General features: G+C 68.0%; 93 protein-coding genes, 2 tRNA genes and 1 pseudogene (1 of these 96 running past the window's edge). 49 read left to right on the forward strand and 47 right to left on the reverse strand.

Features of this window, described 5'->3' with window-relative positions; all coding sequences use genetic code 11:
• Positions 1-127 precede the first annotated feature (127 nt).
• The 6 genes from AC5WS7_RS19455 to AC5WS7_RS19480 form a co-directional block, all read right to left on the reverse strand.
• Positions 128-1,729 (reverse strand): dolichyl-phosphate-mannose--protein mannosyltransferase, encoded by a 1,602-nt coding sequence (locus AC5WS7_RS19455; protein WP_495955962.1) that lies wholly within the window; start codon positions 1,727-1,729, stop codon positions 128-130.
• Between the two features lie 66 nt (positions 1,730-1,795).
• On the reverse strand, positions 1,796-2,371 hold the full coding sequence (locus AC5WS7_RS19460) for a peptide deformylase (RefSeq protein WP_495955963.1): 576 nt from the start codon (positions 2,369-2,371) through the stop codon (positions 1,796-1,798).
• Positions 2,372-2,707: 336 nt separating this feature from the next.
• A complete protein-coding gene (locus AC5WS7_RS19465; RefSeq protein WP_495955964.1) occupies positions 2,708-3,976 on the reverse strand; it encodes an aminotransferase family protein in 1,269 nt (422 codons plus the stop codon).
• On the reverse strand, positions 3,973-5,202 hold the full coding sequence (locus AC5WS7_RS19470; RefSeq protein WP_495955965.1) for an MFS transporter: 1,230 nt from the start codon (positions 5,200-5,202) through the stop codon (positions 3,973-3,975). The genes AC5WS7_RS19465 and AC5WS7_RS19470 overlap by 4 nt, the downstream gene beginning before the upstream one ends.
• Positions 5,199-6,461, reverse strand: a complete 1,263-nt coding sequence (gene hemA, locus AC5WS7_RS19475; protein WP_495955966.1) for a 5-aminolevulinate synthase — start codon at positions 6,459-6,461, stop codon at positions 5,199-5,201. Before hemA ends, AC5WS7_RS19470 begins: the two co-directional genes overlap by 4 nt.
• A 48-nt stretch (positions 6,462-6,509) precedes the next feature.
• The gene (locus tag AC5WS7_RS19480; protein ID WP_495955967.1) at positions 6,510-8,198 is read right to left on the reverse strand and encodes an acetolactate synthase catalytic subunit; all 1,689 of its coding nucleotides are present in this window, start codon (positions 8,196-8,198) and stop codon (positions 6,510-6,512) included.
• A 136-nt stretch (positions 8,199-8,334) separates the two neighbouring features.
• On the opposite strand from AC5WS7_RS19480, the gene AC5WS7_RS19485 reads away from it, so the two are divergent.
• Positions 8,335-9,255, forward strand: coding sequence for a LysR family transcriptional regulator (locus tag AC5WS7_RS19485; protein ID WP_495955968.1), 921 nt, complete (start codon positions 8,335-8,337; stop codon positions 9,253-9,255).
• A gap of 10 nt (positions 9,256-9,265) precedes the next feature.
• The gene (locus AC5WS7_RS19490; RefSeq protein WP_495955969.1) at positions 9,266-10,216 is read left to right on the forward strand and encodes an FAD-dependent oxidoreductase; all 951 of its coding nucleotides are present in this window, start codon (positions 9,266-9,268) and stop codon (positions 10,214-10,216) included.
• A gap of 29 nt (positions 10,217-10,245) precedes the next feature.
• Here AC5WS7_RS19490 and AC5WS7_RS19495 read toward each other — a convergent pair whose 3' ends face one another.
• A complete protein-coding gene (locus tag AC5WS7_RS19495) occupies positions 10,246-10,563 on the reverse strand; it encodes a hypothetical protein (RefSeq protein ID WP_495955970.1) in 318 nt (105 codons plus the stop codon).
• Between the two features lie 308 nt (positions 10,564-10,871).
• On the opposite strand from AC5WS7_RS19495, the gene AC5WS7_RS19500 reads away from it, so the two are divergent.
• From AC5WS7_RS19500 to AC5WS7_RS19510, 3 genes are all read left to right on the forward strand, one after another.
• Positions 10,872-11,675, forward strand: a complete 804-nt coding sequence (locus AC5WS7_RS19500; protein ID WP_495955971.1) for a helix-turn-helix domain-containing protein — start codon at positions 10,872-10,874, stop codon at positions 11,673-11,675.
• Positions 11,672-11,872: a DUF397 domain-containing protein gene (locus AC5WS7_RS19505; RefSeq protein ID WP_495955972.1), complete on the forward strand. Its 201-nt coding sequence runs from the start codon at positions 11,672-11,674 to the stop codon at positions 11,870-11,872. The genes AC5WS7_RS19500 and AC5WS7_RS19505 overlap by 4 nt, the downstream gene beginning before the upstream one ends.
• A 462-nt stretch (positions 11,873-12,334) precedes the next feature.
• Positions 12,335-13,639, forward strand: coding sequence for a DUF3089 domain-containing protein (locus AC5WS7_RS19510; RefSeq protein WP_495955973.1), 1,305 nt, complete (start codon positions 12,335-12,337; stop codon positions 13,637-13,639).
• A 41-nt stretch (positions 13,640-13,680) separates the two neighbouring features.
• Here the strand turns inward: AC5WS7_RS19510 and AC5WS7_RS19515 are convergent, their stop codons facing one another.
• The gene (locus AC5WS7_RS19515; protein ID WP_495955974.1) at positions 13,681-14,313 is read right to left on the reverse strand and encodes a VOC family protein; all 633 of its coding nucleotides are present in this window, start codon (positions 14,311-14,313) and stop codon (positions 13,681-13,683) included.
• Between the two features lie 130 nt (positions 14,314-14,443).
• Here AC5WS7_RS19515 and AC5WS7_RS19520 point away from each other — a divergent pair, with 130 nt between their 5' ends.
• The 4 genes from AC5WS7_RS19520 (at position 14,444) to AC5WS7_RS19535 (ending at position 29,953) form a co-directional block, all read left to right on the forward strand.
• Positions 14,444-15,511: a magnesium and cobalt transport protein CorA gene (locus AC5WS7_RS19520; protein ID WP_495956427.1), complete on the forward strand. Its 1,068-nt coding sequence runs from the start codon at positions 14,444-14,446 to the stop codon at positions 15,509-15,511.
• Between the two features lie 16 nt (positions 15,512-15,527).
• The gene (locus AC5WS7_RS19525; protein WP_495955975.1) at positions 15,528-16,091 is read left to right on the forward strand and encodes a TetR/AcrR family transcriptional regulator; all 564 of its coding nucleotides are present in this window, start codon (positions 15,528-15,530) and stop codon (positions 16,089-16,091) included.
• Positions 16,092-16,208: 117 nt separating this feature from the next.
• Complete coding sequence (locus tag AC5WS7_RS19530) at positions 16,209-16,661, forward strand: AMP-binding protein (protein ID WP_495955976.1); 453 nt, start codon at positions 16,209-16,211, stop codon at positions 16,659-16,661.
• 182 nt (positions 16,662-16,843) lie between these two features.
• On the forward strand, positions 16,844-29,953 hold the full coding sequence (locus AC5WS7_RS19535) for an amino acid adenylation domain-containing protein (RefSeq protein WP_495955977.1): 13,110 nt from the start codon (positions 16,844-16,846) through the stop codon (positions 29,951-29,953).
• Between the two features lie 34 nt (positions 29,954-29,987).
• Here the strand turns inward: AC5WS7_RS19535 and AC5WS7_RS19540 are convergent, their stop codons facing one another.
• Positions 29,988-31,136, reverse strand: a complete 1,149-nt coding sequence (locus tag AC5WS7_RS19540) for an RNA-guided endonuclease InsQ/TnpB family protein (protein ID WP_495955978.1) — start codon at positions 31,134-31,136, stop codon at positions 29,988-29,990.
• Positions 31,137-31,234: 98 nt separating this feature from the next.
• Here AC5WS7_RS19540 and AC5WS7_RS19545 point away from each other — a divergent pair, with 98 nt between their 5' ends.
• From AC5WS7_RS19545 to AC5WS7_RS19555, 3 genes are read left to right on the forward strand one after another with little or no spacing between them, the layout of a single operon-like run.
• Positions 31,235-32,215, forward strand: coding sequence for an ATP-binding cassette domain-containing protein (locus tag AC5WS7_RS19545; RefSeq protein ID WP_495955979.1), 981 nt, complete (start codon positions 31,235-31,237; stop codon positions 32,213-32,215).
• A complete protein-coding gene (locus AC5WS7_RS19550) occupies positions 32,212-33,030 on the forward strand; it encodes an ABC-2 transporter permease (RefSeq protein WP_495955980.1) in 819 nt (272 codons plus the stop codon). Before AC5WS7_RS19545 ends, AC5WS7_RS19550 begins: the two co-directional genes overlap by 4 nt.
• Complete coding sequence (locus AC5WS7_RS19555) at positions 33,027-33,848, forward strand: ABC transporter permease (protein ID WP_495955981.1); 822 nt, start codon at positions 33,027-33,029, stop codon at positions 33,846-33,848. The genes AC5WS7_RS19550 and AC5WS7_RS19555 overlap by 4 nt, the downstream gene beginning before the upstream one ends.
• Positions 33,849-33,862: 14 nt before the next feature.
• Here the strand turns inward: AC5WS7_RS19555 and AC5WS7_RS19560 are convergent, their stop codons facing one another.
• Positions 33,863-35,485: a serine/threonine-protein kinase gene (locus AC5WS7_RS19560; RefSeq protein WP_495955982.1), complete on the reverse strand. Its 1,623-nt coding sequence runs from the start codon at positions 35,483-35,485 to the stop codon at positions 33,863-33,865.
• Positions 35,486-35,819: 334 nt separating this feature from the next.
• Here AC5WS7_RS19560 and AC5WS7_RS19565 point away from each other — a divergent pair, with 334 nt between their 5' ends.
• From AC5WS7_RS19565 to AC5WS7_RS19575, 3 genes are all read left to right on the forward strand, one after another.
• Positions 35,820-38,567, forward strand: a complete 2,748-nt coding sequence (locus AC5WS7_RS19565) for a hypothetical protein (protein WP_495955983.1) — start codon at positions 35,820-35,822, stop codon at positions 38,565-38,567.
• Between the two features lie 23 nt (positions 38,568-38,590).
• Positions 38,591-38,953 carry a hypothetical protein gene (locus AC5WS7_RS19570; protein ID WP_495955984.1) on the forward strand — a complete coding sequence of 121 codons (363 nt, stop codon included), beginning with the start codon at positions 38,591-38,593 and terminating at the stop codon, positions 38,951-38,953.
• A 64-nt stretch (positions 38,954-39,017) separates the two neighbouring features.
• The gene (locus AC5WS7_RS19575) at positions 39,018-41,510 is read left to right on the forward strand and encodes an Hsp70 family protein (RefSeq protein WP_495955985.1); all 2,493 of its coding nucleotides are present in this window, start codon (positions 39,018-39,020) and stop codon (positions 41,508-41,510) included.
• Between the two features lie 238 nt (positions 41,511-41,748).
• Here AC5WS7_RS19575 and AC5WS7_RS19580 read toward each other — a convergent pair whose 3' ends face one another.
• Positions 41,749-43,302: a DUF6924 domain-containing protein gene (locus AC5WS7_RS19580; RefSeq protein WP_495955986.1), complete on the reverse strand. Its 1,554-nt coding sequence runs from the start codon at positions 43,300-43,302 to the stop codon at positions 41,749-41,751.
• A 158-nt stretch (positions 43,303-43,460) separates the two neighbouring features.
• Entirely contained in the window at positions 43,461-44,357 is an 897-nt protein-coding gene (locus AC5WS7_RS19585; RefSeq protein ID WP_495955987.1) for an alpha/beta hydrolase, read from the reverse strand.
• 41 nt (positions 44,358-44,398) lie between these two features.
• On the opposite strand from AC5WS7_RS19585, the gene AC5WS7_RS19590 reads away from it, so the two are divergent.
• Positions 44,399-44,875: a MarR family winged helix-turn-helix transcriptional regulator gene (locus AC5WS7_RS19590; protein WP_495955988.1), complete on the forward strand. Its 477-nt coding sequence runs from the start codon at positions 44,399-44,401 to the stop codon at positions 44,873-44,875.
• A gap of 178 nt (positions 44,876-45,053) precedes the next feature.
• Here AC5WS7_RS19590 and AC5WS7_RS19595 read toward each other — a convergent pair whose 3' ends face one another.
• Both AC5WS7_RS19595 and AC5WS7_RS19600 read right to left on the reverse strand, forming a co-directional pair.
• Positions 45,054-46,085, reverse strand: a complete 1,032-nt coding sequence (locus AC5WS7_RS19595) for a phosphotransferase family protein (RefSeq protein ID WP_495955989.1) — start codon at positions 46,083-46,085, stop codon at positions 45,054-45,056.
• Between the two features lie 48 nt (positions 46,086-46,133).
• Entirely contained in the window at positions 46,134-46,652 is a 519-nt protein-coding gene (locus AC5WS7_RS19600; RefSeq protein ID WP_495955990.1) for a DUF4142 domain-containing protein, read from the reverse strand.
• A gap of 169 nt (positions 46,653-46,821) precedes the next feature.
• On the opposite strand from AC5WS7_RS19600, the gene AC5WS7_RS19605 reads away from it, so the two are divergent.
• On the forward strand, positions 46,822-47,829 hold the full coding sequence (locus AC5WS7_RS19605; protein WP_495955991.1) for a DoxX family protein: 1,008 nt from the start codon (positions 46,822-46,824) through the stop codon (positions 47,827-47,829).
• Between the two features lie 91 nt (positions 47,830-47,920).
• Here AC5WS7_RS19605 and AC5WS7_RS19610 read toward each other — a convergent pair whose 3' ends face one another.
• On the reverse strand, positions 47,921-48,304 hold the full coding sequence (locus AC5WS7_RS19610) for an anti-sigma factor (RefSeq protein WP_495955992.1): 384 nt from the start codon (positions 48,302-48,304) through the stop codon (positions 47,921-47,923).
• 191 nt (positions 48,305-48,495) lie between these two features.
• Positions 48,496-48,748: pseudogene (gene mbp1, locus AC5WS7_RS19615) on the reverse strand (microaggregate-binding protein 1).
• A gap of 170 nt (positions 48,749-48,918) precedes the next feature.
• On the opposite strand from mbp1, the gene AC5WS7_RS19620 reads away from it, so the two are divergent.
• From AC5WS7_RS19620 to AC5WS7_RS19650, 7 genes are all read left to right on the forward strand, one after another.
• Positions 48,919-49,737 carry a SigB/SigF/SigG family RNA polymerase sigma factor gene (locus AC5WS7_RS19620; RefSeq protein WP_495955993.1) on the forward strand — a complete coding sequence of 273 codons (819 nt, stop codon included), beginning with the start codon at positions 48,919-48,921 and terminating at the stop codon, positions 49,735-49,737.
• Positions 49,738-50,115: 378 nt separating this feature from the next.
• The gene (locus tag AC5WS7_RS19625) at positions 50,116-50,280 is read left to right on the forward strand and encodes a hypothetical protein (protein ID WP_495955994.1); all 165 of its coding nucleotides are present in this window, start codon (positions 50,116-50,118) and stop codon (positions 50,278-50,280) included.
• 170 nt (positions 50,281-50,450) lie between these two features.
• On the forward strand, positions 50,451-51,512 hold the full coding sequence (locus tag AC5WS7_RS19630; protein WP_495955995.1) for a hypothetical protein: 1,062 nt from the start codon (positions 50,451-50,453) through the stop codon (positions 51,510-51,512).
• 602 nt (positions 51,513-52,114) lie between these two features.
• The gene (locus AC5WS7_RS19635; protein WP_495955996.1) at positions 52,115-53,605 is read left to right on the forward strand and encodes an NAD(P)/FAD-dependent oxidoreductase; all 1,491 of its coding nucleotides are present in this window, start codon (positions 52,115-52,117) and stop codon (positions 53,603-53,605) included.
• 49 nt (positions 53,606-53,654) lie between these two features.
• Positions 53,655-54,299: a hypothetical protein gene (locus AC5WS7_RS19640; RefSeq protein WP_495955997.1), complete on the forward strand. Its 645-nt coding sequence runs from the start codon at positions 53,655-53,657 to the stop codon at positions 54,297-54,299.
• Positions 54,296-55,519: a cation:proton antiporter gene (locus AC5WS7_RS19645; RefSeq protein ID WP_495955998.1), complete on the forward strand. Its 1,224-nt coding sequence runs from the start codon at positions 54,296-54,298 to the stop codon at positions 55,517-55,519. The genes AC5WS7_RS19640 and AC5WS7_RS19645 overlap by 4 nt, the downstream gene beginning before the upstream one ends.
• Positions 55,520-56,033: 514 nt before the next feature.
• Positions 56,034-57,215 (forward strand): cytochrome P450 family protein, encoded by a 1,182-nt coding sequence (locus tag AC5WS7_RS19650; protein WP_495955999.1) that lies wholly within the window; start codon positions 56,034-56,036, stop codon positions 57,213-57,215.
• A 483-nt stretch (positions 57,216-57,698) separates the two neighbouring features.
• On the opposite strand, the gene AC5WS7_RS19655 is transcribed toward AC5WS7_RS19650, so the two are convergent.
• Entirely contained in the window at positions 57,699-58,556 is an 858-nt protein-coding gene (locus AC5WS7_RS19655; protein WP_495956000.1) for an isocitrate lyase/PEP mutase family protein, read from the reverse strand.
• 309 nt (positions 58,557-58,865) lie between these two features.
• Between AC5WS7_RS19655 and AC5WS7_RS19660 the strand changes: the two genes are divergently transcribed.
• Positions 58,866-59,138 (forward strand): zinc-binding dehydrogenase, encoded by a 273-nt coding sequence (locus AC5WS7_RS19660; protein WP_495956001.1) that lies wholly within the window; start codon positions 58,866-58,868, stop codon positions 59,136-59,138.
• A 186-nt stretch (positions 59,139-59,324) separates the two neighbouring features.
• Here AC5WS7_RS19660 and AC5WS7_RS19665 read toward each other — a convergent pair whose 3' ends face one another.
• The gene (locus tag AC5WS7_RS19665) at positions 59,325-59,747 is read right to left on the reverse strand and encodes a pyridoxamine 5'-phosphate oxidase family protein (protein ID WP_495956002.1); all 423 of its coding nucleotides are present in this window, start codon (positions 59,745-59,747) and stop codon (positions 59,325-59,327) included.
• Positions 59,748-59,956: 209 nt separating this feature from the next.
• On the opposite strand from AC5WS7_RS19665, the gene AC5WS7_RS19670 reads away from it, so the two are divergent.
• Positions 59,957-61,687, forward strand: coding sequence for an EAL domain-containing protein (locus tag AC5WS7_RS19670; RefSeq protein ID WP_495956003.1), 1,731 nt, complete (start codon positions 59,957-59,959; stop codon positions 61,685-61,687).
• A 294-nt stretch (positions 61,688-61,981) separates the two neighbouring features.
• Here AC5WS7_RS19670 and AC5WS7_RS19675 read toward each other — a convergent pair whose 3' ends face one another.
• The 3 genes from AC5WS7_RS19675 to AC5WS7_RS19685 form a co-directional block, all read right to left on the reverse strand.
• Complete coding sequence (locus AC5WS7_RS19675; RefSeq protein ID WP_495956004.1) at positions 61,982-62,380, reverse strand: hypothetical protein; 399 nt, start codon at positions 62,378-62,380, stop codon at positions 61,982-61,984.
• A 317-nt stretch (positions 62,381-62,697) separates the two neighbouring features.
• Positions 62,698-63,033: a histone-like nucleoid-structuring protein Lsr2 gene (locus tag AC5WS7_RS19680; protein WP_495956428.1), complete on the reverse strand. Its 336-nt coding sequence runs from the start codon at positions 63,031-63,033 to the stop codon at positions 62,698-62,700.
• 190 nt (positions 63,034-63,223) lie between these two features.
• Positions 63,224-63,910 carry a PAS and ANTAR domain-containing protein gene (locus AC5WS7_RS19685; protein WP_495956005.1) on the reverse strand — a complete coding sequence of 229 codons (687 nt, stop codon included), beginning with the start codon at positions 63,908-63,910 and terminating at the stop codon, positions 63,224-63,226.
• 156 nt (positions 63,911-64,066) lie between these two features.
• Here AC5WS7_RS19685 and AC5WS7_RS19690 point away from each other — a divergent pair, with 156 nt between their 5' ends.
• Positions 64,067-64,861 (forward strand): SAM-dependent methyltransferase, encoded by a 795-nt coding sequence (locus AC5WS7_RS19690; protein WP_495956006.1) that lies wholly within the window; start codon positions 64,067-64,069, stop codon positions 64,859-64,861.
• A gap of 156 nt (positions 64,862-65,017) precedes the next feature.
• Here the strand turns inward: AC5WS7_RS19690 and AC5WS7_RS19695 are convergent.
• From AC5WS7_RS19695 to AC5WS7_RS19710, 4 genes are all read right to left on the reverse strand, one after another.
• A tRNA-Val gene (locus tag AC5WS7_RS19695) sits at positions 65,018-65,089 on the reverse strand.
• 51 nt (positions 65,090-65,140) lie between these two features.
• Positions 65,141-65,605 carry a peroxiredoxin gene (locus tag AC5WS7_RS19700; protein WP_495956007.1) on the reverse strand — a complete coding sequence of 155 codons (465 nt, stop codon included), beginning with the start codon at positions 65,603-65,605 and terminating at the stop codon, positions 65,141-65,143.
• Positions 65,606-65,771: 166 nt separating this feature from the next.
• Entirely contained in the window at positions 65,772-66,194 is a 423-nt protein-coding gene (locus tag AC5WS7_RS19705; protein WP_067891988.1) for a DUF3052 domain-containing protein, read from the reverse strand.
• A 198-nt stretch (positions 66,195-66,392) separates the two neighbouring features.
• Positions 66,393-66,950 (reverse strand): Rv2240c family protein, encoded by a 558-nt coding sequence (locus AC5WS7_RS19710; RefSeq protein ID WP_495956008.1) that lies wholly within the window; start codon positions 66,948-66,950, stop codon positions 66,393-66,395.
• Between the two features lie 261 nt (positions 66,951-67,211).
• Between AC5WS7_RS19710 and aceE the strand changes: the two genes are divergently transcribed.
• The 6 genes from aceE to AC5WS7_RS19740 all read left to right on the forward strand — a co-directional run bounded on the left by aceE (position 67,212) and on the right by AC5WS7_RS19740 (position 76,261).
• Positions 67,212-70,070, forward strand: a complete 2,859-nt coding sequence (gene aceE, locus AC5WS7_RS19715; protein ID WP_495956429.1) for a pyruvate dehydrogenase (acetyl-transferring), homodimeric type — start codon at positions 67,212-67,214, stop codon at positions 70,068-70,070.
• A gap of 545 nt (positions 70,071-70,615) precedes the next feature.
• Complete coding sequence (locus tag AC5WS7_RS19720; RefSeq protein WP_495956009.1) at positions 70,616-71,950, forward strand: PucR family transcriptional regulator; 1,335 nt, start codon at positions 70,616-70,618, stop codon at positions 71,948-71,950.
• A gap of 127 nt (positions 71,951-72,077) precedes the next feature.
• Positions 72,078-72,992, forward strand: a complete 915-nt coding sequence (locus AC5WS7_RS19725; RefSeq protein WP_495956010.1) for an ACP S-malonyltransferase — start codon at positions 72,078-72,080, stop codon at positions 72,990-72,992.
• 117 nt (positions 72,993-73,109) lie between these two features.
• Positions 73,110-73,415 carry a meromycolate extension acyl carrier protein AcpM gene (acpM, locus tag AC5WS7_RS19730; protein ID WP_067891531.1) on the forward strand — a complete coding sequence of 102 codons (306 nt, stop codon included), beginning with the start codon at positions 73,110-73,112 and terminating at the stop codon, positions 73,413-73,415.
• Between the two features lie 10 nt (positions 73,416-73,425).
• Positions 73,426-74,676, forward strand: a complete 1,251-nt coding sequence (locus AC5WS7_RS19735; RefSeq protein WP_495956011.1) for a KasA/KasB family beta-ketoacyl-ACP synthase — start codon at positions 73,426-73,428, stop codon at positions 74,674-74,676.
• Between the two features lie 154 nt (positions 74,677-74,830).
• Positions 74,831-76,261 (forward strand): acyl-CoA carboxylase subunit beta, encoded by a 1,431-nt coding sequence (locus AC5WS7_RS19740; protein WP_495956012.1) that lies wholly within the window; start codon positions 74,831-74,833, stop codon positions 76,259-76,261.
• Between the two features lie 255 nt (positions 76,262-76,516).
• On the opposite strand, the gene AC5WS7_RS19745 is transcribed toward AC5WS7_RS19740, so the two are convergent.
• The 5 genes from AC5WS7_RS19745 to AC5WS7_RS19765 form a co-directional block, all read right to left on the reverse strand.
• Positions 76,517-77,530, reverse strand: coding sequence for a GAF domain-containing protein (locus AC5WS7_RS19745; protein ID WP_495956013.1), 1,014 nt, complete (start codon positions 77,528-77,530; stop codon positions 76,517-76,519).
• 84 nt (positions 77,531-77,614) lie between these two features.
• On the reverse strand, positions 77,615-78,148 hold the full coding sequence (locus tag AC5WS7_RS19750; protein ID WP_495956014.1) for a DUF3145 domain-containing protein: 534 nt from the start codon (positions 78,146-78,148) through the stop codon (positions 77,615-77,617).
• 103 nt (positions 78,149-78,251) lie between these two features.
• Positions 78,252-79,076, reverse strand: coding sequence for a serine hydrolase domain-containing protein (locus AC5WS7_RS19755; RefSeq protein WP_495956015.1), 825 nt, complete (start codon positions 79,074-79,076; stop codon positions 78,252-78,254).
• A gap of 210 nt (positions 79,077-79,286) precedes the next feature.
• Positions 79,287-79,859, reverse strand: coding sequence for a DinB family protein (locus AC5WS7_RS19760; protein ID WP_495956016.1), 573 nt, complete (start codon positions 79,857-79,859; stop codon positions 79,287-79,289).
• 89 nt (positions 79,860-79,948) lie between these two features.
• A complete protein-coding gene (locus AC5WS7_RS19765) occupies positions 79,949-81,004 on the reverse strand; it encodes a phosphotransferase family protein (RefSeq protein ID WP_495956017.1) in 1,056 nt (351 codons plus the stop codon).
• Positions 81,005-81,358: 354 nt separating this feature from the next.
• Between AC5WS7_RS19765 and pabB the strand changes: the two genes are divergently transcribed.
• Entirely contained in the window at positions 81,359-82,933 is a 1,575-nt protein-coding gene (gene pabB, locus AC5WS7_RS19770; RefSeq protein ID WP_495956018.1) for an aminodeoxychorismate synthase component I, read from the forward strand.
• Here the strand turns inward: pabB and AC5WS7_RS19775 are convergent.
• Positions 82,863-83,342: a hypothetical protein gene (locus AC5WS7_RS19775; protein ID WP_495956019.1), complete on the reverse strand. Its 480-nt coding sequence runs from the start codon at positions 83,340-83,342 to the stop codon at positions 82,863-82,865. The two genes, pabB and AC5WS7_RS19775, sit on opposite strands and share 71 nt — an antisense overlap.
• 90 nt (positions 83,343-83,432) lie before the next feature.
• On the opposite strand from AC5WS7_RS19775, the gene AC5WS7_RS19780 reads away from it, so the two are divergent.
• Positions 83,433-85,058, forward strand: coding sequence for an HNH endonuclease (locus AC5WS7_RS19780; protein ID WP_495956020.1), 1,626 nt, complete (start codon positions 83,433-83,435; stop codon positions 85,056-85,058).
• Here the strand turns inward: AC5WS7_RS19780 and AC5WS7_RS19785 are convergent, their stop codons facing one another.
• A complete protein-coding gene (locus AC5WS7_RS19785; RefSeq protein ID WP_495956021.1) occupies positions 85,059-85,826 on the reverse strand; it encodes a serine hydrolase in 768 nt (255 codons plus the stop codon). It abuts the gene before it with no gap.
• Between the two features lie 364 nt (positions 85,827-86,190).
• On the opposite strand from AC5WS7_RS19785, the gene AC5WS7_RS19790 reads away from it, so the two are divergent.
• A complete protein-coding gene (locus tag AC5WS7_RS19790) occupies positions 86,191-86,796 on the forward strand; it encodes an acetate uptake transporter (protein ID WP_495956022.1) in 606 nt (201 codons plus the stop codon).
• Positions 86,797-86,914: 118 nt separating this feature from the next.
• Here the strand turns inward: AC5WS7_RS19790 and AC5WS7_RS19795 are convergent, their stop codons facing one another.
• Positions 86,915-87,556 (reverse strand): carboxymuconolactone decarboxylase family protein, encoded by a 642-nt coding sequence (locus AC5WS7_RS19795; RefSeq protein WP_495956023.1) that lies wholly within the window; start codon positions 87,554-87,556, stop codon positions 86,915-86,917.
• Between the two features lie 47 nt (positions 87,557-87,603).
• Positions 87,604-88,170 carry a VOC family protein gene (locus tag AC5WS7_RS19800; protein ID WP_495956024.1) on the reverse strand — a complete coding sequence of 189 codons (567 nt, stop codon included), beginning with the start codon at positions 88,168-88,170 and terminating at the stop codon, positions 87,604-87,606.
• A gap of 128 nt (positions 88,171-88,298) precedes the next feature.
• Here AC5WS7_RS19800 and AC5WS7_RS19805 point away from each other — a divergent pair, with 128 nt between their 5' ends.
• From AC5WS7_RS19805 to AC5WS7_RS19830, 6 genes are read left to right on the forward strand one after another with little or no spacing between them, the layout of a single operon-like run.
• The gene (locus AC5WS7_RS19805; protein WP_495956025.1) at positions 88,299-88,934 is read left to right on the forward strand and encodes a TetR/AcrR family transcriptional regulator; all 636 of its coding nucleotides are present in this window, start codon (positions 88,299-88,301) and stop codon (positions 88,932-88,934) included.
• A 28-nt stretch (positions 88,935-88,962) separates the two neighbouring features.
• Positions 88,963-90,225: a CaiB/BaiF CoA transferase family protein gene (locus AC5WS7_RS19810; RefSeq protein WP_495956026.1), complete on the forward strand. Its 1,263-nt coding sequence runs from the start codon at positions 88,963-88,965 to the stop codon at positions 90,223-90,225.
• Positions 90,222-91,121, forward strand: a complete 900-nt coding sequence (locus tag AC5WS7_RS19815) for a hydroxymethylglutaryl-CoA lyase (protein WP_495956027.1) — start codon at positions 90,222-90,224, stop codon at positions 91,119-91,121. Before AC5WS7_RS19810 ends, AC5WS7_RS19815 begins: the two co-directional genes overlap by 4 nt.
• Before the next feature lie 47 nt (positions 91,122-91,168).
• Complete coding sequence (locus AC5WS7_RS19820; protein ID WP_495956028.1) at positions 91,169-91,555, forward strand: nuclear transport factor 2 family protein; 387 nt, start codon at positions 91,169-91,171, stop codon at positions 91,553-91,555.
• Positions 91,555-92,742: an acyl-CoA dehydrogenase family protein gene (locus AC5WS7_RS19825; protein WP_495956029.1), complete on the forward strand. Its 1,188-nt coding sequence runs from the start codon at positions 91,555-91,557 to the stop codon at positions 92,740-92,742. The genes AC5WS7_RS19820 and AC5WS7_RS19825 overlap by 1 nt, the downstream gene beginning before the upstream one ends.
• Complete coding sequence (locus AC5WS7_RS19830; protein WP_495956030.1) at positions 92,733-94,118, forward strand: phosphotransferase family protein; 1,386 nt, start codon at positions 92,733-92,735, stop codon at positions 94,116-94,118. The genes AC5WS7_RS19825 and AC5WS7_RS19830 overlap by 10 nt, the downstream gene beginning before the upstream one ends.
• 25 nt (positions 94,119-94,143) lie before the next feature.
• Here the strand turns inward: AC5WS7_RS19830 and AC5WS7_RS19835 are convergent, their stop codons facing one another.
• The 4 genes from AC5WS7_RS19835 to AC5WS7_RS19850 all read right to left on the reverse strand — a co-directional run bounded on the left by AC5WS7_RS19835 (position 94,144) and on the right by AC5WS7_RS19850 (position 99,427).
• Positions 94,144-95,382, reverse strand: coding sequence for a cytochrome P450 family protein (locus tag AC5WS7_RS19835; RefSeq protein WP_495956031.1), 1,239 nt, complete (start codon positions 95,380-95,382; stop codon positions 94,144-94,146).
• Positions 95,383-95,391: 9 nt separating this feature from the next.
• Positions 95,392-96,660, reverse strand: coding sequence for a cytochrome P450 family protein (locus AC5WS7_RS19840; protein ID WP_495956430.1), 1,269 nt, complete (start codon positions 96,658-96,660; stop codon positions 95,392-95,394).
• A gap of 303 nt (positions 96,661-96,963) precedes the next feature.
• Positions 96,964-98,484, reverse strand: a complete 1,521-nt coding sequence (locus tag AC5WS7_RS19845) for a long-chain-fatty-acid--CoA ligase (RefSeq protein WP_495956032.1) — start codon at positions 98,482-98,484, stop codon at positions 96,964-96,966.
• Between the two features lie 37 nt (positions 98,485-98,521).
• A complete protein-coding gene (locus tag AC5WS7_RS19850) occupies positions 98,522-99,427 on the reverse strand; it encodes a cyclase family protein (RefSeq protein ID WP_495956431.1) in 906 nt (301 codons plus the stop codon).
• A 447-nt stretch (positions 99,428-99,874) separates the two neighbouring features.
• On the opposite strand from AC5WS7_RS19850, the gene AC5WS7_RS19855 reads away from it, so the two are divergent.
• Complete coding sequence (locus AC5WS7_RS19855; protein ID WP_495956033.1) at positions 99,875-100,597, forward strand: type II toxin-antitoxin system RelE/ParE family toxin; 723 nt, start codon at positions 99,875-99,877, stop codon at positions 100,595-100,597.
• A gap of 359 nt (positions 100,598-100,956) precedes the next feature.
• Here the strand turns inward: AC5WS7_RS19855 and AC5WS7_RS19860 are convergent.
• A tRNA-Ile gene (locus AC5WS7_RS19860) sits at positions 100,957-101,030 on the reverse strand.
• Between the two features lie 123 nt (positions 101,031-101,153).
• Between AC5WS7_RS19860 and AC5WS7_RS19865 the strand changes: the two genes are divergently transcribed.
• On the forward strand, positions 101,154-101,600 hold the full coding sequence (locus tag AC5WS7_RS19865; protein ID WP_495956432.1) for a nitroreductase family deazaflavin-dependent oxidoreductase: 447 nt from the start codon (positions 101,154-101,156) through the stop codon (positions 101,598-101,600).
• 26 nt (positions 101,601-101,626) lie between these two features.
• On the opposite strand, the gene AC5WS7_RS19870 is transcribed toward AC5WS7_RS19865, so the two are convergent.
• Positions 101,627-102,622: a zinc-binding dehydrogenase gene (locus tag AC5WS7_RS19870; RefSeq protein WP_495956034.1), complete on the reverse strand. Its 996-nt coding sequence runs from the start codon at positions 102,620-102,622 to the stop codon at positions 101,627-101,629.
• Positions 102,623-102,888: 266 nt separating this feature from the next.
• Between AC5WS7_RS19870 and AC5WS7_RS19875 the strand changes: the two genes are divergently transcribed.
• A complete protein-coding gene (locus AC5WS7_RS19875) occupies positions 102,889-103,884 on the forward strand; it encodes a TerC/Alx family metal homeostasis membrane protein (protein ID WP_495956035.1) in 996 nt (331 codons plus the stop codon).
• Between the two features lie 15 nt (positions 103,885-103,899).
• Here AC5WS7_RS19875 and AC5WS7_RS19880 read toward each other — a convergent pair whose 3' ends face one another.
• The 4 genes from AC5WS7_RS19880 to AC5WS7_RS19895 all read right to left on the reverse strand — a co-directional run bounded on the left by AC5WS7_RS19880 (position 103,900) and on the right by AC5WS7_RS19895 (position 108,274).
• Positions 103,900-105,669, reverse strand: a complete 1,770-nt coding sequence (locus AC5WS7_RS19880; protein ID WP_495956036.1) for an SDR family oxidoreductase — start codon at positions 105,667-105,669, stop codon at positions 103,900-103,902.
• A 49-nt stretch (positions 105,670-105,718) separates the two neighbouring features.
• Complete coding sequence (locus AC5WS7_RS19885) at positions 105,719-106,825, reverse strand: PDR/VanB family oxidoreductase (RefSeq protein ID WP_495956037.1); 1,107 nt, start codon at positions 106,823-106,825, stop codon at positions 105,719-105,721.
• Complete coding sequence (locus tag AC5WS7_RS19890) at positions 106,822-107,727, reverse strand: metal-dependent hydrolase (protein WP_495956038.1); 906 nt, start codon at positions 107,725-107,727, stop codon at positions 106,822-106,824. Before AC5WS7_RS19890 ends, AC5WS7_RS19885 begins: the two co-directional genes overlap by 4 nt.
• 106 nt (positions 107,728-107,833) lie before the next feature.
• Complete coding sequence (locus tag AC5WS7_RS19895) at positions 107,834-108,274, reverse strand: hypothetical protein (protein ID WP_495956039.1); 441 nt, start codon at positions 108,272-108,274, stop codon at positions 107,834-107,836.
• A 316-nt stretch (positions 108,275-108,590) separates the two neighbouring features.
• Here AC5WS7_RS19895 and AC5WS7_RS19900 point away from each other — a divergent pair, with 316 nt between their 5' ends.
• Complete coding sequence (locus AC5WS7_RS19900; RefSeq protein WP_495956040.1) at positions 108,591-109,571, forward strand: FAD-dependent oxidoreductase; 981 nt, start codon at positions 108,591-108,593, stop codon at positions 109,569-109,571.
• A 197-nt stretch (positions 109,572-109,768) separates the two neighbouring features.
• On the opposite strand, the gene AC5WS7_RS19905 is transcribed toward AC5WS7_RS19900, so the two are convergent.
• Positions 109,769-110,119: a winged helix-turn-helix transcriptional regulator gene (locus AC5WS7_RS19905; protein WP_495956041.1), complete on the reverse strand. Its 351-nt coding sequence runs from the start codon at positions 110,117-110,119 to the stop codon at positions 109,769-109,771.
• A gap of 53 nt (positions 110,120-110,172) precedes the next feature.
• On the opposite strand from AC5WS7_RS19905, the gene AC5WS7_RS19910 reads away from it, so the two are divergent.
• Together AC5WS7_RS19910 and AC5WS7_RS19915 are read left to right on the forward strand one after the other, a co-directional pair.
• Positions 110,173-110,910: an SDR family oxidoreductase gene (locus AC5WS7_RS19910; RefSeq protein WP_495956042.1), complete on the forward strand. Its 738-nt coding sequence runs from the start codon at positions 110,173-110,175 to the stop codon at positions 110,908-110,910.
• Between the two features lie 227 nt (positions 110,911-111,137).
• The gene (locus tag AC5WS7_RS19915) at positions 111,138-112,022 is read left to right on the forward strand and encodes a zinc-binding dehydrogenase (RefSeq protein ID WP_495956043.1); all 885 of its coding nucleotides are present in this window, start codon (positions 111,138-111,140) and stop codon (positions 112,020-112,022) included.
• A 215-nt stretch (positions 112,023-112,237) separates the two neighbouring features.
• Here AC5WS7_RS19915 and AC5WS7_RS19920 read toward each other — a convergent pair whose 3' ends face one another.
• Positions 112,238-113,017: an enoyl-CoA hydratase-related protein gene (locus tag AC5WS7_RS19920; RefSeq protein ID WP_495956044.1), complete on the reverse strand. Its 780-nt coding sequence runs from the start codon at positions 113,015-113,017 to the stop codon at positions 112,238-112,240.
• A 174-nt stretch (positions 113,018-113,191) separates the two neighbouring features.
• Positions 113,192-114,961, reverse strand: coding sequence for an ABC transporter ATP-binding protein (locus tag AC5WS7_RS19925; RefSeq protein ID WP_495956045.1), 1,770 nt, complete (start codon positions 114,959-114,961; stop codon positions 113,192-113,194).
• 83 nt (positions 114,962-115,044) lie between these two features.
• Between AC5WS7_RS19925 and AC5WS7_RS19930 the strand changes: the two genes are divergently transcribed.
• Positions 115,045-115,343, forward strand: partial view of a MarR family winged helix-turn-helix transcriptional regulator gene (locus tag AC5WS7_RS19930; protein WP_495956046.1) — the 5' portion only. It continues 133 nt past the right edge of the window; only the first 299 of its 432 coding nucleotides appear in the window; it begins with the start codon at positions 115,045-115,047; its stop codon lies beyond the right edge, outside the window.

The following is a 115,343-nucleotide window of genomic DNA, read 5'->3' on the forward strand; positions in this document are numbered from 1 at the left end:
GCCGCAGGAGACGGACACCACCATCTCGTTCGACGACACCGGGGAGCGCAAAGTACCGGTCCTGCTCGGCGTGCCCGGCGTACCGGCACACTGAAAAGTCTTCCGGTGCGGTGTATTTCGCCTGACATCAACGCCAGCTCGGCAGCATCAGGCGTGCGTGCCAGTCGTCCACGGTGATCGGCATCCCCGTCAGAATCGGCCACAGCCACGCGAAATTCGCCACCACCGCCGCGAGATACAGGCATACGACCATCAGGCTCAACGTTCGCCGCTCGCTGGGCACGAGGAACCTGTCTCCACCGGCGGTGCGCAGGACCGGCGCGGGACCGAGGATATGCCCCAGCGCCAACGCGACACCCATCGCGAGGAACGGCGCCATCGGTACCGCGTAGAAGAAGTACATCTCCCGATCCAGATCCAGGAACCAGGGCAGGAATCCGGCGCAGTAACCGACGAGTATTGCGGCACAACGCCAATCGCGGCGGGTCGCACTGCGCCAGAGCGCCCAGGCCAGCACCGGCAGCGACACCCACCACAGCACGGGAGTGCCGACCAGCATCACCGCGTCCACGCAGTAGTACTTGCCGCAGCCGGTGCCGCCGCCCTCCGAGTAGTGGTAGAGCATCGGCCGCAGGCCCATCGGCCACGACCAGGGCTTGGACTCCCAAGGATGATGGTATCCGGCCGAATTGGTCAGCGCCGTATGGAAATTCAGCGATTCGCCCTGGTTGTGCCACAGCGATCGCAGTGCGTCGGGAATCCAGGACCACGGACCGCCGGGGCCCACCGGATGTTTCCCGGCGTACGGGTTGCCGACCGAATACCGGTCGTAACCGTCCGCACTGGCGAACCAACCCGCGTAGCTGCCCAGGTACACCAGCAGCGGAATGAGCACCAACGCATACAGCGCCGGGACGACATCACGCAGCGCGGTACCCGACCACGGTCGCGGCACCCGGTACGCGCGTCGAGCGGCGAGATCGAAACAGGCCGAAAGGATCCCGAACGCCGCGACGAAGTAGATGCCGGACCACTTGGTCCCGCAGGCCATTCCGAGCAGAATCCCGCCCGCGAACCGCCACCACCGCACGCCCAGCCGAGGCCCGTAGCGGCTCAACGCGATCCGGCCCTCGGCGTCCGCGCGGGCCAGCCGGGCACGCACCTGGTCGCGATCGACGATCAGACAGCCGAACGCGGCCACCACGAACAGCGCTTGGAAGATGTCCAGCATCCCGATGCGCGACTGCACCATACTCGTGCCGTCGCAGATCACCAGCAGCCCCGCGATACCGCCGATCATGGTCGAGCGGGTCATCCGGCGGGTGATGCGAACGACCAACAGCACCAACAACGTTCCGAAAACCGCCGCACTGAACCGCCACCCCAGCGGGGTGTACCCGAACAACGCCTCCCCCAGCGCGATCATCTGTTTGCCGACCGGCGGATGCACGATGTAGCCGTACGCCGGGTTGTCCTCTACCCCGCCGCCGGTGAGCATCTCCCAACCCTGATGGGCGTAGTACTTCTCGTCGAAAGTAGGTGTGCCGCCGTCGGTGGGATAGCCCAGATTCTGGAAGCGGGTGATCGCGGCGATCACGGTGAGGACCAGCGTGACCACCCATCCGCGCAGCCGATCGGCCGGGCCCGGATCGGGCGAGGGACGCAGCGGAGCCGGGGTGGACAGGGCCGGGCGCGCGCCCCCCACCGGGCGCTCGGTCAACTGGGTCACCGCGCCGATCGTATGCGGTCGCGGCGGCGGTCCCTCGGTCGGCCGTGGGTAACGCCCGATTCCGCACTACGACAACGACTGTCGCGGGTCCTCGCTGCCCGGCAACCAGCTGCCGCCGGGTTCGGTCCAGCCTCGGCGTTTGATCATCTTGCGGGCCGCGCGCTGATTGCGCCCGATCAGGCGGGACAGATACAGCCGGCCGGCGAGATGGTCGGTCTCGTGCTGCAGACAGCGGGCGAGATATTCGGTGGTCGCCTCGACCTCGACGGGCGCGCCGGAGATGTCCACGCCGCTCACTTTCGCCCAGCTCGCCCGGCCGGTGGGATACCACTCGCCCGGTACCGACAGACAACCCTCCAGGTCGTCGTCGGGATCCGGCATGGTCTCGGGCACCTCCGAGGTCTCGAGCACCGGATTCACCACGTGCCCGCGATGGCGCACGCCGGATTCGACCAGGTCGTAGACGAATACCGCCCGTGGATCGCCGACCTGATTCGCCGCCAGACCCGCGCCGTTGGCAGCGGTATTGGTTTCGAACAGATCCTCGACGAACGCGGCGAGTTCGTCGTCGAACTCGGTCACCGCACGCGCCGGGCTCGCCAGCCGGGGATCACCCGCGATGAGAATCGGTCGTATCGCCACCCGGCAGAGAGTACTCCGCGTGAACCGGTCACCAGCGGCCCGACCGGCGACGACATCCGCAGCGCCGGCCGAGTCCGATCCGAACCGAAACAGCCCGGCACGAAATCGGTTTCACCGGGACAGACGGTCGATCGCATCCAAACTCTCTGCGGCGCAGCGGTTCCCACTCACCGTTGCGGCGAATCGGCCGAATCGTCGAAGGCGGAGCGGATCGTATCGCGAAGCCACCGCTGGGCCGGGTCGGTGTCGAGGCGGGCGTGCGGCAATCCACACATGGCGCATGGCAGCGGCGGACCGGTGCCACACCCGATTCGGTGGCACCGGTCCGCCCGCGGTTCAGCCGGTGACCGCGGCCATCGTGCGGTCGAGCCGCTCGGCCAGCTCCTCGATCAGATCAGGAGTGCTGATCAGCGGTGGCGCGACCAGAACCGAATCGGTGGCGGCGTCGATACCGCTCGGGCACAGGATGACGCCTTGCTCTTTCGCCGCGGCGACGACCCGGCGGCCCCGGAGCCCATCGGGCCCCGGCGCGAAGTGCAAGGCCCGCATCAGCCCCAGACCCGACTGGTCGGTCAGCAGGTCCGGATACCGGCGGCAGAGCTGCGTCAGCTTCTCCGCGAGCAGCCCACCGCACGCGGCGGCGTTGCCGACCAGGCCCTCGGACTCGATCACCCCCAGCACCGCGCTCGCGGTGGCACATGCGAGCGGATTGGCAGACATGGTGTGTCCCAACGCGATCGGGCCGAGCGGCTCAGCGATACCGGCCAGGATCTGCTGCGCCACGAGTGCCACCGCGAGGCTGGTGTACCCGCCGGTGACGCCCTTACCGGAGGTCAGTATGTCGGGAGCGATACCGGCGTGGTCGCAGGCCCACCACGCCCCGGTGCGCCCGAATCCGGACATGACCTCGTCCGCGATCAGCACGATGCCGTTGTCGCGGGTCTCGCGCCGCAACCAGTGCATCGTCTCGGTGGGGATGGGCGAGGCGCCCGAGGACGCCCCGCCCAGTGGCTCGACGACGATGGCGGCCACGTTCGACGGCCCCTCCTCCAGCAACGCCCGCGCCCATTGCTCGTGCGTGGCGCGACGGTGACCAGGCTTGGGGCGCACCAGGATTCGACTCCCGTCCGGGGTGCGCAGCAGCGGTTCGACGGATGGATCGCGTTTACCTGGACTACCGGTGATCGACAACGCCGCCGCCGTCATGCCGTGGTAGCTGGGTTGTTCGGCCAGCACCACCGTTCGGTGCGCCTCGCCCCTGCGGTGCTGGAAGGCGAACGCCAGGCGCAGGGCACATTCGTTGGCCTCGGATCCGGAGTTGGTGTACTCCACCGCCGCCGTACCCGCCGGTGCGATATCCAGCAGCCGCGCGGTCAGTTCCATGGCCTGGGCGTTGCGGAACTGGGTGCGGTGCACGAAGGTCAGTCGCCCCAGCTGAATTTCGATCGCCCGCAAGACATCCGGATGCGAATGTCCCAGGTTGACGTTGAGCACCCCGGACGAACCGTCCAGATATCGCCGGCCGTCCGTGTCGTAGACATACGGACCGGCGGCGCGTTCGGCAACGGGGAGAACCGGTTTGGTGCGAGTCGGTGCGTGAGTCATACCGGTGACCGATCCTTTCCGATGACGACGAGCAGCGCCGCGCAGGCAACCGCCGCCAGCACGCCGAATACGGCGGTCAGCCCGGCGAACGCCGCGCCGCCCGCGACCAGCAACCCCAGCAGCGTGGTGCCGATCGCGATGCCCGCGTTCATCATCGAGTTGTTCCAGGCTACGACCGAGGCCCGCTGGGTCGGATCCGCGGAGGACAGGTACGCCTGCTGACTGGAGTAGAACGAACCGCCGAACACGCACCACAGCGCGAGCGCCGCCAGGGCGATGAAGGTCCGGTCGGCGCTCACCGCGACGACGGCGCACGGGACGAACGCGATCGCCGCGACCACCGAGGTCCACACACCGCTGATGCCGTGCGCCCGCAAGCGGTCGAGGATCGGCCCGGTGAACAGGGAACCGACCAGTGATCCGGCGCCGACCAGCAAGCCCACCAGCCCCAACGTATCGAGTCCGAAACCGAACCGCCGCGCGAAGATCACCCCGATGAAGGTGTACGCGCCGAGCCGCCCCGCCTGCAGGAACAGCGTCGCCAGCAAGCCGAGCGCGATCTGCGGCCGCGTCCACGGCGCGAACAGCGCCCGCAGGCCACGTGCCGCTCCGGTCGCCGGCCGGTGGTCCAGGCACGTCACGAGTACCGCCGTCATGGCGATCATCAGCACCCCGACGGCGAAGAACGGCCATCGCCAGCTCGTCCAGGACGCCAGGGCAGCGCCCAGCGGCACCCCGAGTACCTGGCCCAGCGAATACGCGCTCGCCCCCAATGAGATGGCGCGGCCGCGCTGATGCGGCGCGGTGTGCTCGGCCAGGTACGCCCAGATCGCGGGCGCCGCGATGGCCGCGCCGAGTCCGGTGATGCCGCGGGCGGCGACCAGTAGCGGCAGCGTCGGCGCGGCCGCGCACGCCAGGTTCCCGATCAGGAACACGGCCGAACCGATCAGCACGAACCGGCGACGCGGATGACGATCGGACACGATGCCGAACAGCGGACCCGCCACCGCGTAGACCGCGACGTAGGCGGTGACCACGGTGGCGGCCACCGAGGCGGAGGTACTGAGGGAACGCCCGATATCCGGCAACATCGGTGATACCAGATACATTTCGGCGCCCATGAGGAAGAAAACCGCGTAGAGCAGCATGTGCTGTCCCCACGACGTGGCCTGGTGCGACTCCGGTGCGGGCACCGAACGACCGACCGATGTCCGGGTGGCGCTCACACCGACACCTCCTGTCTCAACGCAAGTGCCGCGTCGAAGGTGACGCGTTGCCGCGGCAGATCCAGTCGCGTCCAGGTGTGATCGAGGATTTCGGCGAATTTCCGCACCGCGGCCGGGCTGTGCACCGGTGAGGGATTGATCCGGAGCCGCTCGGTGCCCTGCGGCACCGACGGGAAGTTGATCGGCTGCGCGTACTGCCGATGGTCCTCGAGCAGGATGTCGGCCAGCCGGCGGCACTTGTGCGGATCCCCGACCAGCACCGGGACGATGTGACTTTCCATCGAAACCATCGGAATCTCCATGTCCGCCAACAGGTCCTGCATCAACCCCGCGCGGTGGTGCAGCAGGATGCGCTCGTTGTCCGATTCCCGCAGATGCCGGACACTGGCCAACGCCGCCGCGGCGAGTGCGGGCGGCATGGCGAGGGTGAAGATGAAGGCCGGGGCGAAGCTGCGGATCGCGTCAAGGATCGGCGCCGGCCCGGTGACGTACCCGCCTGCGGTCCCGTACCCCTTGGCGAAAGTGCCCATCAGCAGGTCGACCCGGTCGGCGCACCCCAGCTGCGCGGCCATGCCGGCGCCCTCGGGCCCGTACATGCCGACCGAATGCGCCTCGTCGACGTACACAAGTGCGCCATAGCTTTTCGCGACATCGCACAGCTCGTTCATCGGCGCGATATCGCCGTCCATGGAGTAGACCGATTCGAACGCGACCACCTTGGGCCGGTCCGGATCCACGCTCGCGAGCAGTTCGGCCAGGTGGCCGGGGTCGTTGTGGCGGAAGATGTGCCGCTCGGCCCGCGAAGCGCGCATGCCGAGGATCATCGAGGCGTGATTCTGCTCGTCGGAGAAGAACACCGCGTCGGGCAGCTGCTTGCCGAGCACGCCGAGAACGGCGTCGTTGACCGCGTACCCGGTGATGAACGTGAGTCCGGCTTCTTTCCGGTGCAGGTTGGCCATCTCCCGTTCGAGCAGGATGTGCGTGTGGTTGTTACCGGAGATGTTGCGTGAACCGCCGGCCGCGACGCCGGAACGATTGATGGATCTGTGCATAGCCTCGACCACCGACGGGAACTGTCCCATGCCGAGATGGTCGTTACTGCACCAGACGGTGATCTCCCGGATCTCGTCACCGCGATGGTGAATGGCCTGTGGAAACCGCCCCGCGAGACGCTCGATTTCCACGAATGTGCGATATCGCCCGGATCGCTCGAGATCGGCGATCTCCTGCTCGAAGAACGCTCTGTAATCGAAGGACATGGCAATCTCCTCATTCGATCTCATCGTGTTCAGTTGTGTCGCCGCACGTCAGCTGGGCGGCGAGTTCTCCCATCCGCTGATCGGCGGATAAGCATCGGGATCGGTGACGACGTCCACGACGGTCGTGGCCGCCTCGACCGAACTCTTCGCCAGCGCGTCACGCAGCTCGACGGCGGTGTGCACGCTGTGTCCCCGCGCGCCGCACGCGGTCGCGATCCGGGCATGGTCGACCGGCCCCAATTCGACCGCGGAGGTCGGCCTGCCGAATTGCACGATCTCCGCGTGCTTCTGATATCCGAGGACCGAGTTGTTCAGGACGATGACGATGACGTGCAATTGCTCGCGGACCGCGGTCTCGATCTCCGCCCAGGCGTGCGCGAACCCGCCGTCACCGACCACGCACACGACCGGGGTGTGCGGCCTCGCCGCCTTCGCGCCGAGCGCCAGCGGCAGACCCCAACCGAGTCCGGCCATTCCGCGCGGCAGCACGAAACGCCGGCCGCCCTCGGCGGCGCGAATGTAGTTGGCCACCCAGATCGAGGAGTAGCTCGCGTCCGCGACGACGATCGCGTCGTCGGGCAGGACGGTGTCGAGTTCGTTGGCGATCCACTCGGGCCGCAACGGAACCCGTTCCGCGGTCCTGACATCGGCGGTTGTGCGCGCGAATTCCGCTCGCGCGGAAGCGATCCGCGCGACGACCGCGTCGCGTTCGGCCGCGCGCCGGGACAGATCCAGGCCCGCGAGCGCGTCGTGCAGGTCCTCGAGGCCCGCGCGGACATCGCCGACCAGCCGCACCGCGGCGTAATTGCGGCCGATCTCCATCGGGTCGATGTCGAGGTGGATGAACTTCGCGTCGGGTGCGAACAATCGCCACCCGTCGGTGCCGTTCTCGTTGGTTCGGGTGCCGGCCAACAGCACCGTGTCCGCACCGGCGAGCCATTCGCGCATGCCGTGCGTCGCACCGTGCGGGCCCATGTAGTACCCGATCGCGCCCACGCTCAGCTCCGCCGCCTCGGACACGATGCCCTTGCCCATCGAGGTGGTCGCGATCGGAAGCGAGGCCTGTTCGGACAATCGGACCAGTGCCGCGCCCGCGTCGGAGGCGACCGCGCCGCCGCCGGCGACCACCACCGGGCGCCGCGCATCGGCCAATTGTGCTGCGGCCCAACGGACTTGATCGGCGGGCGGACGGACGCGATCGAGCGGATACCCGATCGGACTTACCGTGGTGGCCGACGGCGCGGGCGCCTCGAGGACATCCTTCGGCAGCATCAGTACCGCCGGGCCGGGCCGGCCACTGGTCGCGGCACGGAACGCCGCGTCGAGATAGTCGTGCGTGCGCTCGGGATCGTCGAGCCGATCGAACCACTTGCACCACCCGGCGAACAGGCTGCGGTGGTCGAACTCCTGAAAGGCGTTCTTGTTCCGGTGCGGCCGGGGCACATCCTGGACGAGCGCGACGACGGGCGTCGAGGCCTTGGCCGCCTCGGCGAGCGGGGGCACCAGCAGGGTGGCGGCGGGGCCGTTCTGCGCCATGACCACCGCGCAGCGACGCGAGACCCGGGCGAACCCGTCGGCCATGGCGCCGCCCGCGTTCTCGGTGCGATACACGATCTGACGAATTCCGCGGTCTTCGGCGGCCAGCACCAGACTCGACGGTAGACTTTGCGCAAAGAATTCCGAAATGCCCCGATTCTGCAAATTTTCGGCGATCGCTACGGCAACGGTGGCGGCCATCGGCATACTCCTTGCTGGTATCGAATGATCCTGTGGTCAATCCCCGTTCTTCGATCCTCTACCGGCATCTCCGGATCGGTCCAATACGTCTTTCTTCGTCGTTGATAACGAACCCTTATCCGGCTAGGCTGGCCACGTGGAGGACCTGCGACGTGTGCGCTACTTCATAGCCGTGGCCGAGCATCTGCACTTCGGGCGGGCCGCAGCCGCATTGCAAATCACCCAGCCCGCGCTCTCCCAGCAGATCAAGGCGCTCGAACGCGAACTGGGCGTCGAATTACTCATCCGAGACGGCCGGGGTGTGGAGTTGACACAGGCCGGTCACGCGCTCGCCGACGGCGCACCGGATCTGCTGGCCGACGCGGCAGCACTCGAGCGCGCGACCCGCGCCTACGCCGCGGGCAGGGCCGGCGAACTCAGGCTGGCCTTCACCCGTTCCGGTTCGGACAGCGATATCCTCAACCGCATTCGAACCTTCCGAAAAGAATTCCCCGATATCACTGTTTCGACGATCACCGGCTGGACCGCGTGGAATCTCGAGCTACTGGAATCGGGGGAGGTGGATATCGCATTCGTTCGCGGCGATATCACCGATCGGCGTATCCGGACCCGGCTGGTGTCCCATGAGGAAAGCGCGGTCGTGGTATGGCAGGACCACCCGCTCGCGAAGAAACATTCCGTTCATCTCCTCGACATACAGAATGAGCCGATCGTTCTCTGGCCGCGCGCCACCGGGCCGGAATTCTACGACGAATTGGTCGGTCACATCTGGGGCGAAAGGATTCCGCATCTGGTGGCCGAGGAATCCGATGCCGAACAGGTGCTGGATTCGGTGTCGAATCGCACCGGTATCAGCGTGCTGGATCGGCGCAGGGCGACCCGGATAGCCCACGACAACGTCGTGGTCGTGCCGTTCGAGACGAATCCGCCCCGGGTCGCGCTGCGCATCGCCTGGCTCCGCGGCCCGGCCTGGCCGACCGTCTCCGCCTTCCTGGACTGGTGGACCGCCGCTGATGAGGAGTCGCGCCGGCTCGACCTTTCGCAGGGGGCCACATAGTCTGCTCGGCGTGCGAGCGGTGATTGTCGGAGCGGGAGTGTCGGGCCTGTCCACGGCGGCTGAGTTGCTGCGGACCGGACACGAGGTCATCCTGGTCAGCGCCGACCCGATCGCCGCAACGACGTCGTATCTCGCTGCGGCAGTGTGGTTTCCGACCGCGGCGGGGCCGCGCGAGCGCGTAGATGCCTGGGGGACCGAGACTTTCACCCATCTGGCACAGCTCGCCGAGAGCCGGACGCCGGGCGTGCGCATGTGTGAGTCGCTGGCGCTGTACCGACATCGCCCCGGTCCCGTCGGCTGGGGGCACTCGGTTCGCGGCTTGCGCCCGGCCCAGGACTCCGAGCTGCCACCCGGGTACGCCGCCGGGTTGCGGTTCGCCGTACCGCTGGTGGAGATGCCGATCTTCCTGCCCTGGCTGCACGGTCGGGTGGTAGCGGCCGGAGCGCGCGAAGTGCGCCGGGAGGTCCGCGATCTCGGCGAAATCACCGACCTGGCACCGGATGTGGTGATCAACTGCGCGGGCCTGCGCGCCGGTGAACTCGTCGGCGATACGTCGGTCCACCCCATCCGCGGGCAGATCGTCCGAGTCACCAACCCGGGACTGTCGATGTCGGTGCGCGACGAAACGCATCCTCTCGGACGCGCCTACGCCCATCCCCGGGCATCCGACTGCATCCTCGGCGGCACCCTGGAACCCGGCCAGTGGGACACCACCCCGAACCCCGAACTGACACAGTCGATTCTGCGCCGCTGCCGAGATATCGCACCACAACTCGCCGACTGCGAGGTCATCGAAACCCTCGTCGGCCTACGCCCCGGCCGCCCGAGCGTCCGGCTGGAACCCGACCACACCTGCCTGTCCGGCACCCCCGTGATCCACAACTACGGCCACGGCGGCGCGGGTATAACCATCGGTTATGGTTGCGCCCGCGAGGTCGCCGAAATCGTTGCCGCACTCTGATTGTCGGCCTGCCGCGGGCATCCGTCCGGTCAGGGCACCGGTGATCTGGCGTAGGTGTACCGGGTGTCCACCGTGACGATGTCGGCCAGCGTCAACAGCGACGCTGGGACCTCCTCGGCGGTGACGAAATGCTCCAGGCTCGGGACGAAGACCGCGGTCGCGCCGATTCGGCCGACGACGTTGCACAGCCGCCGATGGGGTTCGTCGGTGTGGTCGGAGAATGCGACGATTCGCGACAGGTCGTAGCCGAATCGCCGTGCGAGAGACCGGATCTGTTCCTCGTCCCAGGGTTGGCGCGTGCCCGATACGTCCCGCCGCAGGTATCCGATCGCCACCGGACGGCTCATCGGCGGGCCCACCCGTCGATGTCGTCGCCGGACGGTCTGGAAAGCCACTCTCTACCGGCGGCGAGGAACAGCCGAAGGACGTCCGCGGGAAGCAGGTCCGCCGTCGCCCCCGAAGCGAGGTGCGAACACATGTGCTGACCTGAAAACCGTTGTGGCAATTCGTACATCACAACCTTCGCTCTCGTGCACGACCCTGGGCTGAAGGGCACCCCGACCACGCATGACGAGACAGGCCGCGAACGGCCGGGGAGCCTGTTCTATGTTGCCGATCTCCGATGGTGCATTCAAGGCGTTTCTATGATGCCTTCATGCGACGCGAACGACTCATCGACGCCCGGAAAGCCGTGGGGCTCAACCAAGAACAGATCGCCGAACTGGTCGGTGTGGACCGCACCACCATCGGCAAATGGGAGCGCGGCGACTCCACGCCGCAACCCAATCAGCGCGGGGCATATGCCGAGGCCCTGGGGGTGGAACTGCAAGAGCTCAACGCGATGCTCACCAGTATGCCGCAGGGCGACGGCGAGATGCCAGCCTGGCTGAGCACCTATCTCGGGATGGAACAGTCCGCGACCCGGATCGCCTCCTACGAACCACGATGCGTTTACGGGCTGCTGCAGACGCCCGCGTACGTCGAGGACATCGTCAGCCACGTCAGCTACAACGGGGTGTCGGAGGCGTATATCGCCCGAACCGTCGAGACCCGGCTGATCCGGCAGAAACGGGTCCGCTCCGGCGAGGTGGAGCTGAGCCTGGTCCAGCCCGAGTCGGCGCTGCGCCTGCGGATCGGCACTCCCGACGTTATGGCGGAACAACTTTCGACCATGGTGGAGCTGTCCCGGCTGCCGAACGTCACGCTGCGGATCACCCGGTACGAGGCCGGGCAGTACGAGGCGCGACGGCTGGGCGCGTTCTGCGTCATGTCCCATCCCTGGGGTACGCCGCAGGTTCACATCGAAGGCTACGGAGGCGGACGCTTCATCACCGACGCCGAGGAGGTTCAGTACTTTCAAGGTGTGTACGAGCACGCCGCGAACCGAATCGCGCTGTCCCCCAGTGAATCCCGGAAGTTCATCACTGGCCTGGCAAAGGAATGGAGCAATAGACGATGAACAACACCGATCTGACTTGGCGGGTATCGACCTTCTCGGACAACGGAACCTGTGTCGAGGTGGCGGTGACCCCCGACGGCGGTGCGCTGGTACGCAATTCGAACGCGCGTGAGGCCGGGACGCTCACGTTCACCCAGGCAGAGATGTCCGCGTGGGTCAAGGGAATCAAAGCGGGCGAATTCGACGACTGGGCGTAGCTTCCCGCGCGCGCCGGCCGCGCCCCGGTGTGCCGGGGCACCCGCCGACGCCGGAACCCGACGCCTCACGGTGGGCTACCTCACACCGGAGCCGGTTCACGCGATCCGCACCCGCCCGACGGCGACCGCGCAGCAAGCCGGACCGACGATCAGGCCGCGCACGACCGCTCCACCCGAGAGGTTCGGTGAACGCGCACCGGAGGCGAATTGCGCTCGGGGCGCGGCCTCTTCGAGTTCGCCGACGACGAGACCGCACACGAATCCGCGCAGCGGGCGATCGGGCCCGCACTTCCCGCACCCGCATCCTGTGATCCGGCGCCTCCACCGCGGCGAATGTGACACGCATTGCATGGCCGTAACGAGGCCGGGTCCGGGAAACATACTGTGGATGTGGACCAGCACGGGAATGATCCGGAACCGCGTGGTCGCGACCACATCCGATTCCGGCATTCGGGGGGACCGATGAATTCCGAACGCATCGCGCGCACCGCGCGTTGGCGGCGACTGGCCGGAGCGGTCACCGGGGTCGCGATGCTGGCCGGGCTGGGACTCACGGCCGCCTGTGACGCGACGAGCGCCGCGGAGCCGCTCGCGCGGCCGGTGTGGCTGTGCCGGCCGGGGATGGCCGACAATCCCTGTGATCAGGACCGGTTCGGATCCCCGCAGACGCCGGGACAGACGTTCACGGTCCGGCGTCCGCAGTCGCACACCCGCACCGATCTGGACAGTACGGTTCTCGCGCGTGACGGCGGCGCCACGGTCGACTCCCTGCCCGCCCCGAACCGTCCGGCGGTGGACTGCTTCTACGTGTATCCGACCGTCGACCCGGTGGCGAATCCGCTCGATCAGAGCGGCAATCAGCCGCCGAAGCCGACCGACATCGAGATCGATACGACCTTCGCGCAGGTGGGCCGGCTGATCAGCGACTGCCGCATGTTCGTGCCGAACTATCGGCAGTTGCCGATGCCGCAGGTGTTCGGCCGCAACAGCGGTGTCCTGGATTTCTCCCGCGGGGCCGGGGACGTCGAACAGGCCTGGGACCAGTACTGGACGCACGACAACATCGATCCGGTCACCGGCCGCCACCGCGGAGTGCTGCTATTGGGCCACTCCCAGGGCAGCTATGTCCTGCAAACACTGATCCAGCAGCGCATCGAGGGGAATCGGCAGATGCGCTCGCACTTGATCAGCGCGATCCTGCTCGGCGCGAACACCATCGTGCCGATCGGCCGGGACCGCGGCGCGAACGATACCGGGTCCACCTTCCGCGACCTGCCGATCTGCGCCCGAAGTGAAGTGAGCGCGCCGCTGCCGACCGGTTGCGTCGTCGCGTTCGCGACCTACCGCCAGGCACCCGGGAAGCTGCTGCCCACCAGCGCCCGGTTCGGCCGGACCGACCGCACCCACCAGGTCGCGTGTGTCAACCCCGCGGCCCTGCTCCGCGGCGCGCCGGCCGCCGCGACGACACCGGTGACCGCCGAACTGCCCACCACGGCGGTGACCCAGCACTGGACCGGCCGGCCGTTCGACACCGGATTCGCCCGCTATCCCGGCGCGCTTACCGCGCGGTGCACCGGCGGCATGGACGCCGAGGGCACCGCGCACTGGCTGCAGATCGGCGGCGACACCGGCCTCGCCCGCCCGACCAGCGGAGCCGGGCTGGGTCTGCACATGGACGACTGGCAGTTCGCGCAGGACGACCTGGACGCACTGGCCGTGGCCCAGAGCAAGGCCTGGCTGGCGACCCACACCGGCCCGCACGTCTAGTTCGAACACCTTGCGGTACAGGCTTTTTCGCCGATCACGGCTCACTCGGCGAGCGTCTCCCACTCGAAGCCGTCCGGATCGGTGAACGTGCCGAGCCCGCCGCCGAAGATCACTCGATGCGATCCGGAGCCTTCCGGGGAGACACCCGCGTCCTTCGCCGCGGCGCGCCGCCCGTACAGCGCCAGCTTGATCGCGGATTCCGGGGCGGCGAACTCGACGTATTTACTGCCGAATCCCTTCGCCACCGTCAGGCCGCGCTCGAGGTAGAACTGTTTGGTCGCCTTCACGTCGTCGACGCCGAGCAGGACGACGAAATCGTCCACCGTGCGGGTGGGCGTGCCGGAATCCTTCTTCGCGGAGGTGGCGATCTTCCACAGCGTCCCGTCCGGAGCCTGCACGACCCCGCCGTAGCCCCAGAAACTCTTCTTCGCGGGCTTCACCGCCGCCGCACCGGCCGCGAGCGCGGATTCGAAGTAACTGTCCACGGTGCTGGGTCCGGAGACCACCAGCGAGAGGGTGAAACCGCGGAACCCGCTGGTCGGTGCGTCGCCGGCGCGCACCCGGAGCCGGTCGCCGAGGCCGAAGGCGGCATCGTTGAACGCCGCGGCCGCCACGGGATCGGGTGTGCTGAGGATGACGGATTCGATGGCGGTTGTGTTCTTGGTGATGTTCATGTCGATGACGCTATTCGCGGACCCGGGACCAGCGCTTCTCGATTCCTGACCGGTCCGGGTGGGCTGTGCCCCCGAGCCCGGACCGGCCGCGACCGGGCGATGAGGGGTTAGCATCCAGCCTGTGCCCAGCATGCCGCAGTTCCCGTTCCGAGGTCTCCGCCGAACCATCCCCGCCGCGCGTCCCCGGATTCCGGTGCCGACCGCGCGGGCGATCGTCGATTGCGCGGTCTACCGGGACGGGCACCGGTTGCCGGGCCGGTTCACCCACGCCGCGGCACTGGAGAACGTGCGGGAGAAGGGCTCCGGATTCGTGTGGGTGGGCCTGCACGAACCGGACGACGCGCAGATGGCCGATGTGGCGCACATCTTCGCCCTGCACGAACTGGCCGCAGAGGATGCGGTGCAGGCGCACAACCGGCCCAAACTCGAACGCTACGACGACGTGCTGATCCTGATCCTGCGCACGGTGAAGTACGTCGAGCACGAACGCAACGCGGTCAGCGAGATCGTGGAGACCGGCGAGATCATGGTCTTCCTCGGACCCGATTTCGTGATCACGGTCCGGCACGGCGAGCACACCGGCCTGGCCGGCGTGCGCCACGACCTCGAGGCCAAGCCCGAGCGGCTGGGGCTGGGGCCCAGCACCGTCCTGCACGCGGTCGCCGACCACGTCGTGGACTCCTATGTGGCGGTGACCGCGGAGATCGAAGAGGACGTGGACGAGATGGAGGAGGAGGTCTTCAGCCCGCGCAGCCGCGTCACCATCGAGGCCAGCTATCAGCTCAAACGCGAAGTGGTCGAGTTGCGCCGCGCGGTCGCACCGCTGGCGCTGCCGCTGCAACTGCTCAGCCACGAGTCGAATTTGCCACTGCCCAAAGAGATTCGGCGTTATTTCCGGGACGTGGCCGATCATCACACCGCCGCGGTGGACCGCATCCGCGACTTCGACGAATCGCTCAGCGCGCTGATCAACGCCGCGCTGGCGAAGGTGAGCGTGCAGCAGAACACCGATATGCGCAAGATCTCGGCCTGGGCGGCGATCGCGGCCGTGCCGACCATGATCGCCGGAATCTACGGCATGAACTTCGAGCACATGCCCGAATTGCATTGGGTCTGGGGCTATCCGGCGGTGGTCGGGATCATCCTGATGATCTGCGCCGGACTGTTCGCCAACTTCCGGCGCAACAACTGGCTGTGAGCGGCGGGCGAACGCGATGACCGAATCCCGCCCGGCCGTGCGGCGCTCGGACGCCGAACGCAACCGCGCCCGCATCCTGGACGTCGCGCGCGACGCGCTGGCCGGCTCGGGCGAGGTCAGCCTGCACGCCATCGCCAAGCGGGCGGGCGTCGGGCAGGGCACGCTGTACCGGCATTTCCCGACCCGGGATGCGCTGGTGCTGGCGGTCTACCGGCAGGATGTGAGCGAGCTGGTCGCGGCCGCGGACGCGCTGCTCGCCGCGCACGAACCGTGGGACGCGTTGTGCCGCTGGTTGTTTCGACTCGCCGAATTCGGCCGGGTCAAGCACGGCCTCGCCGGTGTGCTGCAGACCGCCACCCGGGCCGCGCTCTCGGACGAGCACTACCAACCGGTGATCGACGCGATCGACCGGCTGCTGCGCGCCTGCCGGGCCGCCGGGCGGGTGCGCCCGGACATCGAGGCCGAGGAACTGCTGCTCCTGGTCGGTTTTCTGTGGCAGAGCGAGCAGGACGCCGCGTGGCAACAGCGCTCCCGGCGCATGCTCGGCGTAGTGCTGGACGGTTTGCATACCCTGGGGTGAAATTTCGTCCCCCTCAGGGCGCGGGAGTCATCACGAGGGGTGCTGTCGAGCGGGCCTCCGGGCGAGGAAATTAGGGATATGCACTCCGCTCCGTCCCAGCCCAGAGGGGAATCGACCATGCCGACCACGATCGCACCGCTCGCCGACCACCTGCACATCGTGCCCGGGCCGCGGGCCGTGCCCGAGGTCGATCCGAACGCCGTCGTGCGGTCCGCGGGCGGCGACGACCTCACCGCCGGCGAGCTGGACAGCTGGTCCAATCGCCTGGCCCGACTGCTGCTGCAGGACGGCGCGGGACCCGGCACCGCCATCGTCATCGCCATCGACGCACCGATCGAGGAACTCGTCGCCGAACGCGCGGTGGCCAAGATCGGCGCCGTCGCGGTGCGCGACAGCCGGCTGCCCGGGTGCGGGGCGGAACGAGGAATCACCACTCGGCAGTCCCGGCGCCGGACCGACCGTATAATCGAGTGGCTGGTCCTCGATGACCGCACGACGCTGCGACGCTATCTGTCCGGTTCGGACGCGCCGCTCGGTACCGACCATCCGGTGTTGCGCCGGACCGCCTGACCCGGCTCTCCCCGGATGCCTCCAACCGAATATCCGGGGAGGTGCAACCAACCACATTCATCGCACATCTCTTGCCGCGCAACGATTCCCGAGTGACTCGTCGCGATGCGAACAAGTCCGCGCAGCGTCCCGGTACAGTACTCGTCCCGCGACGCGGCCGACGGCACAATCCAGGAAGCGTCATGCAGCAGATCGCCGCCACGTCCGTCGAACCGGCCACTCCCTCGGAAACCTTCGAACTATCGGCCGCTCAGCGCGGCATCTGGTTCGCCCAGCACATCGCGGGTGATGTCCCGATATCGATCGCGCAGTACGTCGAGTTGATCGGCGAGGTCGACATCGACCTGCTCGGCCGGGCGGCACGGCAGGCCGGTCGGGAATTCGGCACCGGCTACCTGCGGCTGGTCGAGGTCGAGGGCCACCCCCTGCAACTGGTGGACAGCACCCTCGACGACCGGCTGGAAACCGTCGATCTGCGCGCGGAATCCGATCCCGAGGCAGCCGCGCAGGCGTGGATGCGCGCGGAGTACCGCGCACCGCTGGATCCGCTCACCGATCGGCTGGTCAACGTCACCATGCTGCGCTTGGCGCGGGATCGCTGGTTCTGGTACTCGCGGATCCACCACATCGTGCTGGACGGCATGGGCGCGCTGACGCTGGTGCAGCGCACCGGCGAGCTCTACAACGCGGCGCTCCACGGCAGGCCCGCACCGAAGTCGAAGGCCGGGGATCTGCGCGCGGTCGTGGAAGCCGATCGCGCATACCGTGATTCGGATCGCTTCGCCGCCGATCGGGCGTACTGGCTCGAGCACCTCGACGGCATGCCGGATCCGGTGAGCCTGGCGGGACGGCTCGCCGACGCCGATGCCCACCCGAGCCGGGTCACCGGCGCGCTGTCGAAAGACACCGGGGCACTGCTGGATTCGGTCGCGCGGGCGGCCTCGTCCGGTGTCGCGCCGACGGTGGTCGCGGCCTTCGGCGCATATCTCGCCGCGATGACCGGCGCAGCGGAAGTCGTGCTGAGCCTTCCGGTTTCGGCCCGCACCACCGCGGTGCTGCGCCGTTCGGGCGGCATGATCGCCAATGTGGTCCCGCTGCGTCTGGCGACGGCGCCGCGGACGACGGTCGGTGAACTGATCGGCGCGGCACAGCGCGAACTCACCGGCGCGCTGCGCAGACAGCGGTACCGCCAGGAGGACATCTTCCGCGATCTGGGCCGGAAGATGGACGAGGCCGCGTCGTTCGGGCCGACGGTGAATTTGATGATGGTGGACACCAGGATTCAGCTCGGCCCGGTCACCGGACGCCTGCACGTGCTGACCTCGGGGCTGATCGAGGATCTGTTCCTTAATCTGTATCCCGGCGTCGGCGGCGAGAGCACGCATATCGACTTCCAGGCCAACGCGAACCTCTACAGCGACACCGAACTGGCCGCCCAGCACGAGCGTTTCCTGGGCTTCCTGCACCGATTCCTCGCCGCCGGGCCGGACGCGCCGCTGTCGGCGGTGAGCACCCTGTCCGAAACCGAACGCGCCGAACTGGTTCCCGCGCGCGGCGACCGGGACGCCGCGATCCGGACGCTGCCGGAAATCCTCTCCGCCGGTGCGGCGATCGACGCCGACGCGGTCGCCCTGGCCGAGGCCGACACCGAGCTGAGCTATGCCCGGGTCGAGCAGACCACCAACCGGCTGGCCCGGGTCCTGCTGGACGCCGGGGCCGGGCCGGAGCGCGCGGTCGCCATCTCGATTCCGCGCTCGATCGAATCGGTGCTCGCCACTGTCGCGGTGGCGAAGACCGGCGCGGCATTCGTGCCGATCGATCCGGCCTATCCGGCGGACCGGATCGAGCATATGGTCCGCGACAGCGGCGTCGTCGCGGGCATCACGGTCGAGTCCGCCCGAAAGTCGTTGCCGGACACGGTGAACTGGCTGATCCTGGACGGGCCCGCCACCGAGGCCGATACCGCCCGCCGACCGGCCGCGCCGATCACCGATGCCGGCCGGCCGCGACCGGTGCGCCCGGACCACACCGCCTACATCATCTACACCTCCGGCTCGACCGGGTTGCCCAAGGGCGTGCTGGTCACCCACCGCGGTCTGGCGAACCTCGTCGCGGGCTCGGGCGAGGGATTCGGCATCGACGCGGATTCGGTTGTCGCGCACGCGGTATCGCCCAGTTTCGACATCTCCGTCGAGGAGATCCTGGTGACCCTGGCACGCGGTGCGACGCTGGCCGTGGTGCCGCCGGCGGCGTACGCGGGCGAGGAGATGACCCGGGTGCTGCTCCGGCACCGGGTCACCCATCTGGACCTCACCCCGGCGGTGGCCGGCTCCCTGGACCCCGCCGACCTGCCGCGGTTGCGCACACTGGTGGTCGGCGGCGACGCCTGCCCGCCCGAACTGGTGGCGCGCTGGTCCGGGCGCACCGTTCTGAACGGCTACGGGCCGACCGAGACCACCATCACCACCACTCTGAGCGAGGCGCTGGTTCCCGGCGGACCGATCACGATCGGCGGACCGACGCGCGGGGTGTCGGCGGTGGTTCTGGATCCGTGGCTGCGTCCGGTGCCCGTGGGCGCCACCGGTGAGCTGTATCTGGCGGGTGCGGGCCTGGCGCGCGGCTACCACCGCCGCACCGGGCTCACCGCCGAACGCTTCGTGGCGAATCCCTACGCTCGCGGCGAGCGGATGTACCGCACCGGCGATCTGGTCCGCTGGTGTATGCGCGAGGGCCGGCACGAGCTGCAATACCAGGGCCGCAGCGATTTTCAGGTCAAGATCCGCGGGTTCCGCGTCGAACTGGGTGAGATCGACGCCGCACTGCAGGGTCTGCCGGAGATCGAATTCGCGCTGACGCTCGGTGCGCGGACCGGTTCCGGCGCGACCGCGCTCGTATCGTACGTACTGCCGCGCCCCGGAACCCGGGTACCTCCGGAAGAGGTGAAAGCCGCTGCGGGACGGTCGCTTCCGGCACACATGGTGCCCGCGGTGGTCATGGTCATCGACCACCTCCCGCTCACGCCGCTGGGGAAGGTGGACCGGAAAGCGCTGCCTGCGCCGGACTTCCGGTCCGAGACCGGGTCCGGGCGCGCTCCCGCGACGCCGCGCGAGGAGGTCCTCGCCGGACTGTTCGCCGATGTGCTCGGCCTGCCGTCGGTGGGTGTGGACGACAGTTTCTTCGCTCTGGGCGGCGACAGCATCGTGTCCATCCAGCTGGTCTCCCGGGCCAAGGCCGCCGGGCTCGGATTCAGCGCCCGGGACGTGTTCGAACGCAAGACTGTTGCCGCGCTCGCCGCGACCGCCGCGGATGTGACCGATTCCGGTGTGCGCGAACTGCCCGGCGGCGGGGTCGGCCCGATCGAGCTCACCCCGATCGTGCACGCGATGCTCGAACAGGGTGAGGCGTGGCGGCGGTTCGGTCAAGCCGTACTCGTCGGCCTGCCCGAGGATGTGGACCGGGCCCGGCTGGCAGCGGCCGCGCAGACCCTGCTGGACCGGCACGACATGCTGCGTTCGACACTGCGCCGGACCGGCAGCGGCTGGGAATGGCATGTGGGCGAACAAGGTTCGGTCGAGGCCGCACCCCTGATCCAGGTTGTGCAGGCGAATTCCGCTGACGAGGAGGCGATTTCGCGCGCCCTGGACGCGGCCGCCGACCTGCTCGACCCCGCGGCGGGGGTGGTGGCGCGCTTCGTCCTGATCGAGCGGGCCGACGCCGCGCCGCTGTGCTGGCTGGTGCTGCACCACCTGGTCGTCGACGGAGTGTCCTGGCGCATCCTGCTTCCCGACCTGGCCGTCGCCGCCCAGGGCGGGAGTCTCGACCCGGTCGGCACCTCCTTCCGGCGCTGGGCACACGGGCAGGTCGGACAAGCGGTCCGAAGGGCGAGCGAACTACCTGTCTGGCAAGGTATCTCGACGCATATCCCGGAGACCGGCCGGCTCGATCCCGCGAGAGATGTCGTGGCGACCATGGCCCAGCGGCACACGGTCCTCGAACCCGGCCTCGCCGATGCCGTGCTGGGCTCCGTGCCGGACCGATTCCATTGCGGCGCGGACGATGTCCTGCTCGCCGCGCTCGCCCTCGCGGTGAGCCGCTGGCAAGGCCGTACCCGCGCGGTTTTCACCCTGGAGGGGCACGGTCGCGAGGAGACCCTGCTGCCCGGCGCGGACATCGCCCGTACGGTGGGCTGGTTCACCAGTGTGTATCCGGCCGCGATCGACCTGTCCGGTATCGATCGGGACGACGCGTTCGCCGGTGGCGCCGCGGCCGGAACGCTGCTCAAGACGGTGAAGGAACAGCTGCGCGCACTGCCGGACAAGGGCGTCGGCTACGGCATGCTGCGCTATCTGAACGCCGAAACCGCACCCGCCCTGGCCGCGGACCCGGTCCCGCAGATCAGCTTCAACTACCTGGGCCGGGCGATCGCGACGGCCGACGAAACACCTTGGCTACCAATGCGTTTCGCGGCCACGCAGGACCAGCGCGCACCGCTGGCCGCCGCGATCGATGTCAACGCGGTGCGCACCGACGCCGGACTCGAGGCGACCTGGGCATATGCCGCACGCCTGTTCGACGCGGACGATCTGGACGAACTGGCCGGGCTGTGGCACGAGGCGTTGCGCGCCCTGGCCGAACACGCGAGCACCGCACACGCGGGCGGGCGCACGCCCTCGGACTTCGCCCTGACTCCGGTGCGGCAAGAACAGATCGACCGCTGGGAACGCGAATATCCCGAACTCGCCGACATCTGGCCGCTGTCTCCGCTGCAGTACGGACTGCTGTTCCACGCGGTCTACGACACCGACACCGCCGACGGATACACGGTGCAATCGCTGCTCACCCTCTCCGGCACCGTCGACGCGCACCGCCTGCGCGCCGCGGCACAGGCCGTGGTCGACCGGCACGAGAATCTGCGCGTCGCGTTCGTGGAGACGCACGACGGCCCCCGTCAGATCGTCTCCGCGCGCGCCGAAATCCATTGGCGGGAGGTAGATCTCAGCTCGATCACCGATTCCGCGGCGCTGCGGCGGGAGCTGGACCGCATCGTCGCGGTGGACGCGAACACCCGATTCGAACTGACCCGTGCCCCGCTGCTGCGGTTCACCCTCGTCCGCATCGATGCGGACACCTGCCGTTTCGTGCTCACCAACCACCATCTCGTGCTGGACGGCTGGTCGACCCCGCTGCTGGTGCGCGAACTGCTGATGCTGTATGTCACCGGCGGCGATGCCTCGGCGCTGCCACCCGCTCGTTCCTACCGGGAATTCCTGACCTGGCTCGATGCCGCCGACGACGCGCGCTCGCTCGCGGCCTGGACCGACTACCTGGCCGGTGTGGACAGCCCGACCCGAGCCATGCCGAGCCTGGCCGATATCGAATCTCCCGAAACCGGCACGGTTTCCACCGATCTGTCCCGCGATGTCGTCATCGCGCTGGAGAAGTCCGCGCGGGAGGCCGGGGCGACGGTCAACACGCTGATCCAGGCCGGCTGGGCGATGGTGCTGGCCATGCTGACCGGCCGCACCGACGTGGTGTTCGGCGCGACCGTGTCGGGACGTCCGCCGGAACTGGCGGGCGTGGAGGAGATGATCGGACTGTTCATCAATACCGTGCCCGTGCGCGTCCGGCTCGACCCCGCCGAGCGGGTGGTCGATCTGCTGGCCCGGGTGCAGGCCGAACAGGCGCGGCTGATGGAGCATCAGCACATCGGCCTCGCGGCCATCCACCAGGCGGTCGGACTCGCCGAATTGTTCGACACCCTCACCGTTTTCGAGTCCTATCCGATCGACCGCGAGGCGCTCACCGAATCGCTGGACGTCGCCGGCATGCGGGTGCTGGACGTCGAGGGCACCGACGCGACACCGTATCCGCTGAATCTGATGACCGTGCCGATTCGCCGGGACGACGGCGACACGCTGCGCATCAGCCTGAAATTCCTGACCGGACATTTGGACTCACCAGCGGCGAACACTCTGCTGGAACGTTTCGTGCGGCTGCTGAGCCAACTCGCGCGGGACGCGCGGTTGCCGGTCTCCCGGGTGCAGTACTGCGACGAGGCCGAACGCCACGCGCTGCTGCCGGTTCGCGGCCCGCGATCGGTGCCCTCGCGCACCATGCCGGAGATCCTCGCCGACGGCGCTCGGATCGACCCGTCCGCCGTCGCGGTCACCGCGGGCGAATTCACCATGACCTACGGTGAACTCGACGCCTGGTCGAACCGGTTCGCCCGAATGTTGTTGCGGCGCGGCATCGGTCGCGAGATCTTCGTGGTCCTGGCGATGACCCGGTCACTGGAATCGGTTGTCGCGGTATGGGCATTGGCCAAGACCGGCGCCGCTTTCGCGCCCCTGGATCCGAGCCATCCCGTGGAGCGGATCGAGCATATGCTCGCCGACTCCAAGGCGCCCATCGGCGTCACCGTGACCGAGACCGGCGAAACGCTGCCCGGCAGCATCGACTGGCTGCTGCTGGACGATCTGAGCACGATCCGGCGCGTCATGACCGTCTCGGACGCGCCCATCACCGACGCAGAGCGCGGCGGGCCGATCGACATCGAGCAGACCGCCTATCTGATCTACACCTCGGGCTCCACCGGCAAGCCCAAGGCGGTACTGCTCACGCATCGCGGCGTCGCCAACCTGGTCGTCTCGCAGCATGACTCACTGGAGGCATCGCCCCAGGCGGCGGTGCTGCAGGTGGCCTCCCCCAGCTTCGACGCCTCGGTCTTCGAACTCCTCACCGCACACAGCGCGGGCGGGCGGCTGGTGATCTCGCCGCCGGAGGTCTACGGCGGCGGCGAGCTGGAACGACTGCTGCGCGCCGAACGGGTGACCCACGCGGTGATCACGCCCTCGGCGCTGGCCACCATGGAACCGGCCGGTCTTCCGCTCTTGCGAATGCTGTCGGTGGCCGGTGAGGCGGCCACGCCCGAACTGATCGAGCGGTGGTCGCCGGGCCGGCGCATGGTGAATCTATACGGGCCCACCGAATTCAGCATCTGGGCGACCGGACCGGCCGAACTCGTCGCGGGCGGACGCATCGCCATCGGCGAGCCGATCCGCGGTGCGGCGGTCACGGTGCTGGACACCTGGCTGCGGCCCGTGCCGATCGGGATCCCGGGCGAACTCTATCTGGCCGGCCCCGCCCTGGCGCGCGGCTACTTCAACCGGTTCGCGCTGACCGCCGAACGTTTCGTCGCAGATCCGTACGGCGCACCCGGCGAGCGCATGTACCGCACCGGAGACATGGTGCGCTGGGTGCTCGACGCGCACAGCCGGCCGGTCCTGGAATACCTGGGACGCAGCGACTTCCAGGTCAAGATCCGCGGCCTGCGGATCGAGCTCGGGGAGATCGACGCGGCGCTCTCGCGCGAGGAGCAGGTCGACTACGCGGTGACGATCGGCCGCGCCGGTCCCGCCGGCACGACCGTGCTGGTGTCCTACGTGCTGCCCGCCGAGCAGGCGCGAGTGGACACCGATGACCTGCGGCAGCGGGTCGCCGCACAACTTCCCGGATATATGGTGCCCGGATATATCGTTGTGCTGGAATCGATTCCGCTCACCCCGGTCGGCAAATTGGATCGCGCCGCCCTGCCGATACCCGACTTCTCCGAGACGAACCGGCCCTACCTCGCGCCGCGAACCCCGGAGGAGGACAGCCTCGCCAGGGTGTTCGCCGAGGTACTCGGCGTAGCGCGGGTCGGGGTCGATCAGTCCTTCTTCGAGCTGGGCGGTAACTCCCTGAGCGCGACCAAGGTGGTCTCCCGGATCAACTCGGCACTGGGATCGACTGTGGCACTGCGGGATCTGTTCGACGCGCCGACCGTCGCGCAGCTGGCCGCGCGGGTCCAGCCCGGCGCGGCGGCATCCGGGCGCCCGGACCTGGTCGCGCGGATCCGCCCGGACCGCATTCCGTTGTCCCCCGCGCAACAACGCATGTGGGTGCTCAACCGGATGGATCCGAGCGCGTCCGCCTACAACATCGCGGTCGCCCTCCGGCTGACCGGCGCACTGGATCTCACGGCGCTGACCGCCGCGCTCGGCGAGCTCGTCGCCCGGCACGAGAGCCTGCGCACGGTGTACCCGGCCGATGGTGACGGCGCGCGTCAGGTCGTCATCGACGCGACCGCGGGAACCCCGGAGATCACGCTGGCCAGCACCGAGGACGGCGCACCGCTGCGGGCCCGGATCGCCGAACTCGGCGGCGCCGGTTTCGATCTCACCGAGGAGCTTCCGCTGCGCGCGGGCGTTTTCGCCCTGCCGGCCCCGGACCGGACTCCGGTCCACGTCGTGGTGCTGGTCGTGCACCACATCAGCGCCGACGGCGCCTCGATGGCTCCGCTGGCAGCGGACCTGATCACCGCCTACGCCCGGAACGCCACCGGCATCGGTGCGGTCCCCGCGCCACTGCCGATCCAGTACGCCGATTTCGCGATCTGGCAGCGCGAGCTGCTCGGCCCGGAGTCGGATCCGGAATCAACTGCCGCACAACAGATCCTCTTCTGGCAGAAGACGCTCGCCGGTGCGCCGGAGGTGCTCGAACTGCCCGCCGACCGCCCGCGACCGGCGGTTCAGTCGATGCGCAGCGCCGATATCGGTTTCACCGTGGATGCCGAAAAGCACCGTGCACTGGTCGCTTTCGCGGCCGAACACGCGGTGACGCCCTTCATGGTCGTGCACGCCGCGCTCGCGGTACTCACCGCGCGCCTGGGCGGCACCGGCGACGTGGTCATCGGCACGCCGGTGGCCGGGCGCGGCGACCGGAACCTCGACGCGCTGGTCGGCATGTTCGTCAACACCCTCGCCCTGCGCACCCGGGTCGACCCGGCCGCCGGTTTCGCCCAATTCCTGGACACCGTCCGCTCCGCGGATCTGGACGCCTTCGCCCACGCCGACGTGCCGTTCGAGCATCTGGTCCAGGTGCTGGACCCGGATCGCTCGACCGCCTACCACCCGCTGTTCCAAGTCTCGCTGAGCCTGCAGAACTATGTGGAACCGGTCCTGGAACTGCCCGGGCTGCACGTGGAAATCGAGCAGGTGGACCGCGACTGCGCGCAGTTCGACCTGACTTTCGATCTGCGCGAGCACTTCTGCGAGCACCGACCGGCCGGACTGGACGGTGTGCTGACCTACGCCACCGACCTGTTCGACGAGACGACCGCGCGCACCCTGGTGACCCGCTGGCTGCGGATTCTCGATGCGGCGCTCGCCCGGCCGCGAACACCGCTCGGGGATATCGAAATCCTCGACTGCGCCGAACGGGCCGCGCTCGTCCCGCTGCGCGGTGCCGAATCCGTCGGCACCACAACACTTTCGGCGTTGTTCACCAACACGGTCGTCCGCTACCCGGACCGCCCCGCCCTCATCGCCGACGGGCGCACGATCACCTATCGCGAACTCGATGAGCAGGCCGGACGACTGGCCGCGCTACTCGGCGACACGGGGCCGGAAACCGTGGTGGCGCTGGGTCTTCCGCGCTCGGCGGAACTGTTCGCCGGTGTCTGGGCGGCGGCACGGGCCGGCGCGGCCTTCCTGCCGGTGGATCCGCGTCATCCCGCCGAACGCATCGAACATATGCTCACCGATTCCGGTGCGCGCGTGGGAATAACCCTCGCGGCCCATCGCCCGCAACTGCCCGACACCACGCACTGGATCGTCCCGGACGCACCCGAAGATACCGGCCCTTCGCGAATCGCACTGCGGGACATTCGCGTTCACCCCGACTCTCCGGCATGGCTGATCTACACCTCGGGCTCCACGGGGCTGCCGAAGGGCGTTTCGGTGACCCATCGCGGCATCGCCGATCTGATCGCCACCCAGGCCGACCGGCTCGGCCTCGGGGAGAACGCACGGGTATTGCAGGTGGCCTCACCGAGTTTCGACGCGGCGGTGTTCGAGGCGCTGATGGCCTTCGGATCCGGTGGCGCACTGGTGATCTCGCCGCCGGAGGTCTTCGGTGGAGCCGAGCTGGCCGCGCTGATCGATGCCGAGGCGGTGACCCATGTGGTGATCACACCGTCGGCGCTGGCCACCATGGACCCGGACGACGTGCCCGATGTCCGGGTGCTGGCCGTCGCCGGTGAGGCGATGGGCGCGGAGCTGGTCCAGCGCTGGGCGGGCGACCGCACCCTGATCAATATGTACGGCCCGGCCGAATTCACCATCTGGGCGACGAGTTCGCCGCTGTCGGCCGGTGCGCCGGTCGCCATCGGCACGCCGGTGCGGGGCGCGGCGGTGCTGGTGCTGGACGACCGGTTGCATCCCGTTCCGGCCGGTGTAGGCGGCGAGCTGTATCTCGCCGGCCCGGCGCTGGCCCGCGGCTATCACGCCCGCACGGGCCTGACCGCCGAACGTTTCGTCGCGAATCCGTTCGGCGCGCCCGGTGAGCGGATGTACCGCACCGGCGATCTCGTGCGCTGGACCGGAATCGGCGCGCAGCAGCGGCTGGAGTACCTGGGCCGCACCGATTTCCAGGTCAAGGTGCGGGGCCAGCGGATCGAGCTGGGCGAGATCGATGCGGCCCTGAACCGCATCGAGGGCGTCGACTTCGCGGTGACGCTGGGCGTCCCCGGGCCCACCGGCGCGACCGCGCTGGCGGCCTACCTGGTTCCCGAACCCGGCGTCGAACTCGATATCGCCCGGATACGTTCGGCGGCCTCGGAAGTCCTGCCGGGGTACATGGTGCCCGCGGCGTTCATGATCCTGGACGCGGTGCCCATCAACGCGGTCGGCAAACTCGACCGCCGGGCGCTGCCCGAACCGCGGTTCGCGGCCGCCCGCACCGAGTACCGGGCGCCGGCCACCCCGACCGAGCGGGCGCTGGCCGATGTGGTCGGCGAGTTGCTCGGCATCGAGCAGGTGGGCGCCGACGATTCGTTCTTCGCACTCGGCGGTGACAGCATCATGGCGATCCAGCTGGTGTCGCGAGCCAAACAACTCGGGGTGAGCTGCACACCGCTGCAGGTGTTCGAACACCGCACGATCGCGGCGCTGGCCTCGGCGGCCGACGCGGAAGCCGAAACCCTCACCCTCGACGAGTTGCCCGGCGGCGGTGTCGGGGAGGTCCCGCTCACCCCGATCGTGCACTACATGCTCGAAAGGGGCGGCGACTACGGACGTTTCGCGCAGAGCGCGGTGCTGGAACTGCCGCTGGGCATCGAACGCGCGCAACTCGTCGCGACCCTGTCCGCGGTGATCGACCGGCACGATATGCTGCGCGCCCGGCTCGTCGGCCATGGCGTGCACCCGCGCCTGATGGTGGCCGAACCGGGTTCGATCGAGGTGGACGCCCTGGTCCACCGGATCGGATGCGATACCGAAGACCCGGTCGAACTCCGGGAATACGCCGCCAGCGAACTGGATTCGGCGGCGAACCGGCTCGATCCCGCGAACGGTGTAGTCCTGCAATTCATCTGGCTGGACCCGGTGGGCGACGCGGGCTCGCGGACGAAACCGGGGCGACTGATGATCCTCGCCCACCACCTGGTGATCGACGGTGTCTCCTGGCGCATCCTGGTGCCGGATCTCATGGCCGCCTGGGCCCAGGTCCGCACCGGCGCCACCGCGGTCCTGGCCGACACCGGCACCTCGATGCGCCGGTGGGCGACCGCGCTGAGCGACCAGGCCCACGCACCCGGCCGCGTCGCCGAACTCGGCTACTGGCAGAACGTCATCGAAGGATCCGACCCACTCATCGGACCGCGCGAGCTGGACCCGGCCGTGGATCGCGCGCACACCGTGCGCAGCATCGATCGGCAGGCCGATGCCGCGGTCACCGAGGCCTTGTTGACCACGCTGCCCGGCCTGTTCGGCGGCGGCGTGCAGGATGCCCTGGTGGCCACCCTCGCGCTGGCGCTGCGGCGGTGGCGCGATACGGCGGAATCCAGCGTGCTGCTTCGCCTCGAGGGCCACGGCCGGCAGCAGGAAGTGGTTCCGGGAGCGGATCTTTCGCGCACGATCGGCTGGTTCACCACCCTTTATCCGGTGCGGCTGGACTTGACGGGGATCGATGCCGCCGATGCCCTGGCGGCGGGCCCGGCCATGGGCGCGGCCATCGCGACGGTCCGCGATCAGCTTCTCGCCGTGCCCGACAACGGAATCGGCTTCGGGCTGCTGCGTTATCTCAACCCCGCCACCGCGGCCGAACTGCCGCGACGGCTGCCGGGCCGGGTGAGCTTCAACTACCTCGGCCGTTACGCGACCGGCGAGATCCCCGCGGGCCTGGAAGGGCTGGGCTGGTTGCCCGCCGACGACCTCGGCGAGCTGCATGCCGCCGAATACCCCGATGTACCAGTGCAATCCGCCGTCGAGGTGACCGCGATGGTCGTCGGGGATAGCCTGCGAGCGAGTTTCGGCTTCCCCGGAACGCTGCTGCCCGACGACGCGGTCGCCGAGCTGGCCGATCTGTGGATCGAGATGCTCACCGCGGCAGCATATTTCGCCGAATCACCGAACGCCCGGACCATCGCGGCGCGGTATGCGCCGACGACCGAGCCCGGCGCTTCGGGCGGTCTCGGACTCGATGTGGTGCTGCCGATCCGGCCCGGCGGCACGAAACCGGCGCTGTTCTGCGTCCATCCCTCCTCCGGAATCGCCTGGACCTACCTCGGTTTCGCGGAATCGCTCGCCGCGGACCGGCCAGTCTACGGACTGCAGGCCCCGGACCTGGGTGGTCGCGAACCCTCGCCACGCTCGATCGAGGAATTCGCCGAACGCTACGTCCGGGAGATCCGCGCGCTCCAGCCGCACGGGCCGTATCACCTGCTGGGCTGGTCCTTCGGCGGGCTCATCGCCCATGCGATCGCGGCCCGGTTGGAACGCGACGGCGGCCCGGTCGGCGTGGTGGCCCTGCTCGACGCCGACACCGCGGATATCGACGGTGACAGTATCGAACGGCTCGACGCGGGGACGTTCGTGCACGAATTCGGCTCGGTGTTGGGCATCGAGAACGTCCCCGCCTCGGCCACCGCACAGGATGCCGCGGATCTGATCCGCGACCGGCTCGGCGGCGTCGAACTCGTCGACGCGGCCACCCTCGAACGCATGGCCGCCTCCTACAACGCCGCCGCGCGCACCCGGACCGGCTACCGGCGACCCGTATTCCACGGCGACATCGTGTATTTCAGCGCGACCGCCGGCACATCCGAGATCTTCGGCCCCGACGGCTGGCGGCCGTACGTGACCGGCGAGATCACCACGCACGAGGTCGATGTCGCCCACGACGACATGACCGCACCGCACGTGCTGCCCATCATCGCCCGCGTGCTCGACGAACATCTGGGAGGCAACGATTAACGGTTCTCCTGCATGAATGCAGGAGATTTCCAGCTCAGACTGCAACCACACCACCCACCTGGAGGAGGGGATCCGATTGTCTTACATCCTCGACACCGACGTGGCCCCGTTCTGCCACGGCCAGAATCACTCTGGCAGCGTTCCGATCCCGACTGTCGGCGTAGCCGCAGTCCTGGCACCGGAAGTCTCTCTCGTGCAGTTCGAGTCGCTTGGTTCTCGCGAAACACCGGCTGCACGTCATGGTCGTGTAGGCTGGCCGGACCATCACCACCTTCCGCCCGGCCCGCACGGCACGCTCGACAAGTTCCCGCTTCGCCGCACCGATCGCCGCGTCCGCGGCCTTGCGCGCCATGCTCGACTTGGCAAGAAAGAGCGGATTGAAGTCCTCGACCGCGATCAGATCGTAAGTCGCAACGACTCGTTTCGCCCACACCCGGCAATCGTGGACAGTTTGCCGAGCAGCTTTCTTCGCCAATCGGGCAGCCTGCATCTTGGCGTCGCTGTATCCCCGCGACTGCGGTCGACCCTTCCGATACCGCCGCGCCATCCTGCGTTGCGCCTTGGCCAACTCGGCGGCGCATCGTTTCCGATGCCCGAGATACGGCAAATCAAAGCATGGGTCAGTAGCAGTGGCAGTCGTGGTCACACCCCAGTCGATACCGATCTCACCCTCAGCACGCGAATGTGCCGGGATCTCCCGGCGCACCACGAACGAGGCATACCAGCAGCCCAAATTGTCTCGGTAGAGACGAACCGACGTTGGCGCCGAGGGCAGCTCACGCGACCACACAACCGGAATCGCGAGGCCTTTCGGCAGCATCAGACGACCATCCCGGATCGAGAATCCACGCGTCGTATATTCCAACGACGGCAAGGAAGTCTTGCAAGACTTGAACTTCGGGCGACCACGCCCCTTCACCTTGAACGAATGGTCCAGCGCTCGGGCGTAGTCACGAAGCATCTGCTGCTGGGCGACCTGGGATCCCTCACGCAACCACGGCAATCTCGCCCGCGCTCCGGTAAGCAGCTTCCCGAGTCGCGCGAAAGTCGGCTTCTGCCCGGATCTCTGCTGGTGAACCGCCTCGTTCCACAACCACCGGCAACGGCCCCACTCCGCCAGCAACGCAGTCTCAGCAGTGCGCCCAAGCCGCAACCGGTACGTGTAGCGCACGACCTCATCCACTCGAACATACTATCGAAAGAAATTGTGATGCAACGAAATCAGAACAGCAGTCTTTTCATCCCAGCCGTCAGCCACAGGGGATCCCAGGAAGGATATCGATGAGTTCCGGACACGGAGTCCTGGTCGAGGGGATCGAGAAATCCTTCGGCGAGGTGGCCGCGTTGCGCGGCATCAGTTTCACCGCGGAACCGGGCGAAGTGCTCGGTATCCTGGGGCCGAACGGCGCGGGTAAGACCACGACCGTGAACGTGCTGTCCACGCTGATCGCGCCGGACCGCGGACGTGCGCTGGTCGCGGGGCACGACGTGGTCGCCGATCCGGCAACGGTGCGCCGATCGATCATGCTCACCGGCCAGTACGCCGCCCTGGACGACATGCTCAGCGGGTTCGAGAATCTGGTGATGTTCGGCAGGCTGATGGGCCTGCGTAAACGCGCCGCGCGCGCCCGCGCCCAGGAGCTGATCGGCGAATTCGACCTCACCGCCGCGGCGGGACGCAAGGTGGGCACCTATTCCGGCGGTATGCGGCGGCGGATCGATATCGCCTGCGGACTCCTCGTGCGGCCCGAGGTGGTATTCCTCGACGAACCCACCACCGGCCTGGACCCGCGCAGCCGCCAGAGTGTGTGGGACCTGGTGTCGGACTTCAAGAATGCGGGCATCACCACCCTGCTCACCACGCAGTACCTCGAGGAAGCCGACGCGCTGAGCGATCGGATCATCGTCATCGATCACGGCGTGGTGATCGCCCAGGGCACCGCCGACGAACTGAAATCCCGTATCGGAGGCAGTTATTGCGAGGTGGTGCCCGTCCATGCGGCGGATCTGCCCGTTCTCACCGACGCGCTGTCCGGACTGCTGCCGCCGGAGTTCGGCCTCCCGGTCGAATCGGACCGGATCGCGATTCCCGCGCCGGACGGACATCGCACCCTCGCCGAGGTGCTGCGCCGGATCGACGCGACCGGACTCGACGTGGTCGACATCGCCCTGCGCCGGCCCTCGCTCGACGAGGTATTCCTCCGGCTCACCGGTCGCCCGGCCACCCAGGCCGAGGCCGAACGCGCGGAGGTGAGCGTATGACCGCCCGGATCTGGCCGGCGCGCGCGGGCGCGACGCCGCGACGGACACAGCAGTGGTGGGTGCTGACCGTCCGGACGATCGTCCCGGCGGTGCAATCCGGCGAACTGCTGACTTCGATCCTGGCGCCCGCCGCCTTCACCGCCAGTTTCTACATTCCGCTGAAGACGATCATGACGTTCACCGGAACCGGATTCAGCAGTTACGCCCAGTTCATGATGCCGCTGGTGATCCTGCAGGCGTCGGCGTTCACGGCGGTCTCGGCCGCGTTCCGGGCGGCCGGTGACGCGGTCGCCGGGCTCAACCGGCGATTCGGCTCGATGCCGATCGGCCCGCTCATCCCGGCCTCGGCGCGGTTGTGCGGCAACGTCTTCCGGCTGCTGATCGCGCTGGCGGCCGCGCTGCTGTGCGGATACGTCATCGGCTTCCGGTGCTACCTGGGCACCGCGCGCACGATCGAATTCCTGCTGTTCTCCATCCTGATCGGGACGGCGTTGATCCTGGCCGCCGATGTCATCGGCACCGTCTCGCGCAGCCCGGAGACGACCGCGCAGGCGCTGGTGTTGCCGCCGCTGATCTTCGGCATGCTCTCGACCGGCCTGGCACCGGCGAACCAATTCCCTTCCTGGGTACAGCCTTTCGTTCGCAACCAACCCGTGTCGCAGTGGGCCTCGGGGCTGCGCGCACTGGCCGGGGACCGCTGGCCGCACGGCGAGTCGGTGAGCGTCGCGCTGCTGACTCCCCCGATCGTGTGGGCGGTCGCGATTCTCGTTTTCTGCCTGGGGTTTTCGATCCGTCTCGGCAAAGGAAGAGCATGACCGCACTCATCGCCGATCGCGCGCCGCGGCCGGTGGCCGGGCCGGAGACGTCGGTTTCCGCGCTGGCGCTGCACACCATGATCCAGACTCAGCGGCTGTTGCTGCGCTGGGCGCGCAACCCCGTCGCGCTGCTGGAGACGCTGATCATCCCGTGTCTGCTGCTGATCATGCTGGACACCGTGATCGGCGACCAGATCCGCCGGTTCACCGGCACCGACGCGCTGAACAGTTCGGTGCCGCTGGCCACCGTCGTCGGCGCACTGTCCGGGGCGGTGGCCAGCGGCATCCTGCTCGGGCGCGAGCGGGACGCGGGACTGCTGGCCCGGTTCTGGGTACTGCCGGTCCATCGCGCCTCGGGCCTGGCCTCGCGCATCCTGGCCGAAGGCTGCCGCATCCTGGCCGGGACACTGGCGATCGTCCTGGTCGGCTATGCGCTGGGTTTCCGGTTCCGCGAAGGTTTCCGGGCCGCGATCGGATTCGTGTGCATTCCGGTGCTGTTCGGCGTGGCCTTCGCCGCGATCGTCACCGCCGTGGCGGTCTTCACCGCGAAATCCACACTGGTGGAAGGGATTACGATCATCACCTCGCTGATGATGTTCTTCAGTACCGGATTCGTCCCGCTGCCCGCGTATCCGCAGTGGATCCGGCCCGTGGTGCACAATCAGCCGATGTCGACGGCGGTCGACACCATGCACGCGCTGGCCGCGGGCGGGCCGCTGGCCCGGCCGCTGACCCTGACGTTGCTCTGGTCGATCGGTGCGATCGTGGTCTTCGCGGTGCCCGCCGCCCTGGGCTATCGTCGCGCGAGCCGGCGATGACACCCGCCCGAAGATCATTTACCGCGGTGCAGGATTCCGGTCAGATTCGTGGCCACGCCGTTCGTGTAGGTGAGGGTGCCGTCCGGATTGCGCTCGAGCGTGGTGATCACGCCCAGGCGTGCACACGGCTTGGCCGGGCTGTTCTCGACAGGTCTGGCACGCAACATGATTCGCGCGGGCCCGGCCAGGGTCAGCGTCTCCTTGCGGGTGCAGGTGCCCTGTTTGGCACGACCCGCCGTGACGGCGGTGCCGACCTCCTGACCGGTCTTTCCCGGTTGCAGGGTCACCGTGACGTCGAAGGTACCGGCGCCGTCGGTCGCGCTGCCCTTCCAGGAGCCGGCGTAGGCGGCCGGTAGCTGATCGTCCGCCCGCGCCGCGGGCGCCCCGGAGGACGTGATGCCCGGATGTCCGGCGCCGGAAGTCTCCGATCCCGGATTCGCGGTGGCGACCGCGGCCTTCCCGGCGCCTGCCCCGGACCCGTTGCCGGTCACCGCGACACCGATCGCCACGGCCCCGAGCAGCGCTACGGCGGCCACGCCCCCGATGACGAGCGGACGCCGCCCGGCCCGGATTCCCGGCATCCGCGCGGTGCGCGGGCCGGCGTGCGGAACCGAGGCGGTCGCGGTTCGCGGACCATCCCATCGGGTTCCGGTACGCACCGCCGTATCGCCGATGTCGGTCTCGCGCGGCGGGGCGGTCTCGATCGCTGCCAATTCGTCTGCGCGGCGCTGGATTTCAGCCACGATCGGTGCGGGCAACCATCGATCCGGGCCGGGCGGACGCAGCGCCGCGAGCTGGCGGACGATCTGCGCCGGAGTGGGCCGATCTCGCGGATCCTTGGCCAGACACGCCGCCGCCAGGCCCCGCACTCGCTCGGGAACGCCGTCCAGCCGCGGCTCCTCCTGGATAACCCGCCACAGCATGGCGATCGTGTCGCCGGTGCCGAACGGGGCGGCGCCCGTGGCCGCGTAGACCAGCAGGCCGCCGAGGGCGAAGACGTCGCCCGGCGGACCCGCGACGCCGCCGGTGATCTGCTCCGGCGACATGTAGCCGGGCGAGCCGATGATCTTGCCCGTCGTGGTGAGCGCGGTCTCGCCGTCGGTCGCGCGCGCGATCCCGAAATCGATCACTCGCGGACCATCCAGCGCCACAAGCACATTCGACGGTTTGAGATCGCGATGCACCATCCCGGTGGCGTGCACGTCCAGCAGCGCGCGGGCCAGTCCCGCGGCGAGCGCGATCAGCGAGGGTTCGGGCAGCGGGCCGAAAGCCTCCACCACATCGGTGAGCGAGGGGCCGCACACGTATCCGGTGGCCAGCCATGGGCGGGGACCGTCGACGTCGGCGTCGTAGACCGGCACGGTGTGCGGTCCCGCCACGCGCCGCGCCGCGGCGACCTCGCGCCGGAACCGGGTGCGAAAGGTGTTGTCGCCGGCCAGGTCCTGACGCACCACCTTCACCGCGACCGTGTGTCCGGCACCGTCGCGCCCGAGGTAGACGCAGCCCATCCCGCCGGCGCCGAGGATGCCCAGCAGCCGGTACGGCCCCAGGGTCTCCGGATCGCCGACACCCAGTGGCCGAGCCGGGATGGGTGACCGTCGCGTCGCGACCGTCTCACGCATCGGAGGCTGATTCATCAACACACACTTTCCGTTCGGCCGCGGGCATCGGCCGGGTCGAGACCGCCCGGACGCCGATCGGCGGCGAACGTCGATCACACGCCATGCCGACGAGGATAGTGGGACGCCGGCCGCGGCCGTGTCGCCGCTCCGGTGGCCCGCCCGGCGACATCGGCCCGGAATCGCCTTGTGAACTGGGATTTCGCCGTGCGGCAACGCCGTCGCGGGCGGCGGGAAATGCTGTGGCATCCATCCGGGAGTGCGGCTAGCATGACCAGCACGGGAGGGGCGGGGGGCTGGTAGCCGCTCGGGCTGTGCGGCCGTTCGATCCCACGGGTGAACGGGGGGTGCCATGACGACGCGCGAGGAGTACGAACGCGCCGCCGCGACCGGCGACATCGATGCGATGCACGATTTCGGCCAGTATCTCGAACGTTCGGCCCCGCCCGATATCCCCGCCGCACTGGACTGGTACGAGCGCGCCGCGGCCGGCGGGCACCGTTGTGCGATGAACGATCTCGGCCGGCTCGCCGAAGGCGCCGACCCGCCCGATCTGCGGTCCGCGCGCGAATGGTACGAGCGAGGGGCGATCGCGGGCGACGCCACGGCCATGTACAACATGGCCGGACTGCTCGCCGACCGAACGACTCCGGCGGATCCGGCCGGCGCGCGGCCGTGGTACGAGCGCGCCGCGGCGGCGAACTACCAGGACGCCTACTTCAAACTCGCCTATCTGCTCGCCGAACGCATCGATCCGCCGGACCCGGCCGCCGCGCGCACTTGGTACGAGAAGGCCGCCGAGCACGGCGATTCCATCGCCATGTACAACATCGGCCAGCTGCATCGATACACCCTCGAACCGAAGGATCCGGTCGCCGCCCGGCACTGGTACGAGCGGGCCGCCGCCGGCGGATACACCAGCGCCGCATTCACTCTCGGCCTGATGTCCGAGGCCGACAACGATATTCCCGAAGCGATCCTCTGGTATGAGAAGGCTGCCGCGGACGGCCACGCGGGCGCCATGAACAACCTCGGCACCCTGCTCGAGGCCAAGGTGCACACTCCGAATCTGCCCGCCGCCACCGACTGGTACGAGCGGGCCGCCACCGCCGGCAATTCGAATGCGAGGACCAATCTCACCCGCCTGCGCGGGGCCGCGCCGGAACGACCGAGCGTCGAACGAACGGTCCTGCCCGCCGGCGTGGTCCGCGCCCGGGGCGCGGCGCGCCCGAAAGCCACCGCGGACTCCCCCATCGCGACGGCCCTCGATGCGCTGATCGAGGAGACACCCTACCGGCACAACCCTTTTCGGCTCGCCGGGCTGCACACCGACGCCGATTCCCGTCAGGTTCGCAAGCGCGTCACCGAGCTGGAGGCGGCCGAGAAGCTGGGCGCCCCGCTGACCCGCGCCACCGCCCTCGCCGTATCCCCGCCGCCCGATGCCGCCGATGTGAAGGCCGCCCTCAACCGCCTGCGCGAGCCGGTGAATCGTCTTGTGCAGGAACTGTTCTGGCTCTGGCCGTGTACCGATGACGATCCGGCGCTCGCGGCGCTGTCCCGCGCCGACACCGCCGGCGCGGAGCGCGTCTGGCTGGACCGAATGGGCCGGGACGCGATCGCCGCGCACAATATCGCGGTCCTGCGGCACATCCAGGGATTCGAGACCTCCCGCGGGCAGGCCCCGGAAACCTGGCTCGACGCCCTGACCGCGTGGGCTTGCGCCGTGGACGACGAAACGGTGTGGCAGCACCTGCGGGAGCGCGCGTCCCGGATCGACGACCGCCGCCTGGACGCCGCAGCGGTCGAGGAGTTGCGCGGTGCGCTGCCCGTGATGCTGCTGCGCCTGCAGGGCGCGCTCATCGTGAATGCCACGGCGAACGATGATTTCGCGACCGCCGACCTGCACATCGCGGTACTCGACCGGTTCGCCGAGCAGGTGCGGGCCCATCCGGGCGCGTTCGACGCCACCGCGGTCGACGACGCCCGCGGCTGGGCGGTCCGCAAGCTGGCCGCGCATCTGAAATCGATTGCGGACGAGGCACATCGGGCCGGTGCGCAGCGTCCGGCCGAGGCCGCCCGGGCCGTGGACCGGATGCTCGATCGCGCCCGGGTGCCGCTGCGGGTCATCGACCGGCTGCGCCCGCCGTCCGATCCGCTCGGCGCCGGTGCGCACGACGATATCGTCGGCACGGCGATCTTCTGCGATATCCAGCACTACAACGAGGTCAGGGATATCGCGTCGAGTGTCGCGATGCTCGAACGACTCGGCCCGATCGCCACGACCACGGCCATCCGCGATCGTCTGAGCAAGGAGTGGTCCGCCGCGGCGACGCTCCAGGTGGACAAGCTCTGCGCCGCCGCCCGCACCGGCACCGAAACGGACAAGAAGCAGGGTTTGCGGGCCGCACGCGATCTGCTGGACCGAACCCGGTTGCCACTGGCCAGGATTCGCGCGAGTGACGATCCCGGCGGTGAGCGTCTCGCCCGCGCGAACGACCACATCGCCACGACGGCGACCTCGTGCGCGGTGTCCTACTGCAACCAGACCGGCGATCTCGAATCCACCGAACAGGTGCTGCGCCGAGTACAACCGCTGCCCGTCGGCGCCGAGACGCGCACCTTCGTACAGGAGCAGATCACCGTTCTCGCGGGCATGCTGCGCGAGCGCGAGGAGGCCGCGCGGCTGCGGAACACCTGCTGGTTCTGCCGAGGCCGGCCCGCGGCGCAGGGTGGGCACTACCCGTTCGGCCTGCACCGCGACGTGACGTATTCGGGAAACACCAAGCGCTGGCGCACGCTGACCGTCGAGGTGCCGCGGTGCGAGCCGTGCCGTCAGCTGCATCTGCCCGAGCAGAGCAGGCGCAACAAGCTCGGTGGCGCGGTCGCATTCGCCATCCTGGGGGCGATCTTCAGCTTCTTCATCGGGCTGGCCGCGCATCCGGTGTTCATCGTCACCGGGATCTGCGTGTTCGTCGCGCTCGTCACCGGTGTCGGCCTGCTGTCGATGGGCAGCGACGAGATCAAGAACCGGGCATCGGCATACCCGCCCGTGACCGAACTGCTGGGCCAGGGATGGCGAACCGGCGAGCGGCCCGCGTAGCCGCCCGACGAAGGGGAGAAAGTATGGCGGACAGGGATTTCCGGCCACTGCTGGCCGATCTGGCGACCGGCGTCTGGCGGTTGGGCAACAAGCTCGCCGACAACGACGCCGACGCGGATCCGGCGAAACTGCTGCGCGCGGTGACCCGTCAGGTCACCTCGATGGCGGACGCCTTGGCCGAGGCCGGTATCCGGGTGCAGTCGCACACCGGGGAACCGTTCGACGGCGGACAGTCGGTGCAGGTGATCGCGTACGCGACCGCGACCGCCGTCGACCGGGAGCAGGTCGCCGAGACGATCATGCCCACGGTGTACGTCGATGGCGTCCTCGTGCAGATGGGCCAGATCATCGTGGCCACACCGGAATCCGCGGAATCCGATTCCTGAACTCGCCGCGGTGTTCGGCGCACATCCGCCACCACGGTGTGGCACAACCTTTTTCGGAGGAGATATGGCACGGTCGACGGTTGATTTCGGAATCGATCTCGGCACCACCAACAGCGCCATCGCCGTCCTGCACGGCGTCGACGCCGAGGTGATCAAGAACAACGAGGATTCCGATACCACGCCGTCGGCGGTGTGGATCGACAAACGCGACCGGCTACGGGTCGGCCGGGCCGCCAAGGAGCGCGGCGAATCCGACCCGGACAACACCGCCTCGGAGTTCAAACTGCGCATGGGCACCGCGGGCGAATCGGTGCGTTTCGCCGCCAGCGCACGCGAACTCACTCCGCCGCAGCTGTCCGCCGAGGTGCTCAAGACGTTGTGCGCGGATGTCGAGCAGCGGCTGGGCGAGAATATCGAGGCCGCGGTGATCACCGTTCCGGCCGCATTCGACATGAGCGCCTGCGACGCCACGCGCGCCGCGGCCGAGGCCGCCGGACTGCGCTTCTCGCCGCTACTGCAGGAACCGACCGCGGCCGCGCTCGCCTACGGTTTCCAGGCCACCGACGACAATGCCCGCTGGCTGGTGTACGACCTGGGCGGCGGCACCTTCGACGCCGCGGTCATCCAGCTGCGCGACGGCGAGTTCACGGTGCTCAACCACCGCGGCGACAACTATCTGGGCGGCAAGCTGATCGACTGGCGGATCGTCGAGGAACTGTTGATTCCCGCGGTTCGCGACGAATTCGGGCTGTCCGATCTCACCCGCGGCGCCGCCCGGTGGCGCCCGGTGGTGAACAAACTCAAACTCGCCGCGGAGAAGGCGAAGATCCAGCTGTCCCGTGCGCCGGTGGAACCGATCGAGGTCGAACTGGACGACGGCGCGGGCGGGCGATTCGAGTTCTACTACGAGTTGGCGCGCACCGACGTGCAACGGCTGACCGAACCCCTGCTGACCCGCTCGGTCAACCTGTGCCGCAAGGCGCTCGAGGAAGCACACCTGTCGCCCGGGGACATCGATAAGCTGATCCTGGTCGGCGGCCCGACCCTGTCGCCGTATCTGCGCGAACACCTCACCGATGCGACGCGGGGGCTGGGCATCGCGCTGGACACCAGCCAGGACCCGCTCACCGTGGTAGCCCGCGGCGCGGCGATCTTCGCAGGGACACAACGGATTCCGCAGCTGTCCGCGCCGGTGGCCGCACCCGGCGGGTTCACCGTTCAGCTGGAGTATCAACCGGTCGGGCCCGACCGCGAACCGCTCGTCGCGGGCCGCGTCTCGGGTAGCGACGGGACCGCGCTGGACGGTGTGGCCGTGGAGCTGATCAACGCCGGGGCACAGCCGCCGTGGCGCAGCGGCAAGATTCCCGTCTCCGACACCGGCGTGTTCACCACGACGCTGTGGGCGGAAACCGGGCGCACCAACACCTTCGAGCTCGAGCTCACCGATGCGGCCGGGCGGCGCCGGGAGATCACCCCCCGCACGCTGACCTACACCGTCGGCGCGGTCGAGACGCAGCCGCCGCTGATCCATACGATCAGCGTCGGCCTGTCGGACAACACGACGATCAAGCTGATCGAGCGCAACACCCCGCTCCCGGCCCGCGCCCGCAAGCGGCTGCGCACCTCGGTCACGGTTCACCACGGCGCCGCGCGAACCGGGTTGATCCGGATTCCCGTGCTGGAGGGCGAATACGCCCGCGGCGACCGCAACCGCACGATCGGTCATCTGGATATCACCGCCGATCAGATCGAGCGCAGCATCCCCGAGGGCAGCGATGTGGAATTGACCCTGGAGATCGATGCCTCGCGCATTCTGCTCGCCCGCGCCTATCTGCCGTACTTGGACGCCGAGTTCGAGAACGTCATCGATCTGCACACCGAATCGCGCCCGGACGCGGCGACTTTGCGGCGCAGCACCGAGGCCGAACTGCACCGGCTCGAACAGGTCCGCCGGCAGCACGGTGAGTTCGGCAACCCGACCTCGGAGCTGTTGCTGAGCCAGCTGGAGCAGGAGCGGACGGTCACCGACACCCAGCATCTGGTGGCCGCGGCGGCCACCGACCCGGATGCGGCCATCGCCGCCGAGCAGCGGTTGCGTGATCTGCGCGCGGCGATCGATCAGGCCGAGGACGAGCTGCTGTGGCCGAGTCTGGTGGCGCGGGCGAAGGAGACGCTGGAGTACACCCGCGTGCGTGTGGACGAACTCGGCGACGATATGTTCCGCCGCGAATTCGACCAGCACGAGGTCGCGATCCGCGAGGCGATCGACTCGCACGAGCCGGATCTGTTGCGGCAGCGTGCTTCCGAGTTGGCCGCGATGGTGCGGCGGATCCTCGACCGCACCGGCGAACTGCAGTTCCTCATCTTCGAGGAGCTGATCGAACACCGCGCCGAGATGGTCGACATCGTGCTGGCCGATCGGCTGATCGCCGACGGGCACACGGCGCTGGATGCACACGAGTTCACCCGGCTGCGCAATATCAACGCCCGCCTGCGCACGCTGATGGCCGACCCGCCGCCGGAGCCGGATCCGTTCAGCACGATCCGATCACTGTGATGCGTCGACCGGTGCCGGAACGAGCCGCTGGCGCCGACTCACGCCCCGCTCACGCCGATACCGTCGGCACGCCGGCGCAATCGGAACCGTTCACGGACCACCTCGTGGCGAGTGTTCGATGGAAATACATTCGGTGGTAACCCCCGCGCTCCGAGCCCACCCTGCCGGGTGGGCCACGTCATCCTGATGGCACCAGAGATTACCGACCTATCGGCGACAGCAGCCACCCAATTCCGGGCTAATCCGCGCAGGAGGTGCGCAGTATGCCGTCCGCGTCGGCGTATTCGCTGAAGTCCTCCCAGTCCATGTTCGCGATCGAGAGCTGGATCACGACATCCAGCAGGGCGTGCGGCGTGGCGCGGAAGAACCGCGGCTCTCGGCTTTCCGGGTCGATCTCGGTGACCAGGACCGGATGTTCGGGAGAGGTCAGGGTGACCGCGTCGACGGTCAGTACGACCGCGTGGCTGTCCGCCGTGGCCAGCAGTGCGGCCAGTTCGGGGCCGGTCCAGCCGTCGAATTCGGGGAGGTCGACCAGCGTGCTGTCGAGAACGACCGCATCGTCCCAGTACTGGCGGCGCAGGGTGATATCGCGCCACGCCTCCGCCCAGGCGTCGTCGTCGGTGAAGTCGGTGCGCACGATCGGGGTCGAGCGGGTGTTGAGCACCGCTTCGAGCGCGGCACGGCCGAGTGGACGCGCGGGATCGACCGGCACCGCGCCGGGGCCGTCGAAGACGTATCGGCCCGCGCGCCACAGCACGGCGCCGTCATCGGTGCGGAGCCGGAGCTCGCCGCCCGGCACGACGACGAGTTGGTCGGCCGGACCGGCGAGCTCTTCGAGCACCTGGCCGTCCTGCCCGCGAACCCGCAGATACCCATCGTCATCGAGCGCGAGTTCGGCCGCTGCGCGAATCGAATCCGCGACCCACGCCTGATATCCGTCCGCTTCGTACAGCCGAATTCCGTTACCGGGCTGCTGGCACAACACCGCCCCATCGTCCACAGCGGTCAGCGATTGCCCGCGCAGAGTCTGCCCCCGCCGCAGCAGCTCGCCGCGCGGCGGAGTGTGTCCGGTCTCGGTGCAGGGGGCATGGTCCAGGACCTCCCAGACGGGCGCTCCGGCGGCGTCCAGCAGGGCCAGGGCGCCGTCGTCGGCGACGGTCAGTCGTCGCACACCACGGCCTGCGGTGTCCGAGTGCCAGACCGGCGCACCGCACGAGGTCCGCAGCACCAGATCGCCATCGAGGGTCAGGTCGAGCCAGCCGCCATCGATCCAGTCCGTGCCGGTCGCCCACGCCGGGGTGTGCGTGCCGTTGCAATAGAGCACCAGATTGCCGTCGTCGTGGTGCAGCAGTGTGTGCGAGCCGGAGGGGGAGGTCAGGGATTGACAGCGAAGCCGCGCTCCGAGGCCCATGGCCGCGCCGTTGTGATCGTGTGGGCGCGCGGGTGGGGGTGCCTCGGTCCACGCCTGGGACCTGCGGCGCCACAACATATTTCCCGATGAGTCCAGCAGGCACTCCGTGAGGTCGCCGTCCTGCGGCTGTGGCAGCCAGGTCAGGACCGCGCCGTCCTGCTCCATCCACCGCGCCAGCGGCGCGGCGGCGACCGGATAGGACATATACGTCTGCACGCCCAGCAGCGAGCCGTCCGGGCAGCGCTCGATCCGGTGCGTCACCGCGCCGCTGTCGTCCTTGCGGCGCAGGGGACGTTCGGGGGTGATCAGGCCGACCGGCGCGGAGTTCTCGAATGCTGGTTGCGGAGCCCTGGAAACGTCCTCGACGTCGTGCGAATTCACGCAACGATTATCGATGCGGCCGACATTCGTTGCCAGTCAGCGCGATCGCCTCGTCTCCTGGTGCGCCCCGGCGCCCCGGCCGGAGTGCGCGGCGGGTCACCGATCGAAGAGCCGCCCGAATCAGCTTGCCGTGCAACGACTTCCGCCAAGTGCCGCAGTCAGCCCCGAATCCGCTGGCGCAGAAAGAGAGCGGCCCGGTCGAGCGCTTCGCCGGCCTCGTCCAGCGCATCGGTGAAGGACTGGAAGACGTGCGGCACCTTCGCGGTGATGTCGAGGATGACGTCCACCTCGGCCTCGGAGGCTCGCAGGGCGAGGCGACGGGCGTCGTCGAGAAGTAGTTCGTTCGTGCCGACCTGCACCAGGATCGGCGGCAGACCGGTGAGATCGGCGGTTACCGCTGGGCTGAGCAAGGGGTCGCGGCGGTCCCGGTCGCCGACGTAGAGGCCGCTCAGGTGATCGATGCCGGCTCTGGTGAGCAGGGGGTCCGCGTCCGCCTTGGTAGTCATGCTCTCGCCGCTGCGGGTCGCGTCCACGCCCGGGGAGAAGGCGAGAAGAGCCGCGGGCATGGGCAGCCCCGCGTCGCGGGCGGCGAGCGCGCCCGCGATGGTCAGACCACCTCCGGCGGAATCGCCTGCGAAAGCGATGGATTCGGGCGCGTGCCCCTGGTCGAGGAGTTCCCGGTAGGCGGCGACGACATCCTCGACGTCCGCGGGAAACGGATGTTCCGGGGCCAGCCGGTAATCCAGAGAGACAGCGGCGATCCCGGATCTGACCACCAGACCGGCGGTCAGGCCGAGGGCCGTGCGAGGAGAGCCGACCACATGCGATCCGCCGTGCAGGTACAGCACGGTGCCGCGGCGGGCGGCGGCGGCCGGGGTGACGCGCAACGCCGATCGTCCGGCCAATGAAACACCTTGAACGCGACAGCCTTCCGGCACGGGCATCGCGCTCATGAGCCGCACGAAGTTCGCACGAGCCGTCTCGACCGACCCCTCCCACCCCACATCGGTACCGCGCAACTGCGCATCGAGACGTTCGCGCTGAATTGTGGACATCATCGTTCCCTTCCGGAGTTGATTCCACTACAGTACATGCCATGGCAGATACTGCAAGAGAAGGTCTCGTCGCCTTGGACGCGCTGTTCGACGATCTGGTGCGCGCGCAGACCCGGCTCTACAACGCGGTCGCCGAGCGCCTGAAGGCGCGGGCCGGTGTCGCGGCCGGACATTTCGAACTGCTGCGCTACGTCCGCGACCACCCCGACGCGCGCGTCGCCGATATCGCCTCGACATTCGCGATCGGAGTCGGGACGACCAGCAAGATCGTCGACCGCCTGGAGAAACAGCACTGGATCGAGCGGCGCCCGAATCCCGCGAACCGGCGCTCATCCCTGCTCGCACTGACCCCCGAGGGCGAGTCGGTCGTGGCCCGGACCGAACCGGTCTGGCAGGCAGCCATCCAGGAGATCCTCGGCACGGCGGTCTCCCACGATCAGCTGACACCGCTTTCCGAAGTCCTCGCCGGCCTGCGCTCCGACTTCGAGCGACGCAACCTCGGACTCCCGGCCGGATGAGGAACCACGCCCGCTCCCCCGCGCCTGGTGCTCGGCAGCGATGCGTATCGGGCGATCTCGGCACAATTGCGGGCGCGGTCGGAGCAGATCCGGCCGCAACGAACCCACGCCGCCGCAACGGATTTCAGCGATGTGATCCCGCTGACGGCGGCGGCCCGCCGGCCGAATCCCCCGGTACTCAATCCCCTTGCAGCGCGGCGATTCCGGACCGCAGCAGCGGCTCGACCGTCGCGCCGATGGTTTCGAAACCCTCGCCGACGGTCTGACCGTTCAGGTGCCGGAAGTGGATACCCTCGGAGATCACCGCGAGTTTGAACGAGGCCAGCGCGACGTAGAAGCCGATGTGCGCGAGGTCGCGGCCGCTGCGTTCGGAATAACGTTCCAGCATTTCGGATTCGGACAACTGGCCGGGCGCGGCGGCCGCGTCGTTGACTCCGGGAAGATCGAACGCGCTCATCCGCTTGTAGACCATCAGCAGACCCACATCGGTGAGCGGATCGCCGAGAGTTGCCATCTCCCAGTCGATTACGGCGGCAATGCGGTCCCGGTCGTCGATCAGGACGTTGTCCAGCCGGTAGTCACCGTGCACGATGCCGGTATTCGACTGCGCGGGAAGGTTTTTCGCGAGCAGATCGTGCAATTGCGCGGCAGCGGGCAGGTCCCGGGTGTACGAGGCGTCGAGTTGTTTCTTCCACCGCCGCACCTGACGCTCCAGGAAGCCGTCCGGCCGCCCGAACTCCGCCAGGCCGATCGCGGCCGGATCGAGCCGGTGCAGAGCGGCCAGGGTATCGATCAGTCCGGCCGAGATGGCACGGGTCCGTTCGGCGCCCAGTGATTCGAGTTCGGCCGCGGTCCGGTACGGGGTGCCGAGGATCCGTTCCATGACGTAGAAGGGCGCACCGATGACATCGGCGTCCTCACACAGCGCATACGTCGCGGGCACCGGGACATCGGTATCGGCCAACGCGTTGATCACCCGGTACTCCCGGGTCATATCGTGCGCGGTGGCCAGAACATGGCCCAGCGGCGGCCGCCGCAGAATCCAGGCCGAGGCGCCGTCGGTGATCTCGTACGTCAGATTCGACCGTCCGCCGGCGATCAACCGCCCCCGCAACGGGCCGGACACCAGCCCTGGCCGCACATCGTTCAGCCAAGCGGTGAGCCGATCCGGATCCAGCCCGGGTAGCGCCGCGTCACCCTGTTCACTCATCGGGGCAGTGTAGAGGAGCCGCCCGCTCCGACCGCCCCTGCCGGCGGCTCAGCAGACCGCCTGGGCCGCGGCGAGGTCGCGCTGATGCGCCTGCACGATCGGGACGGCCTGCTGGGCGACGTTCTTGACGGGCTGTGAACCGCCCGTGGCGATTTCGGCCTTCCCGGCATTCGCCGCGTCCTGGTGGCCGGCCACCAGGGCCCGCAGCCACGCGGTGTCGAAGTCACGTCCCATCTTGGTCGAGGTGCTCGCGACGGTCTGCGTCTGCTCCGCGGTCGGCAGCATCGGCAGCGCGACATCGAGCTGGTCGGCCGTCGCCGAGACCATCTGATCCAGTCGCATGTGATCGGCGACCAGCGTGGCGGACATCTGCTGGATCTGCGAACAGGACGACATCGCCTGCGCCCGCAGCCCGAGGGCGATCTCGGTGAGATTCGTCTGGTGAGCGGCGATCAGAAAATTCCTGTCCTGCGGCGGCACGGTGGGTTCCGCACTTGCCGCGACACCGGGCAATACGGCCGCCGCCGCACACGTCCCGGTGATCAGAATCCGGCGCAAGGCTGACATATCTCCTCCTCAATCGCGGACTTTTCTCGCGCGAGATGCCCTCCCCGCGCAGGGTTATGCGCCGATAGCGCGAAGAATAGCCGCCGCGATTCGGGGTATTGCGGTTCCTGTGGTGGAGAGCTCGACAGCTACCACCGGACCCATTCGGATCCAACCAACGGAGTCGATAATGCTGCTGCGCAGAATTGCCCGCCCCCTGCTCGCCACCGCATTCATAGTGGACGGGGCGACCATGTTCGTTCATCCCGAGCCGCTCACCGAGAGCCGGATCGCGACGAAGTCACCAACGGACCCCGTCCGGCTGGTATGGGGTATCGCGGCAAGCCGGGTCGGCGGCGGGGTACTGCTCGCACTCGGCAAAGCACCGCGACTCGCGGCCCTGACCCTGGCCGCCTCGTCGGTCCCGGTCCTGCTCGCCGAACAGGAGTTCCGCACGGAGACCGATCCGGCTCGGCGTTCCGCCGGTGCGACCGCGTTCGTCAAGGATGTCGGCCTGCTCGGCGGGCTGCTGCTCGCGGTCGCCGATACCGAGGGCAAACCCTCTCTCGGCTGGCGCGGCCGGCGTGCGGCCCGCGAGGCGGCCGAGACGATTTCCGCGGCTCTGCCCACGAAGGGGGCGATCGCCGGCGCGCTGCCCACGAAGACGCCCCCGGGCGCGGAGAACGTCGCCCGGCAGGCGCTGGACGTCCTGGAACACCGCACACACGACGCTCTGGAGGCCGCCCGGACCCTCGCCGAGCAGGCTCGCGACGAGGCCGTGGACCTGACGAACACCGCACGCCCGATCATCGCGGAGCGAGGCGGCGAATTGGCCGAATCCGCACGCCGGCACGGCGGGCGACTGATCGAAGTCACCCGAGACCGCGGCACCGAACTCGCCGAGACCGCCAGACAACGTGTGAGCGATCGCGGCGGCGATTTGGCCGAAACCGCTAGACACCGAATCGGTGACCGCGGCGCGGAATTGGCCGAAACCGCCAGGAAGCGCGTGGGCGACCACGGTGCGGAATGGGCCGAAACCGCCAGACAACGCAGCGCGGAATTGGCTGAAGCCGCAAAGAAACGGGTGAGCGACCGCAGCACCGACTTGGCCGAAAGCGCCAAGAAGACCGCCAAGAAGACAAAGAAGGCCGCCAAGAAGACGAAGAAGGCCGCCAAGAAACGCATCGCCGGCTGACCAGCGGCATTATCGGGGCACCCGGTACCCCCTCGGGCCGGGTGCCCTCGGCCGCGCATGGAAACTGCCGCGCCCCCTGCTCACCACTCCGTCACTGAATCGGGCCACCGACCGCCTTGAGCATCCGATCGAACCGAACGGCGATGGGATATCCGCCCTGCCCGATATCGAATTGCCCCAGGTCCGCGCTCAGTGTCTCGGTGACTGCCCGCGTCACGTGCCACCCCAACCCGTACTCGTTGATCGGCTCACGCTCGACGACGGTTCCGACGACGCGGACGCTCACCCGCCGGTCATCGAACGCGAAATCGCATTCGATCGACGATCCGGCAACCGCCGCGCCGATCAGCATCGTCGCGATCTCGTCGACGGCGATCTGAACATCGGTGACGTCGTCGAGTGCGAGATCGGCGATCAGCAGGCAGGTTTCGGTCAGCGCCCGCACCATGGTCAACTGCCCCGGTCGCGCGGGCACCCGAAGGCTCACTGTCTCCCCGTGAGACGACTCATCACTGCACACATCGTGCTCCTGCTCGTCTGCGAGTAGGTTCTACGGACGCGTACCCGCCGGTCAGGCCTCGAAACTGGAATGCGCGAGTGTTTCCGGGACAAAGCAGGCCGCCCCGGATCAGGGGCGGCCTGCGCTGCGCGGCTTCGACGTCGCGATCAGTCACCATCGTGCTGGTGAGCACGCTGGCGGGCCTCATCGGCCTCGGCCTTGCTGCGTTCCTTACTCCGCCTCGGCCTCCTTCTCGGCCGCCGTGCGCTGGGATTCGGCCCGGTCCTGCTGGGCCCGCCCCTCGCGCCGCAGTTCGTCATCGTTCACCGCGGCACCGGCGACCTCCTTGGCCCGGCCTTTGACGCCTTCGACGACGCCCTCCAAACCCTCACGGGCACCGGTCTTTTCGTGCTCGGACAAGACATCCACCTCCAGAATGCCGGAATCGCTGACAGCTTCGCCCTACCCGGGCTCGGTGCGCCGAAACGCCCTCGTCCGCTCGCCGCCGCGAGACTCGCAGCACTTTTCGATCGTGTGCGCAATGGGTACTCCAGATTTGTCGCATTCACGTGGCAACGAGAGGATCTCCGATGGTCCACGCCCCGATCGTGGCCGAGGCCGGGCCTCCCCGGTCCCGTCACGGCCCCAACAGCTACGACGACATCGATGCCTGGTTCGACAAACTTGCCGGATGCGCCGCCGGCGATCACCATCGCGAGGAGCTGCGCACCGAGATCATCCGGTTGTGCCTGCCGCTCGCCGAACACATAGCCCTGCGCTATACCGGCCGCGGCGAGAGCTATGAGGACCTGTACCAGGTGGCCCAGCTCGGACTGGTGTTGGCCGTGGACCGCTTCGACCTCGAGCGCGGAACATCGTTCCTGTCCTTCGCGGTTCCGACCATCATGGGCGAGGTCCGGCGGTATTTCCGCGACAGCACTTGGGCGACCCGGGTGCCGCGCCGGCTCAAGGACCTCCAGTCGCTGGTCGGTCCGGCCACCGAGCGGCTGGCGCAGGACCTCGAGCGGATGCCGAACGCGCGGGAACTCGCGAACGAACTGTCGGCCGATCTGGTCGACGTCTCCCAGGCCCTGGTCGCCGGGAACGCGTACCGGTCCAGTTCGCTGGACGAGGTGGTCATCGACGACGACAGCGACCACAACCCGGTGAGTGCCCGCCTCGGCGTGGAGGAGCACTGCTACGAGCTGACCGAGGACGCGATGGCCGTGCGCCCGCTCATCGCCGACCTGCCGCGCCGCGAGCGCCGCATCCTGGTGATGCGCTTCTTCGAGTACAAGACCCAGAACCAGATCGCGCGGGCGTTGAACATCTCCCAGATGCAGGTGTCGCGCATCCTCACTCGGACCCTGCGTCAGCTCCGCGAACAGGCGTTCCCGGACCCGGTCTGACCCGCCGCGACCGCGCGCGCACGCCCGCTGATCACCATCAGTCAGGCCGATACGACCACAGCGGTCAGCGCGAAAACGAGCAGTGGGCGAATATCCGTTGTGCGCCACCGTGATCGACAGCAGAGACGACGGCGAAATCGGTGACCTACCACTTCTGAAGCACCCGGTCTACGTCAGCAAGCCGGTGAACGAGAAGTACCAGAGCCTGAACACCAGCGTCCGGTCGAGATCACGGCAGGAAACTCGACGCGACCAAGGCACCGATCCTGCTCGGCAACTCGATCGGCAGCCACATGTCGACGCCGGCATCGCAGGCGGCGCAAGCCGACGCCGTCTTCGCCAGCGCCGGCTACTGCCCATCGCCGATCGATCACGCCGATGGGCGCCTACGGATGGTGCCGGGGCACCGACCCGGCCGCCACCGGGCTGCAGGACCTCGGCGCCTACGTGAACATCGCCATCTACTGGGACGCCGGTCACGGCACCAACGAGGACGCCACCGACTTCATCGGCCGGATGGGCCGGATCACCGGCTACCACTGACCCGCGGCCCCTCTCATCGCTACCGCGGCACCCGCGCTGACCTCGTAGTTTCTTGCAAAGTTGTTCGTGGGCAACCGATTCAGCTCAGAATGTTATCGGGCAAAACGGAACAGCGAGGAGTGTCGATGACCAGATATGCGCATTTTGTGGGGAGTGTTCCGAAGGAGTTGATGACCGGAGACGGTGCGGTGCTGCGCTGGTTCGCGGACAACAGCGGCGGCCATTTGACGGGGTTGCCCTGCGATCTGGATCCGGACTGGATCCTGCAGTATCTGCGCGACCGCGCGAAGCACGATGACGTCTTCGAGATCGTTCGTGGCGGCGAATATGCCGACTACAGCGATTTTCCCAGCTACGGCCTGCGCCGCGGAGCGAAGCTGGAGCCGCGGCACGTGTCGATGGACCGGCTCGAGCGCATCGGGTCCGTGGTCGCCGCCTTCGATGAGCTGCGTGCCGCGCGGCCGGATCTGGCACAGACGAGACTACAACTGAGCCAACCGAACCCGCTGGATCTGGCGATGTTCGTCTTCGCCGGCGCCGCGGTGTCGGCCGGATTCCCGCTCGGCCCGGCGCTGCGACGGTCGAATCTCATCGTGGCCGCGCTGCGGGCGCTGCCGGTGTTCACCGAGGCCGCGCTCGAGGAGATCAGCGCGGTGACCGAGCGTTACGGCGACCGAGTGGTCTGGCAGGTGGAATCACCGTTCGCGCTGCTGGGCATGGTCAAAGCCGCACAGCTGGGGTCCAAGTGGGCGGCCGCACCGCTGCTGTCCCGCCAGCTCGCCGGGTTGCTCACCGGAATCCACGAGACCGGTGCGCGCAGTGTCGTGCATCTGTGCTATGGCGACTACCAGCACGAATCGCTGCTCAGCCCGCGATCGCTCGCCCCCGCGGTCACGCTGCTGAATCACACCGCTCGGCACCTGCTCACTCGCGGCACTCCCTTTCCCGCCGTGCACATTCCGTGCGCGTACGGCAGTGCGCCGGCTCCGCAGGATCCCGGGTTCTACGCACCGCTGCGGCGACTGGACCCGGAGTGGAAGATCATCGCCGGCGTGGTGTCGCCACAGTCCGACGCGGACAGCGCGCACGGACTGCGTCTGTTCGAGGAGGCTGCGGGCCGCACCGCCTACGGCGTCGCGACCGCCTGCGGCCTCGGCCGCTGTGATGTTGCCGAGGCACAGCAGGCCGCCCGGACGATGGCGCAGCTGACCGCCGGCGCGGCCACCGGATAACTTCCGCGTCCCCGCACGCGGCGGAGGCACGTCGGGCTCCCCGACGTGGTTCCGCCGCACGCCGGGCCGCAAAGGTGAACGGCAATCACATTCCCCCGCAAGGGATTCACTCGCTCAGCCCCGACCAGCGCAGATGCCCGCGCCCGCAGCCGAATTGCGCGCTGCGCCGTCGCAAGGCGGTCATACGTCGTACTATGGATGGGCTGGAAAGCGGGGTGACGTATGGCGAACCAAGCATAATTCGCGGCCTCTTCCCATGAGCTCCCCGCGCGCCCGTTCCGGGCAGTTCGCGGAAACCACCACTGCCGCAACGCAATTCACCGATCACCCGTCATGACGCCTTGGACGCGCGTCATCGCCGGCCGCTCTCGCATGCCCTTTCAGCTAATTCTCAGCAACTATTCGTACATTTGCGATTGCAACGTAAATTACTGTTTGACTGGCTGATTCAAACCAACCTGTTAGGCTGATTTCCCGTGCGCCGTCGAGTAGTTAACCAACGGCTACGGAGGTTGTGGATTCTGTCTTCCGACTAATGACTCGGGCTCGATTCCGCCGCTACCGCGGCGCACGATCTTGTTCGCACGTTCCAGGGAGTTGTCATGGGGAACAAGGAAAATCCACACGTTCTGGTGGTCGGCGGAGGTCCGGCAGGCTCGACAGCCGCCGCACTGCTCGCGCGGTCGGGGGTGGAAGTGACTCTCCTGGAGCGGGATACGTTCCCGCGGTATCACATCGGAGAGTCACTGCTTGCCTCGTGCCTTTCCACCCTGCGGGTATCCGGCGCCTACGACAAGGTCGCCGCGCACGGCTTCCAGATCAAGCGGGGCGGATACTTCCAGTGGCAGAACGACACCTGGTTGCTGGACTGGTCCAAGCTGGTCGACGCCGAGGCGTGGTCCTGGCAGGTCGACCGGGCCACCTTCGACGATCTGCTGCTGCGCAACGCTTCCGACCAAGGTGCGCGAGTCATCGAGCAGGCGAAGGTCACCAACATCGTGTTCGACGGTGAACGCCCTACCGCGGCGGAATGGGTACGGGCCGGCGACGACACCGTCCACACCCTCGAATTCGACTTCCTGGTCGACGCCTCGGGCCGAGAGGGCGTGCTGGCCAAGCACTTCGACATTCGCCGCCAGCATCCCGCGTTCCGCAACGTCGCGGTCTGGTCGTACTGGGAGGGCTCGCAGCTACATCCCGACAGCCCCGAAGGCGCGATCAACGTGGTCTCGACCGAGGAGGGCGGCTGGTTCTGGCACATCCCGCTCGCCGGGGGCCGCAACAGCGTCGGGTATGTGGTGTCCGCGCGACTGGCCGCGGAGAAGTTGCGCGGCAGCGACTCTCGGCAGTTCTATCTGGACTCCATCGCGGCGAGCAAACCGATGAGCGCGATGCTCGAGGGCGCGACGCAGGTCGCCGAGGTCAAGGCCGAACAGGATTATTCGTATGTCGCGGACCGGTTCTGCGGTCCCGGTTACGTTCTGGTCGGCGACGCGGCCTGCTTCCTGGACCCGCTGCTTTCCACCGGTGTGCACCTGGCGACCTACTCCGGTCTGGTGTCCGCCGCGGCGATAGCGACCACACTGCGCGGGGAGATGGCCGAAACCGACGCCCTGGCGTACTACGAGTACACCTATCGCCGCGCCTACACGCGGTTCCTGTCGCTGGTCTCGCGCATGTACGAGCACTACATCGGATCCGAGGAGTACTTCGCGCACGCGCACAAGCTCACCGATGTGCACGACGGTGATTCGCCGGAGCAGTCGTTCACCCGAATCATGGCCGGGCTCACCGACGTCGGCGAGACGAGCGGCGCGCAGGAGCTGACCGGAACCGACGTCATCGTCGCCGAGGCCGAGCGGTTGGACTCCGCACCGGATGTCGACGGGGTGAACATCAAATACATGGGCGGCCTGGACATGTCGCCGGTTTGGGACCACTGGCGCGACCCGCTGTCGGACACCGATATGGGCGAGTTGCGGATCACCACCGAACCGTTCGGTCTGACCACCCGCCCGCGCACCGACGCGGAGCGGGAGGCGGTGGCCCAGCCGGTCCTGCCGCCGCGCCATGACGCGGCGGGGGCGCATTAGCCGCGCGGTCACCGGAATTCCCGATGCGAACCGATAGACGGAGCCGGCCGTGACGGTCACCCACTCCGCCCCTGGCCCGCTGGGCGAACCGACGCCCAGCGGGCCGGGATCCCGGATCCACCCCGCCGCATTGATCGAGCGATTCCACCATCCGATGACCCGGGCGCTGCTCGCGAGCGAGGGCATCACGACCACAGCGCTCGAACGCCACCTGGCAAGCGACCTGAACGTACGCGTGATGCGCCAGGACGAGATCGCGGCCGGCGCGCTGCCGGCGCTCATCGTCGACGTGCTGCGGTTGCGCGCAGCCGACCGGGCCCTGATCCGGTACTCGCGCCTGGTCGGCGCCGAACGGACGGTGTCGATCAATTACGTTGCCGCCGTGGCCCGAACGGCCTCCGAGAGCGGACTGGCCGATCCGCGCACCCCGATCGGCCACGGGCTGATCGCCCGCGGCCTGAGCCAGCGCCGCCGGGTCATGTGGGCGGGCACCCGAATCTGGCCGGACGGACGTGCCTGCGCGGCAAGGGCATACGTGATGTCGCTCGGCGGCCGCCCGGTGTGCTGGATCCGCGAGGCGTTCAACCCGGACATCGTTCCGGCCGAACGCGCCATGGTGTGGCTGCCCGAACCCGAGTTGCACGACGAACCCGAAATTCGCACGCCATCGCGGCCTCAGGAGATACGAGAGTGAACGGCGTCATCGTCACGATCCTGTTGGATCTGGTCCTGATCATGGTGGCGGCCCACCTGCTGGGCTGGTTGGCCGAGAAGCTCGGCCAACCGCCGGTGATCGGCGAGATCGCGGCCGGAATCCTGGCCGGTCCCACCGTGATCGGGCATCACTTGTCCTCGACGCTGTTCCCGCAGGCCGCCCGCCCCTCCCTCGAACTGCTGGCCGATATCGGGGTGGCCGTGTTCATGTTCGTCGCGGGCCTGGAACTCGATCGCGGCATCTTCACCGGTGCGCGTCGCTCGATTCCCGCGGTGTCGGCGGCGGCCTACATGGCGCCGTTCGCGCTGGGCAGCGGCATCGCGGTCACCGTGCTGGCGCGCTACCAGACCGGCAACAGACTGCACTTCGCCCTCTACATCGGCTGCGCGCTGGCTGTGACCGCCTTCCCGGTGCTGGCGCGAATCCTGCACGACCGCGATCTGGTGCACACCGAGATCGGCCAGCTCAGCCTGGCGTGCGCGGCCCTGGTGGACATCATGGCCTGGATCGTGCTGGCGGCGATCCTGGCGCTGGCCCACCCGGGCGGCGCCCAATGGCGGCTGATCCTGCTGATCCCGCTCGTCGGCGTGATGTGGTGGGGCCTGCGGCCGATGCTGGGACGGATCTCCCAGGCCGGCACCGCCCAGACGATGATCGTGCTCGGCGTCGGCGGCGCGCTGGCCGTCGCGGCGGTCACCGAATGGATCGGATTGCACCTGATCTTCGGCGCTTTCGCGTTCGGGGTGATCTTCCCGCGCGAACGCCGCCAGGCGGTGGAATCCGGGGTCCGGGTGCTCAGCGCGGTGCTGTTGCCCGGGTTCTTCGTCGTGGCGGGCCTGGCCGTCGACCTGAGTTCGATCGACTCGACCGCGATCGGCGAACTCGTCGTCATCATCGCCGCCGCGGTGCTGGGGAAGGTAGGTAGCGTCTATGTCGCTGGTCGCCTGACCGGTATGTCGGCACGGTCGGCGGCCGCGGTGGCGGCGCTGCTCAACACCCGCGGACTGACCGAGCTGGTGATCCTGTCCGTGGGCCTGAGCACCGGACTGATCGGGCCGCGTCTGTACTCGCTGCTGGTGGTGATGGCGCTGGTCACAACCGCGTCGACCGCGCCGATTCTGCGGTTGCTCGGCACCGCCCGCGGTCCCGCCGATACCGCACCGGCGGTAGCTGCCGTCGAGACACCTACTTCCCCGTAACTTATTGCACAGCACTGTCTTACCCGCCGCGCCGCCGACTCGTCAACGAGCGTGGACCGGCTGCCCGCCCTCACGCGGTCCGGTGAGACACCGCGCGGTCGTACTGCGTAATGCGCTGCGACACAACCCTATTCGGACAAATTTCGGACCCCGGCGCGGCCGCCCCGGCGGTGTGCGGGTGCGGGCCGATCGCGGATTCCGTTGCCGCGTTGGCAAGCCCGACGTCGCCTTCGCTGCTATGTTGCTTGGGTGGACGAAGCGCCGAGTACCGCACAATGTTTCAGCACTGCTGTCGATCGGTGGGGGTATGCGGTAGCCCTCGCGCTACCCACGTGAGCGCGCCGAACCGTCGCGCTCACCGGAGTTATCGCCGTATTCCCGTTATTCGCCCGGAGTCACGTCTTTGACCACACCGCAATCGCCCGCCCCCGACCCTTACACCACGGCTTCCGGAGTATGTCCCGTCGTCCACCGCGGCCCATCCCCGGATGCCGACTCGGACTTCCGATTTCCGATGTACACCCCCGATTTCGTCAGCAGGCCGGACGACACGTACAACCGGATGCGTCAAGCGCATTCCACCCTGGTGCCCGTAGAGCTGGCCCCCGACGTCCCGGCCACGCTGGTCATCGGCTACAGCACCGCGGTCCAGATCCTCAACGATCCCGACCACTTCCCGTCGGATCCGCGCGTCTGGCAGAAGACCATTCCCGCGGATTCGCCGGTCCGGCCGATGATGGAGTGGTTGCCGGCGGCCCGCTACAACACCGGCGCCGCCCACCGGCGTTATCGCGACCCCTCGGTGGTCGCGATCGACAACATCGACCAGAACGCCATCCTCGACATGGTCGAGAATGCGGCGATCCCGCTGATCACCTCGTTCTGCGAGAGCGGGTCCGCCGATCTGGTGATGCAGTACGCGTTCCCGCTGGTACTCGAGGTGCTCAACCAGATGTGCGGCTGCCCCGCCGATATCGGCACCCGGGTGGCCCTCGGTATGGCCGACCGCTTCGATTCCGACAAGGTCAAGGCCAAACAGGGCATGATGGACCTGCGGGGGGCGCTCATGGAATTGATCGCGCTCAAGCGCGAGCAGCCCGGTGACGACGTCACCTCGCATCTGGCCCATCACCCCAACGGCCTCGACGACATGGAGGTCTTCGCACAGCTGATGAGCTTCTACGGCGCGGGATTCGAGGCCCAGCGCACGTTCATGGCCAACGCGCTGCTGCTGATCCTCACCGACCCGCGATTCCAGCCCGACAGCGGCCGCAACCTATCGACCACGGACGCGCTGGACGAGGTTCTGTTCAACAACCCGCCGATGGCGAACTTCTGCACCACGTATCCCCGGCAACCGATCCAGATCGATGGAGTATGGCTGCCCGCCGATCAACCGGTACTCATCAGCCTGGCCGCGTGCAACAACGATCCACGCATCCGGGGTGAGGCCACCAGCAGCATCGGCAACCGCTCACATCTGGCCTGGAGCACCGGCCCGCACGTGTGCCCCGCCAAGGACGTGGCCTACCGGACCGTCGAGAGCGCCATCGATCAACTCTTCGACCGCATCGGTGAAATCCAGCTGGCAGTCCGGCCCGATCAGCTGACCTGGCGTCCCGGCCCGTTCCACCGCGCCCTGACCGCGATGCCGGTGGTCTTCGCGCCGCTGCGCCCGCACCAGGTGGCGCTGTAGCCGTATCCGCCTGCGCAGAACCCGCTCGATCGGCCCGGCCGCGCCGGACAATGCACCGCCGGGCCGATCGCTCCGTCAGCACCCGGCCGGCTCCACCTCGGATCACCGGGACTCTGGGAGACGCCAAACGTGTTCGGTCGCCGTCGAATTCATCCTCACCGGCGCGACAGAGCTTGGAAACCACCGCGTGTCGCCATGAAGGTCGGTCTGGCCCCGGTGGTTTCACCAGGCACGGACACGTTGCCCCACGGCCGATGCGCCAACGGCGTCGCAGCCTGGGCTTATCTGCGGTGAATCCTCGGTTGGCTCGTACTCGGTCTTTCAGCGCGGGAGTTGCGCGGTATGGCAGGGGGATTCGTCGCTGTCGGGTCGGGTGTTCCGACCACGAAGGTGCAGTGTGGAGGTGATCGGGCTGCCGCGCGGTTGGCAGACGCAGTCGTGCCGTGCGGCGAGCCGGCCGTCGCCGCAGCCTCGTCACCGTGACTATGCGAGGTCGGTGGGCCGGTGGTGATGGCGGGAGATGTTGGCCTCCAGCAGGGCAGTCGACGAGGCCACATCGATATCGCGGGAGCCGATCTCGGGCAAGCGGCCATCCTCGGAACGCAGCTTCGCCAGCGCCTCGGTCATCGCCGCGTGCGCCGCGAACAGGCACGGCGTGGAGTAGATCGCCGCATCGACTCCCAGTGCCCCGAGCTCGGTCAACGACAGCCGCGGCGAGAGGCCGCCGGCGATCTGGTTGAACAAGAGCGGTTTCGCACCGATCACGCCGCGGACCTGCCGGATCCGCTCCGCGCTGCGCACACCGTCGACCAGTACAGCATCGGTGTCGGTTGCGGCCAGTGCTTGCGCACGTCGCAGGATCTCCTCCTCGTCGGTGGCGTCGGTCCGCGCGACCACCACCAGGTCGGTGCGCGTGGCCAGTACCAGGTTCAGCTTCTCGAGATACTGCTCGAGCGGCAGGATCCGTTTACCCGCCAAGTGGCCGCACCGGCGTGGACGCTGCTGGTCCTCCAAGATCACCCCCGAGGCGCCCAGCATCTGCAACTGCTCGACCACATGACAGGCGACCTCCACGTCGGCATACCCGTCGTCGATGTCGACCAGCAGATGCCGGTCCGGAAACGCCAGACGCAACCGCTGCACGAACCCGACCATGTCGGGCCAGGCGATGAACCCGATGTCAGGGAGCCCGTAGTAGGAAGCAGCGAACCCGAAACCGGACACGAACATTCCCGCGAAGTACTGCGCGGCGATCGATGCCGAATACATGTCGAAAATCCCGACCAACGGGGTCACCCCCGAACGGCGGATCTCCTCGCGCAACGCAGTGCCGTACCGCATGATCTCCTGCCTCCCGTCTGCGCAGGGACGCTCGGCCGGTGAGACCGGCCTCCTGTCACGATGGCTGATCCAGTGGAACAGCTCGGCCACGGCTCCCCCTGAGTTCGGCGATGCAGCAGCACGGACCTGGTGTCGCCAGTCTTGCGCGGGAGGCAACCGATACATACAGACTGCTCCTTCGCCGCTGAGAACGCAGTCGACATGCCGCGATGCTCGACCGTCCCCATCCTGGCCGACCGCCAGGGCGAGTTCGCGGCGGCCACGAGGCGGTGTGTTCACCGATGGCACCAGACTGCGACAGGTCCGTGGTTGCCGTGGCCCCTGGCCGCGGGCGGTCACCTCGTCACGGCAGTAGCCGAGGACGATCCTGAACTCGCCGCCGCATACGAAGCGGCGGGCATGCGCGTCAGCGGCGTCGCGGTGGATCCCGACCCGGTCGCCCTGCGCGGGCTGGCCGAACTCGTCGAACGGGGCGAACTCCGGGTCCACGTCGAGAAAACGTTCCCGTTCGAGCGCGTCGCCGACGCCCACCGGCTGCTCGACGCCGGCCATCTCCGAGGCAAGCTCGTCCTCACGGTCTGATCTCGCCGGGGCCTCGGGTGCCCGGGGCCCCATCATCCGGGCGACAAGCCCGCAGCCTACGTCCAGCATCCATGTCCGCTGCCGTGGAAAACGATTCCCGCTACATCGGTGCCCGAAGCCGTGATCAAGACCCAGTGTTGTCAGCCGGCCCGTACGGACGGTCCGAGACGCTTGCCGTCGCCGCGGTCATACCGAGCCGAGATCGGCGGACACCCAGTGCTCCGGTCGCAGGTAGATCACGACCTGCTCGCCGAACGCCTCCGCCTTGCGCAGATAAGCGGCGGCTTGGTCGGGTGGCAGGTAGCGATGCACCAGCTCCAGATGCAACTCCTCGGTCATCGGTTCGGTGCGGGCGACCGTTCCCTCCACGCTGACGTACCGCACCGTCGGCGAAAGCCGGTCCACCATCAGAGAAAATCGCCCGGCCGCCGCTATCAGCTCGGCCTTGCGCGAGTCACGGCCGGTGAGCACCCACGGCAGGCCACCCGGTGTGTACTGGTACCAGATCGGCACCGTCAGCGGGCCCCGATCCGGACCCGCCGAAACCGACAGTGCGGCGATGTGTGGCTCGGCCAGGAACAGCTCTCGTTCTTCTCTGGAAAGTGCCATTGCCGTACCGTAGCGGCAAGCACCGACAAGCCGGCCGCTACAGCGGGCAGCCGGCGGAACTCGCTGTTCGCGGCACTCGCCCGAGGAGTGTCCGGTTAACGCTCGGTGCGGGTAATCCTGGCTAGTCTGGAGAGATGCGAGGAGTCGGAGCCCGCGGTGGTTCCCGCACTCGGGCACGGGCAGCATCGGCGGTAGCGACAGCGAGTCTCATGTCCTGGACTACCGGGGCGTTCTTTTTTGTCGGCGGACTGCTGGCTGCCGCGGTGACCGCACTGACGGGCGACGGGCCGGGCAATCGCGCGGTCGTGTTCGGCGTGGCGCTGGTCGCGGTGCTCACCGGCATCGTGCTGTATCTGATGGGTGAACGGATGCCGGTGCGCGCGCACCCGATCTTGGTGCTGCTCGGGACCGTGCTGATCACCGTGGCCATCCTTTGCCTCCCCGGCATAACCGCCGCGGTCACGCTGTCGTCGCTGTACGTCTTCATCGCGTGCGACGCCGCGTTCTTCTTCAGCACACCCGTCACCGGCCTGGAGATCGCGTTCGCCGTGGCGTGCTGCATGGGGGCGCTGGGCACTCGCGACCAGCCGCGATGGTGGATCGGGCTGATCCCGGCCGGGGTCACCGTGGTGGTCGGCGTGGTCGTCACGATCCTGGCTCGCATGGCCGCGGAAGCCGATATCGACGTGCTCACCGGCCTGCTCAACCGGCGCGGCTTCGATCGGCTGCTGAACGCGGAGATCGCCAAGGCCGGCCGGCTCGACCAACGCCCCGCGCTGGTGCTGGCCGACCTGGACCGCTTCCAGACGATCAACAGCCACCCCGACCAGCCCACGAGCGATGCGGTGCTGCAGCAGGTCGCCGACGCCTGGGGCGACCTGCTGGAGCCGGAACAGACGCTGGCCCGGCTCGGCGGCGACCTGTTCGCGGTACTGCTGCCGGACACCACCGAACGGGCCGCGGTCGAGTTCACCGACCGCATGCGCGCGGTGACAACCACCGGCTGCTGCGCGGGCGTCACGTCATGGCAGCCGGGCGAACCGGCGTCGATGCTGGTCAGCCGCGCCGATGTGGGCCGGTATCGGGCCAAGCAGGCAGGCCGCAATCTGACCAGGCTGGAATCCGGGCAGCGCATCGCCCTGGCCGAGGAGCTGCGCCGAGCCATCGCGGAAGACAACCTGGAAGTCCGGTACCAGCCGATCGTCAGCCTGCCTCTCGATGGCAAGGTGGTCGGCATGGAGGCGCTGCTGCGCTGGTCCTCGGCCACCGAACCCGGCCTCAGCCCGAACGAGGTGATCCGCGCCGCGGAGGAGCACAACCTGATTGCCGACCTGGACCGGGTGGTGCTGCGCAGAGCTTGTATGGACGCTGCCTGCCTGCAGCGAAGGGTAGCCGATCTCGACCTCATGCTGAACGTCAATGTCAGCGGTCTGGAACTGGCCGACGCCGATTACGTCAATCGGGTACGGAACATTCTGCGCAGCACCGGCTGGCATGCCGGGCGGCTCGTACTCGAGATCACCGAGACGCAGTTGGTGGCCGAGTCACAGGATGCGATCGCCAACCTGAACGCTCTGCGCGACACCGGCGTACGCATCGCCATCGACGACTTCGGCACCGGTTACTCATCCTTCAGCCGGCTGGCGGCCATTCCGTCGGACATTCTCAAAGTGGACAGATCCTTCGTCTCGGCGATCACCACGGACTCACCCGCGCCGCCGCTGCTCGGGGTGATCAAGGCACTCAGCAAGGCACTCGACATGCAGGTCATCGCCGAAGGCGTGGAGCACGCACACCAAGCGGCAATACTCGCCGACCTCGGCTTCTCCCTGGTCCAGGGCTACCACTACGGCAGCCCCCAATCAGCGCAAGCGATACACGACAAACTCGTCGAGCAGTTCCACATGGCCACACACCACAAGCATTTGCCGTCCAAATAGGTTGCGCCCGATGCCCTTCGGGCCTTTCTCGTAACCTCATGCGGGTCGGCACCCTTCCCTACCCGATGATTTCCCCACGTGCGTAAACCCCAGAACAACGAAAACCGCCTCGGCCCAGGCGATTTACGAGTGGGAGCTGTTCCCGGTGCCAGGCGTCGTGGCATGGCCGGCCAGTTGCTGCGGTTTTCAGGCGACGTCCGTTGTGGTGGTGCCAGTTGGTGGCCCTGGGGTCATTTCGCGGGGCCGTTCGAGGAGCTTGCCCTTGTGGGCCGCAAAACCTGACCACGCAATGGATTACAGGCGGTCGCGGAGCCTCGCCAGCAGGTCGCAGGCACCCGACGCCGGTTCGCCGAACGCGATCGTCAGCTTCTGCGGTACGCCCGCCAGTTCGAGAGTGGCCTGTCCGTGCAGCACGACCTGTTCCCCCGAGCCCTCGCCGACGCCGTCGACAGAACTGATGCCGATCGCCTCGACGTCCGCGATCCGGCGGTACCAGCTGGTGAAGGCAGACGGCAGGCGCGGGCCAGTGCTGCCCTCCCGGTTCGCCGTCCAGTTCGGTTCGTGGTAGGTGGCCGCGATGTGGATCAGCCCAGGCGAGAGCAGCCACAGCCCGAACCACGCGGTTTCCCGACCGTGGGAGGTGTAGCGGACATGCTTCGCCTCGATTTCATGCTCGCCGGCCAGCACCGCCAAGGCGTACACGACATCAGACGGCGCCTTGATCGAATAGGGCGTATCGGTCTTTGTGAGATCAGCGAACTGCCGACACCTATCCATGGAAAGTCTCACGCCCCCGAAATCTACCGACCACACACCCGGCCGTACAGGGGGTCCATTACCCCTGTCAAAAGCATTGTCCCCAGCCACAATCCGGCCGCGGACAAGGCACTACACGCGAAACACCCGAAACGGACGAAATTGCGAATACGGCTGCCGCAGAGCGGATCACGAGAAGAGACACCAATTCGTCAGAGCGCCGGTTTCCGCACGACCGCTGTAGGACCTACCGCTCAGCTCGCCTTGTTGTACGCCTCGATGACGCTCGCATGAAGCCGCCCACGACCGGACACCGCACAGCCGTTCCGGCGCGCCCATTCGCGCACCGCCTCGGTCCGCTCCCGATCCACCGCAGTGCGAGCGCCAACCTTGCTCTGCGCCTTGGGGATCCGGCCGACCTTGCGGCCGGACTCGATCCACTGCTCGAACACCTTGCGGAGTTCGCCGGCATTCTTCACCGACAAGTCGATCTCGTACTCGACCCCGTCGATACCCAACACGACAGTCTCTTGCGCCGTGGACTTCCCGTCGTAGTCGTCGATCAACTCGACGATGACCTTCTTCGCCATACGAGTGCGGACCCCTGTCATCATCAGAATGCTCGCGTCTCGGAATGCTCGAGCAGCAAGCCTGGACACCGACCGGCCAAGGCGCTCCACCAGCACGTCAAGAGACCAACAGGGCAGACCGCTCGGTTCTCGCCGGTGCGGAGCCGCCTCCCGCGGGGGCGTTCACCAGCTTCGACCGGCTGGCGGGGAGTCACTCGACCGGATCAGGGCCTGGCCTGGTGTGCGCGGTCAGCAGCAGGTGGTCCATGCGGGTGCGGAGCCGCACGTCCTCGCCGGAGATCTCGGGCAATCCGGCGATCAATCGGTGCGCGAGAGTGCGGAGTTTGGTGTTGGATTCCTGGGACCGCCACCGCAGGACCGCGAACGCTTGCTCAGCGGTGACGTTGTAGGCGAGCATCAACGCGCCTTTGGCCTGCTCGATCACAGCCCTGGCCTCGACCAGCTCCGGCAACACGTCCTCGAGTGCCTCGGTGCGGTAGTCGGCCGCGGCCGCGGACAGGTCGATGTAGTAGCCCTGGGTCCCGGTCACCGTGCCGTGGGCATCGGCCATCGGCTCGGACACGACAAGCACCTCATGAACGCGTCCGGCGGTGTCGATGATCCGGTGGCGGCTGGAGAACGCGCCACCATCCTCGATCGACACGATCAACGCTTCGAGCCGGTCACGATCCTCGGGATGCTTGTGCGACAACAACAACTCGGTCGTCGGTTCGATATCCGGCGGGTGGCCGTGGATGCGCGCGGCCTCGGCCGACCATTCCCACCGCCGCTCCCGGAACCAATACCGGAACCGGCCCACCGCCATCGGGTCCCCCACCCCGACGACTTGTTCGACCAGATCCTTCTCCTCTTGCGACGCCTCCGCGCGGTCAGCCATGCGCACATTATCGTCGCGCAGAACCCGGGCGCCACCGCAAGCAGCCGCATCCCAACGAGATGATGTACAAGCTGCGCCGCGGAGACGACAGGGACAGGGACAGCCGGCAGGAGCAACGCACTGCCGAACCACGGTCGGGCTGTCAGGATTGTTCGCGTGGACATCGATACGCACAAGCCACATACCGCGCGCATGTACGACTGGTACCTCGGCGGCAAGGACAACTACGAGATCGACCGCGAACACGCCGCGCGAGTAGAGACGGTGTTCCCCTCGGTCGGCGTCGCGGCCCGCGTCAACCGTGCGTTCATGCACCGCGCCACCCGCTGGCTCGCCGGACAAGGCATACGCCAGTTCCTCGACATCGGCACCGGAATCCCCACCGAACCGAACCTGCACCAAATCGCCCAAGCCGAAGCACCCGAGTCCCGGGTGGTCTACGTCGACAACGACCCCACCGTGCTCGCCCACGCCCGCGCCCTGCTCACCAGCAGCCCACAAGGCCGCACCGCGTACGTCGACGCCGACGCCACCACACCCCGCGCGATCCTGGACGCCCCGGACCTCCGCGGAACGCTCGACCTCACCCAACCGGTGGCGGTAAGCCTGATCGCGTTGCTGCACTTCATCCCCGACGACAAACAGCCACACGACATCCTCACCACGCTGATGGACGCGGTCCCCTCGGGCAGCTACCTCGTACTCACCACCGCGACAACCGATTTCGACCCGAACACCTTCGCCAAGATTCAGCAGATCTACGCCGAAGGCGGCATCCCCGCACAATTCCGCACCCGCGACGAATTCGCCGAGTTCTTCACCGGATTGGCACTGGTGGACCCGAACGTGGAAGTCCCCCACCGATGGCGACCGGACCAGTCGCCGAACGTGGAAGGCGACGACCTGAATGCGCGTGTGTCGTTCTACGCCGCAGTAGCGCGCAAACCCTAGTCCGCGGGCACAGCCCTGTTCGGTGACGACACCCAGCAACCGGTCACCTAGTCCCGCCGGTCCGTTGGGACACTCCAGGGACACTGGGCGTTCCACGCTCGATGGCGTGGCTTTCGCCGCATGATCAAAATAGCCTCTGACCTGGCAATCAAAGAGTGGGCGCAGAGGGGTTCGAACCCCCGACCGCTGGTGTGTAAGACCAGAGCTCTACCACTGAGCTATACGCCCGGTACTCCGCCTCGCGGAGCGGAGTGGGTGGCCTCCGCCAGGAGGCGCGGGTTACGAATCTAACGCAGTGAGGGCTTTCTCCCAAGCTGCCTGGTCACGGGGTTCGCCGGGGCCGTTCATTTCGGCGAAGCGGATGATGCCCGACTTGTCGACCACGAAGGTGCCGCGGTTGGCGAAGCCGGTTTTGTCGTTGAAGACGCCGTAGGTCTGGGCTACGGCGCCGTGCGGCCAGAAGTCGGACAGGAGCGGGAAGGTGTAGCCCTGTTCGGCGGCCCAGATCTTGTGCGTGGGCGGCGGACCGACCGAGACCGCGAGAATCTCGGCGTTGTCGTTCTGGAATTTGGGCAACTCGTCGCGCACCTTGCACAGCTCGCCCTGGCAGACGCCGGTGAAGGCGAGCGGGTAGAACACGATCAGAACGTTCTTGTCACCGCGATAATCGGACAGGCTGACGTCCTGGTTGTTCTGGTCCTTCAGCGTGAAATCCGGTGCGGCCGTACCTACTTCGAGTGGCATGCGCGAATCCTCCTGTCTGTGATGCGTGCCGCGCCGGCACTGCGCGACACGGGCTCGGCTACTGACCGCGGTGAGCGTCGGATCCCACACTCGCCGCACCGCCCCGATCCGGTGCGGCTACACGAGAGGACGACACACGCCCCGGTGAACCCTGCCGCGCCGCGACTCAGCGCTGCTTGGAGGGCGTCTTCGGCTGGGTCAGCTTGATACCCGTCCAACCGCCCAGACTGACCGGTGTGGTGGAGGTCAGCCCCGCGGGGGTCGCCGACTCGGCGATCTCGCTGGGGTCCACATGCCCCTGCTCCCCGGTCTTGGGGCACAGCACCCAGACGAATCCGTCGTCGGCCAGCGGGCCGATCGCATCCATCAGCTCGTCGACCAGGTCTCCATCCCCGTCACGCCACCACAGCAGGACGACATCGACCACCTCGTCGGTGTCGTCGTCCAGCATCTCGGAGCCACTCTCCTCCTCGATGGCTGCCCGCAGCTCGTCGTCGGTGTCCTCGTCCCAGCCCAGTTCCTGAACAACAAGCCCGGGGGAAATCCCGAGCTTCTGAGCATAGTTGTGCGCGTCCGCCGCGGCGACCACGGTGGTGTCCTCCTCAACTCCAGACAATAGTTAGTTGCAAGCGAACATGGTCCAGCGCCACAACGCAAGCCGATCCGACCAAAAACTCGGCGAAATGTCGCGGGACCGTTCGGTGAACACGTCCGGGATCAGCACTTCCCCGTGTCTGGAATCAGGGGCAGCCAATCCCGTGTCGATCAGCCGGCCAACCGCGCCTCCCTACCGCGCCGAACAGGCGTCGCGCGCCACGTTGAGAGCATCGTTCACCCGCTTGCTGGCGTCGTTGAGCGCGCCGACGGGCGCGGTGTAGGTCATCTTCCGCGTCTCCGCGGCCAACCCGCGAGCCGCCGTCACGTACGCGGTGAACTTCTGCGCCAGATCGGTCGGCAGAGCGTCACCGGAGGCGTTCACCCGGCCTTCGACCGTCTTCGCGGCGTCCTCGAGGGTCTGCGCCGAGGTGTCGCGCTTGGCGTCCTGATCGGGCGCGTTCGCGTCGTGCGCGTCGACGAACTCGTTGTACTTGGTGACCGCGACACTGGTCGTGCCCCGGAACGGCGTGCAGTTGTCGCTGATCGCCTTCGCCTGCGCTGCCGCCTTCTGCGAGGAGGTGGCAGCCGCGGAGGACGAGGCCATCTCCGTCCGGTACGCCGAGGCCTCCACCTCGTTCGCGGTAGCGGTACCGTGGATGGAGCTGGAGCAGCCGGCCACCACCAACCCCGTGCCGACCGCCACGGTCGCGCACATCAGTCCGAACCCGCGTGGGTTCAGCAGCTTCATCGTCCTCCCCGCTTCTCGACATCGACTGTGTCCAAGGGCACTCAATGGATGCAAATGTTGCCTCGTGCACGGTACTGGATTTCCGGCTGACATGATGACCTGGGACGCATCATCGGCAAGGATGTGAGGTGCGCCCCATCCGTTCGCGGCGGATAGCCCGCTTACCAGCGCAAGCTACCCGGGGATCTCGATAACAACAGAGCCATCAGCCTGTCCACCCCTGTACGAGGAGCATGGATTTTGACCGACCTGCTGCACCCGATGTCTTCGTCCGGTCCCACTGCCGACGGCCACGGCGACGCCGAACAGGCGCCCGACCGGCCCGCCGGGGCGCGCGTGCGAGTGATCCGCGAGGGGGTGGCGTCGTACCTACCGGACATCGACCCGGACGAAACCAGTGAATGGCTCGAATCCTTCGACGAGATGCTCGATCGCGAAGGACCGGGACGTGCCCGCTACCTGATGCTGCGCCTGCTCGAGCGCGCCGGTGAGCGGCACGTCACCATCCCCGCCCTGACCTCCACCGACTACGTCAACACCATCCCCACCGAGAACGAGCCCTGGTTTCCCGGCGACGAGGAGGTCGAGCGCCGCTACCGCGCCTGGATCCGCTGGAACGCCGCGGTCATGGTGCACCGCGCCCAGCGTCCGGGAATCGGTGTGGGCGGCCACATTTCGACCTACGCGTCCTCCGCGGCGCTGTACGAGGTCGGCTTCAACCACTTCTTCCGGGGCAAGGATCATCCCGGCGGCGGCGACCAGGTGTTCATGCAGGGACACGCCTCCCCCGGCATGTACGCGCGGGCATTCCTCGAGGGCCGGCTGACCACCGATCAGCTGGACGGATTCCGCCAGGAGTACAGCCACGGCGGTCCGGGGCACGGCCTGTCCTCGTACCCGCATCCGCGGCTGATGCCGGACTTCTGGGAATTCCCCACGGTATCCATGGGTTTGGGCCCGATGAACGCCATCTACCAGGCGCGGTTCAACCACTATCTGCACGACCGCGGCATCAAGGACACCTCGGACCAGCACGTCTGGGCGTTCCTGGGCGACGGCGAGATGGACGAGCCGGAGTCGCGCGGCCTGATCCAGGTCGCCGCGAACGAGGGCCTGGACAACCTCACCTTCGTCATCAACTGCAACCTGCAGCGCCTGGACGGCCCGGTGCGCGGTAACGGCAAGATCATCCAGGAGCTGGAGTCGTTCTTCCGCGGCGCCGGCTGGAACGTCATCAAGGTCATCTGGGGCCGGGAGTGGGACGCGCTGCTGGGCGCGGACCGCGACGGCGCGCTGGTGAATCTGATGAACTCCACCCCCGACGGCGACTACCAGACCTACAAAGCCAACGACGGCGCGTACGTGCGCGAGCACTTCTTCGGCCGCGACCCGCGCACCAAGGAATTGGTGAAAGGGTTGACCGATCAGGAGATCTGGAACCTCAAGCGCGGCGGCCACGACTACCGCAAGATCTACGCGGCGTACGCGGCGGCGCTGGCGCACCAGGGCAAGCCGACGGTGATCCTGGCCAAGACCATCAAGGGTTACGGCCTGGGCAAGCACTTCGAGGCGCGCAACGCCACCCACCAGATGAAGAAGATGACGCTGGACGACCTCAAGGCGTTCCGCGACGTGCAGCGCATCCCGATCACCGACGCCCAGCTCGAAGAGAACCCCTACCTGCCGCCGTACTACCACCCCGGCATGGAGTCCCCGGAAATCCAGTACCTGCTGGGCCGCCGCAAGGCGCTCGGCGGTTACCTGCCCGAACGACGCAGTGCGGCAAAGCCGCTGCAACTTCCCGGTGACGAGCCGTACCGCGGCGTGCGCAAGGGTTCGGGCAAGCAGAACGTCGCCACCACGATGGCGTTCGTGCGCCTGATGAAGGAGCTGTTGCGGGACAAGGAGATCGGCAAGCGGATCGTGCCGATCATCCCCGACGAGGCCCGCACCTTCGGGATGGACTCGTGGTTCCCTTCGTTGAAGATCTACAACCGCAACGGCCAGTTGTACACGTCGGTCGACGCGGAATTGATGCTCGCCTACAAGGAGAGCAACGTCGGGCAGATCCTGCACGAGGGCATCAACGAGGCCGGGTCGACCGCGTCGTTCACCGCGGTGGGCACTTCCTACGCCACCCACGGCGAGCCGATGATCCCGCTCTACATCTTCTACTCGATGTTCGGCTTCCAGCGCACCGGCGACGGCCTGTGGGCCGCGGCGGATCAGCTCGCCCGCGGCTTCGTGCTCGGAGCTACCGCCGGGCGAACCACGCTGACCGGTGAAGGCCTGCAGCACAACGACGGTCACTCGCTGCTGCTCGCCTCGACCAACCCGGCGGCCGTGGCCTACGACCCGGCGTTCGCGTTCGAGATCGCGCACATCGTGCGCGACGGCATGCGCCGGATGTACGGCGGCGGCGCCACCGCGCCCGATCCGGCCGCGGTGCCGGGCACGCATCCGCACATGCGCGAGGATGTCTTCGGCGGGGAGAACGTCTTCTACTACATCACCCTGTACAACGAGCCGTACCCCCAGCCGGCCGAGCCGGACGGCATCGATATCGACGGATTGCTCAAGGGTCTCTACCTGTACAAGCGCGGCGGCGAGGGTTCGGTGCGCGCGCAGATCCTGGTCTCGGGCGTGACGGTGCCCGACGGCCTGCGCGCGCAGGAACTGCTGGCCGAATGGGGTGTGCAGGCCGATGTGTGGTCGGTGACCTCGTGGAGTGAGCTGCGCCGCGAGGCGCTCGCCAAAGAGATTGCCGCACTGCGCAATCCGGGGACCGAGGCGGAAGTGCCCTACATCACCCGGGCGTTGTCGCAGGCGCAGGGACCGTTCATCGCCGCCTCGGACTGGATGCGCGCGGTGCAGGACCAGATCCGCAAGTGGGTTCCGGGTGACTACACCACCCTCGGCACGGACGGTTTCGGATTCTCCGACACCCGCCCGGCGGCACGCCGGGTGTTCAACGTCGATGCCCAGTCCATCGCCGTCGCCGCACTGGCCGCGCTGGCCCGCACGGGTGCGATCGACGCGTCGAAGGTGACCGAGGCCGCGGCCCGCTACCGCATCGACGACGTAGACTCCGCCGAGCAGTCCACAACCAGCGAGGACTGATCTTCCGGCCGCCGCTCCTCCTCCGAGCCCCCGCACGAAGGGTGAAATGACCCCCAACCTGACCACCTCCGGCGTACTCGGCAGCAACGAGGCTCGGTACGCCGGAGCAGTCAGCCCGACAGCACAGGTACCGACACGACTCGCGGTCGTGCACACGAAGCGTGCGAGCACCCGCACTCCGGCGACCACGCACGCGCCCAACGGCCGGACACCCCGGTGCTCCGGAACTGTCGGGCAGCACACGCCGACACGACAGTTCACGACACAGCTCGCCCGCAGCCACACGAAGGCACCGGTCGCTCGCCTCCGGACCTCCTCCCACGTGCCCAGCGGCGAAGCGTCTCCGGACGCCGGAACTGTCACGCAAAACACGGCGACCCCAAAGGTTTTCGGCGCGGCTCGTCGTTGCGCACTCGAAGCGCATGGGCGAAGCCCGAGTCTCGAGCGTGCAACCACGAGCCCGTGGGCGCCGAAAACCCGCCGCAGCGAAGCGGAGGCAGAAATTGCAGTAAACCTGCCGGAGCGGAGCGGAGGCGAAAAATCCAGTGGAGCGTAAACCGCCGAGGCCGCGCCGGGTTTCCGAGTCCGGTACCTCCACCTCGCACGAGGTGTACCTGCCGACGGGGGCGCTGTCACCCAACCGGCAGACCCGCGATCCGCTGCCGGACACGCTGCTCAAGCGCGTCAAGCAGTTCTCCGGACGCTTGTCCACCGAGGCGGTCGCCTCGATGGAGGATCGGCTGCCGTTCTTCGGCAGCCTGGATGCCGCTCAGCGCGCGGGCGTGCAGATGCTCGTGCAGACCGCGGTGGTGAACTTCCTCGAGTGGCTGCAGGACCCCGAGAGCGATATCCGCTTCAGCCTGGACGCCTTCCAGGTCATCCCGCAGGATCTGGCGCGCCGGCTGACGCTGCGCCAGACCGTGGACATGGTCCGGGTGGCCATGGACTTCTTCGAACAGTGGCTGCCCGCCCTCGCCCGCAACGACCGGCAGCTGGTCGCGCTGACCGAAGCGGTGCTGCGGTACGGACGGGAACTGGGTTTCGCCGCGGCATCGGTGTACGCCAGCGCCGCCGAATCCCGCGGCGCCTGGGACACCCGGCTCGAGGCACTGGTCGTGGACGCGGTGGTGCGCGGGGATACCGGGCCCGAAATGCTTTCCCGCGCGGCCACACTCAACTGGGACGCCACCGCCCCGGCGACGGTCCTGGTCGGCACGCCCCCGAAAGATCAGGTGGCCGTGGTGAGTTCGGTACACACCACCGCGGCCCGGCACGGTCGCGCGGCCCTTGCCGTCGTGCAGGGCTCACGGCTGGTGATGGTGGTCAGCGGCCATCTCGGCGACACCTCCTACCCCTCCCCCTTCCTGACCGATCTACTCGCAGAGGCGTTTTCCGAGGGCCCGGTGGTGATCGGCCCGACGACTCGGACGCTGTCCGCGGCGCATGCCAGCGCGGTCGAGGCGATGGCCGGAATGGAGGCCGTGGTCGGCTGGCGGGGCGCCCCGCGGCCGGTGCACGCCTCGGAATTACTGCCCGAACGAGCCCTGCTCGGAGATCGCGCTGCGGTCGAGGCTCTGAACGAGTATCTTGTGCTACCGTTGGCCGCCGCCGGGTCGGCTCTGTCGGACACCCTCGACGCCTACCTGGATTGCGGTGGAGCCGTCGAGACCTGCGCCCGCCAGCTGTACGTTCATCCAAATACGGTCCGTTATCGCCTCAAGCGCATCGGCGAGGTCACGGGCCGGGATCCGATGAATCCGCGCGACGCGTACGTGCTCCGGATCGCCGCGACCATAGGTCGTCTGACACGAACTCGTAACGAATCGCCTAATTCTGCCCCAGAGGACCCTTTCGACGCAGTTCATCACGAGCGGCTGTAACGCCGTACACGAGATCCTCGATGCCGGTGGCCGACTAGCCGTTTTGTGGAGTCCACACAAAAGCAGTCCGCAAACATCATTCGCGTCGACATCTCCACAACACCCCGAAACGGTGTTGGCTAGAGAAGTGATCGCGTTGTTCGCCCCAGGACAGGGCTCTCAGACACCAGGAATGCTCGCGCCTTGGCTCGACCTCCCCGGCGCGCGTGACCATCTCGAACTCTGGTCCAAGGCCGCAGGTCTGGACCTCGTGCGGCTGGGCACGACCGCAACGGCGGAGGAGATCACCGATACGGCGGTCACCCAGCCACTGGTGGTCGCGGCCGCGCTGCTCGCCTACGCGGAGATACCGCAGAATGTGCTTCCGCCCGCTACGATCGTCGCCGGACACTCGGTCGGCGAGCTCGCCGCCGCCGCCGTCGCCGGCGTCATCTCCTCCGATGACGCGGTGATGCTCGCCGCGATCCGCGGTGCGGAGATGGCCAAGGCGTGCGCGCTGGAGCCGACCGGCATGTCCGCCGTACTCGGTGGCGACGAGGCCACCGTGCTCGCCCGGCTCGCGGAATTGGATCTCGTTCCGGCCAACCGCAACGCGGTGGGTCAGATCGTGGCCGCGGGCCGGCTCGATGCGCTTGCCGAATTGGCGGCGAACCCGCCGGAGAAGGCACGCGTGCGTGCACTGCCCGTCGCCGGGGCGTTCCACACCGCGTTCATGGCTCCCGCCCAGGACGCTGTCGCGAATGCCATCGCACAGATTTCCCCCGGCGAACCGACCCGGACCCTGCTGTCGAATTTCGACGGCAAGCCGGTCAGCTCGGGTAAGGACGCCATCGAAAAGCTCGCGGCACAGGTGACCCGGCCCGTCCGGTGGGACCTGTGCACCGAAACCGTTCGCGCGGCAGGGGTTTCCGGCGTGGCTGAATTGCCCCCGGCGGGAACCCTGGTCGGCATAGCCAAACGGGAGCTCAAGAGCACCCCGAACCTGGCGCTGAAGACCCCCGAGAACATCCCCGCGTTGTCCGACCTGTCGGCAACCGGCTAGCTTTTCTGCGGCTTGCAGTGATGCAACCGCAACCGAGTGGATCGAAACATCGGCCCGCCCGGTTCCGAAAAAGTGAACAGACCCCACCGAAGAGAAGAACAAGAAGGGAGCCACGCAGTGGCCGCTCTGACCCAGGAACAGATCGTCGAAGAGCTCGGCAAGATCATCGAAGAGGTGACCGGTATCGAGCCCTCCGAGGTGACCATCGAGAAGTCCTTCGTCGACGACCTGGACATCGACTCGCTGTCGATGGTCGAGATCGCCGTGCAGACGGAGGACAAGTACGGCGTCAAGATCCCCGATGAGGATCTGGCCAGCCTGAAGACGGTCGGCGACGCCGTGGCGTACATCCAGAAGCTCGAGGCGGAGAACTCCGAGGCCGCTGCCGAGCTCAAGGCCAAGTTCGGCGCGGACTCCGAGTAGGACCGATACCGTGACCACTCCTTCCACTTTGAACGGGAACTTCCCCAACGTCGTCGTAACAAGCCTGGCGGCGACCACGTCGATCGCGGGTGACGTCGATGCGACGTGGAAGGGACTCCTCAACGGCGAGAGCGGCATCGACGTTCTCGAGGATTCCTTCGTCGAGGAATACGACCTTCCGGTCCGCATCGGCGGTCATCTGAAGGTTCGGCCGGAGACCCTGCTCAGCCGGGTCGAGTGCCGTCGCATGGCGTACGTCGAGCAGCTCGCGACCGTCCTCGGTCGCGAGGTGTGGAAGAACGCCGGAACTCCGGAGGTCGATCCGGAGCGCCTGGGCGTCGCCATCGGCACCGGACTCGGTGGCGGCGACGCACTGATCGATTCCGTCGACAAGCTCAAGAACGGTGGCTATCGCAAGATTTCGCCGCTGGCGGTGCAGATGGTCATGCCCAACGGGCCGTCCGCCGTCGTGGGCCTGGAGTTGAAGGCCAGGGCGGGAGTGGTCACTCCGGTCTCGGCGTGCTCATCGGGTTCTGAGGCCATCGCGAACGCGTGGCGGATGATCGTCATGGGCGACGCCGACATGGTTGTCACCGGTGGCGTCGAGGGTTACATCGACGCCGTGCCGATCGCGGCATTCTCCATGATGCGCGCGATGAGCACCCGCAACGACAACCCGAAGGCGGCCTCGCGTCCGTTCGACTCGGCGCGCGACGGTTTCGTCTTCGGTGAAGCCGGTGCGCTCATGGTCATCGAGACCGAGGAGCACGCCAAGGCGCGTGGAGCAACGATCCACGCGCGGCTGATGGGCGCCGGCATCACGTCCGACGGTTTCCATCTGGTCGCCCCCGCCCCGGACGGGCAGGGCGCGGCACGCGCGATGACCCGGGCGATGCAGACCGCTGGTCTGACCAAGAAGGACATCACCCACGTCAACGCGCACGCGACCGCGACGCCGATCGGTGACACCGCCGAGGCGAACGCGATCAACCTGGCCGTGGGCAGCCATGCCTCGGTCTACGCGCCCAAGTCCGCCCTGGGCCACTCGATCGGCGCGGTCGGCGCCCTCGAGTCGGTACTCACCGTGCTCAGCATTCGCGACGGCATCGTGCCGCCGACGCTGAACCTGGACAACCAGGATCCGGAGATCGATCTCGATGTCGTGCACGGCGAGGCTCGCCGCCAGGACATCGAGTACGCGATCAACAACTCGTTCGGCTTCGGCGGCCACAACGTGGCGCTGGCTTTCGGCCGGTACTGAGTTTCGCCGGTCAACTCCAGAACGATTCCCCCGCGCGGCCCTTCGGCTCGGTCGACCCCACCGAAGGGCCGCGCGTGGTTTTTCTCCGCAACAGCCGATCAGCTCCACTCGCAGCCGCGTCAGCGACTCACCATCATCTCGAGGAGAGAACGCGATGACCATCATGGCTCCCGCACATGCGGATGCCGCCACCGATCCCCGGGATCCGCTGGGCCGGTTGCAGCGATTCTTCGACCCCGGCACGGTGCTGCCGCTGCACCCCCGGGACAAGTCCGGCGTACTGGCCGCCATCGGCGAGGTCGACGGCGTGCGCACGGTCGCCTACTGCTCGGACGCCACGGTCATGGGCGGCGCGATGGGCATCGAGGGATGTAAGCACATCGTCGACGCGATCGACACCGCCATCGAGTCCCGGCTGCCCGTCGTGGGCATCTGGCATTCCGGCGGCGCCCGGCTGGCCGAGGGCGTGGAGGCCCTGCACGCGGTCGGCCTGGTCTTCGAGGCCATGGTCCGCGCCTCCGGCCTGGTCCCCCAGATTTCGGTGGTGCTCGGCTTCGCGGCCGGTGGCGCCGCCTACGGTCCCGCGCTGACCGACGTGGTCATCATGGCCCCCGAGGGCCGGGTCTTCGTGACCGGTCCGGACGTCGTGCGCAGCGTGACCGGTGAGAACGTCGACATGGCAACGCTCGGCGGCCCGGACACGCACTACAAGAAGTCCGGTGTGTGCCACATCGTCGCCACCGACGAATCCGATGCCATGCACCGCGGCCGCCGGCTGGTCTCGATGTTCGCCGAGCAGGGCACGTTCGACATGGTCGCCGCCGAACACGGCGATGTCGACCTGAAGGCGATGATGCCCGAATCGGCCAAGCGCGCCTACGACGTCAAGCCGATCGTGCACGAGCTGCTGGACAACATCAACGGCGAGTCGACGTTCGAGGAGTTCCAGGGCGGTTATGCCCGCAGTATGGTCACCGGCCTGGGCCGTCTGGCCGGGCGCACGGTCGGCGTGCTGGCCAACAACCCGCTGCGCCTGGGCGGCTGCCTGGATTCGCAGAGCGCGGAGAAGGCGGCGCGTTTCGTGCGCCTGTGCAACTCGTTCGGCATCCCGCTCGTCGTGATCACCGACGTGCCCGGCTATCTGCCCGGTGTCGGCATGGAGTGGGAGGGCGTGGTGCGCCGCGGCGCGAAGCTGCTGCACGCCTTCGCCGAGGCTCGCGTTCCGCGGGTGACACTCGTGACCCGGAAGATCTACGGCGGCGCGTACATCGCGATGAACGCGCGCTCGCTCGGCGCGACCGCGGTATTCGCCTGGCCGGGTTCGGAAGTCGCGGTCATGGGCGCCAAGGCCGCCGTCGGCATCCTGCACAAGAAGGCCATCGCCGCCGCGCCCGAACCCGAGCGCGAGGCGCTGATCGAGCGGCTGACCGTCGAGCACGAGCAGATCGCCGGCGGCCTGGGCCGGGCGATGTCGATCGGGGTGGTCGACGAGGTCATCGATCCGGCCAAGACCCGCTCCACCATCGCCGCCGCCCTGGCCGCCGCGCCCGCCCGGCCGAGTCATCTCAAGAACATCCCGCTGTAGCCCGCGAAACTCATTCCACCGCATTGGTTCACAGGTGATCCGCGGCGGTCGCCATGCCCGCTCGGCTGAGTCACCGCGAGAACAGCCCGCCGCAGTCCACGAGACACCCTCCGCCACAACGCCTCCCAAGTGGCCCTCGGCAGCCGGCATGCCCGCTCGACCGAACGACCGCGAGAACAGCCCGCCGCAGTCCACGAAACACCCTCCGCCACAACGGTTTACAGGTGGTCCTCGGCGGCCGAGGGTCGTTCCGGTTCAGGGTTCGGTCGGATCGGGTTCGTCGGAGTATCCGGTGACGGTGAGTTCGACGAGCAGCAGCATCGGCGAGTCCGAGGTGGGGACCAGGGTGCCGACGGCGTCGACCACGGTCCAGCCGCCGCCGATGCGGCGCAGCCGGATTCCGGTCAGGCGACCGCTTGTCTCGTGCGCTCGGACGACTCGGCCGACCTCGGCGAGGATCCGGCGCACGTCGTCGGGGTGTGGGGTGTCGCGGTCGTCGACCACGCCCTTCCACTGGATGTCCGGCACCGGATCGGTGACCCAGCGGATCAACCGCACCTTTTCCACATCGGCGAGTACCAGGTGGGAGCGGCCCGGGCGCTGGCGTCCGAGTGCGGCGAAGGCCGCGGTGTCCACCGACGCCGGTTCGGGAGCGAGGAATTCGGTGACATCGTGCAACAGTCCGCGCCACCGCGCGAGATCGTTCTCCGCGCCGTTGCGCAGCGCCATGTGATAGCGGCGCGGGACGCCGGCCACGCAGGCCGTGACATCGCCCGCCCAGCGCATCCGTTCGCGCGGGCCGAGCGTCTGCAGGATCAATTCCATCGAACCGTCACACCGCCGCACGTGCCGGAACGCCTCGGGAACCGTCCAGTGCGATCTCGACTCGGGCAAATCCCATCCGAAAGGGTTGTGCACCAGGTGAATCGATCGATGCTGTGACGAATAGTCGAAGGCGGCGACGATATACGGATCGGGAAGTTTCGAACCCACGGCCGCGCTGCGCACCTGCACCGCGTAGACACCGCCGTCGGGGCCGAATACCGGTGCGGCGCAAACCGTCTCATGCTCCCGCGACTCGCCCGGACGACGGGACACTCGCATCTCGACGGTCTCACCGCGGCGCCACACCGGTTCGATCATGCGCCGCACCCCGGGCCGCAGCACCCGCGCCGCGTATCGCCAGCGCGTCGGGCGCTCGTCGACCGCGAGCACGGTCCAGTCCTCGGCGTCCCCCAGTGTTTCGATCAGTACCCGGCCGCTGTCCACTCCGCCCCTCCTCCTGGTGCCGGAGACCGACTCTGCCACATGCCCGGCCGGGCTCCCCGAGAGCCTCGGCCGTGCAGCGGAAGGTCAGCCGACGTCGCGGCGCAGCCAGGTGACCTCGGCGCCCTCACTGCCGCTGCGGAACGGTTCCAGGTCGTCGTCCCAGGCGGTGCCGAGCGCCCGATCCATCTCGGCGGCGATCTCGGCGGGGCCGTACCGGCCCCGATCGCGCGCCAGCCGCACGATCTCCCGCAACCGCATCTCCCCGACCATCACATCGCCGTTCGCGCTCATCGCCCCGCACCACAGACCGAGCCCGGGAACGAAGCTGTACCGCTCGCCGTCGACGCCGTCACTGGGGTCCTCGGTGACCTCGAAACGCAGAACCGGCCAGGCCCGCAACGCGTTGGCAATCTTCGATCCGGTACCGACCGGACCGGCCCACTCGGTGGTTGCGCGCAGCTGTCCCGACGCGGCGGGTTGCGCGGTCCAGCGCAATTGCGCGGGCGACTTGAGGGCCGAGGAGAGCGTCCATTCGATGTGCGGGCACAGCGCGGCCGGCGACGCGTGGATATACACCACTCCAGACGTCGCGTCCGCGAACTGACTCGTTCCGCGCACCAGTACACCTCCAGCCTCGACCTGGAACGTCTTCCCCAACGATCGGTCGAGCCGGCGTTGCCCGAGTTTACTGGAGTGTCCGAAGTTACGTGTGTTACTTGGCTTACGTGTCGCTGTCCGCCGCGAACTGGGTGAGTACCGAGTCGCTCAGCGGCGGCCAGGCCGCGCGGGCCCAGTCGCCGAAATTCTCGTCGCTCAGCGCCACGCACGCCACCCCTGGCGCGGGATCCACCCACAGGAAGGTGCCGGATTGCCCGAAATGGCCGTAGGTGCGCGGTGAATTCGCACTTCCGGTCCAATGCGGAGTCTTGTGGTCGCGGATCTCGAATCCCAGGCCCCAATCATTGGGGCGCTGCGAACCGTAGCCGGGCAGCACGCCATTGCATCCCGGAAATTGCACGGTGATGGCCTCACCGAGAGTTTCCGGGGAAAGCAAACTCGGACTGAGCAACTCGCCGGCAAAAAGCAGTAGATCGGCGACCGTCGACCGGGCGCCGTGTCCGGCGGGGCCGTCCAGAACCGAGGATTTCATTCCGAGCGGCTCGAAGACCGCCTCGTGCAGGTAATCCTCGAAGGCGATCCCGGTCTGGTCGGCCACGAAGCGCGCCAGCACCTCGAATCCGGAACTCGAGTAGATCCGCCGCGTCCCCGGCTCGGCCATGATCACGGTGGTGTCGAAGGCCAGCCCCGAGGTGTGCGCCAGCAGATGCCGCACCGTCGATCCCGGCGGCCCCGCGGGTTGGTCCAACTCGACCGCCCCCTCCTCCACCGCGACCAGAACCGCATAGGCGACAAGCGGTTTGGTCACCGAGGCCAAGGCGAACTCGCGATCGGCGTCCCCTTCGGCGGTCACCGCTCCCGCGGCCGTCGCCACCCCCACGGCCGCATGTCCGACCGGCCATTCCCGAATCTGCTCCAACGCTCGCACGCTAGTGAGCTTAGAACTCCCGCTCCGCCCGCCGCACCGCGACTCTCGCGCGCCCGCGCGGCTTCGCCCGCAAGGGCCCATCGAATCGGCGGAACCCGTTCCGGCGCTGGAACTTGCCGATCCGGCAAGCCGATGATCGCGGCGCGGAAGTCATCGAATCCTCACCCTGATGCGCCGTGTGCGGATTGCACTCCAGCGCAGGAACGGCGGTCACGCGCGAATGTCGTGGATGTGGTGGATCAGATCGTGCAGGAAGTAGGTGGCCATGGAGTCGACGGTGAAGTGGGAGCCGTTGCTGCGGCGGGCAGCTCGGGTGCGGTCCGATTCGGGGACCGAGGCGAAGGCCGTGGCGATGGTTTCGGCCGCTTCGGTCAGCTCGGCGGCGACGGTCGCGGGGGCCTGAGCGAGGTAGTCGTCGGCCTCGGCGGTGCGGTCCTGATTCCAGTTCGCGAAGACGGGCAATCCCTCGGCGACACCGACCTGGGCGTCGAACGCGGTGACCGCGGGCGGGGCGGCGGGGTTGCCGAGGGCGATGTCCAGGCGGTATCGGAACATCCGGCAGACGTCACGCACGTGGGCGGCGTATTCGATTGGGGCCCAGGTGTTTTCGTTGGGCCGCACGGTGATGCCGGGACGTTCGAGGGCAGCGGCGAAACGGGCGGCGGCGGCGCGCGTCAGCCCAGGTACCGCGTCGTAAGCGGTGCCCGGGCCGTCGAATCCGCATTCGGCGCAGGGCCTGTCCAGTACCCAGGTCCAGTCCTTGTCTTCGGCAGCGATCGGCATGCGCAGTAATTTATCCTGGCCGCAAATGATCGGCCATAAATAAACCGCCAAAGCTCGTCGAGATACGGCCGCATCCGGCCAGACGCGACTCACTCCACCAGCTGATTCGCCTTCTCGAACAGTTCCAGGGTGATCGCGTGCAGGAAATCGCCGACCTGCTTGGGCGCCTTGCCCGCGAAGGCGCGGGCGTGCGTGCCCTCGAGCACGATGCCGAGTTTGAAGCAGGCCAGCACCGTGTACCAGGTGATATCGCTCAGGTCGCGGGCGGAGAACTTCCCGTAGTGCGCGGTCATCTCCTCCGCTGTCGGCAGCCCGCCCAGTTGACCGAGCGTGCCGAACAACCCCGCACCGGCGGTACCGGGCTCGGGGCGGGTCGCGATCTGCCAGCCCAGATCCAGCAGCGGATCACCGATGGTGGACATCTCCCAGTCGACCAGCGCTGCCACCTGCGGGCCGTCGTAGCGGAACATGATGTTGGCCAGGTGGCAGTCGCCATGCAGAATTCCGGGCTTCCAGTGCGCGGGCCGGTTGCGCTCGAGCCAGTCGCCGACCCGGTCGACACCGCGAATCTCCGGGCCCGGATAACCCTCGTTGGCGCTGTAGGAGTCGAGTTCGCCGAGCCAGCGCGGCACCTGACGTTCCAGGAAGCCTTCCGGTTTGCCGTAGCCCTCGAGGCCCAGCTCCAGGTAGTCCAGCGCACCGAGCCGGGCGATCGCCTCCACCGCCGACAGGCCCATCCGCCTGCGGATCTCCGCGTCACCGGCGTGCAGTTCGGGCAGTTCGGTCTGCGGATTGAAACCGATGATCGGCTCCATCAGGTAGAACACCGCGCCCAGGACCGATTCGTCGGTGCACGCCGCGATCACCTCGGGCGCGCGCACCCCGGTACCGGTGAGCGCGCCCAACAGCCGCGCCTCCCGGCGGATCACGTCATTGCTCTTGGCGCGCAAGTGTTTCGGGCCGCGTCGCAGAACGTAGTCGCGACCCGCGCGAGTGAAGCGCAGCATGATGTTCTGGGTGCCGCCGCCGAGCGCGGTCACGTTCTCGAACGGACCGCCGGGCAGCCCCTGCTCTTCCATCCACTTTCCGACGACCGCGAAGTCGACGACAGCACGGTCCACATCGGCCGGTTGCACCACAGACATGTCCCACATTGTGCACCAGAGGCCGCGCAGAACTGAAGGCAGACGCCCTCAATACGCCGGCCGGGTCGCCGGACCGGGCGGACTACGGTGAAACCCATGCGCACGACCCACCCCGGGGTCCGACCGGGGCCCGCATCCGATGACACCACCCGATCGGCGACCGCCGATCCGGAGTCGCACCCCGAAGCCACGACCGCCTCTCCCGGCAAGACGATACCCACCGAGCATGGTGAGTCCCGGCGCGAATCGACGATCGAAGCCCCCGCACCTCCCCCGCCGGACTCCGCGCCCGGCCACAGCGCACGGACCGCGCACGAGTCCGATACACCCCCACGGACAGCAACCGAACGCCCGGTGACCAGCACTCTTGTTTCGAACCGAACGCCCGGCCACGGCACCCGGACTCCCCGCGAACCAGACGCACGCGTGCACCCGGCCACCCTCGGGGAACCGCCGATCACGCTGACCGTGCTGTGCGAGCGAATCGATCGGGCGGTGGATTCCGAGGCCGCGTTCCTGGCGCTGTACCGGGACTCGGAGACCGCCTTCTGGCTGGACAGCACACACGCCGAACCGGGACTGGACCGGTTCTCGTATCTGGGTGATGCGGGCGGCCCACTGGCCGAGACCGTGCGTTACCGGGTGGGTTCGGAGCGAGTCCACATCGACCGGAGGGCCGGCTCGACTACCGCGCCGGGTAGCGTATTCGACTACCTGGCAACCAGATTGCGGCGGATCGAGATCGAATTCCCGGATGTGCCCTTCGATTTCGTCGGCGGATACGTCGGCTATCTCGGCTACGAGATGAAGGCCGAGTGCGGCGCGGCCGCCCGGCATCGCGCGGACGCGCCCGACGCCCAGTGGATCTTCGCGGACCGGCTGATCGTGGTGGACCACGTCGCGGAACACACCTATCTCCTCGCCCTCGCTGACCCGGATCGCGTTGCGGCAGCCGCGCATTGGGTGTCCTCGACGCGAGCGACCGTTGCCGCGCTGCCGGACCGGTCCGCACCGCCCCGGCTCGACCTCGCGGCCGACGAGCGGGCCGTGGAATCCCGGCTCACCCGGGGCCGGCAACGCTATCTGGCCGATATCGCCGCGATCGACGCGCAACTGCGGGCGGGCGAGACGTACGAGGTCAATCTGACCGACAGCGCCTACCTCGACCAGGACTGCGACGGGTTGGCGGTGTATCGCGTACTGCGGCGGTCGAATCCGGCGCCGTACGCGGCGTTCCTGCGATTCGGCGACCTCCAGATCGCCTGCTCCTCGCCGGAGCGATTCCTCCGAGTGGATCGCGCCCGCAGGGTGGAGACCAAACCGATCAAGGGCACCGCGCCCCGCGGTGCGACACCCGAGCAGGACGAAACCCTGCGCCGCGCACTGGAATCCGATCCCAAGACCCGCGCGGAGAACCTGATGATCGTCGACCTGCTGCGCAACGATCTGGGCCGGGTCTGCGAACTGGGCAGCGTGCGCGTCGCGGCGCTCATGCGCACCGAGACCTACGCCACGATGCATCAGCTGGTGACCACCATCCGCGGTCGCCTGCGCCCGGACGTGGACGCGGTCACCTGCCTGCGCGCCTGCTTCCCGGGCGGCTCGATGACCGGCGCGCCCAAACTGCGGACCATGGACATCATCGACGACCTGGAAACCGAAGCGCGCGGCGTCTATTCGGGCACGATCGGCTTCCTGGGACTGGGCGGGACGGCCGATCTGAACATCGTCATCCGCACCGCGGTGCGGCACGGTGGGCGCTGGCGGATCGGCGCGGGCGGTGCGATCGTGCTGGATTCCGATCCGGAGCAGGAGTACCACGAGATGGTGCTCAAGGCGACCGCCGCACTGCGCGCGGTCAGCGCGGTCGCCCGCGACCCCGCCGGCGCGGATCGATCGGCTCCGACGGCGCGTTCTCACGTCCGGTGAGGCGTCCGATCATCGACACTCCCGGCAGCCGGGCCAGCCGGTTGAAGACCTCCTCACCCATCGACACCATCGCCTCGAGCCGCGGCAACAGCCGGTCGTAGGCGGCGAACGCCGGATCGGCCAGCGCGAGGGTCCGGTCGAGGCGATCGATGGTCCGGTTGAGCCGATCGATCGCCATCGAGAGGTTCTCGATCAGATCCGGCAACTGCGCGGCCAGTTGCACCGAGGCCGGCGGCAGCCGGACCGCGGTGTCGAACGCCTGCCCGGCGGTCACCTGCGCGGCGTCCAGGGCCTGTCCGGCAGCGCGCTGCGCCGCCTCCGCCGCGGCCTGGGCGGCGGCGATCAGATCACCCGCACCGGGCACGCGGGGCGTTCCGGGCTTGCGCGCGGACTCCTTCGGATCGCTCATGCCCCCATCGTGCCGCATCGGACGCCGCTCGCCCGCGCACGACAGACCCTGCGGTCTGTGTCGGTGTCGCCTGGCATAGTTCTGCGGACGATGACCTTCACCGAGAACGGCGCGACGCCGATACCGACTTCGCTGCTGAGCGTGGAACTTTCGTGGCGTTCGGCGCATGCGCTGGACGCGCACGCACTGCTGCTGGACGCCGACGGCCTGGTCCGCTCGCCGCGCGATGCGGTGTTCTTCAACGCGCCCCGGCATCCCTCCCAGGCGGTGACGCTCGACCAGCAGCCCGAACCGCGCACGGCGCGGCTCTCGGTGTCACTGCCCCGCACCGAAGAGACGGTGGCGCGCATCGTCGTGGGTGTTTCGTCGGCGGGCCCGCTGCACGAGCTGGCGGATCTGACGATCGCGGTTCGCGACGCCGCCGGACTGGTGGCTCGCCGCGACGTTCCGGCGCCGCGGTCGAGCGAGGTGACGGCGATCTCGCTCGCGGAGTTCGCGCGAGACGATGATTGCTGGTGCTTCCGCCATTTCGACCGCGAGCAAACCGAATTGACCCGGCTGTTCGAGGATTTCGGCTTTGCGGCAGCGGCGGCGGGCCGGGACCGAATCTCATTGCGCCGAAAAGGATCCGACGACGACCCCACCGAGACGCCAACGGCCGCACCGCCGCCGGACCCGCGCCCGGACTGGCATCCGCAGGGCGCCAGGTTGCGCTGGTGGGACGGCACGCGATGGTCCGATACGACCGTACCGCTCCCCCCGGCCGACGCCCGCATCTGCCCGCACTGCGGACGACGCCGCGGTTGGCGCGTACTGGGCGCGCCCGCCCCGTGCCGGTCCTGCGCCGGCGACATCGAGGAGTACCTGGACACCTGGCGGGCCCGCGCCTGGCGCGTCCTGACCGGGGACGGCCCGCGCGGCACGGCCTGGCAGGAACTGTGGACGGCGCTGCGCTACCGGCGCATTCCCGAGGACACCGGACGCGCGGCGCTGCGCGGTCCCGGTATGGCCTATATCGAGCGGCTGGCCGCCTTCGCCGACGAGGAGATCACCGCGGCGGAGGTCGAGGAGTTCGACACCGCGCTGCGCGAACTGGGCCTGTCCGGCCCACAGGTGGAGGAATTGCGGCGGCGGATGCACCGCGGCCGCACGCTGACGCGGCTGCGTGCCGGGGAGTTGCCCGTGGTGCGCACCCGGGGGCTGCACCTGGATCCCGAGGAACGCGTGCACCTGGACGTCGCCGCGACCCGCATCCGCCGGCTGTCCCGCGGCGAACGGGCCACCGAGGGCCGGTTGATCGGCACGAACAAGAAGCTGCGTTTCGTCGGTCCCGGAGCGGGTATCGAAATGCCTTGGTCCCGAATCGTTTCCGTATCCATCGTCGACGATCTGGTCGCGCTCGCGGCGACTTCGGCCCGTGGCGGCGCCGAATTCGAGGTCCAGGACCCGGATCTGGTGGCCGCGGTGCTGGAAGGCGCTCTGCGCGTGGCCAAACGGCTCACCCTCGCGCCGGGCCGCCGCGATACCCGCGCGATCCCGCCGGAGATCAAGGCGCAGGTGTGGCACCGCGACGGCGGCGCGTGCATCGAATGCGGCGCGACCCACTATCTGGAGTTCGACCACGTCATCCCGCTCAGCCGAGGCGGCGCGACCAGTCCGGGGAATCTGCAGGTGCTGTGCCGGTCGTGCAATCGCGCCAAGGGCGCGCGCATCTGATCAGGGCCCGGCGTGCGGGCCCGGTCCGGCGTCCGGCACCGGCGGGTGCAGGCCCAGCACTCCGGGTATGGCCGAGAGCACGTCGGCAGTTTGATCGGCCGCGGTGCCGTCGGTCTGCGCGGAGATGCTGAATCCGGGCCCGATGGACGCCGAACCCACCTGCTGCGGACCGCTGTCCGACCAGCCCCACTTGTTTCCGATCACGCCGGGCAGCCGGGCGGTGCCCCAGTTCTGCGCGGTGCCATCGGCGGCAACCGGACTCGCCATGGCCATCCACCTCAGCACGGGCGAGGTCGGATCGGTGGTCATCTTGCGGTCCAGGAACTTCGTGATATCGGCGGTGCTGGTGTATGACTCACCCCAGCTTGGGCCGGAATGTGTGGCGGGCAGGGCGTATTCGGCGGCCTCGGCATCGATGGCATTCGGATATTTCGCCGCGAGGGCGTTCGCCGCGGAGTCATCGGAGTAGCGGATCATTCGCTCAGCCAGCTGACGGTCCTGCGTGGACCGGTCGCCGTGGCGCAGTGCGTAATCCACCATGTAGAGCTTCACCAGTGACAGCCCGGGGCGCGACTCGGCGGCGTTGGCGGTCCCCCACTGCAGGTTCAGGAAGTCCAGGCGCAGCGATATCGAGGTGCGTCCCGGAACCGTCGGAATGTTCATACTGGTCGGAGTGGGTATCGGCGGCACGGGATCTGCCGCCGCGGGCCCCGCGAACAGGCACAGCCCGGCCGCGAACATTCCCGCCACTACCGTTGGACAGCGCATGGCCGGCCTCCTCGATTCACACTTCGGTTCCGGGCGGAAGCGTTCAGCCCCCGGGCGTTACGGATGCGAAACGTTAGCCAGCGTAGCGCGACCGAGTGCCCTTCGAGATCGGCAAGACGGGAACGCGCTCGGCGTCTCGGCCGAACGCGCTGAATATCACGGGTTTTCGCCGATTGTCGTCCTCCCCGGCTCGCCGGGCGTGTCGAAGCCGAGGCAGCCCGGCGTTCCCGCGTGTCGCGATTTCCGGAAGCGGGCAAACCGGTCTCTTCCGGACAGCGGCGGAGTTACTCTGGCAGATGCGTTGCGCCCGAGGCGTTCGCGCCGGACGCGACGTCAGGCGAGCCACTCTCCTCGAGGATCAACCATGAGCGTCAAAGACGACCGAACGGTGCAACCCACTCCCGCCATCGCCGATCCGGCACCACTGGGTCTGGGCGCGTTCGCACTCACCACATTCCTGTTATCGGCGGTCAACGCCGGGTGGGCGACCGCGTCCACCGGCGATGCCTGGGTCGGCTACGCCTTCGCCTACGGCGGGTTGTGCCAACTCCTGGCCGGTATGTGGGAATTCCGCAACCGCAACGTCTTCGGGGCGACGGCGTTCTCCACCTACGGCGGATTCTGGATCGGCCTGGGACTGTGGTCGCAACTGGTGGCCCCGCACGCCACGGGCGCGGGCGCCTCGCACGATCTGGGCTGGATCCTGTTGGCGTTCGCCATCTTCAACACGTACATGCTGATCATGTCCGCTCAGGTGAGCCGTGCGGTATTCGCCGTGTTCCTGACCCTGGAGATCACCGAGATCGTCTTGTTCGCAGGCAATTTCGCGGTCAGCGAGGCGACGGTGAAGGCCGGCGGCTACATCGGCGTGATCACCGCGCTGTGCGCCTGGTACGCCTCGGCGGCGGGGGTGGCCAACGGCATCGGCGGCAAACTCCGGCTCCCGGTAGGTGCGCCGCTGGTCGCGTGACTTTCTGCCGGTGGGCCCGAGGCCCAGCGTCACACGATCGGCGAGCCGAAACCAGGCCGGACCCGGTATGCACCGGGCCCGGCCTGCCGCGTATCGGGAACTCATCGCCTCCCGGAAATCACTGTCCCCCGGCAAGATCGGCGGAAAGGTCGGCCACCTCGACGCCCTCGGGAATCTGCACCTCCTCGACGAGTTCCGGGCGGTCGTCGAATTCCAGGCGCAGTGCGCGGCACATGGTCGCGTGCATGTCGTACAGCGCGGTGATGTAGGTCAGCTGCAGGATCTCCGGATCGCTGAGATTGGCCTTCAGCACCGCGAAAACCTCGTCCGGAACCCGCCCGCCGTCGTAGACGAGCCCGTCGGTGTAGGCGAGCACGGCGCGCTCGAGCGGGGAGAAGCAGTCTGCGACCTGCCAGTGCGGGATCGCCGCGATCTTCTCCTCGGCGACGCCCAGCGAACGCATCTGCTTGCAGTGCTGGGAGAACACGAACTGGCTGCCGCGGGCGTATCCAGCCCGGCTCTGCCCGAGTTCGCGCAGTTTCGGATCCAGCGTGGCGTTGCGGTAGACGGCGAAACCTCTTACCGCGTGCCGGAATACGTCCGGAGACTGCGCGAACACGGTCCACCAATCGCCGGGCGTGGCGTGGATGGTGCCGTGGTCGACGGCCGGATCCTTGTCGGGACCGAACAGCCGGTCGTAGTAGAACAGAATCCGCTCGTCGGTGACTTCGGCGCGCGGCACTTCGCGAAGACGCGGCATGGTTCGTAATCCTCTCGGGTGGTGGCGATTCGGCTGATGCGTCGGGGTCAGAGGCCGGCGGACACGTGCCGGTCGGCGGCGGTCTTCGGCTCGTGCGCCACATCCGCCTCGGTGAAAGTGCGTGTCCAGCAGGCGAATTCGAGCAGCACACCGTCCGGGTCCTGGAAGTAGAACGACCGCACGAAGGTGCCCTCGTGCACCTCGCGGGAAACGCCGCGGGGGCTGTCGTCGTGGTTCAGGATCCGGCTGACCTTGATGCCCTCGGCCGCGACGCGCTCGTAGTATTCGTCGAACAACTCCGGCGGCACCGCGAATGCGACGTGGTTCATCGAGCCCACTCCGCTGAGCAGCTCGCCCTCGTCGGGCAGGCCCTTCGGCGCGGCGAGCCCGGGGCTGGCATCGGGAGCGTCGGCGAGCCAGAAGAAGGCGAGACTGTTGCCTCCCCCGCAGTCGAAGAAGAAGTGCTGACCCAGATTCCCGGGCAGTTCGATAGTCTTGATCAACGGCATACCCAGTGTCCCCGAATAGAAATCGATGGTCCGCCGCATGTCGGAGCACACCAGCGCGAGGTGGTTGATCCCGCCTAGCTGGTACTTCGGATTGGAGGGGCTCATGGCATTCCTTCCTGCTGTGAGGGTTCGACGTCCGGAACCGATCCGCCGGTCGCGACCACGAACACGGACGGTTTCGACGCCCACAAAATGACTTGACAGTCATGTCATGTTGTTGGATAGTGTGGTCCGTGGCGAAGTCATCTGTCAATAGCCCCGCCGCCGCGGCCGATACCTTGACGCCGCGGGGCCGCAAGACGCGTGAGGCGTTGCTCGATGCCGCCCGGACCGTCTTCGAGTCCGTCGGCTTCCTGGATACCCGGGTCGAGCAGATCTCGCAGGAGGCGAACGTCTCCTACGGCACCTTCTACCGCTACTTCGATTCGAAGGAACACGTCTTCGGCGAGCTGAGCACCCGGTTGTTCGAGGATATGCACCGCCGCGAACCGACCGCGGCGGGGCTGTCCCCCGCCGCGAAACTGATCGCGGCGAACCGTTCCTACTACCGGGCGTATCGGCGCAACGCCCGGATGATGGCGATCGTCGAGCAGGTCGCCACGTTCAACGAGGAGTTCCGGCAGCTGCGGCACGAACACCGCCGCGGGCTCATCGATCGCACCGCCAAAGCCATCGCACGCTGGCAGGATGAGGGGCTGGTCCGCCCGAAGCTCGATCCGGAACTGGCGGCGCGCGTCATGGCCGCGATGGTGGAGCACACGATCTACCTGTGGCTGATCCAGGGCGAGGACGCCGACGAGGACGCCCTGCTGGACACACTCGACCGGATGTCCGTCGGCGCACTCGGACTCGATCCGGACGAGCAATAACACATCGGCGCCGAGCCAGGAGGCACCCATGACATCAGCTCTCGCTCCCACGGGCGACGCGAGCACCACCCCCGGCCCGCTGGACGGGTACCGCGTTCTGGAACTCGGCACGCTCATCGCCGGTCCCTACTGCGGTCGCCTGCTCGGCGATATGGGCGCCGACGTGATCAAGATCGAGGCGCCCGATCGCCCCGACCCGCTGCGCGACTGGGGTCAGGCCCAGGGCGGTCACCAGTACTTCTGGGCCGTGCACGCGCGCAACAAACGCTGCATGAGCCTGGATCTGCGCACCGAGGCGGGGCGGAAGATCTTCCTGGATCTCGCGGCTACCGCGGACGTCGTGGTGGAGAGTTTCCGACCCGGCACGCTCGAGCGCTGGGGCATCGGATACGACGAACTCGCCGCGCGCAATCCCCGGCTGGTGCTGGCGCGGGTGTCCGGATACGGGCAGACCGGGCCGTACGCGGCACGTCCGGGGTACGCCTCGGTCGCCGAGGGCATCAGCGGTCTGCGCCACCTGAACGGCTTCCCCGGCCAGGCGCCGCCGCGCATGGCCTTGTCCATCGGCGACAGCCTGGCCGGCCTGTTCGCCTTCCAGGGCGTGCTGGCCGCGCTGCTGGTGCGCGAGCGGACCGGACGCGGGCAGATCGTCGACGCCGCCCTCACCGAGGCGTCGCTGGCGATTCAGGAGTCCACGGTCCCCGACTACCACAAGACCGGCCACGTGCGGCAGCCCTCGGGAACCCGCCTGGACCGGGTGGCGCCGTCGAATCTGTATCGGTCCGAGGACGGCCTGTGGGTGATCATCGCGGCCAATCAGGACACCGTGTTCCGCCGCTTGACCGAGGCCATGGGACGTCCCGAACTCGCCGACGATCCCCGCTACCTCAACCACAGCGCGCGCGGTGAGCATCAGGACGAACTCGATGAGCTGATCGCCGCCTGGGCCGCGGGTTTCAGCGCCACCGACCTGATCGAGAAGCTGGCCGAACACGGTGTCGTCGCGGGGCCGGTCAATACCGTCGCCGAGGTCATGACCGATCCGCAATTCCTCGCCCGCGGCATCTTCGTCGACCACGTCGACCCCTCGGTGACCAGCGAGGACGCCGGATTCGATCCGGTTCCCGCCAAGGGGGTCGGGGTGGTGCCCCGGCTGAGTGAGACCCGCGGCGGAGTGCGGTGGGGCGGTGCGAGCCGCCCGGGAACGCATACCGACGAGGTGCTGTCCGAGGTGCTCGGCTACGACGACGAACACCTCTCCCGGCTACGCGAACAGGGGACGATCGCATGAACGCCGTCGACATCCGCGAGGTCGGTCCCCGCGACGGACTACAGATCGAGGAGCCGATCCCGACCGAGGCCAAACTCGAATTCATCGATGCGCTGGTGGCCACGGGAGTGCGCCGGATCGAGGTGACCTCGTTCGTCTCCCCGCGCGCGGTGCCCTCGCTGGCCGACGCGGAAGCCGTTGCCGCCCAGCTCGATCGGTGGCCGGGCGTGGAATTCTCCGCACTGGTCGCGAGCCTCAACGGCGCGCGCCGGGCCCTGGCCGCGGGGCTGACCCGGGTCGAATACGTGGTATCGGCCTCGGACGGGCACAGCCGGGCGAACGTCGGGCGTGACAGCGCCGCGTCGGTCGCACTGATCGAACCGATCGCCGAGCTGGTGCACGAGGCGGGCGGACAGCTCGAGGTGATCATCGCCATCGCGTTCGACTGCCCGTTCGACGGGCCGACCCCACCGGAGCGGGTGGCCGAGATCGCCCGCAGCGCAATGGCTTCGGGAGCCGACGCCTTGGCCGTCGCCGATACGATCGGGACCGCGTCACCGATCCGGATGGTCGACGTGCTCGGCAAGGTCCGGGCGGCGGCGCCGGCCACCGTTCCGGGCGTCCACCTGCACAACACCCGGGGCCAGGGCCTGGCCAACGCCTGGGCCGCCTACGGTGAGGGTGTGCGCCAATTCGATTCCGCCGCAGGCGGTCTGGGCGGCTGCCCATTCGCGCCGGGTGCCAGCGGCAATATCGCCACCGAGGAGCTGGCCTACATGTTCGAGGACGGCGGGATCGCCACCGGCATCGATATCGACCGGGCCCTGGACGCGGCCCGGTTGATCTCCGGTCTGCTGGGCAAACCCGTCGCCAGCAATCTGCTCGCCGCGGGCGGCCGGTCGGCGCCGGCCCGCTGATCCCGCGACGAGAAGCGAATTATCCACCCCGGGAAGAGGTCCCAACCGTGAATGAACTGGCCGATCGCTTCTTCGCCGCTGTCAGCAGCGGCGATGCGGCGGCGCTCACCGAGCTGTACGCGCCCGATGCCCGCATCTGGCACAACGAGAAGAACGCGGAGGAGACCGTCGGGGAGAACCTGCGGGTGCTTCGCTGGCTGGCGCGAACGGTGGAAAACCTTCGCTACGAGGATATCCGGCGTTATCCGCTGCCCGAGGGATTCGCCCAGCAGCACGTCGTGCGCGGTGACCTGCCCGGACACGGACCGCTGGAGATCGCGGCCGGAATGTTCGTGCAGGTGCGGGACGGAAAGATCACGCGCATCGACGAATACGTGGACTCCGCCGCGATCCAGCCGCTCTACGCGGTATCCGCCTCGACCCGGGAGCAGTGATGACGACCATGGACCGGCCCGAGGGCCGTATCGCCGAATTGACCTCGCGGATGCGGGAATTCATCGACGGCGAGGTCATTCCGCAGGAGCCGGTGCTGGTCCGGGACGACGCGACCGCGACCGCTGAACTCGACCGGCTGCGCGCCCGGGCCAAGGAACTGGGTCTGTGGGCGCTGGGACATCCGGCCGATATCGGCGGCGGCGGAGTGCCCTTCCTGGATTTCGTCTATCTCAACGAGATCATCGGCCGCTCGGAATTCGGCCAGCTGGCGGTCGGTTCGGTCTCCATGCAGGACACCCTGATGCTGCACCGGCACGGCACCGAGGAGCAGCGCCGCCGCTGGATTCCGCCCATGGTGGCCGGTGATGTGCTGCCCTCGGTCGGGCTGACCGAGCCCGAGGTCGCCGGATCGGATCCGACCCTCATCGCCACCCGCGCCGAACTCGACGGCGACACCTGGGTCATCAACGGGCACAAGTGGTTCACCACCGGCGCGGCGCAGGCGGCCTACTGCACGGTGTTCGCCAATACCGAATCCGATTCCGTGCCAAGGCATTCCCGGATCAGCGCGATCATCGTGCCGACCGACACCCCGGGCTTCGAGATCGTCCGGTCCATCCCGACCATGGGGCACGACCCCAGCGACCACTACGAGGTCCGGCTCACCGACGTCCGGGTCCCGGCCGATGCCCTGCTGGGCCAGCGCGGCAAGGGTTTCGCGGTGGCGCAGGATCGGCTCGGCCCCGGCCGCATCTTCCACTGCATGCGCTGGCTCGGGCAGGCCCAGCGCGCCTACGAGCTGATGTGCGAACGCGCCAACACCCGCTACGCGCACGGTTCCCTGCTCGCGGAGAAGGGTGAGATCCACCGGTACATCGCCGAATCCGCCGCCGAGATCCATGCCGCCCGGCTGATGACGCTCGACGCGGCCCGCGCGATGGACGCCGGACAGGACTACCGCATCCGGGTCGGGCTGATCAAGTTCTGGGGTGCGCGCATGTTGCACAATGTGATCGACCGCGCCATCCAGGTGCACGGCGCGCTCGGCCTCACGGCCGACACTCCGCTCGAGCGCATGTATCGGCAGGCGCGTTACGCGCGCGTCTACGACGGCCCGGACGAGGTGCACCGCATGTCCACCGCGCGCCGGCTGCTGCGTTCCCCCGAGGCCGCGCCGTGGCTGTGACGCCGGATTCCCCGCTTCCGGAAGCGATCACGCTGGCCGAGGGCGTCGGCGAGGTGCTGCGCGCGGCCACCGGACGCGCCATCGGGGAGGTGTCGCTGCGTCAATTCACCGGCGGCGCGAGTAAACAGGTCTATGCCGTCGCCGCCCGCGACGACGCGGGCGAGGCCGTGCACGCGGTCCTGCGCCGCGATCCTCCCGGGCACGGCGACGCCGCCCGGATGCGCGCCGAGGCGGCCTGCCTGCGAGCGGCCGCTTCGGCCGGGGTGCCGGTCCCCGCGGTACTCGCCGCCGATGCCACCGCTCCCGGAATAGACGCACCGTATCTGCTGATGGAGATGGTCGAGGGCGAATCGATTCCGCGTAAGCTGCACCGTGATCCGGAGTTCGCACCGGTGCGCGATCGGCTCGCCGCGGACCTGGGCCGGGTATTGGGCCTGATCCACCGCACCCCGCTGGACACCCTCGATCTGCTCGACGACCAGGACCCACTGGACACCATCGAGCAGATCTACCGAGGCCTGGACGATCCACGGCCGGCGGTGGAGATGGGACTGCGCTGGCTGCGCGAACATCGCCCGCCGCCGCGCCGGAAAACGCTGGTGCACGGCGATTTCCGGATCGGCAACTTCCTCATCACCGCGGACGGTGTGCGCGCGGTGCTGGACTGGGAGCTCGCGCATCGCGGCGATCCGGTCGAGGACCTGGGCTGGCTGTGCGTGCGCGCCTGGCGTTTCGGCGCACCGGCCCCGGTCGGCGGGCTCGGCACCCGCGAGCAGCTCCTGGACGGCTACGCCCAGGCCACCGGAATCCGGCCCGCGCCCGAGGAATTGCACTGGTGGGAGACGTTCGGCACGCTGAAGTGGCTGGTGCTCAGCCGATTCCAGGCACAGCGTCACCTGGGCGGCGAGGAGCACTCGGTGGAGCTGGCCGCGATCGGACGGCGCGTCTGCGAATCGGAGCACGATCTGCTGGCCGTACTGGATCTGCTCGACGAATCGGTCAGCGTGCCAACGCCGTCCGAGCCGGCGACCACGATCCACGATCGTCCCCACCTCACCGAGATCCTCGACCTGGTCGCGGGGACGCTGACCGAGGAGATCGCCCCCGCGCTGACCGCCGAGCAACAACGCCTGCGATTCCTGATGCGCATCTGCGTCAACCTGCTCGGCACCGCCGCCCGTGAACTCCGGGCCGGGCCCGCGGCCACGGCGGAGGTCGCGGAGCTGCTCGGCGAACTGGGCTGCGATTCGGAGGCCGAACTGGCCGCACGTTTGCGCGCCGGGTCACTGTCCTACTCCGACAAGGAAGTTCGCCGCGTGGTCTCGCTCGCCGTGCTGTCCCGCCTGCGGGTCGCCAATCCGCGCTACCTGGGATAGCGCCCCCGAGGATCCGCACGGACGTTCAGGCGCTCAGCCGAACCGGTAGCGACCTGTGGCCGTTCATGACGAAGGTCTGCATCGGCCGCAGTTCATCCGGCGCGGTGGCCAACCGCAGGTCCGGGAAGCGGGACAGCAACGCGGGCACGGCGATTCGCGCTTCGAGGCGGGCCAGCGGCGCACCCAGGCAGTGGTGTACGCCGTAACCGAATGCCAGGTGCCCCTTGCTGTCGGTCTCGCGATCCCACGACGGGTCGAACTCGTCGGCGTTGCGGCCGAACGTTTTCCGGTCGCGATTGGCCCCCGCGAACGAGGCCAGGATCGCCTCGCCCGCGGGGATCCGGACGCCCTCGCCCAGATCGATGTCCGCGCGGGTGTACCGGAACGGCATATTCGCGATCGGCGACTGCCAGCGCAGACTCTCCTCGATCACATTCTCCCATTCGATCTCCCCGGCTACGGCCTCGGCACGGGCCCGCGGATGGGTGAGCAGCGCGACGATCGTCTGATCGATCAGATTCACCGTCGTCTCGTGCCCCGCGCTGATGATCAACGTCAGGGTGTCCAACAATTCCTGATCGCTCAGCAGCGGACCGGTGGCCTCGTCCGGACCGGTGATCAGGGTGCTGGTCAGATCGTCACCCAGATTTTCACGCTTGTAGGCGATGAGCCGGCCGACCAGGTCCAGCAACGCCATGAAATCCCGCTGCACCTGTTCCGGCGCGGCCGAGGTGTCCAGTGAGCCGTCGGCATGTTCGCACAGTGGAGTCGCGATCTCCGACGGCACTCCCATCAGCTCGGTGATCACCTTGATCGGCAGCGGTCGCGCGAAATCCGCTCGCAGATCGGCGATATCGCCCGCCGGGGTTTGCGCGAGCGCGTCCAGCAGTTCGGTGACGATCGCCTCGATCCTGGGTTGCAGATCCTGTATCCGGCGCGGACCGAACGCGGGACCCACCGCCTTGCGCAGACGGGCGTGCTCGGCTCCCGAACTCCTGAGCATGTTGCGCAGCGCGATCCACGGAGTCATCACCCAGTCCTGCGGAATCCGGCCCTCCCGCAACGTCTTCCAGTCCTGCGGTTCCTTGGAAACCTGTGGATCGGTCATCAGCCGCCGCAGGGCGGCGTAATCGGTGACCATCCACACCACCACCCCGCCGGGCAGTTCCACCCGGGCCGCCGGGCCCAGTTCACGAATACGGGCAATTTCGCCGTGGATATCGGTAGCGGCCGGATCCAGCACGATGGGTTGATTGTCCGTCACGGGAACTCCTCACAAGCGGGCGGACGGTTCGAACCTCGACGACGTGGCGATCTGCATCGGCGCCGTGGCCGGGAACTCCACCGGCAGCGAAACCAGTGCGCGATGGAAAGGTCCCGGACGCCAGGACAATTCGCTGACCGGAACCGCGAGCTCCATATCCGGCAGCGCATCGATCAGCAGATCGATTGCGTCGTGGGCGATCGTCCTGGCCATCGCCTGCGCCGGGCACGCGTGCGGGCCCGCGCCCCAGGCCAGATGCGACCGGTTGCCGGTGCGGTCGCCGCCGGCGATGCGCGGATCGTTGTTGCAGGCCGCTAGGCCGATGAGCACCGGTTGGTCCGCGGGCAGCCACACCTCGTCGACGAGGATCGGCTGACGCGGATACACGACCGGGAAGTTCGTCAGGGGCGGGTCCTTGAACAGCACCTCGTCCAGGGCGTCCGCGGTGGAGAGCGTCCCGCTGATCAGACCGCTGCCGAATCGATCGTCACTGAGCATCAGCAGCACCGTGTGCAGGATCAGGTTGGCCAGCGGCTCGGTCCCCATGGAGAACAGCAGCGCGGCCTGGTTGATCACCTCCATGTCGTCGAGCTTGCCGGGGTCGGTGATCAGCGCCGAGGTGAGATCATTGCCCGGCCGGGCCCGCTTGTCGGCCACGACCCCGGCCAGCGCCCCGATGAACATCTCCTGTCCGGCCTGAGCGTCGACGGTGTCCAGCATCGCCGCCATTCCGGTCCACGCCTGCCGGGCCGCCTCGGTCGGGAATCCCATCAGATTCGCCAGCACCTGGAAGGTCAGCGGGGCCGCGTACCCGCTGAGCAGATCGCAGGTGCCATCACCGCAGAACCCGTTGATGAGCTCTTCGGCGGCGTGTCCGACCAGATCGTGCAACCGGTTCAGATCGGTCTCACGCAGCGCACCGAAGCTGCCGCGGAACCGCTGATGCGCCTCGCCCGTGGTGCGCAACGCGTTGGCGCGCGACTCGAGGAACGGCCGGACCGGGCAGCTCTCCGGGACCGAGCGCTGCCACCGACTCGGATCGGTGGGGAAATGCTCGGGATCGCGCATGATCTGCAACGCGGTCGCGTAATCCAGGACCAGTGTGGCCGGTACGCCGGGCGCCAATTCCACCGGCGCGATGGCACCGAACCGCTTGCGCATCTCGTCGTACGCGCGGTGCGGATCGGCCGCGAACTCCGGCTCGTACAACCGCATCCGGTCCTGTCCCGAACTGGTCGGCGACGATTCGTACTTCACCGTGAACCCGTGTGACGGCATGTTCACCCTGCCACCACCCGGCCCCTCGAGTCCCTTCCATCCCTACCGATCCTGTAGTCCGCACGTCGGCCATGCACGCCGTGATCCTCTTTTCTCGGTCGCACTTCACGGAACAAACCGGCACGTGCCCGCGCCGGACGGTTCGAGCATCTCGATGGGAGACGAATCGAATTCCGTTGCGGCAGACGCTACATCAGCGGACACGAGGGCGCGCGAAATGCCCGCTGTTTCAGCACCGCCGCGGCGCCGGAGACGGCCGATGCCCGCCCCCAACGGGAACGGGCATCGGCCGATCGGATCGGATCACGAGAATTGCTGGCGCAGCTCCCTTTTGAGAATCTTGCCGGTCACGTTCTTCGGCAGCGCATCGACGAACACCACCCGGCGCGGCACCTGGAAACCGCCCAGGTGCTCACGGCATCCGGCGATGATCTCCTCGGCCGTGGCGGTGGCGCCCTCGCGCAGGACGACCACCGCGCACACCACCTCGCCCCAGGTGTCGTCGCGCACGCCGATCGCGGCCGCCTCCGCGACGCCGGACTGGCGGTAGAGGGCCTGTTCGACGGTCAGCGAGGCGACGTTCTCGCCGCCACTGATGATCAGGTCCTTCTTCCGGTCGACGATGTAGACGAAACCCTCCTCGTCCTGGCGGACCAGATCTCCGGTGTGGAACCAGCCGTCGGTGAACGAGTCGGCGGTGGCCTGCGGATCCTTCCAGTAGCCGGACATCACCTGATCGCCGCGCACGATCATCTCCCCGACCTGTCCCGGCGGCACGTCGGTGAATTCGTCGTCGACGATGCGAATGTCGACCAGCCGCATGGGTTTTCCGGCCGAGGCGAGCAGTCCGGTCGCACCGTTCGCCGCACGGCGGTGCGCTTGCTCGTCCAGATGCAGGACGTTTCCGGCGAGTTCGGTCATGCCCATGCCCTGGTAGAAATCGCAACCGAACCGCTCCAGTCCGGCACGCAGCACGGCGGCGGGGATGGCCGAGGAGCCGTAGCCCACAGCTTGCAGAGTGGCGAGTGAATGCTTGTCCAGCTCCGGGTCCTGGAGCAGGAAGTTGATCATCGTCGGCGCCAAACCCGTTTGGGTGACCTGCCATTCGTCCACCAGACGCAGGAACGTCGCGTTGTCGTAGGACCGCAGGATGCCGACCGTGCAGCCGAGCAGGTGGTTGATCATCACCACGTATCCGCCGATGTGACACAGCGGGAAGCAGAACAGGAATACCGTCTCCTCGGGGACCTCCCACTGCAACGCCGACGACGTCACGCCGGTGAGCAGATTGCGGTGCGAGATCATCACCCCCTTCGGCGCGCCGGTGGTCCCGCTGGTGTAGACCAGCCAGCCCGGGTCGTCCGGGTCCGGAGTGTGCGCGGGCACGTCCGCCGAAGCGCCGGAAAGGAATTCGTCCCACCCGATCGCGCCGGAAGCCGTTCCGATCGACACCACCGTGGTGACCGACGGGATCCGATCGCGGATGCGCTCCACCACCTCGGCGAACTCCGGAGCGATGATCAGCACCCGGGCCTCGGAATGCTCCAGCAGAGCGACGATCTGATCGGGGTGCAGCCGGACGTTGAGAATCGTCAGCGCCATACCCGCCATCGGGACGCCGTAGTAGCAATCCATGTACTGCGTGCAGTTCGAGGACAGGATCGCCACCCGGTCACCCGGCGCGGCGACCCCGAGCAGCGCATTCGCCAAGCGGCGGCAGCGATCTCGCAGCTGCCCGTAGGTGATCTGCTCCTGCTCGAACCGCAGCGCGATTCGGTCCGGGTGTTTGCGCGCACCGTATTCGACGATGTCACCGATCAACATCTGTTCTGCTCCTTGCCGATTCGAATCCGACGCACCGTCACCGGATCGCCATCGGGTTGATCGGCGAGCCGACACCGCGGGTGAACGACAGCGGCGGCCCGGCGTAGAAGAAGTCCCAGCGGCCATCGGCGGCGCAGGCCTGCGAAAGGTCCTCGAAATCCAGCATTTCCGCGAGCGTGACGCCCATGTCGCGGATGAGCACCATATGCAGTTCGAACGCGGTGCCGGGGTGCTCGCCCGGCATCACCTCCACGGCCCAGTTGTCCGAGCCGACGACGGCAACGTCCTTCTCCCGCAACCATTTCGCGCAGGACAGGCTCAGTCCGGGCTCACCCGCCATGAAGCCGGCCGGGTCGCGATCTGTCAGGAATTTCTTGCGCCATCCGGTCCGGAACAGCAGGATGTCGCCCGCGCCGATCCGCACGCCCTGGGCGGCGGCGACCTCGTCGAGCTCGTCGGGACCGATCGCGGTGCCGGCCTCGAGCCAGTCCACTCCGCGCGCCCGGGCGATGTCCAGCAGCACGCCACGTCCGGCGATGCCGCCGGCCTGGGTGTGGATGCCGCACTTGTCCGCGCCCTTGACCGTCACCCCGTCACCCGGGTGCCCGTTGTAGAGCTGGTCGTCGTAGTGCACGTGCGCCAGCGAGTCGTATTGCGACCCGGCCTGCAGTGGCATGAAGACGAAGTCGTCGGCCCACTTGAACCCGCCCGGCAGCACCTGTTCCTGCCCGTTCTCCGACATCAACCGGATCGGATTGATCCGCAGCCCACCGGGCTGCGGCCCGTCCCCGTCGAGCGGAATCCCCAGCGTGAACACCTCCCCGGTGCGAACCAGCCCGGCCGCTGCCAGCACCCGCTCGGCCGTGAGCAGATTCGTGGTCCCCCGCTCGTCATCGCTCCCCCACCGCCCCCAGTTGCTGACCTCCTGGCCCAACGCGCGCATATCGGGAACTTCAGGCACCGCAGCCTCCTAGCTGGATCATTCATGACGTGACAGTCATGTCAACTTGCTCGACCAGTGTGATCGACCGCACTACCTGTGTCAATACCGCATCGCCGAAAGATTGCGGGGAGGGGTCCGAGCGCCCGATGGATACGCGGGCGGCCGCCCTCGGCAGTTCTCGCCATCGCGCCGATCGGACGCAACGCACCCCGCCGCCTAGCGAGATTCCCACGGAGGCGTAGCCGCCGCTATTCAGAACATCACTATCGGTTACGAAACCCGTTGCTGTCACAGGCATCTCGACACTTGCTATCTTCGACACCAGCGGATCGTTCCTGGGGGAGACCTTCGGGCCGGAGCGATGTGGTAACCGAGAACCCGCGCGAGACGTTGAACCTGAGCTGCCGACGCCCTACCGCATGTCGTTGACGACATATACTCGCTGTCATGGGTGAACTGTTCGCCATAGAAATCGAGCCCGAGGTACGGGACTGGCTGGAAGCACTGCCAGCCAAGCACTTCCTCGAGATCGACGAATATGTCGGCCTACTCGCCGAACAAGCAGACTCGCTGAGCGAACCCTACGCCCGATACCTCGGCGACGGGGTCCGCGAACTACGCCCAACGCTGGACGGTGCGGCCATCCGCATTACCTACTGGATTGCACCGGGACGGCGAGTGATCCTGCTGACGGTGTTCCGCAAGACACGGATGCGAGGAAGACACCGAAGTCAAACGCGCGAAAGTCGCCCAACAGACCTGTCAGGCCGAACACGAGCCCGCTCATCAAGAATTCATCCGCACAATCGAGAAGGGAGAACTGGACCGATGAGTCACGCACGCTGGAAGACGCTCCGGGAACGCAAACTCGCCGAGGGCTACACCGAATCCGACGACGTTACCGAGGCCCGCCGCGAAATCCGGCTCTCCATGGCACTGGCCGAAGCCGTCTACGACCGCCGAATCGAGCTCGGGCTTACGCAAGCCGACCTTGCCGAACGCGCCGGCCTCACCCAAGCCAAGATTTCGCGCATCGAAGGCTCCGACACCATGCCAACCCTCCCTCTGCTCGCCAAACTCGCCGACGCCCTCGACGCGACCCTCAACATCGCCCTGGACGCCGACGACACCCGAGTCAACTTCATCAGTCATCACACCGACGCCGCCTGAGCATAAGTAGTCGCTACGACGAAACTTGCCATCGCCAGCTCACTGTTCCAGCGAAACACGTTGCTGCGGTGGATATCTCAAGACTCCTCCTCTTCGAAACCAGCGGACCGTTCAGGCGGTACACGCTCGGGCCAAACCGACACAGGCGATCACCAGCATCGGCAGCCCAACTGCCACGTCGTACCCGAGCGCGATCACTCGATCAGCCCGGCGTCAGCGTTGAACCACCGCGCGAAACTCAGCCGGGGCCGGACGGATTCCACGCTGGCAATAGACATGATGCCGACTACTGTCGGCTCTGCATGGACTCCGCTGTCCGTCGACCGTAGCGACGGAGCTTCTCGTCCGCTCTGATTCTGTGGGGCGGGTGGGGCTCGAACCCACGACCAGCGGATTATGAGTCCGCGGCTCTAACCGACTGAGCTACCGCCCCCGACCGCGTGGTGTGCGCGGTGGGGCGATAGTACCGGGTTCGGGGGGTGTTCGCCTATTCGGGATCGCCGCGGTCGTGGGTTTCCGGAACACCTAGTAGCAGATAGTGTGGCCGGTGAAGGGGATGGATGGGAGGATCGGCGTGGCGGATCTGTTCGTGAACGTGTTGCGGGCGCATCAGTGGATCTACGAGCACAGCGGCGGGCTGGTGGGGCATCGGCTGCTGGCGGGCAATCCGACGTTGTTGCTGCGGACAGTCGGGCGGAAGTCGGGGCAGGCGCGCACCAATGCGCTGACCTACGCACGCGATGGGCGGGACTATCTGGTCACCGCCTCCAACGGTGGATCGCCGCGGCCACCGGGGTGGCTGGCGAATCTCAAAGCCGCGCCGGACTGCGAGATCCAGGTCGGGCGGCGCAAGATCGCGGTGCACGCGCGGGCGACGTATCCGGACGATCCGGACTACGCGCGCCGCTGGGGACTGGTCGACAAGGTGAATCAGGGGCGGTACACGCAATATCAGAAGCAGACCAAGCGACCGATCGCGGTGGTCGTGCTCAGTCCGCGCTGAACCGGCGACCGCCCCTGAACCAACTGTCAGACCGTCAAGATCGTGCGTCCTACCGCCGTGCGGGATTCGATGGCCGCATGTGCCGCCGCCGCCTCGGTGAGCGGGAAGGTCTGCCCGACAACGACTTCCAGATTTCCCGCCGCCGCCTCGGTCAGCGCGCGGCGCCCGAGCGCCTGCCAGTCGATATCGGCCCCGGTCATCTCCAGCAGAGTTTGCACCGTGATGTTCTGTGCGGCCGCATATTCCGCGTGGTCCTGCAGGAAACCGCCTGCGGCGTTACCGTATCCGAGGAATCGGCCACCGAATGCCGTGGCGCGCAGGGCGTCCGCGCCGATCGGGCCGCCCGCACCATCGAGCACCACTGCCACGCCCGCGCCCTCGGTCGCCTCCCGGACTCGGTCCGCCCAGCCGGGATCCTCGTAATCCACCACGACCTTCGCACCGAGCCGGCGGGCCAGTGCGAGTTTCGTATCGCCGTGCGCCGCCGCGATCACCGAAGCACCTGCCGCGGAAGCCATTTGGGTGAGCAGCGTGCCCAATCCGCCGCCCGCGGCGGTGATCAGCACCCACTCCCCCGGGCGAATCCGGGCCCGTTCGGCGATCATCAGCGAGGTCCGCCCATCGTGCACCAGTGCGGCGGCGCGAATGTCGTCCAGGCCGGCGGGGATCTCGTTCAAGGTCTGCGCCTTCGCCGGCGCCTTGGCCGCATAGCCACCGATGGGCAGGCCGCCGCCGATACCGCTGGCCGCCGTTGCCGTGGCCACTCGCTTGCCGACCCAGCCGGGATCGACGTCCGCGCCGACGGACGACACCACACCGGCGACCGCGCCGCCCGGGACATACGGCGGCTCGACCGGGAAGAAGTCCCGGCCCCAGCCGCTGCGCAGCCGCACGTCCAGGAACATCACATCGGCCGCCGTGACGTCCACGACCACCTGGCCCGGCCCGGCGACCGGATCGGGCACTTCTGCCGGAACCAGCACCTCCGGTCCCCCGAACGACTTCACTTCCACCACATACATTTTCGGCCACATCCTCTCGATCGGAAACGATGAGACCAGCCTGATACCTCGAGTTAGCTCGAGGTCAATGGCCGTTCGCCGAGAGCGAGAACACGACGCGAGAGATTTGCCGGTCACGATCGGATCCGGCTAAGATCGGCCGACGAGGGGAGTACTTCCCAAGCGCTATACCGGTCAGTACGGATTTCACAGTTGAGGTCCCCGGGTGGCCGCCCGTCCCACGGGCGAAGGAGACCTCGGGTGTTTTGTCATACCCGAGGAGTCCCATGAGTTCCACCACGACCGCTCTCGCATCATCCCAGCTGCACACCATCGGCTCGCCCTGGGTGTGGGCGGCGACCATCGCCGGGGTGTTGCTGCTTCTGATGCTCGACTTCGCGGTCACCCGCCGCCCGCACGAAGTGTCGATGCGCGAGGCGCTGGGGTGGACGGTGTTCTATCTGGCGCTGCCGATCACCTTCGGCATCGTGATCTGGACGGCCTATGGATCGGAACCGGGCACGGAATTCTTCACCGGCTACCTGCTCGAGAAATCGCTGTCGGTGGACAATCTGTTCATCTTCATGCTGCTCCTGGCGGCATTCGCGGTCCCAGCACGGTTGGCCCAGCGGGTGTTGTTGTTCGGCATCGCGGGCGCGCTGGTACTGCGCGGCATCTTCATCGCCCTCGGCGCCGCCGCGCTCGCCGAACTGGATTGGGCATTCCTGCTGTTCGGCGCGATCCTGCTGTTGACCGCCGCGAAATTGCTGAAAGACGCGATCACCGGCCAGGAGGCCGAGGTCGACGCCTCTTCACTGCGTTCGGTGCGACTGCTGCGCCGGGTACTGCCCGTGACCGATGGCTACCGCGAAACGCGACTGAGCGCGCGGGAGGCGGGACGGCGCGCGCTGACCCCATTGGCCCTGGTGGTCGCCGCGGTGATGACCACCGATCTGATCTTTGCCATCGACTCGGTGCCCGCGGTCTACGGCGTCACCGGCGATCCGTATCTGGTGTTCGCCACCAACGCCTTCGCACTGCTCGGCCTGCGCGCACTGTATTTCGTCCTGCACTCGGCCCTGAGCCGGCTGGTGCACCTCGCCTACGGACTCGCACTCATCCTGGCGTTCATCGGCGTGAAACTGGTGCTGCACTGGGCACACGCGACCTGGGCGGGTGTGCCGCAGATTTCCACCGCCGCCTCGTTGCTGGTGATCGTCGCGGTGTTGGCCACGGTCACCGCGACGAGCCTGTGGGCCACCCGCAAGACTGCTACGCCGTAGCGGGTGGCCCGCAACTCAGGTGAGCTTGACCCGCGCCGCGACGAACCGGGCGACCGCCGGGGCGAACCGCTGGAAGTGGTACTGCAGGTGGGCTTCCGGGGTCACCGGGACGACCTCGCGCCCGTCCCGCACCGCCCGCACGATCTGCTCGGCCACCTTCTCCGGGCCGTAGTGCCGCTTGCGGTACAGCTCATCGTATTTCGCCTGCTTGTCGGCCTCGTCCGAGGCCGACAGACCCGAGAAGCGAGTCGTGGCAACGATATTGGTGTGCACGATGCCGGGGCAGATGGTGTGCACCTCGATACCTTTGCCGGCCAGTTCGGCGCGCAGGCAGTCCGAGAACATGAACACCGCCGACTTGCTCGTCGAGTAGGCACTGAATCCGCGCTGCGGCATATAGGCGGCCATACTCGACAGATTCACGATGTGCCCGCCGAGCCCGCGCTCGGCCATGGCCGCGCCGAACGTCCGGCAGCCGTTGACCACTCCGCCCAGATTCACCCGCAGCACACGATCGAAATCCGCCGACGGCGTTTCGAAGAAGTCTCCCGCCTGGCCGATTCCGGCGTTGTTGACCAGGATATCGGGTACCGCGTGCTCGGCGATGACCGCCGCGGCGTGCTCGGCGACGGCCGCCTCATCCGAGACGTCGACCGAATAGGCATGCGCCACACCGCCTTCGGCCTGCACCAGCGCGACGGTCTGTTTGGCCGCGTCCAGATTCAGATCCGAGACCACGATCTCCGCCCCGCGCCGCGCGAAGGACAGCGCCGTCTCCCGGCCGATGCCGCTGCCGCCCCCGGTGATCACGACGAGTTGGTCCTCGAACGCGCCGCGCTCGCGGCCCCGCACCACCTCGGCCCGGCGCAGCCCGCGCGTGGTCGCCCCCTGGGTGAGCGAGTCGATGAGTTCGGTTGTGGCCGTGGCCAGCAGCTCCGGATGCGAGAACGGCAGCCAGTGCCCGGCGGCCACCTCGCGACGCCACAGCCGCGAGGTCCACCGCGCCTGGTCGTCGTATCCGGCGGGCCGCACCGCGACGTCGCGCCGGGCGATCACCAGCTGCACCGGCACCTCGGTGTGCCGGTCGCGGGCGTTGACCAGGCGCTGCAGAATGTTCGCGCGGTAGATGCGCATGCCGTCGAAGAAATCCTCCTGGAACCTCGGCCCCAAACGGACATTCGCGGGTGCGGTCTCGTTCATCAGCCCGACGAATCGCTGCCAGATCGTGGCCGCCGACAACGGCCGCAACAGCACCCGCGGCACGCCCGGAGTCATGAACAGGAAGGTGTAGGCCGAGGACAGCAGCTGAGTGAACGGCCCCCACGCCGCGCCGCGAGAAAGCTTGGCGCGCATCCACTTTCCCAGGTGATCCAGGTTCGGGCCGGAGACCGAGGTGAACGACGCTATCCGCGCGCCGGCCCGCGGCTCGCAGACCGCCTCCCACATCTGCACCGATCCCCAGTCGTGGGCGAGCACGTGGACGGGTCGTTCGGAACTGACCGCATCGGCGACCGCGAAGAAATCCCCGGCGAAGGCATCGAGCCGATAGTCACTGGTGCGGTTGGTGCGGGTGGAGCGGCCGTGGCCGCGCGTGTCGTAGGCGACGACGTGAAATCGCCCGGCCAGCAACGGAATCACCCGATCCCACAGATGGTGGTCGTCCGGCCAGCCGTGCACCAGCACGACCGTTTCGGCGGCCGGATCGCCGTATTCGTAGACGGCCAGGTCGAATTCGCCGTTGCGGACGATGCGTTCGGCATCGGGAACGGGGGTCTGATCGGTCACGATATCTCCCTTCGGGGCCGGTGCGGGTGATGCGTCCGGGCGCGGAACCTCACAGGTCCAGCACCAGACGTTCACCGGCACACCGGGATACGCAGATGAGCATGTCGCCGGCGGCTCGCTCGGCATCGGTCAATACGGTGTCGCGATGTTCGACCTGGCCGGACACCGTGCGCACCCGGCAGGTACGGCAGAAGCCCTGACGGCACGAATACGGGCTGTCCGGGCGAACTTTCAGTACCTCCTGCAGCACGGTGCGATCGGCGGGCACCGCGATCACCTCGCCGGTGCGGGCCAATTCGACCTCGAACGCGGTGCCGTCCCGGACGGGCAGGGGGGAAAACCGCTCGGAATGCAGTTCCACTCCGGGCATCTCGCGCACGCGCTCGGCGATCAGCGCGGTCATCGGAACCGGGCCGCAGCAGTAGACCGAGGTGTCGGCGGTCACGCCGGGGAGCAGATCCCCGGCTTCGGGCAACCCGAACGCGTCGTCGGTGCGGATACGCACCCGGGGGCTCAGTCGCTCGAGCTCGTCGAGGAAGGCCATCGTGTTCCGGCTGCGTCCGGTGTAGACCATCGACCAGTCGACGCCGAGCCGATGCGCCATCCGCACCATCGGCAGGATCGGCGTGACCCCGATGCCCCCGGCCACGAAATGCACTCGGGCGGCGTCGGAACCGTGTCCGGGCAGGACGAACGGGAACGCGTTACGCGGGCCGCGAACGACGATCGAACTGCCCACGGTGAGCGCCTCGTGCACCTCCTGCGAACCGCCGTCACCGTCCGGAATGCGCCGCACGGCAATCCGGTACGCATGCCGCTCGGCCGGATCGCCGCACAGCGAATACTGCCGCAACCGGCCCGAGGGCAGCTCCAGATCCAGATGCGCGCCGGGCCGCCAGCGCGGCAGCGCGCGCCCATCGGGTGCGGTGAGCAGCAGAACGACCACATCGGTGTCGTGCGCCTCCACCCGCCGCTGCGCGACCGTCAGCGTGATGCGGTGATCGTCCACCGCACCCGTGCCGGTGCCGCGGTTGATCAGGGCCGTCCAGCGCATCCGGGTCTCGGCGACCGCGTCGATGACCCGAATCGCGCGGTCACTGCGGCGCCTGCCGTACAGATCGGCCGGCGGCAGCAGCGGAACCCGCCGCAAGCTCACGACGCCATTGCCTGTGCCGCAGGCGATTTGGCCAGATAGGCGACCGCCTGCGCGGTCGAGCCGACCGATCCGGGGTCGTAACCGGGCCGCAGCACCGATGCCGCGCTCCACAACAGTGAGGGGACCCCGGGCAGCGCACCGCGCCACATCGCGCCGAACACCCGCAGCGCCAGCCGGGGGTACCGCATATTCGGCAGCGAAGGATCCTGGTGCACAAGGTATTTGGTGCCGCGCAGCAGCAGTGTCAGGAAGATCGGGAAGACGATCAACATCAGCGCCGACCGGCGCAGGTAGCCGACCTCGAAGTACTGCGCCACATCATGCGCGACGTGCCGGTGCTCGACCTCCTCCGCACCGTGCCAGCGGAACAGATCCAGCACGCGCGGGTCCGCGCCGAAACGCTCGAGATCGGCATTGAGCACCCAGTCGCCGAGATAGGCGAAGAAATGTTCCAGAGTGGCGATGAAGCCGATGCGTTCGACCAAAGTCTGGAATTCCGCCGCGGGGCCCTGTCCGGGGCGGGGGCCGAGGGTTTTGCGGAACAGGAACTCCATCTGGCGCACATACGCGTCCACATCGATGCCGTGCGCGGTGAGCACCTGTTGCAGCACGTCGTTGTGGGTTTCGGCGTGCATCGACTCCTGACCGATGAAACCGAGCATCTGCTCGCGCAACTTCTCGTCCCGGACCAGCGGCAACGCCTCGGAGAACGCCAGCACGAACATTCGCTCGCCTTCGGGCAGCAGCAGATTCAGCGCGTTGATCACGTGCGAGGCGATCGGCTCGCCCGCCATCCAGTGCAGCGGCGTATCGCGCCAGTCGAACCGCACATTGCGTGCGTGCAGGGCTACCTCGCCCGGATCGGTCCTGTCACGAGGCGGCCACTGGGGAAGTAGCTTCATCGGTACTCCTGGTCTCGTCGTGCGGCATCACCGCCGCCGATACCCGAGAGTAGCAAAATTCCGGGTATATATGCGACCAAGAGTTACATCTATACGTTCGACCCGCTCAGCGCCGCTTTTCCAGGGGAAACTGCGAGGTCTTGCCGGACGGGTCGGTGGTGGCGGCCTTGGTGTAGAGGTTCGCGGGCTGGGCCGGGTCGGACAGGACGACGTGCACCTGCTTGGTGACGTAGTTCCCCGCGGCGCAGTTGGGCGTGCAGGTGTTGTCGCGTTCGGTGCCGTCGCCCTCGGCCTTGTCGGCAGCCCAGGACGTCCAGGTGATCTTCTCGACCTGCACGCCCAGATCCGCACAAGCGAGAATCAGGTTCTGCGGGCGTACGGCCGGTTTGTCGAACGAGCAGTCCAGCACGTCCGGCGGCGACTCCGCCTGCCCCGCGGACCGGACACCGGTACCCGGGGAGTTCGGCGAACCGCATCCGGCAACCGCGGCGATCACCGCCACCGCGACACAGCATCCGATGCGCACACGCCTGCGATCCGTCCTCATGTCCACCATGTTCACGCTCCCAAGTCCGTCGCCGGTCATCCCGCGTGCTCGACCGCACCGCCGCAGGTTCCGGCAGGCTAACGCACGCGTGTGACACGCCGCGACACACCTGCCGCGAACATCGCTGAACGAGGTGTGATCGATGTCGGTCCGAGACTCTCTCGGTGGCGCAGAATTGTTGACAATGCTAGTAATTGGAAGAGATCGATTCGGACCGGACGTCGTTCCGCGGGGCGCGCGAGGACCGGCGATATGGCCACGCTAGGAGAAAAATTGACCAGGCTGCACCGGACATCGGCGGCCTAGGGATTCACATATGGTGACGATCCTCGGAGGCGGCATCGCGGGCACGGTGCTCGCGGGTGGGCTGGCGCGAGCGGGCCACCCTGCCGTCGTCTACGAACGCAGACCCAACGTGCGCGGGGGTGCTTTCCTGTTCCTGGACGCCCACGCCCACCGAACGCTGGCCGACCTCGGCGTTCCCGCCGACCAACTGGACAGCGCCTCCTACCCTGTCGACGGGGTCCGGGTCGGCGCACCGGCCGCCGACCCGCGGGAATCGCCCGCGGCCGGGCACCGGCTGTATCACCGCACCGACCTGATGCGGGTGCTGACCGAATTCGCTTGGGCCGCAGGCGCGGACATTCGCTACGGGACGGCCGTCAGCGATCTGGATCCGGACACCGGGGTGTTGTACCCCGGTGGGACTGCGACCGATCTGCTCATCGCCGCCGACGGCATCGACTCGATCGCCCGCACCCGGCTCGAACCCGAGCGCGTCGCCGAATATGCCGGGCAGGTAGTGCTTTACGCGACCGCCGCACCCGGCACCCGGCCCAACACCACCCCTTCGGTCCTGCATTTCCACCGGCACGGCAGTGACACTCCGGCCACCTTCGGGCATTTCTGGAACGACAGCGTCGCGGTGTGGTTCGCGCGGCTGACTCGCGCTCCGATCGCGGTGGGCTACACCGGTTTTCACCCCCTGGCCCGCTGGAACGAGCCGATCCGCGCCGCCCTGCCCGAGATTCCGTATCTGCTGGACACCCTGCTCGACCACACCGCGATGGTGCACGTCTCCAATGCCCGCCGTGTCCCGCTGACCAAGGCGCTGCCGCCGCGGCTGCCCGTAATCCTTTGCGGGGACGCCGATCACGCGCTCAGCCCCGCCTCCGGAGTCGGCGCGCGCAATGCCATCGACGATGCCGCCGCCCTGTGCCAGGCCCTGCTGAACGGTGACGATCCCGCGGACACCATGGCTCGGCGGCGCGCGGAGATGCTCGCCGAACCGGATTGAGCCGCAAGGCCTCGGAGGGCGAATACGCGCTGCCGCGGTCGGCCGCCCGGCACACAAGCGCATCGCCTCGCCGCGCAGTGTGCCGAAATCGCCGACCACCGTGTCGGGTTCGTCGCAGGCCGCGGCCCCGACCGGGGATGATGGTTCCTCGCCAAGACCGGTGAGCAGGTCAGCAGAACGGTGCGCTTGCGGATGTATCAGCCCGGGCCCTCGCCGCCCGAACCGCCGATCGTGTCGTGCCAGCGCTCGGCCCACACCCACAGCTGCTCGAGCGCGCGGCCCAGCTCGACACCCGGGTAGGTCAGCTCATAGGACTTGTCGGGGCGTTTGACGATGATCCCGGCGGCCTGCAGCGTCTGCAGACGCACCGACAGCATGCTGGACGAGCAGTTGTCCATGCGGCGGCGCAACTCCAGAAAGCCCAGCGGGCCCGGTTCCAGCTCCCAGACCACGCGCAGCATCCAGCGCTGGCCCAGTAGCTCCATCGCCTGTGTGGGCGCTGCGGCCGGATCACGCCGGGGTGTTCCCGGATCTCTTGCGCTTCTCATTCAGAACCACAATAGTTGCTTCTGAAATAGAAGCGATCGAGCAAGGAGGCCGAGTGGAGTCGAGCAGAATCGCGCTGGTGACCGGGGCGTCACGCGGCATCGGCGCGGCCACGGCCCGGATTCTGGCCGCCCGCGGCGATCACGTCATCGTCAATTACCGCGAGAAGCGCAAGCGCGCAGCGGATCTCGCCGACGAGATCGGCTCCGGCGGGGGCAGCGCGTCGATCGCCGGGGCCGATCTGTCCGACGCCTCCGCCGCGCAGGCATTGAGCCGGGAGATCGTGGACCGGTTCGGACGCCTGGATGTGCTGGTACTCAACGCATCCGGTGGCCTGGAGCGCGGTGCGGCACCGGGATATCCGATGGCCGTCAACCGCGACGCGCAGTTGGGCCTGGTCCGGCTGTTGCTGCCACATATGCCGACCGGCGCGCGCATCGTCTTCGTCACCAGCCACCAGGCGCATTTCCACGGCCGCAAACCCGTGCCCGCGGATTACGAGCCCATCGCCGCCAGCAAGCGCGCCGGCGAGGACGCCTTGCGCGCTCTGATACCCGAATTCGATTCGCGCCGAATCGGTTTCACTGTTGTTTCCGGCGATATGATCGACGGCACGATCATCGTCCGCCTCCTGCAACGGCGCGACCCGGAAGCGGTCGCCGCGCGAACCGAGCACGGCGCACTTCCGACCGTGGACGAATTCGCCACGGCCGTAGCCGATGCCACCATCGACGATCACCCGCTCGGGCACACGGTATACATCGGCGGAGCGGATTACCTCGCGCACAGGTGATTTCGGCTCCTGGCGCGCCGCAGACCGGCTGGAGCCGGCGTCTTTCGGGAATTGCGGGGCCGACGAGTTCACCCCTCGGATCGCGTCCCGGACCGGGAACTCACCGGTGGGTTGACAGGCGTGCCCGAGGATGCGGCCTTCGGCGGTGGAATTCGGGCTTCATGGCGCGGGTTGTCGAGACCATGAGAGCTTTGGTTTACGACCCGACCGCCAGGCATGGTCTCCGGTTGGGTGAAGCGCCGGACCCGGTGCCCGGTCCCGGGCAGGCATTGGTGCGGGTCGCGGCGACTTCGCTCAACTTCGGCGAGATCACATACCTGAGCAGGAATTACGCGCCCGGCGGAGTGGCCGGCTGGGACGCTTCCGGGGTCGTCGTGGCCGCGGCGGCGGATGGCAGTGGCCCGCCGGCCGGGACACCGGTGGTGACCTTCGGCTGGAATGGCGGGTGGGCCGAGTTGCGGGCGGTCGATACCGGTGAGCTCGCAGCATTGCCGGCGGGCGTCGACCATAGTGCGGCGGCAGCACTGCCGGTGGCCGGTGTGACCGCGTTGCGCGCAGTGCGCCGACTGGGTTCGATCCTCGGACGGCGTGTACTGATCACCGGGGCATCCGGTGGGGTCGGCCGGTTCGCCGTCCAGCTCGCGGCGCAGGCGGGCGCACACGTGGTCGCCGTTGTCGGTCGACCGGAGCGCGGGATCGGGCTGGCGGAGCTGGGTGCCGCCGAGGTGGTCGCCGGTGGCCTGGCCGAGGTGCGCGAGCCGGTGGTCGCGGTGATCGACAATGTGGGCGGGCGGCTGTTGGCGGACGCGTTCACGCTGCTCGCCCCGGACGGACTCGCCGTCAGCGTGGGCAAAGCATCGCTCGAGCCTTCCACGATCGATTTCGAGCAGGCCCGGCTGACCAGTCCCGGCGCTCGCATCGAGGCGTTCGTCGTCGGTCCCGGTTTCGGCCCGGACCTGGCCTATCTGACTTCACTCGTGGCCGCGGGCCGGCTCGACCCCCAGGTGGGCTGGCACGGCGACTGGGCACGCGCCGGCGACGCCGCCGAAGCACTGCTCAACCGCGAGGTCGCCGGTAAGGCGGTACTCGCCGTGAGTAGCTCGTCCTCGTAAGCGGTGCGGACGGGCCTGGGCCGCAGCTCGTGGTCCTCGATGTCGAATGCGGCCGGGCGGCCATCTGCCCGCACGAGGCGGCAGCGCCCGTCCGCATCGGCCGGCCCCGTGCGCCTCGTCAGCACTACTCCGGACGTGGGGTCTGCACCGTACGGTTCCGGTTGGGATCTCCGAAAAGTGTTGTATCCCAACAGGAATCGTTTCCAGAACGTGGACTAGTCCGGCCAGGCCGGTGGACGCTTCTCCAGGAACGCGGCCATCCCCTCGCGAGCGCCGGGAAGCTGGGAGGCCGCGGCCATGACCTCGACGGCCACGGTGTAGGCGTCGGCTTCGGGGCGGTCGAGTTGTGCGTAGAGGGTGTGTTTGCCGAGGGCCTTGCTGGCGCGGCTGCCCCGGGTCGCGCGGGCGAGCAGCTCGGCGACGGCGGTGTCGAGATCCTCGTCGGGCACCGCGCGGTTGATCAGACCCCACTCCGCGGCGGTGCGGGCGTCGATCGGATCACCGGTGAGGGCAAGTTCCATCAGGCGTTTGCGGCCGACGGCACGCGCCACCGGGACCGCCGGAGTGTGACAGAACCAGCCGCCCTTGCCGCCGGGCAGCGCGAACCCGGCCGATTCGGCGGCGATCGCGAGGTCACAGGAGGCGACCAGCTGACATCCGGCCGCGGTGGCCAGGCCGTGCACCCGCGCGATGACCACCTGCGGCGCGGTCTCGACGGCCGTCATCAGTTCGGTGCACAGCCTCAGCAGTTCGCGCACGCCGACCAGATCCCGGGACGCGACATCGGCGAAGTCGTGACCGGCCGAGAACACCGGGCCGCGCGCACCCAGCACAATCCCGGTCGCATCGCTCGCACCCGCCTCCCGGAACGCGGCCAGCAGTTCGGTCAGATGCCCGGCCGAGAGCGCGTTGCGCCGCTCGGGCCGGTTCATGGTGATGCGGACGGTGTCACCGTCCCGGTCGACGAGAAGATGCTGGTACGCCACGGTGGTCATATCCTCCACGGTAGTTCCGACCGCAGCGCAGGTGAACGAAGTGGGCCGCGCAGACTGAGTTGGCAGAGCCCTCGCGGTCGCGCCACGCCGTCGTAGCAGCGTGGCCGCGGCGGCGTGGTAGCGCTGTCACGAATACCGTCCCGGCCGACGGGAGTTCGCCGTCCGGAGGAGGACTTAGGCGGCAGGCTCCAGTACCGCATCTCGGGAGAGCAGGTCGGCGTAGAAGCCGTTGCGCTCCAGTAGTTCTCGGTGGGTGCCGCGTTCGACGACATGTCCGGCGTCCAGGACGACGATCTGATCGGCGTCTCGGATCGTGGACAGGCGGTGGGCGATGGTGATGGTGGTGCGACCGGCGGACAGGGCATCGATCGCGGCTTGGACCTCGCGTTCGGTGCGGGTGTCCAGGGCGCTGGTGGCCTCGTCCAGCACCATGATCGGCGGATTGCGCAGGATGGCGCGAGCCACGGCCAGGCGTTGTTTCTCGCCGCCGGAGAAGCGGTAGCCGCGTTCGCCGACGAGGGTGTCGTAGCCGTCGGGCAGGCTCGCGATGTGGTCGTGGATCTGCGCGGCGCGGGCCGCGGCGATCAATTCCGCGTCCGTCGCATCGGGTTTGGCGAAACGGAGATTCTCCGCGACGGAGGCGTGGAACAGGTAGGTCTCCTGCGAGACCACCCCCACGCTCGCGGACAGATCAGCGAAACTCAGATCCCGCACGTCGACGCCGTCGACGGTGATCCGCCCGGAACTCGCGTCGTACAGCCGGGCGACCAGATAGCCGAGAGTGGTTTTGCCCGAACCGGTTTCGCCGACGATGGCCAGTGACGTCCCGGCGGGAACGGTGAGATCGATATCCTCGAGCACCCGCCGGTCCTTCGCGTCGTAGGCGAAACCCACATGTTCGAACCGGACCGTGCCGGCCACCTCGGCTCGCGGCATCGGCACCGGGTGCGCCGGTTCCTCGATATCGGAACGCAAATCGAGATATTCGAAGATCCTGCCGAACAACGCCATCGAACTCTGCATATCCACACCCGTGGACAGCAGCTGAACCGCCGGACGCAGCAGGCTGGTCTGCAACGTGGTGAACGCGACCAGGGTGCCGATCGAAACCAGCGAATGCCCACCGGCGGTGGCCAGCCCGGCCACCCAGTAGATCACCGCGGGCATCGCGGCCATGACGATCTGGATCGTGGCCTGGCGCCAGCGACCGGCCATACTGGCGCGGATCTCCAGATCGACCAGTTCACGCGATTCGCCGGTGAAGCTGCCGATCAACGCGGGTGCGCGACCCATGGTGCGCCCCAACAGAATTCCGCTCACCGACAGCGACTCCTCGACGATCGCCGACATTCCGGCGAGTTTGCGCTGTCGCGCGGCGGTGATCCGACGACGCTCGTCGCCGACGCGCCGGCTGATCCACACGAAAAACGGCAACATCAGCAGCGAGACCGCAGCCAGCCGCCAATCCAAGGCGAACATGGCGATGATCGCCGCGACCACCGAGGTGAAATTCGAGACGATGGAGGTGGCCGTCGTGGTCACCGTGGACTGCATACCGCCGATGTCGTTGGCGATACGCGATTGCACCTCGCCGGTGCGGGTGGTGGTGAAGAACGCCAGCGGCATGCTCTGCAGCCGCGCGTAGACCGCGGCGCGCAGATCGTGCATGACCTGCTGACCGACGGCAGTGGAGATGTAGGTCTGCAGCACGCTGAACACACTGGTCAGCACGACGACCGCGACCATACCGGCGGCCAGGACCGTGAGCAGTCCGGTGCGGCCGTGCGGCAGGGCGTCGTCCAGGATGCGACGCAGCATGAACGGCGAGGCCAGTGAGACGACGGACGATAGCCCCACGAGCGCGGCGACCAGGGCCAGACGCGTGCGGTAGGGCCGGAACAGCCGGAGGATCCGGCGAATCTCGGATGGGGTTCGGGCTGCCATAGGCGCCTCCTTCCAGGTACTACCACTCCAAACTGAGCTTGACTCACAATTATTCCACAGAACGATGAGCTAGGCTCAAAATCATGGCAGAGGCCACCGACCCCGACCTCCCCGACCTGTTCCTGCAGGTCAGTAAGCGGATCCGCCGAAATCAGGCGGCCCGGCTCGCTCCCCTGGGCCTCACGCCCGCGCAGAGCCGCGCGCTGCGGATCATCGGAAGGGCCGAGGAACCGCTTCGGATGTCCGTCCTCGCGGAGCATCTCGGCATCGTGCCGCGTTCGGCGACCACGGTGGTCGACGCGCTCGTCGCGGCGGGACTGATCACCCGCGCACCCGACCCGGCCAATCGCCGTTCCACCCTCGTTGTTCCGACCGAGGCGGG

The organism is Nocardia sp. PLKS1-43 (genome assembly GCF_059510335.1).

Coding starts and splice junctions, on each gene's coding strand:
- AC5WS7_RS19765 (WP_495956017.1), bottom strand. CDS start 81,004: ATGTCTGTGGTGCAACCGGCCGATGTGGACCGTGCTGTCGTCGACTTC.
- AC5WS7_RS19650 (WP_495955999.1), top strand. CDS start 56,034: ATGTACACCCCCGATTTCGTCAGCAGGCCGGACGACACGTACAACCGG.
- AC5WS7_RS19785 (WP_495956021.1), bottom strand. CDS start 85,826: ATGCGCTGTCCAACGGTAGTGGCGGGAATGTTCGCGGCCGGGCTGTGC.
- AC5WS7_RS19680 (WP_495956428.1), bottom strand. CDS start 63,033: ATGGCGAAGAAGGTCATCGTCGAGTTGATCGACGACTACGACGGGAAG.
- AC5WS7_RS19585 (WP_495955987.1), bottom strand. CDS start 44,357: ATGTCCACAATTCAGCGCGAACGTCTCGATGCGCAGTTGCGCGGTACC.
- AC5WS7_RS19625 (WP_495955994.1), top strand. CDS start 50,116: ATGGGCGCCTACGGATGGTGCCGGGGCACCGACCCGGCCGCCACCGGG.
- AC5WS7_RS19595 (WP_495955989.1), bottom strand. CDS start 46,085: ATGAGTGAACAGGGTGACGCGGCGCTACCCGGGCTGGATCCGGATCGG.
- AC5WS7_RS19560 (WP_495955982.1), bottom strand. CDS start 35,485: ATGAATCAGCCTCCGATGCGTGAGACGGTCGCGACGCGACGGTCACCC.
- AC5WS7_RS19665 (WP_495956002.1), bottom strand. CDS start 59,747: ATGGCACTTTCCAGAGAAGAACGAGAGCTGTTCCTGGCCGAGCCACAC.
- AC5WS7_RS19790 (WP_495956022.1), top strand. CDS start 86,191: ATGAGCGTCAAAGACGACCGAACGGTGCAACCCACTCCCGCCATCGCC.
- AC5WS7_RS19565 (WP_495955983.1), top strand. CDS start 35,820: ATGACGACGCGCGAGGAGTACGAACGCGCCGCCGCGACCGGCGACATC.
- AC5WS7_RS19505 (WP_495955972.1), top strand. CDS start 11,672: ATGAACAACACCGATCTGACTTGGCGGGTATCGACCTTCTCGGACAAC.
- AC5WS7_RS19535 (WP_495955977.1), top strand. CDS start 16,844: ATGCAGCAGATCGCCGCCACGTCCGTCGAACCGGCCACTCCCTCGGAA.
- AC5WS7_RS19925 (WP_495956045.1), bottom strand. CDS start 114,961: ATGGCAGCCCGAACCCCATCCGAGATTCGCCGGATCCTCCGGCTGTTC.
- AC5WS7_RS19800 (WP_495956024.1), bottom strand. CDS start 88,170: ATGAGCCCCTCCAATCCGAAGTACCAGCTAGGCGGGATCAACCACCTC.
- AC5WS7_RS19795 (WP_495956023.1), bottom strand. CDS start 87,556: ATGCCGCGTCTTCGCGAAGTGCCGCGCGCCGAAGTCACCGACGAGCGG.
- AC5WS7_RS19760 (WP_495956016.1), bottom strand. CDS start 79,859: ATGCCGATCGCTGCCGAAGACAAGGACTGGACCTGGGTACTGGACAGG.
- AC5WS7_RS19670 (WP_495956003.1), top strand. CDS start 59,957: ATGTCCTGGACTACCGGGGCGTTCTTTTTTGTCGGCGGACTGCTGGCT.
- AC5WS7_RS19700 (WP_495956007.1), bottom strand. CDS start 65,605: ATGCCACTCGAAGTAGGTACGGCCGCACCGGATTTCACGCTGAAGGAC.
- AC5WS7_RS19825 (WP_495956029.1), top strand. CDS start 91,555: ATGACGACCATGGACCGGCCCGAGGGCCGTATCGCCGAATTGACCTCG.
- AC5WS7_RS19545 (WP_495955979.1), top strand. CDS start 31,235: ATGAGTTCCGGACACGGAGTCCTGGTCGAGGGGATCGAGAAATCCTTC.
- AC5WS7_RS19620 (WP_495955993.1), top strand. CDS start 48,919: ATGGTCCACGCCCCGATCGTGGCCGAGGCCGGGCCTCCCCGGTCCCGT.
- AC5WS7_RS19740 (WP_495956012.1), top strand. CDS start 74,831: ATGACCATCATGGCTCCCGCACATGCGGATGCCGCCACCGATCCCCGG.
- AC5WS7_RS19890 (WP_495956038.1), bottom strand. CDS start 107,727: ATGAAGCTACTTCCCCAGTGGCCGCCTCGTGACAGGACCGATCCGGGC.
- AC5WS7_RS19855 (WP_495956033.1), top strand. CDS start 99,875: ATGGGTGAACTGTTCGCCATAGAAATCGAGCCCGAGGTACGGGACTGG.
- hemA (WP_495955966.1), bottom strand. CDS start 6,461: ATGTCCTTCGATTACAGAGCGTTCTTCGAGCAGGAGATCGCCGATCTC.
- AC5WS7_RS19555 (WP_495955981.1), top strand. CDS start 33,027: ATGACCGCACTCATCGCCGATCGCGCGCCGCGGCCGGTGGCCGGGCCG.
- AC5WS7_RS19875 (WP_495956035.1), top strand. CDS start 102,889: ATGAGTTCCACCACGACCGCTCTCGCATCATCCCAGCTGCACACCATC.
- AC5WS7_RS19905 (WP_495956041.1), bottom strand. CDS start 110,119: ATGAGAAGCGCAAGAGATCCGGGAACACCCCGGCGTGATCCGGCCGCA.
- AC5WS7_RS19920 (WP_495956044.1), bottom strand. CDS start 113,017: ATGACCACCGTGGCGTACCAGCATCTTCTCGTCGACCGGGACGGTGAC.
- AC5WS7_RS19815 (WP_495956027.1), top strand. CDS start 90,222: ATGAACGCCGTCGACATCCGCGAGGTCGGTCCCCGCGACGGACTACAG.
- AC5WS7_RS19575 (WP_495955985.1), top strand. CDS start 39,018: ATGGCACGGTCGACGGTTGATTTCGGAATCGATCTCGGCACCACCAAC.
- AC5WS7_RS19900 (WP_495956040.1), top strand. CDS start 108,591: ATGGTGACGATCCTCGGAGGCGGCATCGCGGGCACGGTGCTCGCGGGT.
- AC5WS7_RS19710 (WP_495956008.1), bottom strand. CDS start 66,950: ATGAAGCTGCTGAACCCACGCGGGTTCGGACTGATGTGCGCGACCGTG.
- AC5WS7_RS19600 (WP_495955990.1), bottom strand. CDS start 46,652: ATGTCAGCCTTGCGCCGGATTCTGATCACCGGGACGTGTGCGGCGGCG.
- AC5WS7_RS19510 (WP_495955973.1), top strand. CDS start 12,335: ATGAATTCCGAACGCATCGCGCGCACCGCGCGTTGGCGGCGACTGGCC.
- AC5WS7_RS19850 (WP_495956431.1), bottom strand. CDS start 99,427: ATGCGCGCGTTGGGCCAGGAGGTCAGCAACTGGGGGCGGTGGGGGAGC.
- AC5WS7_RS19500 (WP_495955971.1), top strand. CDS start 10,872: ATGCGACGCGAACGACTCATCGACGCCCGGAAAGCCGTGGGGCTCAAC.
- aceE (WP_495956429.1), top strand. CDS start 67,212: ATGTCTTCGTCCGGTCCCACTGCCGACGGCCACGGCGACGCCGAACAG.
- AC5WS7_RS19685 (WP_495956005.1), bottom strand. CDS start 63,910: ATGGCTGACCGCGCGGAGGCGTCGCAAGAGGAGAAGGATCTGGTCGAA.
- AC5WS7_RS19570 (WP_495955984.1), top strand. CDS start 38,591: ATGGCGGACAGGGATTTCCGGCCACTGCTGGCCGATCTGGCGACCGGC.
- AC5WS7_RS19870 (WP_495956034.1), bottom strand. CDS start 102,622: ATGTATGTGGTGGAAGTGAAGTCGTTCGGGGGACCGGAGGTGCTGGTT.
- AC5WS7_RS19550 (WP_495955980.1), top strand. CDS start 32,212: ATGACCGCCCGGATCTGGCCGGCGCGCGCGGGCGCGACGCCGCGACGG.
- AC5WS7_RS19630 (WP_495955995.1), top strand. CDS start 50,451: ATGACCGGAGACGGTGCGGTGCTGCGCTGGTTCGCGGACAACAGCGGC.
- AC5WS7_RS19810 (WP_495956026.1), top strand. CDS start 88,963: ATGACATCAGCTCTCGCTCCCACGGGCGACGCGAGCACCACCCCCGGC.
- AC5WS7_RS19845 (WP_495956032.1), bottom strand. CDS start 98,484: ATGTTGATCGGTGACATCGTCGAATACGGTGCGCGCAAACACCCGGAC.
- AC5WS7_RS19480 (WP_495955967.1), bottom strand. CDS start 8,198: ATGGCCGCCACCGTTGCCGTAGCGATCGCCGAAAATTTGCAGAATCGG.
- AC5WS7_RS19865 (WP_495956432.1), top strand. CDS start 101,154: ATGGATGGGAGGATCGGCGTGGCGGATCTGTTCGTGAACGTGTTGCGG.
- AC5WS7_RS19780 (WP_495956020.1), top strand. CDS start 83,433: ATGACCTTCACCGAGAACGGCGCGACGCCGATACCGACTTCGCTGCTG.
- AC5WS7_RS19465 (WP_495955964.1), bottom strand. CDS start 3,976: ATGACTCACGCACCGACTCGCACCAAACCGGTTCTCCCCGTTGCCGAA.
- AC5WS7_RS19520 (WP_495956427.1), top strand. CDS start 14,444: ATGCCGCAGTTCCCGTTCCGAGGTCTCCGCCGAACCATCCCCGCCGCG.
- AC5WS7_RS19495 (WP_495955970.1), bottom strand. CDS start 10,563: ATGAGCCGTCCGGTGGCGATCGGATACCTGCGGCGGGACGTATCGGGC.
- AC5WS7_RS19775 (WP_495956019.1), bottom strand. CDS start 83,342: ATGAGCGATCCGAAGGAGTCCGCGCGCAAGCCCGGAACGCCCCGCGTG.
- AC5WS7_RS19605 (WP_495955991.1), top strand. CDS start 46,822: ATGCTGCTGCGCAGAATTGCCCGCCCCCTGCTCGCCACCGCATTCATA.
- AC5WS7_RS19515 (WP_495955974.1), bottom strand. CDS start 14,313: ATGAACATCACCAAGAACACAACCGCCATCGAATCCGTCATCCTCAGC.
- AC5WS7_RS19530 (WP_495955976.1), top strand. CDS start 16,209: ATGCCGACCACGATCGCACCGCTCGCCGACCACCTGCACATCGTGCCC.
- AC5WS7_RS19840 (WP_495956430.1), bottom strand. CDS start 96,660: ATGCCGTCACACGGGTTCACGGTGAAGTACGAATCGTCGCCGACCAGT.
- AC5WS7_RS19655 (WP_495956000.1), bottom strand. CDS start 58,556: ATGCGGTACGGCACTGCGTTGCGCGAGGAGATCCGCCGTTCGGGGGTG.
- AC5WS7_RS19590 (WP_495955988.1), top strand. CDS start 44,399: ATGGCAGATACTGCAAGAGAAGGTCTCGTCGCCTTGGACGCGCTGTTC.
- AC5WS7_RS19895 (WP_495956039.1), bottom strand. CDS start 108,274: ATGAGGACGGATCGCAGGCGTGTGCGCATCGGATGCTGTGTCGCGGTG.
- AC5WS7_RS19635 (WP_495955996.1), top strand. CDS start 52,115: ATGGGGAACAAGGAAAATCCACACGTTCTGGTGGTCGGCGGAGGTCCG.
- AC5WS7_RS19525 (WP_495955975.1), top strand. CDS start 15,528: ATGACCGAATCCCGCCCGGCCGTGCGGCGCTCGGACGCCGAACGCAAC.